This window comes from Bacillus sp. EB106-02-03-XG38 (assembly GCF_058792175.1).
On sequence record NZ_JBYTED010000002.1, the window covers coordinates 571,418 to 686,760 of the forward strand.

Annotated in this window: 122 protein-coding genes and 5 pseudogenes (1 of these 127 cut by a window edge); 40 read left to right on the forward strand and 87 right to left on the reverse strand. The window is 35.7% G+C overall.

Features of this window, described 5'->3' with window-relative positions:
- Positions 1-997, forward strand: partial view of an ornithine aminotransferase gene (gene rocD / locus AC3WTI_RS12290; protein ID WP_087957707.1) — the 3' portion only. It extends 194 nt beyond the left edge of the window; the window shows 997 of its 1,191 coding nt (coding positions 195-1,191); its start codon lies off the left edge, out of view; its stop codon occupies positions 995-997.
- A 108-nt stretch (positions 998-1,105) separates the two neighbouring features.
- Entirely contained in the window at positions 1,106-1,390 is a 285-nt protein-coding gene (locus AC3WTI_RS12295) for a hypothetical protein (protein ID WP_087957706.1), read from the forward strand.
- Positions 1,391-1,425: 35 nt separating this feature from the next.
- Here AC3WTI_RS12295 and AC3WTI_RS12300 read toward each other — a convergent pair whose 3' ends face one another.
- Positions 1,426-2,325, reverse strand: coding sequence for a fumarylacetoacetate hydrolase family protein (locus tag AC3WTI_RS12300; protein WP_253621520.1), 900 nt, complete (start codon positions 2,323-2,325; stop codon positions 1,426-1,428).
- 246 nt (positions 2,326-2,571) lie between these two features.
- On the opposite strand from AC3WTI_RS12300, the gene AC3WTI_RS12305 reads away from it, so the two are divergent.
- From AC3WTI_RS12305 to gerPF, 7 genes are all read left to right on the forward strand, one after another.
- Positions 2,572-2,751, forward strand: a complete 180-nt coding sequence (locus AC3WTI_RS12305) for an aspartyl-phosphate phosphatase Spo0E family protein (RefSeq protein WP_000462845.1) — start codon at positions 2,572-2,574, stop codon at positions 2,749-2,751.
- Between the two features lie 249 nt (positions 2,752-3,000).
- Complete coding sequence (gerPA, locus tag AC3WTI_RS12310) at positions 3,001-3,222, forward strand: spore germination protein GerPA (RefSeq protein WP_001111188.1); 222 nt, start codon at positions 3,001-3,003, stop codon at positions 3,220-3,222.
- A 14-nt stretch (positions 3,223-3,236) separates the two neighbouring features.
- Positions 3,237-3,443 carry a spore germination protein GerPB gene (gene gerPB, locus AC3WTI_RS12315; RefSeq protein ID WP_087957704.1) on the forward strand — a complete coding sequence of 69 codons (207 nt, stop codon included), beginning with the start codon at positions 3,237-3,239 and terminating at the stop codon, positions 3,441-3,443.
- A 68-nt stretch (positions 3,444-3,511) separates the two neighbouring features.
- On the forward strand, positions 3,512-4,126 hold the full coding sequence (gene gerPC / locus AC3WTI_RS12320) for a spore germination protein GerPC (RefSeq protein WP_087957703.1): 615 nt from the start codon (positions 3,512-3,514) through the stop codon (positions 4,124-4,126).
- A 6-nt stretch (positions 4,127-4,132) separates the two neighbouring features.
- On the forward strand, positions 4,133-4,327 hold the full coding sequence (gene gerPD, locus AC3WTI_RS12325) for a spore germination protein GerPD (RefSeq protein ID WP_001052807.1): 195 nt from the start codon (positions 4,133-4,135) through the stop codon (positions 4,325-4,327).
- A 15-nt stretch (positions 4,328-4,342) separates the two neighbouring features.
- Positions 4,343-4,729, forward strand: a complete 387-nt coding sequence (locus AC3WTI_RS12330; RefSeq protein WP_087957702.1) for a spore germination protein GerPE — start codon at positions 4,343-4,345, stop codon at positions 4,727-4,729.
- Positions 4,730-4,771: 42 nt separating this feature from the next.
- Positions 4,772-4,987: a spore germination protein GerPF gene (gene gerPF, locus AC3WTI_RS12335; protein WP_001141566.1), complete on the forward strand. Its 216-nt coding sequence runs from the start codon at positions 4,772-4,774 to the stop codon at positions 4,985-4,987.
- Positions 4,988-5,059: 72 nt separating this feature from the next.
- On the opposite strand, the gene AC3WTI_RS12340 is transcribed toward gerPF, so the two are convergent.
- The 6 genes from AC3WTI_RS12340 to AC3WTI_RS12365 all read right to left on the reverse strand — a co-directional run bounded on the left by AC3WTI_RS12340 (position 5,060) and on the right by AC3WTI_RS12365 (position 14,815).
- The gene (locus AC3WTI_RS12340; protein WP_087957701.1) at positions 5,060-5,347 is read right to left on the reverse strand and encodes an RNA polymerase alpha subunit C-terminal domain-containing protein; all 288 of its coding nucleotides are present in this window, start codon (positions 5,345-5,347) and stop codon (positions 5,060-5,062) included.
- A 13-nt stretch (positions 5,348-5,360) separates the two neighbouring features.
- On the reverse strand, positions 5,361-9,086 hold the full coding sequence (gene addA, locus AC3WTI_RS12345) for a helicase-exonuclease AddAB subunit AddA (RefSeq protein ID WP_097840685.1): 3,726 nt from the start codon (positions 9,084-9,086) through the stop codon (positions 5,361-5,363).
- Complete coding sequence (addB, locus tag AC3WTI_RS12350) at positions 9,083-12,598, reverse strand: helicase-exonuclease AddAB subunit AddB (RefSeq protein WP_097840686.1); 3,516 nt, start codon at positions 12,596-12,598, stop codon at positions 9,083-9,085. The genes addA and addB overlap by 4 nt, the downstream gene beginning before the upstream one ends.
- A gap of 116 nt (positions 12,599-12,714) precedes the next feature.
- Complete coding sequence (lepB, locus tag AC3WTI_RS12355) at positions 12,715-13,278, reverse strand: signal peptidase I (RefSeq protein ID WP_048567025.1); 564 nt, start codon at positions 13,276-13,278, stop codon at positions 12,715-12,717.
- A gap of 56 nt (positions 13,279-13,334) precedes the next feature.
- Positions 13,335-13,928, reverse strand: a complete 594-nt coding sequence (locus tag AC3WTI_RS12360) for a TVP38/TMEM64 family protein (protein ID WP_000347517.1) — start codon at positions 13,926-13,928, stop codon at positions 13,335-13,337.
- A 305-nt stretch (positions 13,929-14,233) separates the two neighbouring features.
- Entirely contained in the window at positions 14,234-14,815 is a 582-nt protein-coding gene (locus AC3WTI_RS12365; protein WP_097840688.1) for a competence protein ComK, read from the reverse strand.
- A gap of 287 nt (positions 14,816-15,102) precedes the next feature.
- Here AC3WTI_RS12365 and AC3WTI_RS12370 point away from each other — a divergent pair, with 287 nt between their 5' ends.
- Together AC3WTI_RS12370 and AC3WTI_RS12375 are read left to right on the forward strand one after the other, a co-directional pair.
- The gene (locus AC3WTI_RS12370; RefSeq protein WP_087957696.1) at positions 15,103-15,288 is read left to right on the forward strand and encodes a hypothetical protein; all 186 of its coding nucleotides are present in this window, start codon (positions 15,103-15,105) and stop codon (positions 15,286-15,288) included.
- A gap of 310 nt (positions 15,289-15,598) precedes the next feature.
- A complete protein-coding gene (locus tag AC3WTI_RS12375; protein ID WP_029437811.1) occupies positions 15,599-15,817 on the forward strand; it encodes a hypothetical protein in 219 nt (72 codons plus the stop codon).
- A 337-nt stretch (positions 15,818-16,154) separates the two neighbouring features.
- On the opposite strand, the gene cspA is transcribed toward AC3WTI_RS12375, so the two are convergent.
- Positions 16,155-16,358, reverse strand: coding sequence for an RNA chaperone/antiterminator CspA (gene cspA / locus AC3WTI_RS12380; RefSeq protein WP_000301522.1), 204 nt, complete (start codon positions 16,356-16,358; stop codon positions 16,155-16,157).
- Positions 16,359-16,719: 361 nt separating this feature from the next.
- Here cspA and AC3WTI_RS12385 point away from each other — a divergent pair, with 361 nt between their 5' ends.
- Entirely contained in the window at positions 16,720-17,511 is a 792-nt protein-coding gene (locus AC3WTI_RS12385; protein WP_097840689.1) for a phosphotransferase, read from the forward strand.
- A gap of 122 nt (positions 17,512-17,633) precedes the next feature.
- Here the strand turns inward: AC3WTI_RS12385 and aceA are convergent, their stop codons facing one another.
- The 12 genes from aceA to AC3WTI_RS12445 form a co-directional block, all read right to left on the reverse strand.
- Entirely contained in the window at positions 17,634-18,911 is a 1,278-nt protein-coding gene (gene aceA, locus AC3WTI_RS12390) for an isocitrate lyase (protein ID WP_087957693.1), read from the reverse strand.
- A gap of 23 nt (positions 18,912-18,934) precedes the next feature.
- Positions 18,935-20,524 carry a malate synthase A gene (gene aceB / locus AC3WTI_RS12395; RefSeq protein ID WP_087957692.1) on the reverse strand — a complete coding sequence of 530 codons (1,590 nt, stop codon included), beginning with the start codon at positions 20,522-20,524 and terminating at the stop codon, positions 18,935-18,937.
- A 188-nt stretch (positions 20,525-20,712) separates the two neighbouring features.
- The gene (locus tag AC3WTI_RS12400; protein ID WP_087957691.1) at positions 20,713-21,375 is read right to left on the reverse strand and encodes an S-layer homology domain-containing protein; all 663 of its coding nucleotides are present in this window, start codon (positions 21,373-21,375) and stop codon (positions 20,713-20,715) included.
- A 338-nt stretch (positions 21,376-21,713) separates the two neighbouring features.
- On the reverse strand, positions 21,714-22,373 hold the full coding sequence (locus AC3WTI_RS12405) for an S-layer homology domain-containing protein (RefSeq protein ID WP_087957690.1): 660 nt from the start codon (positions 22,371-22,373) through the stop codon (positions 21,714-21,716).
- A 411-nt stretch (positions 22,374-22,784) separates the two neighbouring features.
- A complete protein-coding gene (locus tag AC3WTI_RS12410) occupies positions 22,785-23,456 on the reverse strand; it encodes an S-layer homology domain-containing protein (RefSeq protein WP_097840692.1) in 672 nt (223 codons plus the stop codon).
- A gap of 84 nt (positions 23,457-23,540) precedes the next feature.
- Positions 23,541-24,443 carry a DMT family transporter gene (locus AC3WTI_RS12415; RefSeq protein ID WP_144488386.1) on the reverse strand — a complete coding sequence of 301 codons (903 nt, stop codon included), beginning with the start codon at positions 24,441-24,443 and terminating at the stop codon, positions 23,541-23,543.
- Between the two features lie 211 nt (positions 24,444-24,654).
- Positions 24,655-26,382 carry a methyl-accepting chemotaxis protein gene (locus tag AC3WTI_RS12420; RefSeq protein ID WP_097840694.1) on the reverse strand — a complete coding sequence of 576 codons (1,728 nt, stop codon included), beginning with the start codon at positions 26,380-26,382 and terminating at the stop codon, positions 24,655-24,657.
- A gap of 133 nt (positions 26,383-26,515) precedes the next feature.
- Complete coding sequence (locus tag AC3WTI_RS12425; RefSeq protein WP_142286615.1) at positions 26,516-27,784, reverse strand: M48 family metallopeptidase; 1,269 nt, start codon at positions 27,782-27,784, stop codon at positions 26,516-26,518.
- A 134-nt stretch (positions 27,785-27,918) separates the two neighbouring features.
- A complete protein-coding gene (locus tag AC3WTI_RS12430) occupies positions 27,919-28,107 on the reverse strand; it encodes a hypothetical protein (RefSeq protein ID WP_087957685.1) in 189 nt (62 codons plus the stop codon).
- 11 nt (positions 28,108-28,118) lie between these two features.
- Positions 28,119-28,418, reverse strand: coding sequence for a hypothetical protein (locus AC3WTI_RS12435; RefSeq protein ID WP_087957684.1), 300 nt, complete (start codon positions 28,416-28,418; stop codon positions 28,119-28,121).
- Positions 28,419-28,449: 31 nt separating this feature from the next.
- A complete protein-coding gene (locus AC3WTI_RS12440) occupies positions 28,450-28,806 on the reverse strand; it encodes a hypothetical protein (protein ID WP_142305814.1) in 357 nt (118 codons plus the stop codon).
- Position 28,807: 1 nt separating this feature from the next.
- Positions 28,808-29,662 (reverse strand): CPBP family intramembrane glutamic endopeptidase, encoded by an 855-nt coding sequence (locus tag AC3WTI_RS12445; RefSeq protein WP_097840695.1) that lies wholly within the window; start codon positions 29,660-29,662, stop codon positions 28,808-28,810.
- A 134-nt stretch (positions 29,663-29,796) separates the two neighbouring features.
- Here AC3WTI_RS12445 and AC3WTI_RS12450 point away from each other — a divergent pair, with 134 nt between their 5' ends.
- Together AC3WTI_RS12450 and AC3WTI_RS12455 are read left to right on the forward strand one after the other, a co-directional pair.
- Positions 29,797-30,501, forward strand: a complete 705-nt coding sequence (locus AC3WTI_RS12450) for a response regulator transcription factor (protein WP_048526619.1) — start codon at positions 29,797-29,799, stop codon at positions 30,499-30,501.
- 8 nt (positions 30,502-30,509) lie between these two features.
- The gene (locus AC3WTI_RS12455) at positions 30,510-32,252 is read left to right on the forward strand and encodes a sensor histidine kinase (RefSeq protein ID WP_492304368.1); all 1,743 of its coding nucleotides are present in this window, start codon (positions 30,510-30,512) and stop codon (positions 32,250-32,252) included.
- Between the two features lie 254 nt (positions 32,253-32,506).
- On the opposite strand, the gene AC3WTI_RS12460 is transcribed toward AC3WTI_RS12455, so the two are convergent.
- Positions 32,507-33,409 carry an AraC family transcriptional regulator gene (locus tag AC3WTI_RS12460; RefSeq protein WP_097840697.1) on the reverse strand — a complete coding sequence of 301 codons (903 nt, stop codon included), beginning with the start codon at positions 33,407-33,409 and terminating at the stop codon, positions 32,507-32,509.
- 137 nt (positions 33,410-33,546) lie between these two features.
- On the opposite strand from AC3WTI_RS12460, the gene AC3WTI_RS12465 reads away from it, so the two are divergent.
- On the forward strand, positions 33,547-34,032 hold the full coding sequence (locus AC3WTI_RS12465; protein ID WP_097840698.1) for an RNA polymerase sigma factor: 486 nt from the start codon (positions 33,547-33,549) through the stop codon (positions 34,030-34,032).
- Between the two features lie 5 nt (positions 34,033-34,037).
- Positions 34,038-35,156 carry an anti-sigma factor gene (locus AC3WTI_RS12470; RefSeq protein WP_097840699.1) on the forward strand — a complete coding sequence of 373 codons (1,119 nt, stop codon included), beginning with the start codon at positions 34,038-34,040 and terminating at the stop codon, positions 35,154-35,156.
- Between the two features lie 38 nt (positions 35,157-35,194).
- Here the strand turns inward: AC3WTI_RS12470 and AC3WTI_RS12475 are convergent, their stop codons facing one another.
- Positions 35,195-36,172 (reverse strand): HD domain-containing protein, encoded by a 978-nt coding sequence (locus AC3WTI_RS12475; protein ID WP_097840700.1) that lies wholly within the window; start codon positions 36,170-36,172, stop codon positions 35,195-35,197.
- Between the two features lie 454 nt (positions 36,173-36,626).
- On the opposite strand from AC3WTI_RS12475, the gene AC3WTI_RS12480 reads away from it, so the two are divergent.
- Both AC3WTI_RS12480 and AC3WTI_RS12485 read left to right on the forward strand, forming a co-directional pair.
- Complete coding sequence (locus AC3WTI_RS12480; protein ID WP_253621709.1) at positions 36,627-36,869, forward strand: DUF5412 family protein; 243 nt, start codon at positions 36,627-36,629, stop codon at positions 36,867-36,869.
- Positions 36,870-36,902: 33 nt separating this feature from the next.
- Entirely contained in the window at positions 36,903-37,793 is an 891-nt protein-coding gene (locus tag AC3WTI_RS12485; protein WP_087957676.1) for a type II CAAX endopeptidase family protein, read from the forward strand.
- A 142-nt stretch (positions 37,794-37,935) separates the two neighbouring features.
- Here AC3WTI_RS12485 and AC3WTI_RS12490 read toward each other — a convergent pair whose 3' ends face one another.
- Positions 37,936-39,042: a metallophosphoesterase gene (locus tag AC3WTI_RS12490; RefSeq protein ID WP_087957675.1), complete on the reverse strand. Its 1,107-nt coding sequence runs from the start codon at positions 39,040-39,042 to the stop codon at positions 37,936-37,938.
- A 122-nt stretch (positions 39,043-39,164) separates the two neighbouring features.
- Between AC3WTI_RS12490 and AC3WTI_RS12495 the strand changes: the two genes are divergently transcribed.
- Entirely contained in the window at positions 39,165-39,491 is a 327-nt protein-coding gene (locus tag AC3WTI_RS12495; protein ID WP_142286614.1) for a TetR-like C-terminal domain-containing protein, read from the forward strand.
- Between the two features lie 72 nt (positions 39,492-39,563).
- Here the strand turns inward: AC3WTI_RS12495 and AC3WTI_RS12500 are convergent, their stop codons facing one another.
- From AC3WTI_RS12500 to AC3WTI_RS12525, 6 genes are all read right to left on the reverse strand, one after another.
- Positions 39,564-40,589 (reverse strand): S-layer homology domain-containing protein, encoded by a 1,026-nt coding sequence (locus tag AC3WTI_RS12500; RefSeq protein ID WP_087957674.1) that lies wholly within the window; start codon positions 40,587-40,589, stop codon positions 39,564-39,566.
- An 84-nt stretch (positions 40,590-40,673) separates the two neighbouring features.
- A complete protein-coding gene (locus AC3WTI_RS12505) occupies positions 40,674-40,925 on the reverse strand; it encodes a hypothetical protein (protein ID WP_000435468.1) in 252 nt (83 codons plus the stop codon).
- Between the two features lie 112 nt (positions 40,926-41,037).
- A complete protein-coding gene (locus AC3WTI_RS12510; protein WP_087957673.1) occupies positions 41,038-42,570 on the reverse strand; it encodes a fatty acid--CoA ligase family protein in 1,533 nt (510 codons plus the stop codon).
- Between the two features lie 161 nt (positions 42,571-42,731).
- On the reverse strand, positions 42,732-43,160 hold the full coding sequence (locus AC3WTI_RS12515; RefSeq protein WP_087957672.1) for a hypothetical protein: 429 nt from the start codon (positions 43,158-43,160) through the stop codon (positions 42,732-42,734).
- 233 nt (positions 43,161-43,393) lie between these two features.
- Complete coding sequence (lplA, locus tag AC3WTI_RS12520; RefSeq protein ID WP_087957671.1) at positions 43,394-44,383, reverse strand: lipoate--protein ligase; 990 nt, start codon at positions 44,381-44,383, stop codon at positions 43,394-43,396.
- 9 nt (positions 44,384-44,392) lie between these two features.
- On the reverse strand, positions 44,393-45,127 hold the full coding sequence (locus tag AC3WTI_RS12525) for an MBL fold metallo-hydrolase (protein ID WP_087957670.1): 735 nt from the start codon (positions 45,125-45,127) through the stop codon (positions 44,393-44,395).
- A 180-nt stretch (positions 45,128-45,307) separates the two neighbouring features.
- Here AC3WTI_RS12525 and yhfH point away from each other — a divergent pair, with 180 nt between their 5' ends.
- Positions 45,308-45,436, forward strand: coding sequence for a protein YhfH (gene yhfH / locus AC3WTI_RS12530; RefSeq protein ID WP_000567010.1), 129 nt, complete (start codon positions 45,308-45,310; stop codon positions 45,434-45,436).
- Between the two features lie 39 nt (positions 45,437-45,475).
- On the opposite strand, the gene AC3WTI_RS12535 is transcribed toward yhfH, so the two are convergent.
- Entirely contained in the window at positions 45,476-46,489 is a 1,014-nt protein-coding gene (locus AC3WTI_RS12535; protein WP_000103726.1) for a LacI family DNA-binding transcriptional regulator, read from the reverse strand.
- Positions 46,490-46,686: 197 nt separating this feature from the next.
- Between AC3WTI_RS12535 and AC3WTI_RS12540 the strand changes: the two genes are divergently transcribed.
- The 4 genes from AC3WTI_RS12540 to AC3WTI_RS12555 all read left to right on the forward strand — a co-directional run bounded on the left by AC3WTI_RS12540 (position 46,687) and on the right by AC3WTI_RS12555 (position 50,781).
- The gene (locus AC3WTI_RS12540; RefSeq protein WP_087957669.1) at positions 46,687-47,628 is read left to right on the forward strand and encodes a helix-turn-helix transcriptional regulator; all 942 of its coding nucleotides are present in this window, start codon (positions 46,687-46,689) and stop codon (positions 47,626-47,628) included.
- A gap of 92 nt (positions 47,629-47,720) precedes the next feature.
- Positions 47,721-48,221, forward strand: a complete 501-nt coding sequence (locus AC3WTI_RS12545; RefSeq protein ID WP_087957668.1) for a DinB family protein — start codon at positions 47,721-47,723, stop codon at positions 48,219-48,221.
- Positions 48,222-48,785: 564 nt separating this feature from the next.
- Positions 48,786-49,523: a hypothetical protein gene (locus AC3WTI_RS12550; RefSeq protein WP_087957667.1), complete on the forward strand. Its 738-nt coding sequence runs from the start codon at positions 48,786-48,788 to the stop codon at positions 49,521-49,523.
- A gap of 64 nt (positions 49,524-49,587) precedes the next feature.
- Positions 49,588-50,781, forward strand: coding sequence for a YycP family beta-propeller protein (locus AC3WTI_RS12555; RefSeq protein ID WP_087957666.1), 1,194 nt, complete (start codon positions 49,588-49,590; stop codon positions 50,779-50,781).
- Positions 50,782-50,814: 33 nt separating this feature from the next.
- Here AC3WTI_RS12555 and AC3WTI_RS12560 read toward each other — a convergent pair whose 3' ends face one another.
- Entirely contained in the window at positions 50,815-51,120 is a 306-nt protein-coding gene (locus AC3WTI_RS12560; RefSeq protein WP_097840701.1) for a DUF2087 domain-containing protein, read from the reverse strand.
- A 36-nt stretch (positions 51,121-51,156) separates the two neighbouring features.
- Positions 51,157-51,372: a hypothetical protein gene (locus tag AC3WTI_RS12565; RefSeq protein WP_087957664.1), complete on the reverse strand. Its 216-nt coding sequence runs from the start codon at positions 51,370-51,372 to the stop codon at positions 51,157-51,159.
- A 341-nt stretch (positions 51,373-51,713) separates the two neighbouring features.
- Here AC3WTI_RS12565 and AC3WTI_RS12570 point away from each other — a divergent pair, with 341 nt between their 5' ends.
- The gene (locus tag AC3WTI_RS12570) at positions 51,714-52,424 is read left to right on the forward strand and encodes a hypothetical protein (RefSeq protein ID WP_087957663.1); all 711 of its coding nucleotides are present in this window, start codon (positions 51,714-51,716) and stop codon (positions 52,422-52,424) included.
- 90 nt (positions 52,425-52,514) lie between these two features.
- Here the strand turns inward: AC3WTI_RS12570 and AC3WTI_RS12575 are convergent, their stop codons facing one another.
- The 4 genes from AC3WTI_RS12575 to AC3WTI_RS12590 all read right to left on the reverse strand — a co-directional run bounded on the left by AC3WTI_RS12575 (position 52,515) and on the right by AC3WTI_RS12590 (position 58,762).
- Complete coding sequence (locus AC3WTI_RS12575) at positions 52,515-55,460, reverse strand: YhgE/Pip domain-containing protein (protein ID WP_144488382.1); 2,946 nt, start codon at positions 55,458-55,460, stop codon at positions 52,515-52,517.
- Positions 55,461-55,673: 213 nt separating this feature from the next.
- Positions 55,674-56,246, reverse strand: a complete 573-nt coding sequence (locus tag AC3WTI_RS12580) for a TetR/AcrR family transcriptional regulator (protein ID WP_087957661.1) — start codon at positions 56,244-56,246, stop codon at positions 55,674-55,676.
- A gap of 213 nt (positions 56,247-56,459) precedes the next feature.
- The gene (locus AC3WTI_RS12585; protein ID WP_144488381.1) at positions 56,460-58,358 is read right to left on the reverse strand and encodes a M56 family metallopeptidase; all 1,899 of its coding nucleotides are present in this window, start codon (positions 58,356-58,358) and stop codon (positions 56,460-56,462) included.
- Positions 58,359-58,360: 2 nt separating this feature from the next.
- Positions 58,361-58,762 (reverse strand): BlaI/MecI/CopY family transcriptional regulator, encoded by a 402-nt coding sequence (locus AC3WTI_RS12590; protein WP_087957659.1) that lies wholly within the window; start codon positions 58,760-58,762, stop codon positions 58,361-58,363.
- A 229-nt stretch (positions 58,763-58,991) separates the two neighbouring features.
- Between AC3WTI_RS12590 and AC3WTI_RS12595 the strand changes: the two genes are divergently transcribed.
- Positions 58,992-59,846 (forward strand): hypothetical protein, encoded by an 855-nt coding sequence (locus AC3WTI_RS12595; protein ID WP_087957658.1) that lies wholly within the window; start codon positions 58,992-58,994, stop codon positions 59,844-59,846.
- An 87-nt stretch (positions 59,847-59,933) separates the two neighbouring features.
- Here AC3WTI_RS12595 and AC3WTI_RS12600 read toward each other — a convergent pair whose 3' ends face one another.
- Together AC3WTI_RS12600 and AC3WTI_RS12605 are read right to left on the reverse strand one after the other, a co-directional pair.
- Positions 59,934-60,233 carry a hypothetical protein gene (locus AC3WTI_RS12600; RefSeq protein ID WP_142286613.1) on the reverse strand — a complete coding sequence of 100 codons (300 nt, stop codon included), beginning with the start codon at positions 60,231-60,233 and terminating at the stop codon, positions 59,934-59,936.
- A gap of 93 nt (positions 60,234-60,326) precedes the next feature.
- Positions 60,327-62,693: a DUF6359 domain-containing protein gene (locus tag AC3WTI_RS12605; protein ID WP_097840704.1), complete on the reverse strand. Its 2,367-nt coding sequence runs from the start codon at positions 62,691-62,693 to the stop codon at positions 60,327-60,329.
- Between the two features lie 241 nt (positions 62,694-62,934).
- Between AC3WTI_RS12605 and AC3WTI_RS12610 the strand changes: the two genes are divergently transcribed.
- On the forward strand, positions 62,935-64,287 hold the full coding sequence (locus AC3WTI_RS12610; RefSeq protein ID WP_087957656.1) for a DUF4026 domain-containing protein: 1,353 nt from the start codon (positions 62,935-62,937) through the stop codon (positions 64,285-64,287).
- A 39-nt stretch (positions 64,288-64,326) separates the two neighbouring features.
- Here the strand turns inward: AC3WTI_RS12610 and hemY are convergent, their stop codons facing one another.
- From hemY to AC3WTI_RS12630, 4 genes are all read right to left on the reverse strand, one after another.
- Positions 64,327-65,748: a protoporphyrinogen oxidase gene (gene hemY / locus AC3WTI_RS12615; protein ID WP_144488380.1), complete on the reverse strand. Its 1,422-nt coding sequence runs from the start codon at positions 65,746-65,748 to the stop codon at positions 64,327-64,329.
- Between the two features lie 19 nt (positions 65,749-65,767).
- A complete protein-coding gene (gene hemH, locus AC3WTI_RS12620; RefSeq protein ID WP_087957654.1) occupies positions 65,768-66,703 on the reverse strand; it encodes a ferrochelatase in 936 nt (311 codons plus the stop codon).
- 14 nt (positions 66,704-66,717) lie between these two features.
- A complete protein-coding gene (gene hemE, locus AC3WTI_RS12625) occupies positions 66,718-67,764 on the reverse strand; it encodes a uroporphyrinogen decarboxylase (protein WP_000252614.1) in 1,047 nt (348 codons plus the stop codon).
- 177 nt (positions 67,765-67,941) lie between these two features.
- Positions 67,942-70,059: a transglycosylase domain-containing protein gene (locus tag AC3WTI_RS12630; RefSeq protein ID WP_097840706.1), complete on the reverse strand. Its 2,118-nt coding sequence runs from the start codon at positions 70,057-70,059 to the stop codon at positions 67,942-67,944.
- 128 nt (positions 70,060-70,187) lie between these two features.
- On the opposite strand from AC3WTI_RS12630, the gene hmoB reads away from it, so the two are divergent.
- Positions 70,188-70,691, forward strand: coding sequence for a heme-degrading monooxygenase HmoB (gene hmoB / locus AC3WTI_RS12635; protein ID WP_087957652.1), 504 nt, complete (start codon positions 70,188-70,190; stop codon positions 70,689-70,691).
- A gap of 121 nt (positions 70,692-70,812) precedes the next feature.
- On the opposite strand, the gene AC3WTI_RS12640 is transcribed toward hmoB, so the two are convergent.
- The 11 genes from AC3WTI_RS12640 to AC3WTI_RS12690 form a co-directional block, all read right to left on the reverse strand.
- A complete protein-coding gene (locus AC3WTI_RS12640) occupies positions 70,813-72,231 on the reverse strand; it encodes a PH domain-containing protein (RefSeq protein WP_087957651.1) in 1,419 nt (472 codons plus the stop codon).
- Positions 72,224-72,700, reverse strand: a complete 477-nt coding sequence (locus AC3WTI_RS12645; protein ID WP_001182715.1) for a PH domain-containing protein — start codon at positions 72,698-72,700, stop codon at positions 72,224-72,226. Before AC3WTI_RS12645 ends, AC3WTI_RS12640 begins: the two co-directional genes overlap by 8 nt.
- A gap of 74 nt (positions 72,701-72,774) precedes the next feature.
- Complete coding sequence (locus AC3WTI_RS12650; RefSeq protein WP_087957650.1) at positions 72,775-73,071, reverse strand: protoporphyrinogen oxidase; 297 nt, start codon at positions 73,069-73,071, stop codon at positions 72,775-72,777.
- A gap of 250 nt (positions 73,072-73,321) precedes the next feature.
- On the reverse strand, positions 73,322-74,215 hold the full coding sequence (locus AC3WTI_RS12655) for a hypothetical protein (protein WP_097840707.1): 894 nt from the start codon (positions 74,213-74,215) through the stop codon (positions 73,322-73,324).
- A gap of 662 nt (positions 74,216-74,877) precedes the next feature.
- Positions 74,878-75,249: a DUF1304 domain-containing protein gene (locus tag AC3WTI_RS12660; protein ID WP_097840708.1), complete on the reverse strand. Its 372-nt coding sequence runs from the start codon at positions 75,247-75,249 to the stop codon at positions 74,878-74,880.
- A gap of 776 nt (positions 75,250-76,025) precedes the next feature.
- On the reverse strand, positions 76,026-77,477 hold the full coding sequence (locus AC3WTI_RS12665; RefSeq protein ID WP_097840709.1) for a PH domain-containing protein: 1,452 nt from the start codon (positions 77,475-77,477) through the stop codon (positions 76,026-76,028).
- A complete protein-coding gene (locus AC3WTI_RS12670; protein ID WP_087957646.1) occupies positions 77,470-77,946 on the reverse strand; it encodes a PH domain-containing protein in 477 nt (158 codons plus the stop codon). The genes AC3WTI_RS12665 and AC3WTI_RS12670 overlap by 8 nt, the downstream gene beginning before the upstream one ends.
- 79 nt (positions 77,947-78,025) lie before the next feature.
- Entirely contained in the window at positions 78,026-78,193 is a 168-nt protein-coding gene (locus AC3WTI_RS12675; RefSeq protein WP_179192033.1) for a hypothetical protein, read from the reverse strand.
- Between the two features lie 2 nt (positions 78,194-78,195).
- Positions 78,196-78,777: a TetR/AcrR family transcriptional regulator gene (locus tag AC3WTI_RS12680; protein ID WP_000164852.1), complete on the reverse strand. Its 582-nt coding sequence runs from the start codon at positions 78,775-78,777 to the stop codon at positions 78,196-78,198.
- A gap of 201 nt (positions 78,778-78,978) precedes the next feature.
- Positions 78,979-79,275 carry a hypothetical protein gene (locus tag AC3WTI_RS12685; protein WP_001137435.1) on the reverse strand — a complete coding sequence of 99 codons (297 nt, stop codon included), beginning with the start codon at positions 79,273-79,275 and terminating at the stop codon, positions 78,979-78,981.
- 14 nt (positions 79,276-79,289) lie between these two features.
- Positions 79,290-80,537, reverse strand: coding sequence for a lipase family protein (locus tag AC3WTI_RS12690; protein WP_097840711.1), 1,248 nt, complete (start codon positions 80,535-80,537; stop codon positions 79,290-79,292).
- Positions 80,538-80,628: 91 nt separating this feature from the next.
- On the opposite strand from AC3WTI_RS12690, the gene AC3WTI_RS12695 reads away from it, so the two are divergent.
- A complete protein-coding gene (locus AC3WTI_RS12695; RefSeq protein ID WP_370452636.1) occupies positions 80,629-80,925 on the forward strand; it encodes a hypothetical protein in 297 nt (98 codons plus the stop codon).
- A 129-nt stretch (positions 80,926-81,054) separates the two neighbouring features.
- Here AC3WTI_RS12695 and AC3WTI_RS12700 read toward each other — a convergent pair.
- Positions 81,055-81,384 (reverse strand): annotated as a pseudogene (locus tag AC3WTI_RS12700) (lipase family protein); the annotation flags it as partial.
- A gap of 65 nt (positions 81,385-81,449) precedes the next feature.
- Here AC3WTI_RS12700 and AC3WTI_RS12705 point away from each other — a divergent pair.
- Together AC3WTI_RS12705 and AC3WTI_RS12710 are read left to right on the forward strand one after the other, a co-directional pair.
- Positions 81,450-81,779 (forward strand): hypothetical protein, encoded by a 330-nt coding sequence (locus tag AC3WTI_RS12705; protein ID WP_097840713.1) that lies wholly within the window; start codon positions 81,450-81,452, stop codon positions 81,777-81,779.
- Positions 81,780-81,894: 115 nt separating this feature from the next.
- Positions 81,895-82,212, forward strand: coding sequence for a DUF1433 domain-containing protein (locus AC3WTI_RS12710; RefSeq protein ID WP_097840714.1), 318 nt, complete (start codon positions 81,895-81,897; stop codon positions 82,210-82,212).
- 110 nt (positions 82,213-82,322) lie between these two features.
- On the opposite strand, the gene ecsC is transcribed toward AC3WTI_RS12710, so the two are convergent.
- The 3 genes from ecsC to ecsA are packed head-to-tail and all read right to left on the reverse strand — an operon-like array spanning position 82,323 to position 84,991.
- Complete coding sequence (ecsC, locus tag AC3WTI_RS12715) at positions 82,323-83,030, reverse strand: ecs operon protein EcsC (protein WP_087957638.1); 708 nt, start codon at positions 83,028-83,030, stop codon at positions 82,323-82,325.
- 13 nt (positions 83,031-83,043) lie between these two features.
- Positions 83,044-84,255 (reverse strand): ABC transporter permease EcsB, encoded by a 1,212-nt coding sequence (ecsB, locus tag AC3WTI_RS12720; protein ID WP_087957637.1) that lies wholly within the window; start codon positions 84,253-84,255, stop codon positions 83,044-83,046.
- On the reverse strand, positions 84,248-84,991 hold the full coding sequence (gene ecsA / locus AC3WTI_RS12725) for an ABC transporter ATP-binding protein EcsA (protein ID WP_001292603.1): 744 nt from the start codon (positions 84,989-84,991) through the stop codon (positions 84,248-84,250). Before ecsA ends, ecsB begins: the two co-directional genes overlap by 8 nt.
- 559 nt (positions 84,992-85,550) lie before the next feature.
- Here ecsA and AC3WTI_RS12730 point away from each other — a divergent pair.
- The 3 genes from AC3WTI_RS12730 (at position 85,551) to AC3WTI_RS12740 (ending at position 87,382) form a co-directional block, all read left to right on the forward strand.
- Positions 85,551-85,985 (forward strand): HIT family protein, encoded by a 435-nt coding sequence (locus AC3WTI_RS12730; protein ID WP_001016840.1) that lies wholly within the window; start codon positions 85,551-85,553, stop codon positions 85,983-85,985.
- Positions 85,986-86,163: 178 nt separating this feature from the next.
- Positions 86,164-86,526, forward strand: coding sequence for a YtxH domain-containing protein (locus AC3WTI_RS12735; RefSeq protein WP_087957636.1), 363 nt, complete (start codon positions 86,164-86,166; stop codon positions 86,524-86,526).
- A gap of 298 nt (positions 86,527-86,824) precedes the next feature.
- The gene (locus tag AC3WTI_RS12740; RefSeq protein ID WP_000834920.1) at positions 86,825-87,382 is read left to right on the forward strand and encodes an HTH-type transcriptional regulator Hpr; all 558 of its coding nucleotides are present in this window, start codon (positions 86,825-86,827) and stop codon (positions 87,380-87,382) included.
- Positions 87,383-87,387: 5 nt separating this feature from the next.
- Here AC3WTI_RS12740 and AC3WTI_RS12745 read toward each other — a convergent pair whose 3' ends face one another.
- The gene (locus AC3WTI_RS12745; RefSeq protein ID WP_087957635.1) at positions 87,388-87,723 is read right to left on the reverse strand and encodes a DUF1878 family protein; all 336 of its coding nucleotides are present in this window, start codon (positions 87,721-87,723) and stop codon (positions 87,388-87,390) included.
- 118 nt (positions 87,724-87,841) lie between these two features.
- Here AC3WTI_RS12745 and AC3WTI_RS12750 point away from each other — a divergent pair, with 118 nt between their 5' ends.
- On the forward strand, positions 87,842-88,036 hold the full coding sequence (locus AC3WTI_RS12750) for a hypothetical protein (protein ID WP_000172690.1): 195 nt from the start codon (positions 87,842-87,844) through the stop codon (positions 88,034-88,036).
- Positions 88,037-88,066: 30 nt separating this feature from the next.
- Here the strand turns inward: AC3WTI_RS12750 and AC3WTI_RS12755 are convergent, their stop codons facing one another.
- Positions 88,067-88,180 (reverse strand): hypothetical protein, encoded by a 114-nt coding sequence (locus tag AC3WTI_RS12755; protein ID WP_001988648.1) that lies wholly within the window; start codon positions 88,178-88,180, stop codon positions 88,067-88,069.
- A gap of 279 nt (positions 88,181-88,459) precedes the next feature.
- On the opposite strand from AC3WTI_RS12755, the gene prsA reads away from it, so the two are divergent.
- Both prsA and helD read left to right on the forward strand, forming a co-directional pair.
- Positions 88,460-89,323, forward strand: coding sequence for a peptidylprolyl isomerase PrsA (gene prsA, locus AC3WTI_RS12760; protein ID WP_087957633.1), 864 nt, complete (start codon positions 88,460-88,462; stop codon positions 89,321-89,323).
- Between the two features lie 468 nt (positions 89,324-89,791).
- The gene (gene helD, locus AC3WTI_RS12765; protein ID WP_087957632.1) at positions 89,792-92,128 is read left to right on the forward strand and encodes an RNA polymerase recycling motor HelD; all 2,337 of its coding nucleotides are present in this window, start codon (positions 89,792-89,794) and stop codon (positions 92,126-92,128) included.
- A 205-nt stretch (positions 92,129-92,333) separates the two neighbouring features.
- Here the strand turns inward: helD and AC3WTI_RS12770 are convergent, their stop codons facing one another.
- Genes AC3WTI_RS12770 through AC3WTI_RS12780 form a run of 3 tightly spaced genes read right to left on the reverse strand, consistent with a single transcriptional unit; the run spans position 92,334 to position 94,558 of the window.
- Positions 92,334-93,605 (reverse strand): FtsW/RodA/SpoVE family cell cycle protein, encoded by a 1,272-nt coding sequence (locus tag AC3WTI_RS12770; RefSeq protein ID WP_087957631.1) that lies wholly within the window; start codon positions 93,603-93,605, stop codon positions 92,334-92,336.
- Between the two features lie 7 nt (positions 93,606-93,612).
- Complete coding sequence (locus AC3WTI_RS12775) at positions 93,613-94,020, reverse strand: PadR family transcriptional regulator (protein ID WP_087957630.1); 408 nt, start codon at positions 94,018-94,020, stop codon at positions 93,613-93,615.
- Positions 94,021-94,024: 4 nt separating this feature from the next.
- Positions 94,025-94,558 (reverse strand): sigma-70 family RNA polymerase sigma factor, encoded by a 534-nt coding sequence (locus AC3WTI_RS12780; RefSeq protein WP_087957629.1) that lies wholly within the window; start codon positions 94,556-94,558, stop codon positions 94,025-94,027.
- 355 nt (positions 94,559-94,913) lie between these two features.
- Here AC3WTI_RS12780 and AC3WTI_RS12785 point away from each other — a divergent pair, with 355 nt between their 5' ends.
- Positions 94,914-95,276 (forward strand): DUF3221 domain-containing protein, encoded by a 363-nt coding sequence (locus AC3WTI_RS12785; protein ID WP_097840717.1) that lies wholly within the window; start codon positions 94,914-94,916, stop codon positions 95,274-95,276.
- 258 nt (positions 95,277-95,534) lie between these two features.
- Here AC3WTI_RS12785 and AC3WTI_RS12790 read toward each other — a convergent pair whose 3' ends face one another.
- From AC3WTI_RS12790 to AC3WTI_RS12855, 14 genes are all read right to left on the reverse strand, one after another.
- A complete protein-coding gene (locus AC3WTI_RS12790; protein WP_087957627.1) occupies positions 95,535-95,945 on the reverse strand; it encodes a DUF2283 domain-containing protein in 411 nt (136 codons plus the stop codon).
- A gap of 500 nt (positions 95,946-96,445) precedes the next feature.
- Positions 96,446-98,128: an aerobic glycerol-3-phosphate dehydrogenase gene (glpD, locus tag AC3WTI_RS12795; protein ID WP_253621519.1), complete on the reverse strand. Its 1,683-nt coding sequence runs from the start codon at positions 98,126-98,128 to the stop codon at positions 96,446-96,448.
- Positions 98,129-98,261: 133 nt separating this feature from the next.
- The gene (glpK, locus tag AC3WTI_RS12800) at positions 98,262-99,752 is read right to left on the reverse strand and encodes a glycerol kinase GlpK (protein WP_087957625.1); all 1,491 of its coding nucleotides are present in this window, start codon (positions 99,750-99,752) and stop codon (positions 98,262-98,264) included.
- 12 nt (positions 99,753-99,764) lie between these two features.
- Positions 99,765-100,586: a glycerol uptake facilitator protein GlpF gene (glpF, locus tag AC3WTI_RS12805; RefSeq protein ID WP_060629826.1), complete on the reverse strand. Its 822-nt coding sequence runs from the start codon at positions 100,584-100,586 to the stop codon at positions 99,765-99,767.
- Positions 100,587-100,814: 228 nt separating this feature from the next.
- Positions 100,815-101,375, reverse strand: coding sequence for a glycerol uptake operon antiterminator GlpP (glpP, locus tag AC3WTI_RS12810; RefSeq protein ID WP_001970619.1), 561 nt, complete (start codon positions 101,373-101,375; stop codon positions 100,815-100,817).
- 88 nt (positions 101,376-101,463) lie between these two features.
- Positions 101,464-101,913, reverse strand: coding sequence for a helix-turn-helix domain-containing protein (locus AC3WTI_RS12815; RefSeq protein ID WP_087957624.1), 450 nt, complete (start codon positions 101,911-101,913; stop codon positions 101,464-101,466).
- A gap of 339 nt (positions 101,914-102,252) precedes the next feature.
- On the reverse strand, positions 102,253-103,104 hold the full coding sequence (locus tag AC3WTI_RS12820) for a DUF2935 domain-containing protein (RefSeq protein WP_000554483.1): 852 nt from the start codon (positions 103,102-103,104) through the stop codon (positions 102,253-102,255).
- 158 nt (positions 103,105-103,262) lie between these two features.
- Entirely contained in the window at positions 103,263-103,463 is a 201-nt protein-coding gene (locus AC3WTI_RS12825) for a sporulation YhaL family protein (protein ID WP_000449227.1), read from the reverse strand.
- A 76-nt stretch (positions 103,464-103,539) separates the two neighbouring features.
- Positions 103,540-104,412, reverse strand: a complete 873-nt coding sequence (locus AC3WTI_RS12830; RefSeq protein ID WP_253621708.1) for an alpha/beta fold hydrolase — start codon at positions 104,410-104,412, stop codon at positions 103,540-103,542.
- 237 nt (positions 104,413-104,649) lie between these two features.
- A complete protein-coding gene (locus AC3WTI_RS12835) occupies positions 104,650-104,880 on the reverse strand; it encodes a Phr family secreted Rap phosphatase inhibitor (protein ID WP_087957622.1) in 231 nt (76 codons plus the stop codon).
- Positions 104,881-105,978 carry a response regulator aspartate phosphatase gene (locus tag AC3WTI_RS12840; protein ID WP_087957621.1) on the reverse strand — a complete coding sequence of 366 codons (1,098 nt, stop codon included), beginning with the start codon at positions 105,976-105,978 and terminating at the stop codon, positions 104,881-104,883.
- 262 nt (positions 105,979-106,240) lie between these two features.
- Complete coding sequence (locus tag AC3WTI_RS12845; protein WP_087957620.1) at positions 106,241-106,768, reverse strand: DUF2199 domain-containing protein; 528 nt, start codon at positions 106,766-106,768, stop codon at positions 106,241-106,243.
- A gap of 121 nt (positions 106,769-106,889) precedes the next feature.
- Positions 106,890-107,867 (reverse strand): ring-cleaving dioxygenase, encoded by a 978-nt coding sequence (locus tag AC3WTI_RS12850; protein WP_078417629.1) that lies wholly within the window; start codon positions 107,865-107,867, stop codon positions 106,890-106,892.
- A 45-nt stretch (positions 107,868-107,912) separates the two neighbouring features.
- A complete protein-coding gene (locus AC3WTI_RS12855) occupies positions 107,913-108,857 on the reverse strand; it encodes a ring-cleaving dioxygenase (protein ID WP_097840721.1) in 945 nt (314 codons plus the stop codon).
- 348 nt (positions 108,858-109,205) lie between these two features.
- On the opposite strand from AC3WTI_RS12855, the pseudogene AC3WTI_RS12860 reads away from it, so the two are divergent.
- Positions 109,206-109,322, forward strand: a pseudogene (locus AC3WTI_RS12860) (N-acetylmuramoyl-L-alanine amidase C-terminal domain-containing protein); the annotation flags it as partial.
- A 44-nt stretch (positions 109,323-109,366) separates the two neighbouring features.
- On the opposite strand, the gene AC3WTI_RS12865 reads toward AC3WTI_RS12860, so the two are convergent.
- From AC3WTI_RS12865 to AC3WTI_RS12885, 5 genes and pseudogenes are all read right to left on the reverse strand, one after another.
- Entirely contained in the window at positions 109,367-109,624 is a 258-nt protein-coding gene (locus AC3WTI_RS12865; RefSeq protein ID WP_253621518.1) for a hypothetical protein, read from the reverse strand.
- Positions 109,625-109,793: 169 nt separating this feature from the next.
- Positions 109,794-110,101, reverse strand: a pseudogene (locus AC3WTI_RS12870) (UCP019853 family protein); the annotation flags it as partial.
- Between the two features lie 188 nt (positions 110,102-110,289).
- Positions 110,290-110,547 carry a hypothetical protein gene (locus AC3WTI_RS12875; RefSeq protein WP_071737263.1) on the reverse strand — a complete coding sequence of 86 codons (258 nt, stop codon included), beginning with the start codon at positions 110,545-110,547 and terminating at the stop codon, positions 110,290-110,292.
- A gap of 18 nt (positions 110,548-110,565) precedes the next feature.
- Positions 110,566-110,709, reverse strand: a complete 144-nt coding sequence (locus AC3WTI_RS12880) for a hypothetical protein (RefSeq protein WP_253621517.1) — start codon at positions 110,707-110,709, stop codon at positions 110,566-110,568.
- A gap of 14 nt (positions 110,710-110,723) precedes the next feature.
- Positions 110,724-110,819: pseudogene (locus tag AC3WTI_RS12885) on the reverse strand (restriction endonuclease); the annotation flags it as partial.
- A gap of 55 nt (positions 110,820-110,874) precedes the next feature.
- Here AC3WTI_RS12885 and AC3WTI_RS12890 point away from each other — a divergent pair.
- Positions 110,875-111,024: pseudogene (locus AC3WTI_RS12890) on the forward strand (N-acetylmuramoyl-L-alanine amidase); the annotation flags it as partial.
- Positions 111,025-111,060: 36 nt separating this feature from the next.
- On the opposite strand, the gene AC3WTI_RS12895 reads toward AC3WTI_RS12890, so the two are convergent.
- The 6 genes from AC3WTI_RS12895 to AC3WTI_RS12920 all read right to left on the reverse strand — a co-directional run bounded on the left by AC3WTI_RS12895 (position 111,061) and on the right by AC3WTI_RS12920 (position 115,218).
- A complete protein-coding gene (locus AC3WTI_RS12895) occupies positions 111,061-111,318 on the reverse strand; it encodes a hypothetical protein (protein ID WP_253621516.1) in 258 nt (85 codons plus the stop codon).
- Positions 111,319-111,725: 407 nt separating this feature from the next.
- On the reverse strand, positions 111,726-112,058 hold the full coding sequence (locus AC3WTI_RS12900) for a DUF2185 domain-containing protein (RefSeq protein ID WP_097840722.1): 333 nt from the start codon (positions 112,056-112,058) through the stop codon (positions 111,726-111,728).
- Positions 112,036-112,569 carry an ankyrin repeat domain-containing protein gene (locus AC3WTI_RS12905; protein ID WP_087957613.1) on the reverse strand — a complete coding sequence of 178 codons (534 nt, stop codon included), beginning with the start codon at positions 112,567-112,569 and terminating at the stop codon, positions 112,036-112,038. Before AC3WTI_RS12905 ends, AC3WTI_RS12900 begins: the two co-directional genes overlap by 23 nt.
- Before the next feature lie 9 nt (positions 112,570-112,578).
- On the reverse strand, positions 112,579-112,806 hold the full coding sequence (locus AC3WTI_RS12910) for an HNH/ENDO VII family nuclease (RefSeq protein ID WP_253621515.1): 228 nt from the start codon (positions 112,804-112,806) through the stop codon (positions 112,579-112,581).
- 234 nt (positions 112,807-113,040) lie between these two features.
- Positions 113,041-114,276 (reverse strand): IS110 family RNA-guided transposase, encoded by a 1,236-nt coding sequence (locus tag AC3WTI_RS12915; protein WP_087957612.1) that lies wholly within the window; start codon positions 114,274-114,276, stop codon positions 113,041-113,043.
- Between the two features lie 156 nt (positions 114,277-114,432).
- Positions 114,433-115,218, reverse strand: a complete 786-nt coding sequence (locus AC3WTI_RS12920; protein ID WP_087957611.1) for a recombinase family protein — start codon at positions 115,216-115,218, stop codon at positions 114,433-114,435.
- Positions 115,219-115,343 lie beyond the last annotated feature (125 nt).

Sequence of the window (115,343 nt, forward strand, 5' to 3'; positions counted from 1 at the left end):
AATTGACCAAGCTAATCGTGTTACGTTAACTTCTCGTGCTTTCCATAGCGATCAATTAGGTCCTTGGTACGAAAAAGTTGCGAAACTAACTAATAAAGAAATGGTACTTCCAATGAATACAGGCGCAGAAGCTGTTGAAACTGCAATTAAAACAGCTCGCCGCTGGGCTTATGATGTGAAGAAAGTAGAAGCAAACCGTGCTGAAATCATCGTTTGTGAAGATAACTTCCACGGACGTACGATGGGTGCTGTTTCTATGTCTTCAAACGAAGAGTACAAGCGTGGATTCGGTCCAATGCTTCCTGGCATTATCGTAATTCCTTACGGTGATTTAGAAGCGTTAAAAGCTGCTATTACACCAAACACAGCTGCATTCATTTTAGAGCCTATCCAAGGCGAAGCAGGAATTAACATTCCACCAGCTGGTTACTTAAAAGAAGCTCTTGAAGTATGTAAAAAAGAAAACGTTTTATTTGTAGCAGATGAAATCCAAACAGGTTTAGGCCGTACTGGTAAAGTATTTGCTTGTGACTGGGACAATGTAACTCCTGACATGTACATACTTGGTAAAGCACTTGGCGGCGGCGTATTCCCGATTTCTTGCGTAGCAGCAAACCGCGACATTTTAGGCGTATTCGAGCCAGGTTCTCACGGCTCTACATTCGGTGGTAATCCACTTGCATGTGCTGTTTCTATCGCAGCTCTTGAAGTGTTAGAAGAAGAAAAATTAACAGAGCGTTCTCTTCAATTAGGAGAAAAATTAGTTGGGCAATTAAAAGAGATTGATAACCCAATGATTACTGAAGTTCGCGGTAAAGGCTTATTCATCGGTATCGAATTAAACGAGCCAGCTCGTCCTTACTGTGAACAACTAAAAGCAGCTGGTCTATTATGTAAAGAAACACACGAAAATGTAATTCGTATCGCACCACCTCTAGTAATCTCTGAAGAAGATTTAGAGTGGGCTTTCCAAAAAATTAAAACGGTATTATCGTAATAATAGAGAGGTTGTCCTACATGTTGGGACAACCTCTTTCTTTTTTTAGTAGTTTATTGTAAATTTAGATTGAATATTCAATCTTTTTTTACAAAGGGGGATAATTGTATGCTTTTGAAATACGGCAAACATATTAACTATTTAGCTACTATTCTCATTTCTATTACATTCATCGGATTCTTATTATATACAACATTACTCCGTCACTACTCAACACCTCATACATTCATGCTACTAAAAATCTCATTTTGGACTGCTGTTTTCCTTACAGCTATCGGGTTTGGCCGTGAAAGAAGTTCTCTTGCCGTTATGCTAATCGGGATTTGTACGTTACTACTCATCGGATTATATATTTATGCTATTATAGATTTTTTCAATAGCCCATGGTCATAAAAAAGAGCTATCTATTAGTAAGATAGCCCTTTTCTTCACTTCACTACATTTCGTAAAGTACCAATTCCTTCTACTGTAACGACAACTTCATCACCAGCATGTAAAAACTTCGGTGGTTTGAAACCTTTTCCGACACCAGCCGGCGTTCCTGTTGCGATTATATCTCCTGGTTCTAATGTCATACCTTTACTTATCGTTGAAATGATTTCTTCTATTGAAAAAATCATTTTATTTGTATTTGAAGTTTGCCTTACTTCCCCATTTACTACCGTTTCAATGTGTAACGCGTTTGGCGCTTCAACCATTGATTTATGAATTAAATACGGTCCCATCGGACAAAATGTATCGAAACTTTTTCCAAGGAAAAATTGTTTATGCTTCCTTTGAATATCACGAGCAGTTATATCATTTATAATGGTGTAACCAAAAACATGCTCAAGCGCTTTTTCTTTTTTTATTTGTTTCCCTCGCTTACCAATGATGATAGCTAGTTCTCCTTCATAGTCTAGTTCATTCGTTGCGTGGGGATGACTATTAATTTTTTCATCCATTCCAATAACTGTCGTTGGCGCTTTCGTAAAGATCATTATATTTTCTGGAATTGACTCTACTCCGCCCATTTCTATCGCATGCTCACGATAATTTTTTCCAACGCAAAGAATATTCTTCCTTGGCCTTGGAATTGGTGCTAATATTTTCACCTCAGTTAACGGATAATACGCCGCCCCTTTATTTTCCTTCGCCCAATTTACAATATCACATATTTTTTCAAAGCATTCGGTTCCTCTTTCAATACACTCTAGCATTGTAATCGGAATCGTAACCTTTTCCCCTTTTTGTCTTTGCGCTTCTCTTACATGTAATACCTTTTCTTCCTCTTCATCCACAACACCTACAAATACCTTTTCTTCTTTTTTCGCCGTTACCAAACGCAATATTTCCACTCTCCATCCTAAAACTCATACCCTTTAATTGTATTCGCATCCGTAAGAAAAAAACCTTCTCATGCACGCTAATTTTTACAATATTCTTCTCATATTCTATTCGTTACTTCTTTGTATTTGGCATAAAATGTAGAAATTTTACTTTTTTTAGCGAAGGTGTTTCTTTTTTATGGGGTTTTTGTATAATATGTACTACATATATACTAAAAATTTCATTTAGAGATGGAGCCGATTTCAATGTTTGAGCAAGCGATTGAAAAAAAACGTGAAAAAATGATTTATTTTGCTGAACGCTATGGAATGACTTCTCAAAAAACAGTGGATTGTAGCCAAGAACTGGACAGGCTCTTAAATGTAATTTGGCATGTACATACGGATTTTCACCCTAATCAAACACTCGATACACACACGCAATAACGTGTGTGTTTCTTTTATCCCGCTTTAATGGGCAGTAAGACCCCCACCTCAAAATGCAGCGAAAGCAAAGAATTTAGGCGGGGGTCGGGCTGCCCATAAAAGTCCGATTGGTGAGGGCTAATAATCAGTGAGCGATGAAGAAAACCCCCACTGATTAAAGTTTCACTTTATTTCAAAAAAACACACATTTTATTGAAAACGCCCATACAATAGTAGAAAAGAAAATTTTAAAAACGAAAGGTGTTTTGTATGCCAGCTATGGTCGGACATATTCGTATCGTCAATATTGGATCAAGTGGTATTTTTCATATTGGAGATGTATTTGCGATTAGGCCTATTAGTTATTCACGTGCTTTTGCGGGGGCCGGCTCTTTTAATGTTGGAGATAACGTTTCTGTCTACAATTATCAAAGTGCAACGACTGTTAATGATTCAGATGTCGTTGATCAAGCGATAATTGGTTCAACTTAAAGGAGGCGATTGGATTGAATTTTTACGTAAACCAAAGCATCATTATTAACAGCATTAGAATTGATAGCATTACAACCTCTTCTGTATTCCAAATCGGTACTGCCGGAAGCATTAAAGCCCTATCTAAATTCTCAAATACTGGTGGATTTACAGAACCCCTTCGCCCATTACAGGCGAAAGGACAAATTATTTCTATCAAACCATCAACTAGTTCTTCTTAAGACATCCTTGTCATAAATATATAGCAGGAATATATTTACCCTCCCTATTGAAAAGGAGGTTTCACAAAATGAATCAAGATATATATACTTACTTACACCAACTTCAACAAGCTCTTCAAATACAACAAGCATCCATCCTGAATTTAGAGGATCAAGTGCGCCAACTACAAGAAGAGCTTAACGAATTAAAAAATCGCCCCTCCTCTTCTATAGGAAAAGTGGAATACAAATTCGATCAATTAAAAGTAGAAAATTTAAATGGTACTTTAAATATTGGTTTAAATCCGTTTTCAGCAAAAGGACAGCAAATTGAAGATTTCCAAGTGGATACAGAAACATTAAAAGTAAATCCTGAAACAGATACAAATCCAGACTTTTACCAAGGTATCCTTCAAGAAATGCATCGTTACTTAGATGAAGAAGCATATAATCGAATTCTCCATTTTGAACAAGAAGAGAGAACACCGCTCGATGAAATGTATCGACAAATGATGGTGGATGACATAAAAAAACAGATGGAGCATAGACTTCCTTATTATTTAACACAAGCGCAATCATATGAAGGGATTTCAACAGATCCAGATTATTTACGAGATATCATTATTCAAGCAATGAAACATGATATTGACAAAGCCTTCCTCTCTTTTATTCAACACATACCGGGCAATTTCCGAAAGGAGTAAGTATGTATGAATCTTAACGTTGTAAATCGTGAATTAAAAGTCGGACAGATTAAAATGAACGGTGTATCGTCGTCCGCACTCTTTTTAATCGGGGATGCAAATCTCCTCATTTTATCTTCTATTCTTGATACACCATTCGAAACTGTTACAGAGGGTCCATTTGTACCATTAGTCACAGATGTCCCTCCTACTCCAGGTTAAGGAGACTGAGAAATTATGTTACATCATGTGTCTGTTGTCCAAAATGTTTCTATTATTTCTTTAGGGATTACTGCCGTATTTCAAGTTGGAGACGCAAATCAAATGGAGTTAAAAAGTAGGGCTCTTGCCGTCCACAGGGAAATTCCTTGTTATATAAAAGGAGAAGGCCGCTTGGATGCCTTTGAAATTTTTACAGATGAACACGTCACAATCCCAAAGCGAACGACAGATGTAAAATTGAACATTGTAAATGAATGCCCTTTTATTGAAGTAAACAATGTTGAATTACGATCCCTTTTAAATTCTGGTTGCTTTCAAATTGGAAATGTTGATTATGGTTTTAATAACTCTCGTATTATGCAAATCCGCCAATATATTACGGATGAACCTTCCGCTCCATAATTCATATAGTAATTAAAAAGCTTAGTAAAGTAGGTGGATGGTATGCCTTCTGTTGTTGGAAATCTCGTCGTTCAAAACAGTAATGGTTCTTTCAATTTAGGGGATTTTTATAATGTGTCTCCGAAAGAAAATACGAAAGCTTATAACGGATCCGGAGCTTCCAATGTCGGGTTTGTCGTGAATACTTTTAACGGTGTTAGTGCAACAAATACGTTTGATTCTGATGTGGCCGATCAAGATCAGATCGGAACAGCGTAAAAAAAGTAGGAGAATATTCTCCTACTTTTTCTTTTATCTCATTCAAGATTATCAAAAAAACATTGTTTCATTTTATTTAAATGATAACCCGTTCTCCTCCAAAGCCTTTTTAAGCTTTGGCATAGACGCAGGTCCCATACCGTGCAGTTTTAAAATTTCTTTTTCACTATATTTTGAGAGTTCTTCTATCGTTTGAATTCCATGATGCTCTAGCGCATTTCGTGCTGGTGATGAAAGAAGTGAAAGAAATCCTGTTTTCGGTTTCTTTTCTTTCTCACAAGTCGGGCAAGTTGGACAATCGCTACTTTTATAGTATTCATGACCTTTTTCACACGTTCTTAACGTTTTTTCCGTTGCCATTTTTCAAGTCCCTCTATTCTTCAATTTTTACAACATGATTGCCATCAAAGAAGTATAAGCATTTCTCTTTCACAGGATGCTGTAAGCTTTTCTCAAGTGCCTTTGCATATAAAGAAAGCTGCACTTTATATCGTTCTTCTAAAATTGGTTGCGCCTGATCGAATCCGCCCGGGAACTTCCCTTCAATCGTATCCGTTTTAAAGTCAATTAAAGTGATGCCGTCTTCCTCTTCAATCATGCAGTCAATAACCCCTTGGACAAGAATTGATTCTCCACTCTTCCCTTGCCAATCTTGATATGCTTCTTCTGCTGCTAGCATCATCGTAAATGGTACTTCACGCTCAACACTTTTCGCCGCTAATACCCTTTTACCTAGATCACTATCAAAGAATGAAATCACTTTTTCGATTGCTATTTCTTCTGCTTGTTCGAATGTTAATAGTTCTTTATTAACCATGCCACTAATTTGCTCCCGAATCACTTCTTCTGTAATCGGCTTCTTCAAATCAACATGCTGCATAACAGCGTGAACTGCCGTACCTCTTTCAGCGTATGTTAATCCTTTTTTCTCCATAAAACGAGGACGTGTTTTAATTGGTGCACGTAGTTTTTTAATAAAGGCGTTATCGCTACCTTCTTCAGATTGATAATTTCTCTTTATTTCCGTAACAGATTGTTTCGCACGGTGAGATGTTGCTTCCACATATCCGTACTTCCACATTAATCTGTCATACACTTCATCTTTTCGTTCACTTTGCAGGGGAACAGCTTTTTTCTCACGAAGTGCTTCTAGTAATTCTTGTTTCTCTTCTTGAACCGGTTCTGGCGCGAGTAACGTTTTGCCGTCAACAACTTCTACTTTCCAGCTCGTGTCGTAGTCATAAATTTCACCTGGAATACTCCCTTGTCCTAATTCAAGAAGCATTTCACTATCACGATGTCTATATAATGAAGGTGCAATCCAGTCTAAATAACAAGACGCCCCGGCACGTATATGGTCTGGTAATAACCATTCACTATGCTCTCTTGCATCAAGCCATTTTTCCATTTCCTTATTTGCATCTTTAACTGTACCAATTAAAATTAATTTCTCTTTTGCACGCGTTAACGCTACGTATAATACACGCATTTCTTCCGCGATTAATTCCATTTTCATTTTACGCTTAATCGCTAATTGCGATAATGTCGTATATTTAATTCGTTTACGAGGATCAATAAATTGTGAACCGAAACCGAAGTCTTTATGCAGTAAGAAACGCTTCATTAAGTCTTGTGTGTTAAAGCGGCGACCAAGTCCCGCTACGAATACGACTGGGAACTCTAATCCTTTACTTTTATGAATTGTCATAATGCGAACGACATCTTCTTGTTCACCTAAAGCTCTCGCCGTACCCATATCATCACCGCGTTCTAAAATACGTTCAATAAAACGTAAGAAGCGGAATAATCCTCTAAACGATGTTGCCTCATATTGTCTTGCGCGGTCATATAGTACGCGTAAGTTTGCTTGTCGTTGCTTTCCGGCTGGTAAACCACCGACAAAGTCGTAATAACCTGTCTCACCGTACACTTTCCAAATTAAATCAGAAAGAGACTGTTGACGCGCGAATTCACGCCATCCTTGTAGTAAGTTATAGAACCACTCTAATTTATCATGTAGTTCTTTTTCTTCTTCAAGCGGTGCTCCTTTTAAGAATGAGCTCATCACTTCATAAAACGAGCCTTTCTTTCCGTGAGCACGAAGCGTTGCAAGTTCTTCATCATTTAATCCAACGATGGGTGAACGAAGCACTGCTGCAAGCGGAATATCTTGCATCGGATTATCAATCACGCGGAATACGTTCATCATAATATTTACTTCTGTCGCTTCAAAGTAACCAGTCGCAAGATCAGCGTATACTGGAATTCCTTGCAACTTTAACTCTTCCATAATTTGCGGCGCCCACGGCATAGAGCGAAGCAAAATAACGAAGTCGCGGTATTGTACAGGGCGCATACTATCCGTTTTACGGTCATACACTTCATAACCTGAATCAACCATCGCTTTAATACGCTGCGCCATAAGTCGAGCTTCAAGCTGTGCTTTTTCTACTTCCGCACCTTCTTCACCGTCTATTACTTCTTCTTCCGTTTGCTGAATACATAGTAGTTCAGCCGCTACATCTTCACCTTCTGGATAGGTAGCACCTAACTTTAATTCAGCGTCAGCATCGTAGTCAATTTCTCCGACTTCTTCGCCCATAATTTGTTTGAAGATAAAGTTCGTACCTGCTAATACTTCATGACGACTACGGAAGTTTTTCGCTAAATCAATCTTCATTCCGCCGCCTAATCCTTCTTGCGTGAAGCGTTTATACTTTCCTAAGAATAATCCTGGTTCTGCTAGTCGGAAACGATAAATCGACTGCTTTACGTCACCTACCATGAATAAGTTTCCTTCACTCTCAGAATCTTTCGTTACGAATTTAATAATCGATTCTTGTACGAAATTCGTATCTTGATATTCATCAACTAATACTTCAGCAAATTTATTGCGATATTGAAGCGCTACTGCAGATGGCTTCATTTCACCATTTTCACTTTGTTCACTTAAAATTTGTAAACAGAAATGCTCTAAATCTGTGAAATCGACCATTCCTTTATCTCGCTTCATTGCTTGGAAACGCTCGGTAAATACTTTTACAAGTTGAACAAGCTTCTCTAATACAGGATGCATATCTTGAAAATCTCGTAAGAAACTTTCAGGTTTGCGGCTAAATAGCTCTTCTTGTAATTTCTTCACTTCATCTTTCGCTTTATTACGAAGAGAGTCTACTTGTTTTACAACATCTTCATTGTAATCACTTTTCTTAATACGCTTTAACGTTTGCCACGATACGTTTTGCATCGCTTCATACACGCTTGTCCACGATTCACGAGCGGCTGATGATAACGTTCCAAGTAAAGCTAAATCTGCTTGCAGTGTTTCAATGCGAGGCGCTGGACCGTCAGGAAGCATTGCGAGTTCCGTAGCTTTACGAATATGCTGTTCCGCTGTTTCAAGCTGGAATCTCACATCTTCTAATAAATAAGAAGCATACACTAAATCTTCAATTGTCTTTCCTTCTACGTCGTATGCTTCTACTAATTTATCGAGCCATTTTTCCGGATTTGGATGCGCTCTTGATTCTGTATGAAGTGCTAAAATCATACGCTGTAAGTCATCATCACTACGATCACTCGTATAACGATCAACGAGTTCAAAGAATATCGTATTATCTTCAATTCCATACTCAGCTTCTAATATGTCGTCTAATACTTCTTCTTTTAATAATTCGTTTTCTGTTTGATTCGCAATGCGAAAACGAGGATCAACATCAAGCATGTAGTAGTATCCTCTAATTACTTGTAAACAAAAGGAGTGAATCGTTGAAATAGAAGCTTTATTTAATAAGCTAAGTTGCTTTCTTACGTGCTGCGACCCTGGCTCATCAATTAATACTTTTTCTAACGCTTCCCCAATTCTGTTTTTCATCTCTTGCGCCGCTGCATTCGTAAATGTTACAACGAGCAGGCGGTCGACATCGACTGGATTTTCTTCACTTATAATCTTTTTAATAATACGTTCAACTAATACTGCTGTTTTCCCTGATCCAGCTGCTGCTGCGACTAAAATATCACGTCCGTTCGCTACAACCGCTTTCCACTGGTCATCTGTCCACTGACTACCTTCTGGTTTTTTAGGCCAATTTTCAATCATTCTCCGCCAACCTCCTCTCTAATTTTCTCCATCGCTTCGCTATCTTTCATATCTTTTAGCGTACGGAATTGATTATCTTCAAGTGATTCATCGAACTGACAAACAGATTTGAAGTTACAGAACGTACATGCCGCTTTATTCCCCTTTTTGTAAGGAGCAATATCGATAACGCCTTCTGTAATGTCTTTTCCGATATTTTCAAACGTATGGTGTACGTATTTTTGCAATACGTTAAACTCTTGTTCACTTGCAATGCTCGAACGCGCACTAAAGCTACCGTCTTTTTTCAGGCCAGCAGAAATAATATCAGAGCTTCCTGTTGAAAGTTTATTATCCATTAAACGAACAACATCAGCATCGCCTAGCACGAGTCCTTTCATTTTAAATTTCTTTAAAATTTCTTTTTCGATTTCTGCTTCAGATGCGTCACCTTTCATCTCAACGATTGGGTTATGAATATGGAAGTACAGTACACCAGCCGGTGATGCAGTGCCGCCTTTTTTCATCCACGTATGTGCATTTGAAGTAACAACATCTAAATACGTTAACATTTGAAGTGCTAATCCGTAATACACTTCCGTTAAGTCTAACGCTTTTGAGCTTGATTTATAGTCAATAATACGTAGGAACGTACCACTTTCATCTTCTGCCTTATCAACACGGTCAATACGGCCAACTACTTCCATCTTCACACCATTTGGTAATGAGAATTCCATCGGTGGAAGAGATCCTGTACCACCCATACCGAATGGCACTTCTAAATCAACTGGTACGAAACCACTTGATTTCGCGTGCTCACGAAGAATGATTGACGTACGGAAAATGATTTGTTGTAGTTTTTGTTTTAAATAGAAATGACGGTTTGAACTTAATAAAATTTGTCTTTGTAATAACGGTGCAATCTCTTCTATTACTAAAACAGAAAGATGCTCACACTCTTTTATTGATAAATCCGCCCAAGTACGATTTTCACGTAATAGCCTGTCTGCAATTCTCTTCAGCGCTGCATGGAATAGTTCGCCGATATCTGGCGCATCTAGTTTGAAAATATCACGCTCTCTTAATGATAAACCGTGCTGCGCGAAATGAGCGTACGCACAACGGTTAAATAGTTCCATACGAGAAACGCTTCCTTTTATTTTATCTCCGTATAAATCTCTACTTACAACTGAACTTAGCTTTTGCGCACGATTTCGGTAGAATAAGCTTGATAATACGCGGCTACTTTTTTGCTTCCATTCATCTGAAGTAACGTAGAAATTATATACGTCCCACCAAAAGTCTAAATTCCCTTCAAATCCGTATCGCTTCCACGTCTGTAGTTGCTGCATAACGTAAGATAACGTTACTTCTGGCGTTGCTACGTATGAAATTTGTTCTGAACGCGATAAATCATTTACGTCATTCGTAATAAATGTATCTTTCACATCAGGGAACATTCTTTTTATTTTCTTAATAAAACTAGACGCAAGTAACGTCTTCCCTTCCTCATCTGCTAGCGGACAAGAAATGTATAATTTCTCAGTTGCTCTCGTTACCATTTGGTACATAACGAACTGTTCTTCTAATAAAGTTTGTCTCGTCGTTGGCGCTAATTCGATACCTGCAGCGCTAAGAACATCTCTTTCTTCATCAGAAAGCATACCTTCATCCATCGGTACTGCTGGAATAACTCCTTCATTTACGCCAATGACAAATGTTGCTTTCACATTTGATAATCTTGAACGATCAATATTCGCAATTAACACTTGGTCTAATGACGGCGGAATGTTGGCGAATTGAAGCGCCTCAAGACCTGTAGACATAACGTCTGTGAACATAGAAAGTGACATTTTTTCTTCGCCAAGCATCTCTACGAACGTATCAAGAAGGCTCATTACTTCTTCCCATACTTGTTCATGATCTGTCGCAAATAAGAAATCTCCGCTCTCTTCTGCAAGAATACGTAATGCTTCTAGTTTTTTTGGAACATCCAGCTCTTCTAAAAATAAGTAAACAGCTTCGCACATTTGCATAACTGTTCCCGCACGCTTCAGTCTTTTTTGCATACGAATAACAGGCGTTCTTACAACGTCACGCAATCGATTTATTTTCTCTTCCATTTCACGTTCACTGTCTGTAATCATCCCGTCCGTATCGTCAAGAGAACGATAGCGACGATACATCCACGGATCTTCAGAAGTCCATCTCTTTCCTTGTACACCGTACGCTAAACAGTAGTTTTCAAATTCATCCATCTCTTCACGCATCGCTTCTTTTCTTACGTCTAGTGGATATAAAAGCTCTGTTTTTACGCAGCGGAACACTGCATCATAACGCCAATTTCCGCTAATAATCTCTAGTGCAGAACGAATGCATTCTACTAGCGGATGATGTGACATCGGGCGTTTTTCATCGATGAAATGCGGGATATTATAATCTGTAAATAACGTTCGCATTACATCGTAATAACTTTCCCCGTTACGAAGAAGAACCGCGATATCTCGGTAACGATAGTCTTCATCTGCCACAAGTCTACGAATTTCACGCGCAACGCCTTCTACTTCAGCTCGTAAATTCGCTGCTGTACTAATCGTTACACTCGCTTCTCCGTGAAACTTTTCATTTGGACGAGCTTCGTAATGCGTTTCTAAATGTGCTAATGATTGCGAATGAAAACGCGGTTGTTCCATAAGTGGAATCGTTTTTTCAATTTCTATTTTCTCTTCACGCGCTACTTGTTTTATTTTTTCATACGTTAACGTCGTTTCATAAAATAAATCTAGTTCATTTACTGGCTGCGCTAACGTTTTTTCATCTAGTGTTAACGTGATTGTCACTCTCGCACCGCAAATCATAAGCTGTCTTACAATTTCTAGTTCTTGCGGTGAGAATGAATGAAATCCATCTATATAAATTTCGGCCCCATTTACATATTCAGACTGCGGAAGCTTTTCGACTAGTAATTGCAAATAGTCTTCTGAATCTAAATATTTTCCGATTAAAGCACGCTCAAAATCATCATATAGTAGTTGTAAATCATACACTTTATTCGCTAATAGTTTTTGTTCAGCACTGCTACTATGTGCATCTAATTGTTGCCACATTTCATATACGTTAGATGGCGTCACGTTGTAACGTTTAAACTCCGCAATCATACTACCAAGATGTTCAAAAAAACCGTTTTGCTCCGCTGCTTTTTGGAACACTGATAATCCATCTTTACGAGACTCTACAATTTTACGAAGTAACATATGTACGCCCGCTTCATCAATGTGAAGACGACTCGCTCCGCCAACTTCTTGCAGTACCTTCCAAGCTAACCGTGAAAAACTAAAAACTTGTGCCCGAATAGAACCTCTAACATCCTCACTACCAATTAACGCCTGCTGCGTTTGGAATGTCATCTGTTCTGGCACAAGATATAATATTGTTTCCCCTCTTGGACGTTGCTTTAACTCTTCTTGCACTTCGTGTAAACAAAGTGTACTTTTTCCACTTCCCGCTCTACCAATCACAAATCGAAGTGACATGTAACCCCACCTTTCACTTACATAACGAACGTTAGTTTGCTACTATAATTGTATTATAGTACACGAAAAAAGACAAACGGAGTAGTTTGTCTTTTTCTATACTTCTACCTATTATATCAACCTTTTGAAAAATTCGTTTGCACCTCTTGAATTGGCCAATATCGTAAATCAACTTTACCGACAACTGTATCAGCTTTTACAAATCCAAAGTGTCTACTATCCCAGCTCCCGAGGCGGTTATCACCCACTACAAAAATATATCCAGGTGGTACCGACTTTTCTTTCGTTAACTCTTCTAGTTTAAAATCACCTGTTAGTTGTCGTCCATTTATCTCTTTCTTATACGTTTCTAAATAAGGTTCATCCACGAATTGTCCGTTTATATATAATTTATCATGCTTATATTCAATTTGATCTCCAGGTAAACCGATAATTCGTTTTACATAGTCCTCTTTTTTATTCGCATGAAACACAACAACATCAAACCTGTTCAAGTCCCCCACTTGATAACTCACCTTATTTACAACGAGCATATTGCCATCTTGCAATGTCGGCATCATTGACTTCCCCTCTACAACGTACGTTGAAAAGAAAAACGTTCGAAAAAATACAGCTAATAATACACCAATTAAAATTGTTCGTATCCACTCTATGCCTTCTTTTTTCAAAGTTTTCTTCATCCGCTTCTCCCCTTATCCTTTAATAATGAAGCTTTCCTTTACAAAGAAGACTATTCTTAATGCAGTTCTAATTTTACTTCGATTTTCTTACCGACATACCATAAAATAAAAATACCAATTGCTACAATGACTGATTTCACCGGATTGTGAATAAATGACATTAAATCATGACCGATATACGTTAATATAAAAATCATCACAAGCTTTCCGAACGCGAGCGCAAGGCCAAACTGTTTTACACTAATGCGAGATAAACCAGCGACAACATTTATAAGCGCAGACGGTGTAAACGGAAAACAAAAGATGACGAAAATCGGCGCGAATCCTTTCCTTTCAATCCATCCCATTGCCTTCCGTACTCTCTCATGCTTATTTACAAAAGAAAAGAAACGACTGCGGCCAAAATGGCGGATAATGAAAAAGACAAGCAAGGCACCCATTACTGATCCAAGCCAAGAATAAAGAAAACCGAGCCAAAATCCAAATGCAACAGCATTCGCCAGTACAAATACGATGAGTGGCAATGCTGGAATCAACGCTTCTATCATCGGTAAACCAATACCAAGCAGTGGTCCGAATGCTTTATAACTTTCAACAATATGATCCATATTTTCTGGTGAAAAATACTCTTTGATTGTCTGAAAATCCATTCTACACTTTACCCCTTTACTCTAAGTACTACCTCTACTGTATCATTGCCTATATGAAAGAGGAAATGGTAGATACGACATATGGAGATGTAATTATTAAGTTTCCATATCTCCCATTAGAATTCCTTCATTATTATGCTATGATAATCTATCAATATTCGACAAGACGTGTCGCGATCTTGGAAGTGGCTATTTTGTTTTGGCGGCAAATTCCTTGGTAACTGAAATGATATCGGCGATTTCTCGAACATATCGACTTACCAACAAAAGCTGACAAACAAAAGGATGGGGGTGCCCCCATCCTCTCAAACTTCGCCTTCTTTCACAAAATATACTTTCTCGTATGCTGGTTTTAATCTAGATTGTTCAATTTTATCAATCTCTTTAAAACAAGGGCTCCCTTGCTTTTTCCTACGATCTTCATATTCAGTACGCAACTTCGCCGTACGATTTTGTTGATTTTCAAAACTACTTTTTGATATTTCTAATTTCACAGCAAAGCCATTTATAAATCTAACGATAACATTTCCATCTTTTGACTCTTTATTACTTTCGATATAAAAATGAGACAACCAAGCGCACTCTTTTCTAGAGTATGAATAAGTAGGGAAAAAATAAAGTTGATCTGCCGGACTAATCGCAATCGGTGCTTTATGTGTAATATGAGTTAACTCTTTCGTTCCTTCTTTTCTACCTAAAAAACTAGAGCCATGCTTGCGACAACTTCTTTCTATAATATCTAGAGGCTTTTGAAATACGAAAAAAGAATCTTCCATCTCAACAACTCGTGTAACAATTTTCTTCTCACTTAGAATAACTGGAAGTAAGGCCATTGTATTTTTATTTACCACATAGTTTTCGACATAGCGTTCTACTTTACTTTCCATATTCTACTGTCTCTCCTTTTTTCCATTTATATTAGCAGCTGCATATATAATTTTAGCATCTATGAAAAGGAAACGGTTTACAAATTTCGCTTTTTTACAATACTTTATCATTTGTCAAATATCTTTTAAATTAAAAAAATAATAATATATTGATTTTTAAATAAAAAACCTAAACAAAATGCATTTATACTACCTATAAATATTTACAACTACTTCCTCATTTCGCATCATTACGACAATTAACTTTGCTATAATTAAAATAAAAATCCAATATATGGAGGTCTACTATGGAAGAAAAAGAAATGCAACCAACGATTCACATGAAAAATAGTAGCATTGTGATCGTGAAAAATTCAGCTAGCATTATATTCGCTTTATTTTTCATTCTATTATTTTTTGCAAAGCCTTTTCATAAATCGAAATGCTCTGAATGTAAGAAACGTGCGAAGAAAAAAGTTGAAAAAGAAGAGTAAAAGGCCTTCCAATTTTGGAAAGCCTTTTACTCTTCTTCCTATTTTCTTCCGAGTGCCCTTATATCCCCTTTTTTAATATTACTACATACAAAAAATATGATTAAAAATCATCCACTACGTTAAAAAGTACTTGTACGTGTTACCCATTTTTATTAAGAACTTCAACTTTATACATCACTAGCAACTTTTTAATTCGTTAAATCTGCAATATAAGTTTTGTATAGAATTCCATTTCAAAACACAAAATATGTAAGTGATTATTTATGATTACATTAGTTTTTTATGTAATTCCAAAAAGGAGCTGTATAATATGGAGAAAAAAAGTCTATTAAGCCAACAGATTAATAGCGCCCCATCAGATGCTCTGAATACCCCTAGTAAGGAGCAAGAACAAATGTTAGAAACATCATCTCAAGACGAACAAAATTCTAACAACAATGCTAACAAAAAAGATATTAATCAAAGCCTATATGGCGCAGATTTACCCATTTCAGATGTAGACAGAACAACAAATAAAGTGAAACTTTAATCAGTGGGGGTTTTGTTCATCCCCCACTGATTATTAGTTGAACCAATCGGACTTTTACGGACAGTTGATCCCCCACCTAACTTCTTTGCTTCCGCTGAATTTTGAGGTGAGGGTCTTACTGCCCGTTAAAGCGGGATAAAAAATGAATTGCAAAGAAAAAAATTAAGAACAAATAAAGTTTTACTTTCTCGTTTATAAAGTAAAACTTTATCCAACCCTCAATAATTGAGCGGTAACAAGCAGTTGATCTCCCGCCGAATTTTAAGATGAAAAGACTTTCTCCACAACAAAAAAAGGATGGCAGCAGCCATCCTTTTTTCCATAATAAACTATAAAATTATAGTTTGATTACGTTTTTAGCTTGAGGTCCACGGTTACCTTCTTCGATTTCGAAGCTAACTTTTTGACCTTCTTCTAGAGATTTGAAACCTTCAGTTTCGATTGCAGAGAAATGTACGAATACATCGTTTTCGCCTGGAACTTCGATGAAACCGAAGCCTTTTTCGTTGTTAAACCATTTTACTTGTCCTGTTACTGCCATGATTATTTCCTCCTAAGAAAATACAAATTTTTATTTTTTTAGTCTTCCTGTCTAAAAAAAGAATCCACACATTATCAAATACGAAACATAAACTAGTTCTCACATACTTTTTCTCGTTCGTTTTCAGCACTTGATAACATATGGATTGCTTAATTTAACTATTCAACTGGGACTATCATAGCACATTAAAATAAAATGTACAATCTTTTTTGAAAATAACTGACAAATTAAATTGATTGCACATTCGTAAATATTTGATTTTAATACGTGCAGAATTCACTATAAAATGAACACAAACATTATTTGAATGCGATTATATCCCTTGTTCTGAAGTGTTACAATATAATTTGGAGGGGATTATATGTCAAACTACACCAATGAAGAAAAGCTTACAGGAGGAAACGTCTCAAATGTATATCGTTCTAAAAATACTGTTCGGCGAGAATTAAAGCCTGGTAGCTCACAAATCCATACATTATTACAGCACTTAGAAAAGAAAGGATTTCATCATGCTCCAAAATTTTTAGGTGTAGATGAAAAAGATAGAGAGATTTTATCCTTTATTGAAGGAGAAGCTGGCAATTATCCGTTAAAAGAATATATGCGATCTAATGATGTTTTAAAAGAAATAGCAAAGATGCTTCGCCTTTATCATGATGCGGTAAGTGATTTTCCGTTATTAAATGACTGGAAACCGATGGATCGTACTCCAAATGATATTGAAGTTGTATGCCATAACGATTTTGCCATATATAATATTATTTTTCATGACGAGAAACCAGTAGGTATTATTGATTTCGATGTTGCTGCTCCTGGTCCAAGAATTTGGGATATCGCTTATACGCTGTATACTTGTGTACCTTTAAGCAGAGTATATTATACGGAATCAGGCGAGGCAGTTCATTATGAACCTGCACAACATGCTAATCGCATGAAAGAAAGAGTGAAATTGTTTGTCCAGTCCTACGGGAAAAGTATGGAAGAAGATTACATAGGTATGGTACTACTACGCCTAGAAGCGTTATGTACGTATATGAAAAGAAAAGCGCAAGAAGGCGATGTGAACTTCCAAAGAATGATTGATGAAGGACATTTAGAGCATTACGAGAAAGATATAGAGTTTATTCGTGATCATGGAGCTGAGTGGATTTAATCATATTGTCTTTTTTTGTCGGTAAGTCGATATCCTTTGTCGAATCGTCGATATATTTTCATACACTCTCGAATCGGGCGAAAAATAATAAGGGGCACCCTTCAAACAGGTGCCCCTTCCTTTTATTTCGTAAACTGTGCTTCTTCTGTAGATCCTTTTAGCGCTGTCGTTGATGAAGTACCGCCTGTAATAACTTGTGCTACTTCATCAAAGTAACCTGTTCCTACTTCGCGTTGATGACGAGTTGCAGAGTAGCCGTGTTTTTCTGCTGCGAATTCTGCTTGTTGTAGTTCAGAGTACGCTGCCATGCCGCGCTCTTTATAGCCGCGTGCTAATTCAAACATGCCGTAGTTTAATGAGTGGAACCCAGCAAGTGTTACGAACTGGAACTTATAACCGTAAGATGCGATTTCTTTTTGGAAGCTCGCGATTGTTTTTTCATCTAGTTTTTGTTTCCAGTTGAATGAAGGTGAACAGTTGTATGCAAGTAATTTCCCTGGATGCTCTTTATGAATTGCGTCTGCAAATCGTTTTGCATCTTCTAAATTTGGTTCAGACGTCTCACACCAAACGAGGTCTGCGTATGGAGCGTATGCTAAACCACGTGCAATTGCTTGATCAAGACCTGCTTTCGTACGGTAAAATCCTTCCGGTGTTCTTTCTCCTGTAATAAACGCTTTATCAACTGGATCGATATCGCTCGTAATTAAATCTGCTGCATCCGCATCTGTTCTTGCAACGATAATTGTCGGCACTCCCATTACGTCAGCAGCAAGGCGTGCCGAAATTAAATTACGTACCGCTGTTTGCGTCGGTAGTAATACCTTTCCGCCTAAATGACCGCATTTTTTCTCTGAAGATAATTGATCTTCAAAATGCACTCCAGATGCACCTGCTTCAATCATACCTTTCATTAGTTCAAAGACGTTTAATTGTCCGCCAAATCCAGCTTCTGCATCAGCTACAATCGGCACGAAATAATCTGTATCACCGCTTCCTTCCATGTGCTGAATTTGATCCGCACGTTGAAGTGTTTGATTAATTCGTTTTACTACAGCAGGTACGCTGTTCGCTGGATATAAACTTTGGTCCGGATACATATGTCCCGAAAGGTTCGCATCCGCTGCTACTTGCCATCCACTTAAATAAATTGCTTTTAGCCCAGCTTTTACTTGTTGCATCGCTTGGTTTCCTGTTAATGCGCCAAGTGCGTTAATGTAATCTTCCGTATGAAGTGATGACCAAAGCTTTTCAGCACCGCGGCACGCTAACGTATGTTCAATATCAATTGACCCGCGCAGGCGAATTACATCTTCTGCTGAATATGGACGTGTGATTCCTTTCCAACGCGTATCTAGTTCCCAGCTCTCTTGTAATTTCTCGATTCTTTCGTTTTTCATTTGTTCCATCCCCTTTTCATTTTTTATAAAATTTCATAACCCGGTAATGTTAAAAATGGTACGAATTCCTCATTCCGAACGAGATTTGTAAACAACGTTGTCGCCTCTTGGAATCTCCCTTTCTTAAAGGCTTCTTTACCAATCTCTCTTTCTATTTTTGCTAGCTCTTCTTCTTTTAGCTCTTCCATCAATTTAAGCGTAATATTACGACCATCATGTAGCTTTCCGCCTTCATGACGAATCCATTGCCATACTTGTGCTCTAGAAATTTCCGCTGTTGCCGCATCTTCCATTAAGTTATAAATTGGTGCTGCTCCCCGTCCGCTTAACCAAGATGCGATATATTGAATGCCTACGCTAATATTTAGGCGAAGCCCCTCTTCTGTAATCGTTCCCACTGGTACTTCTAATAAATCCTGCTCTGTAACATGTATTTCTTCACGTTTTCTAAAAATTTGATTCGGTGTTTTCATAATGTGATTAAATACTTCCATCGCGACTGGTACAAGTCCCGGGTGGGCAACCCAAGTCCCGTCATGACCGTCTAAAGCTTCGCGCTCTTTATCTGCACGCACTTTTTCAAAAGCTGCTTCATTTGCTTCTGGATTGTTTTTAATCGGAATTTGCGCTGCCATTCCTCCAATAGCTGGTGCATTACGGCGGTGACACGTTTGAATGACTTTCAAAGAATACGCGCGCATAAACGGTGCCGTCATCGTGACTTGCGCTCTATCTGGAAGTAAAAATTCATTATGATTACGGAAACTCTTTAAAAAGCTGAAAATATAATCCCATCTTCCGCAATTTAATCCAGCAGAATGATCTTTAAGCTCATACAAAATTTCATCCATTTCAAACGAAGCGTGAATCGTTTCTAGTAACACCGTTGCTTTGATCGTCCCGTTTGGAATACCGATATATTTTTGAGCAAATACGAAAACATCATTCCACAACCTTGCTTCTAAATGGCTTTCCATTTTCGGTAAGTAAAAGTATGGACCGCTTCCTTTTGCTAGAAGAGCTTTCGCATTATGGAAAAAATAAAGTCCGAAATCTACTAAGCTACCAGACATATTCTTCCCTTCAACTTGCATATGTTTTTCTTCTAAATGCCATCCTCTTGGACGCACAATTAATACAGCTGTTTTACTATTTAAACGGTATTCTTTCCCGTTTTCATTTTTATGTGAAATCGTTCCCTGCACAGCATCTCGTAAGTTTATTTGACCTTCAATCGCATTCTCCCAAGTTGGGGAATTAGAATCTTCAAAATCCGCCATAAAAAGATGTGCTCCTGAATTTAAAGCATTAATAACCATCTTTCTATCTACTGGCCCAGTAATCTCTACGCGGCGATCCTCTAAATCTTTTGGCAACTTGGCAATTGTCCAATCCGCTTCACGTATGTGCTTCGTTTCTTTTAAAAACTTCGGAAACTCCCCTGCATCAATTCTCTTTTGTTTCTCCGCACGCTTTTGTAAAAGCTCTATGCGGCGCTCATTGAAATTTCCATGTAGTTCCTTCAAAAAACTAAGCGCCTCAGGTGTCAATATTTCGTTGTACGCTGGCAACATTTCTCCGGGCAATGTAACCCGTGAAGTTTGCGTCGACATATTAGCATCCCCTTCTTAAACTGTCTTATAACAGATTTGATTTTATGTTTTATATTATATAACAAATCTTCAGAAAAGGAAGTTTTTTTCGAAAATTTTATTGTTTTTTATAAAACTGTATTCTTTTACCGGCATTACACATATAAAAAGAAGCTGGTGTTATACAACACCAGCTTCTTTTTATTATTTTATTCAAACATTGATTTAAATAAGAACTGCGCATATTGTTCACGTGTTACCTTCATGTTCGGAGCGAAGTTACCCTTGCCGTCCCCTACTGAAATTCCATTTGAACCTACTGCATTAATCGCATTTTCTGCCCAATGTCCCTTTGGTACATCGTTAAATTTCGCTGATCCTTTTACTTCTAATCCAAATGCTTTCGTAAGAACTTGCGCCATTTCTGCACGTGTTAACGTAGCTTTTGGTCTAAAGTTTCCTTTCTCGTCACCTGTAAAGATACCTAATTCTGTTACTGCTAACACTTCAAAAGGAAACATCGTTGATTTATCATCAACAATATCATTATACGGGCTTTCTAATACCTCATCTTCTCCAAATTGCTCATCAAGATCAAGTGCACGATAAATTAAAGCTGCTACTTGTTCACGAGTTACGTTATGTCCAAAACCGAACACACCATTTCCATAACCAAGCATAATTTCTTCTTCTGCTAAAATTTGAATTGCTTCATAAGACCAATGTCCTGCTGGTACATCTTTAAAGATTGCCTGACTTGTTTGTTGCGGCTTTGCAGCTATTTCAGCCTTTGCTGTTGTCCCTTCAGCACCAAATGCTACTCCCCCCATAATTGTTAAAGCTGTTGCTACTTTTAAAACTTTTTTCTTCAAAGTATTCTCTCCCTAAAAACATATTTTTTTCTAATATAAAGAATTAATGGAAGCGTAACAATACAATTTCCATGTGATTTTTGTCTAATTTATGAACTATATTTCATATACTTTCATTTACACTCTATTAATAATAAAGTTACTAAACCGTATATTTAACCATTAAAAAGTTACTTTATTCAGTTTCTTATTTTCCACTAAATCCCCAAAAAATAAATTACGAATAGCAAATCGATATACTTATAATTAATTTTAAATAAGAAAAAAGCGTGGAATTCCCGCGCTTTTTTCTTATTTAAATTATATTAATATAATTTAAACGTCCTTATATTTTACTTTTATTCATAATTCTCATCTTTTACTGGAAAATAAAAAACAGCTTTATTTAAAAACGTTGCATATTGCTCTCGTGTTACAACTTTATTCGGTTCAAATTTCCCATTTCCTGTTCCTACTATGACATGATTAGACTGCAGTGCACTAATCGCATTTTTTGCCCAATGATTATTTGGCACATCTTTAAATGTATGGTTCTTCTTCACCTCAAATGTAAATGCCTTCGTAAGAATTTGCGCCATTTCTGCACGTGTTACAGGTGCTGTTGGTCTAAAGTTCCCTTTTTCATCACCTTGAAAAATACCATGCTCTGTTAATACTAAAATTTCATCTAAAAACATTGTTGCCCTCTCAGAAATATCTTTGTATGGATTTTTTAAAGGTCCTTCTTTTTTCAAATTCAATGTACGATAAAGTACTGCTGCTACTTGTTCTCGTGTTACATTATCTCCTACACCAAACTTACCATTTCCATATCCTAACATTACTTTATTGTATACTACGTCCATTATATCGTCATATGCCCAGTAGTTTACTGGAACATCATCAAACACAATCATTTCTGGGTATTCTTCTGCCTTTACATTCGGGACATTCGTACTTACAAACAAGCCGCCCATAATAGTTACTGTTGCCATTATACGTAACATGTTCTTCTTCATTGCCCTCTCCCCTTTATCTCCATTTGGAAAAACGGAAAATAATAGACTGAAATCCTTTCCAATATTACATATGTTGCCTTCGCACCCATTATGCAATATATTACATTTAAAAAATCTATTATTGTGAAAATCACTACTAAAGGAGAGCCAATTCGCTCTCGATTTCAACTTTTATACCGAATTGTACGCAAATCAATTTTCTTTCCTGTATTCATGTAAAGGTGTTTCTATAATATAAATATTCTACTTTTTTTAAAAGAAATCCTTCACATTTTAAGAGTTCATTTTCTAGACAAAAAATGCAATTATATCGACTTAACTACAACATACGACAATATTAACCTATCTATTAATAAAAGCTCATAATGAGCGGAAGATAACGCTTCCACAAATTATGAGCTTTCTCTTTATCTATTCCATTTTCCCTGGAGAATTATCAATTGCTCGTTGTAAAAACTTCGCAAATTGCCCGCGTGTAACGAGCATTTCAGGCTCGAACTTGCCATCTCCCGTTCCAACGACAACGTTATTAGACTGTAATGCGCTAATTGCATCTCTTGCCCAATAGTTTTCTTGTATATCTGTAAATGTATGCGGATATTTTGTTTTCAACTCATATGCTTTCGTTAAAATTTGTGATAACTCTGCACGAGTCAGTGTATCTTTCGGACGGAAATTTCCATTTTCGTCGCCTTTAAAAATACCAAGCTGTGTTAAGCGTAAAATTTCGTAAGGGAACATGGTTGATTTCGTACTAATATCTCCATATGGATTCCCATTAATCGCACTTCTTTTTACATGAAGTGCGCGGTATAATACTGCCGCCGCTTGTTCACGTGTTATATTATCTTCTACACCAAACTTACCATTTCCATAGCCATACATAATGCGGTGATATACTAAATTCGTAATTTCATCATATGCCCAATGATCTGTTGTTACATCATCAAATTCTATCATCATATTAGGGCTAGATTTCTGGATAACATCTGTATTTGCAGACACACCATTTGCGCTTACAAATATTCCCCCCATTAAAGTTAACGATGTCGCTATCTTTACTAGCTTTTTCATCTCTCTCATCTTCCTTTTCCTTTATTTTCCTAAAAATTATATTGTACAAAAAATAAGAAAATTATCAATAGAATATTATCTAATTATTTACAATTACGAATACAATTTTTCTTTTACTACTATTTCCTCATCCTTCGTTTTTCGAAAAGTAAATGCCATCCCTACAAATATAAGAACAATCCCTACTATTTGCATACTAGTCGGTCTAAACCCGGTAAAGACTGTATCTAACAGTATTGCAACCGCTGGATCTAAAAACACTAATACAGAAATTAATCTAGTCGATAAATCTCTTAAACTGTCAAAAAATAAGTAATATACAAATCCAGTATGTATAAGACCTGTCGCTGTAATCATCATCCAGTTCATTTCTGTTAACCCTTGAAATTTGCCAAAATCTACGAATGGTAGCAATAAAAATATACCTAAAAAAGTTTGTAAAAATGTCATCGCATATGCGCTCGTATGCTGAATTCCTTTTCCTAATAAAGTAGTAAAAGCATAAAATAATGCTGCAAGAAGTGCCCATACCATGCCAGAAGACATCAATTTTTCGAGCGATAGACTTCCATCTACTCCAGCTACTAAAACGGTTCCGATAAAACAAATGACAATGGACATAACTGCAAACACTGTAAGTCTCTCTTTAAATACAATACTACCAATCATTAATACGATAATTGGTGCAAGATGGTAAACTGAAATCGCAATTGTAATCGACATAACTTCAAACGCTTTAAATAGAAATACCCAGTTAAAAACGAGAAATACACCACATGCTAATATTTGCATAACTTCTTTTTTATTCCATTTCTCATTTTTATACTGTCCTGTTACGAGCCAACATAATGCTAAAAATATAGTCGCACAAATGCAACGAACGAATACTAATTCAAAAGACGGTAAACCTGTTTGAACAGAAAAAAATCCAATTGATCCAAAAATAGACATCGAAAGGATCATTTTTATAGCCGGCATTGATTTTTTATTGAACACCCTTTCTCTCCTCCTATAAACTATCTTTTACAAATGAAAAATCTCCAAAACATTACGTATTATTATATATTACAATCGGAAAATTGTAAAAAATTAGAATATATTAAGTGATAGCTGCACAAAATTCCCATAAAAAAATCATCCTTTGTTATATAGGATGATTTTTTATTTATTGAGTGGAATTTTTCTATATTAAAACTTAAATATACTACTACTTTTGAAGAGTAAATTGGGCAACTATTTGTTTTAATTCTCCTGCTGCATTATGCATATGTTCAATTGAAACCGAGATCTCTTGAACAGATTTTTCTTGTTGTTGAATAGACTCTTTTACCCTATCAGTTCGGTCAGATGATCTTTGGGAAATTTGAGCCATGTCTTCTGCAGAAGCCGAAATCTCTTCACTACTCGCTGCAATTTCATCTGTAGACATAGATACCGTTTGAATTTGCTCAGATACTTGCTGTACTTTTTCTGTAATATTTCCAAATACTTTTTCTGTGTGCATTACTACTTGTGTACCTGCCTGTACCTCATTATCTACTTTCCCCATCATATGTACGGTATGGTTCGTTGTTCCCATAACTTGAGTAATAAGCTTCTCAATTTGTTTTGCAGAATTACTAGATTGTTCTGCTAATTTCCTTACTTCATCTGCCACAATTGCAAATCCTCTACCACTTTCCCCAGCACGGGCAGCCTCAATTGCGGCATTTAATGCTAATAAGTTAATTTGAGAGGTAATACCTTGCATAACATCAATGATTTTAACAATTTCTTCTGATTGTTCTTTCATAGTCTCTACTTGTTTCACACCGCTATGTACTGAATTTTGGATTATATCCATCTGTTTAATCATTTGTTTCATTAACTTATTACCACTCTCTGCATCTAATGCTGACTGAGCAGACAATTCATTTACAGATGATGATGTATTCACTATACTCTGCATTCCTTGTGTCAACTCTTCCATCGCACCCGCAGTTTGTTCCATTGCCTGCATTTGGCCCTCTGCACCATTTGCAACTTCTTCAATATCCATCGTTATTTTCTTCGCTGCACTGCTAGATACTTCTGATGCAGATACCACTCCGTCTGCATGTTGGAATAAAAGCTGAATATTATTCTCTACTTCTTTCATATTTGTTCTTAACCCTGTAATCATCTCATTAAAATCACTTACTAATACACCTAATTCATCTTTAGCATTATACTCACCATGTACAGTTAAATCCCCATCTTTTGCTTTTTCCATCATAAGACTAACCGTTTGTAAAGGGGCAACTATAAGCTTGCTAATAATATAACTTACTATACATATAATGACTGTAGTAACTACTACAAGAATGATAAAAGTAATAACGGACCGCTCTATCATTTTTTGAGAATCTTTAAATACTTGGTCAGCTAAATTTGAAACATACGCTTCAAGATCTACAGCATAACTAGCTAACTCTACTCCCTTCGGTTTTAATTCCTTATGAAATTCGTTTACCATTTGAGATTCATTTGTTACCTTCGCTTTATCAAACAACTTCTTATATGTCTCCATATAACTTGGCAAAGATTTCTTCATCTTCTGAAACAGTTCATCCTCTTGCTTACTTAAATTGAAGCCATCATCATATTCTTTTAATAAAGAATCATATTTTTCAAGATCCTTTTCAATATTACCAATAATCCCCTCTTTATTTGTCCCCTCATTTGGTGACGCTGTAATTAATTCTAGTAAGTTATACTCTAGTGAATTTTGTGTACGAAGCATTCCTTCTAATAAAACTACAGAATGTTGATAATCATCTACTACAACCTCTGTATCATGCTTAATCTTGTTAATAGAATTAATTGCTACGCAGCTCATAATTACCATGCTCAATACTGCTAATGAAATAAGCGATAATAATTTATATTTCACTTTTAAATTTTTTAAAAAATACATTTTTTCACCTTTATTCCTTTATATATAGATTTTTAGAATTTTATAGCTTATTATTTACAAAATCGCAATAAAAAGCAATGATAAATATTCCCAATATAAAACTTATATCTATAAAAAAGAAGTAGCATAATCGCTACTTCTTTTTGCTTTGTTTCTCATATTGTTCAAACGTATGAATTCTTTCGAAAATTGGTGGATGTGTGTATAAGAAAAACTTTACTAACGCAGGAGGATTTACTTGACTTAAACTCGTTTTTGATAAATATTGAAACGTTTTTACACCAGATTTCCCGTCCTTCGTCATATCTAAAGCATATTGATCTGCCGCTCGTTCTTCTATACGAGAAACATAGTTTGTTGCTGGCTGTGATACAAAAGAGAGTACAGAAGAAATTAAGAAAAATAAAGGTAAAATTGAAAAACATGCTACTTTTGAAATTTGCAGCGTATCTCCCCATTTTCGAATACACATATTGATAATACGACTAATGAGAAACATCCCTATAAACGATAGCAACACATAACTCGCTACGCCCCAATATATATGTTTCATAACATAATGCCCCATCTCATGGGCCATTATAAATAAAATCTCTTTATCTTTTAATTGCTTAAGCGTTGTATCCCACATTACAATACGAGCGTTAGGCCCAATTCCTGTTACGTAAGCATTTAATGCATTCGTTTTTTCCGACATATTTACTTCATATACGTGCTTAGCTGGAATGTCAGCTTTGTCTGCTATCGCTAAAATTTTCGTTTCTAATTCTTTATTTTTTAGCGTCGAGAAGTCGTCATAAAGTGGATCAATAACGACAGGCTGTATAAATGTTAAAAAGATTGTAAATGGAACAGAGAGTGCCCATCCCGCTAGCCACCATCGCTTCGGGAATTTACGGATAAGCCATAGCAGAACGGCAACTATAATTAACATCGTCGCATAATTCACCCAAAAATCGATAACATGATCTTTTATCCAGCTTTGTGTACTTTGTGTTGAAATGCCGTAATCAACGGACACTTTTCGGCTAATCCATTGCATCGGCAAGGCAAGAACTGTTGTGAGTAGTGATAAATAAAAGAAATAAATCGCAACTTGCAGGACACTTATTTTCGTCGTTTCCTTCGACCATTTCTCAAACTTTCTTGAAACACCAAGCACAAGTACAAATAATAATATAATCCATTCCAGAGGCGTCGCTAAAAAGTACAGTAAATTTTTCACGCGCGAATAATCTTGGCTTAGCGTAAGCTCTCTTGCATTCATAAACGTTTCTGGATCTGCACTCGTTCCTTTATACATGTCCGGAATAAGTTCATGATTCCATCCAAATAAATACCAATATATAAGCAAGGCAAACCCAACGTACAAAAAAAGCGACCACCCAATAACCTTCCTCACGCTATTCCCTCCTCTATGCTGCCTGTCTATTATTATTGTAAGTTCGTACATGCTAAATTAGAACAAGCTTATTATGCGAATGGCTCGCGAGCCTTCTATTTATATAAAAAAACTCTTCTACAAAAAGAAGAGTTTTACCTACCTTTAGACACTTTCTTCGGTTCATACTCTGGGATAAGAAATATACTTACAACCCAACATATTAAACCAGCGCCTTTTATATAGCGGATATATTCATAGTCTTGAAAAAATAACGTCGTTACAATAATCGTAAAAAAACCAATTAAAACTAGTACGTATCCTATTTGCTTCTTAGATAACATAACGCCACCCCTTAAGGAAGTACATCCATTAATAAACTAAAATCTTGTAAAGAAAAAGAACTATATTTCATAATACCTTGTACAGCTAATAGTAAAATAAGACCGGTCACACACATATAATTAACGCTTTCTTCACTCTTTTTTTCAGCAACTATTCCGCCACTTATACATAAAATCCCTAACAAATGGAGTGCTAAATACATAAAGAAATAAGCTTCCTCCCAGCGAAGAATAACATTGACTGTCGTTATCAGTACAATACTAAGCAAAATCAAATAAAAAAACTTATTTGATGATATTGTTTCATTCATATAATTTTATACATCCCTTTCAAATTTAGAATTAATGATGTTTCAAAGCTATAAAGTAAATGATTGTTTTCATACTATAAAACAAAAGGAAAGCCACTATTACTTTCTCGAATACTTTATGAACCCACGTATGCTTCTCTTCATTCTTTCTGAAGATACGCTTCATCATTTCTTCTACTATTAGACCAAATAGTAGTAAAACCCCTAGCACAATAAGAAGAGAAATAATATTTTCTTTTAAATGATTACTAGAGAACAAATAATACTCTGGAAACACAATCGTATCTACTACAGGTTGAAGCCAATGACAAATGCTTTTATCACACATATCTGTAATAGACGTAGCATCTATAATCTCTTTCAATATTTTTTCAATCGTCTTCTTCATCTCATTTATCCCCCACTACATATGAAAAACTCTCTTCTTGTTCTACATATATAGCTGGCATTTCTTTGTTCCAATATTTGCGGTTAACAAATAAAAAGATGAGTACTAAATTTAATCCTATTATAAAAATAAGAAGTCCTGGAAAGAACGTCGTATAATTTGAGAAATCTGCAAAACTCATTATCTCTTCTTTATTTATTAAAAAAGAAGCACCGATTACAAATGCATTGTTTAGCATGTGAATAGCAATTGGCATGAGTAAACTATTTGTACGAATATATACGATTGATAGTACAACGCTAAATACAACTGCACCTAGAAAATCAACGTGTAATAACGCAAATAATATCGCTACAACAATAATCGCTATACTCGTTCCCCATTTTGCTGCAAAGCGTTGCAGTAAAAATCCTCGAAAAACAAATTCACCAATAATTGGTGCGATGAACACGACCATAATAATTTGATACACATATCCCCCTGTGCTATCAATAACCGGTTCACGTAATGCATTCATAATAAATTCCGGTGTAATCCATGCAAAGCTATACATGTACAAAATAAGATATCCATAACTAAACACGGCTAACATAAGTGCAATGTATAAAACTTGCACCAGGTTAAATGTTTCATTTTTATTAATAAATAACGAAAAGGAAACACGGTGTTTTCTATACGTAAAAAAAATCCACGTAATCGGAAGGATATAGAATATAAGAATATTTATAAAAGTAGAATTTTGCATATGAAATGTATTTTCTATCAATTCATTACTGACTCTTGCAACTAAAGCTAATAGTGCAAATACAATTAAAAAATATCTAGCTCGCATCGTTTGAAACGGATTCACACTCATCTCCTCCCCTATGTTACTTTTATCATATCATTTGATTCTTAATTTTTTGAGAAAGAAAACCTTAAAATTTCCTTAAAAATTCCATAAGTTACAGAAAGATGATATGATATTCGAGGAAATTAGGAGGGATTTTTATGTATGAAGCAAATATTTTGCTCGTTGATGATGAAACAGCAATTTTACAATTACTAACTACCATTCTTGAAAAAGAAGGTTTTTCTCATATTACAACTGCAACATCGGCTGAAATAGCTTTATCTCTCACCGAGCAAAACGATTACGATTTAATTATTTTAGATGTCATGCTTCCTGGACAATCTGGTTTTGATATTTGTCCCATCATTCGCCAAAAAACAGATTGCCCTATTTTCTTCCTCACAGCTAAAACATCTGATTTAGATAAAATATCTGGATTTTCACACGGTGCAGATGATTATATTACGAAGCCATTTAATCCACTTGAAGTAGTAGCTCGTATGAAAGCACAACTCCGTAGACATATGAAACAAGCCGTACCACACGAACAAAAAGCACACTCCAGTTCATTTGGCAGATTTGAAATTGATCGATATTCCGCAGAACTTACAGTAAATGGACATGTTGTCGAATGTTCCGCCCAGCTATTTCAGCTATTACTCTTCTTTTGCGAGAATCCGAACTACGTATTTTCGAAAGAAGAAATATACGAAAAAGTTTGGGGAGCACCTGCCTATAATGGCGATGACAATACCGTTATGGTCCACATTCGAAAACTACGTGAAAAAATTGAACAAGACCCAAGTAAACCAGAATATATAAAAACCGTTCGTGGACTTGGCTATAAGTTCATTACTAAGTAGGTGACGATATGAACTTTAATAAACGACTCATTATCCAGTTTATCATGCAACACGTATTTGTTTTGGTGACATTACTAATTGCTGTAGTAGCTGCTTTCACGTATTTAATTTTTCTTGTTACGAGTACTTCATACGAACCGAACATTCCAGATGCTGATAATTTTATGATTTCAAGATACATCTCTTCAGAAGATGGTGATATTTCGGTGAAAGCTGAAGTAAAAGAATTAATTAAAGAGAAAAATGATTGGATTCAAGTTGTAGAGGAAAATGGAAAAGTTCTCTATTACTTTAATACACCAAGTGACGTGCCGACATCTTACACGAAAGTATCTTTATTCTCATATATACAGAATCACACAGAAAGCCCTTATACATTTACATATTGGGACATTGAATTAGAAGAAAAGAACGTACTTGTTATTTACGGCGGTATGTTAAAAAGCAATGTATTACTGAAAACGATACAGAAAGAGCACCCTTCTGTATCTACAGATTCATTCGCATTAACAGAAGAAGACAAACAGTTACTTTCTAAAGAAAAGGCTACTCTTCAAATCTTTAATAGTGGGGGCGAAGAAGTATTCTCCTATCCAGATGGAAAGAAAAAACCGTTTTCTGTCATACAAGCTGCTCTTAGTGAAAAGGAACCGTGGAATCATAAAGAAAACACGTCTAGCTTTTACGACACAAATAGCAATCATCTTCTCGTTGTAACTGCAAAAAATGAGTACTACTATCCAGATGATGAAATAGACGATGTATTTGCTAAAAAGTTTCTAATCGGATGCGGATTAATCCTTCTTATCGTATTTGTTTATTTAGTCATTCTTTCTATTTGGTACGGTAATAAATTTGGAAAACCGTTATTACATGCGATGCGCTGGCTTAAAAACATAGCTGGCGGAAAGTATGAAGAGCCTGTTAGTAAAAAAGGGAAACCTGTCAGGTTCCGGCGATCTGGTAAAGAAAAATGGTCATTCCGCTTATTTAGTGATGTAACAAATTCACTAGAGCACCTTTCTATTACACTCAAAAAAAATGATGGGATGAGGCAAATATTGCAGCAAACACGTGAGGAATGGATTACTGGGCTTACACATGATTTAAAAACACCACTTAGCTCTATATATGGATACGCATTATTACTAGAATCAAAGCAGTACAACTGGACTGATCGTGACATTCAACAATTCGGCAGCGTTATGAAAGAGAAATCGCAATATATGACGACATTAATTGATGACTTAAGCTTAACGTATCAATTAAAAAATAACAGTCTTCCTGCGCAGCACGTAAACATTGAAATGAATCAATTCGTCCAAAAAGTATTATTACAATTCATTAACAATCCAACACTTCAAAATCAAAATATTGAATTCGTACCAAGCTCAAATAAAATTCAATATTTCATTGAAGAAAAATGGTTCCAGCGTATTATCGAAAACTTACTCGTAAACGCTGTAAAACATAATAATGAAACGACAAATGTCATCGTAAAACTTTCGCAAAATGAAAATTCATTTACACTCTCTATTTCAGATAACGGAAAAGGAATGGATGATAAAACGAAAGAACTTCTATTTGAGCGCTATTACAGAGGAACCAATACAGAAGAAAGCAACATCGGAACTGGACTTGGCCTCGCTATTACGAAACAGCTCGTTCATGCTCATAACGGAACGATTTCTATTGATAGCGAACTCGGAAAAGGAACGACGATTACACTTGTGTTCCCGTTTCATTCGTAGGAAAGGCGCTATGTGGCGTCTTTTCTTTATGGGGTAGTTCGGTGGTACATGAAATTATGTTACTCGCCTTTTATTCTTGCTTAGTGCGATAGTTTGGCGGTATATGAAATTATATCGGCGATTTTCTGAATATATCGGCGCAACTCGTATTATATCAGCGATTTTCAAGATATATCGACTTGCCGACAAAATTCGTCAAATATAGCGACCTATATGAAAAAAGCGAACCACTCAGTGGCTCGCTTTTCTTTCTATTATTTCTTCTTCACTGGTATCCAAAGTTCAATTTGAGCGGACTCGCTTTTATCTGCATGGGAACGCTCATCGTATAGTTCAAATTCATTAACGCCGCAATGTTCGTATCCTGAATGCGGGAACCATTCTGAGAATACTGCATTCCACGTTTGGTGAATAGACGATACCATTTCTTCATGAGGAACTTTCGGCGTTGTAAATACAGCATATGTCGCTGCTGGGAAAGTACGCTTTGCAACTTCATTTGGTACATTTTCAAAGCCTGTAACTTCCATTCCGATAATATAAGTGAAGTCGCCTGTTTCTAAATTAAAATCAGTACATAATCCAAGCTCTACCCATTGGCTCGTATCTTTGCGATTCGGAATCGTTGTTCCAAGATCTTTTTGTAAATATTCTTGCCAAAATGCTGGGATGTCTTGATGGTTCTTCCCTTCTTTACTTGTCGTCTTCAGTTCATAACCTGCCATTAAAAATTCTGGTTTATTTACAATACGATATTCCATTTGTATGCCTCCTAAATACGGATTTAATTTTCTTTGCTTTACATTCACGCTGTAATACATCGGCGTTTCAATTTCTTGTTTTCGATATTCACTCGGTGTCATTTGAAATAATTTCTTAAAGGCCCTCGTGAACGTTTCGTGAGATTGAAAGCCATGCTCAAATGCGATATCAATAACTTTTTCATCCGTATGAGAAAGTTGATAAGCTGCCCGGGCTAACCTCCTCTTTCGAACATACTCCATTACTGTATCACCTACTAACGCCTGAAATACACGATGAAAATGCGACTCAGAAAAACCTGCAATACGTGCTAAATTACGCAGCGTCTGTTTTTCCATTACATCTTCCTCAATATAATCAATTGACCTTTGAATTTGTGTTTCATAGCTTTCCATCTCTGTTCACCCGCCTTATATGTATTATGATAAAAGAGAATCCTATCCAATTCTTGACGTTTTTTACTATATTTTTAAAAACAAATGTAACTTTTTTATACGTATTTCGTTGTTATGTATGAAGGGAGGGAAATGTAGTGAAACGCAAACAATCATTAGAAGACATTTACTCCGAGCATATGCAAGATTTATTTCGCTATCTTCTCTCCCTAACCGGAGATTCCCACTATGCGGAAGATCTCATGCAAGAAACCTTTTACCGAATGCTCGTCCATATTGACTATTATAAAGGAGAAGAAATTAGGCCGTGGTTATTTACGATTGCCTACAACGCCTTTATCGATTGGTATCGAAAAGAAAAAAGATATAAAACAACGAAAGTTGAAGAGTTCCATTTACCGAACGTACCAAGTACAGAGCACTCTTATTTCGTAAAACACGAGATTGCTAGTTGGTTAGACAGTTTATCTTCTCTTCCTCTTGAAAGACGAAATGTTCTGTTACTACGAGATTACTACGGATTCTCGTATAAGGAAATAGCCGAAATGACTGGTCTCTCACTAGCGAAAGTGAAAATTGAATTACACAGGGGACGAAAAGAAACGAAAAGCATAAAGGAGTGATACGGATGGGTTGTACAGAATTTAAAAAACTATGGGAGAAGTACGAAAACGGAACGCTCACGCATGATGAACAAGAAGAGTTAGAAAGTCATATTGAGACATGTGAAGATTGTGAAGTTTACTTAGATGCGCTGCTTTCGAAGAGTGAACCGATAAAGAAAAGACTACCACCACAAAATCTTAAAGTCCCGTTTTGGAAAATAAAATGGAAACAGCGTTGGCAAACCGTTAGTTTTGTCCTTGCTGTTTGTATAGCAATCTATTTTGTTGGTCATTTTTCATCATCTTTTTACTTCTATAATATGAAAAAATTAGCTGAAGTAGATGAGATTCCAGCACTCGCACTAGAAGCAACAATGCCAAATAGTCGTTCCGCTGGAGGAAGTACGAAGGTTAAACCCTTTTTCCGTACAGAAACTGAAATAAATTTATTTAAAACGGTCGGCAAAAAAGAATTTCCAATTGGTACAGTAACAACACGTAGTTTCTTATCGTCTGTTACTGTCAAAAATCCATCTTGGGAAAACAGAGCCTATCAAAAAAAACTTTCCTTTGTTCATCCAAAAATCAAGGAAGAAGCTTCTTTGAAAGAATCATCTAAAAAAGTTTGGGATACACTTGGAAAAGTACATGAGGGAACCGTTGCAGAAGTAGCGATATCTTTTGACAAACCTTATACGTTGCAAGAAATCGAATCAATTCTATATAGCGCATTTGAAGCACAAGAAATGCCGCCTTCTCCTTTATGGTACGCATTAGACACAGGACAAGAGAGAATAGATGAAGAAGATTTCATCCTAAATGGTGGAGAAATTATAGGATTTTCAGAACCTATAAATCTCCCTAATAATGAAGAAATACGACCGAAGACAAAAGAAGATGAAGTGATCGAAATGATGCACATTCTTTCTACACATAAAGAAACTGTAAGTAAAACTACTCGGACTTCTGAAAAAGAGCTGAATTTAGATAAGCGCTATCAGTATGTAAAAGATAACGGCGTTAAAGTATACGGCATGGTCATTACTGGCCCGTCGAAAGAGTTATTAAAATTACAAAACTCGCCGCATGTTCGTTATGCGACGCTTGGAGATATTGAGGTTTGGAATTGGTTTGATTATTAATGAAAAAAGTAGAGCATCAAGAAAAGATGCTCTACTTTTTAATCCGTAATCACTTTCACATACATCCCTCTCACCGCTTTTTCATAAGCGACCTTACTCATCTGTTTTATTTTTTCCGATACGACAGACGATGAAACAGTTTCACCTTCACGAAGTAACGGCGGATTAATGAGTCGGACTTTATTTTTCTGATACAAATCATAATCATTTCTATCTTCTTTTACTTTTACATTCCGATGAACTTTTCTTAATAAAGCATGTACTTCTGGCTCACTACATTGCTGCAATTTCGAAATAAGCTCATTATCTTCAAGAAGGAAATCATCTGCATGAATAACCTTTTTATGAAGAGCTAACTTTAACGTTTTCGCTAACATGTTGTTTCCGTAAATATTCATTGGTTTCATAAAGAAATCAATTACTTCTTTGTAATACGTTTCTGTAAACCATTCTGCCATTTCGACACTTTGAAGAACCATTTTCCCATCTACAGCGATGACATCCTCTAAAAAGCTGTGAACTTCTTCTAACGAAATATACCCATATGTATACATATCTCGTAATGTATAATCCACTCGGTCTGCACATAATTCTGGTGCTGATTTTTCCAATAATGTCCACTTCGAATCATTTAACAAAATGTCCTCATAGTTATAACCATGCTTCGCAAGAATCGCTGGAATTTCTGAGTTTTTCACGACAGAACTAAATATCTCTTCATGATAACTTTCACCCTCATTATGAAAAACGTAATCAATCACGTGGGAAAAAGCAGTATGTGATACGTCATGCAGTAATCCTGCGATTTGTTCTTCTACTGAACCACCGAGTTTCTTCACTAATAACATAACACCAACTGAATGATCAAAGCGTGTTACATTCCAGTTCTCATTTATTAAGTAGCTTGCGCCATTTTGATGAATACCTTTTAGTCTTTGCACAGGCTTGCTTAAAATTAACTCTTCTACTACTTGATCCACTTTAAATTCACCGTATATAACATCTGATATAACCACTTATAATCCCCCTTTATTTCAGCAGAGTCTTTTAATCGTACCTTTTTTATAAAATCAACACCAATATAAATTATAAATCTAAATATATTGATACAAAATTATAAATGTTGTATATTATATATGTCTGTTATTTCTGTTATTTCTTTTAATTCATTTATTTTTATTGAGCGCTCCTTATGTGGAGCCTTTTTTTATTGAAAAATGTGGGGACTTTTATTCCAAATCGTGAACAGAACGCTAGAAATAGAAACGTACATATTCCGGCAAGAAAAAGGATAACATTTCCAGTTTTATTCTATTTTGATTTAATACAGGTATAGCTATTAAGGGAAAGAGGGGGAACATGAAAAAGATTTTCTTCACCATTCTATTCATCATTATTGTATTAATTAGTTTAGGATATTGAAAATTCTTCACTTTATCTGGGGTTTCAGGCGGTGAAAAGATTCAATCCATACACTCCCCAGATAAAACGTATACTTTACATATATACAGGCATAATGGCGGCGCAACGACTAGCTTTGCTATAAGAGGAGAGCTTGTAGCAAATAATAAAAAATTTATGAACACGAAAAATATATACTGGAATTATCGTGAAGAAGATGCAACTGTACAATGGTTAGACGATCATACAGTGATGATTAATAAACATAAATTACATGTAGAGACGGACACGTATGATTTTAGAAAAAACTAGTTTTACAGTTATAGTACGAAAGGTCGGGAATCTATGGACAGTTATTTTCCAAAAATGGGGAAGTTAATTGGTGGATTATGTGTACTTATCATTTTGCTTTCATCCCTTTGGCTTATATGGATTGGCGAAACAAATATTCGTTATAGTGGTGATCATAAGGGCACGATGCCTTTTTGGCACAAGTGGGTCCCTGTTATGATCGGTATACTCCTTATCCGTTTCTTACCGTTTCATCATAAAAACTATAATCCTCTTCAACAGTTTGAACAAAGGCGCATCAAGATTCAAGCTATTGTCTTGTTCTTGAGCGGATCCCTCTTCACAATTAGTCTTCTCACCACGAACTTTGAAGGGATGGCATTACAATTTTGGTTTATGATATTTAAAATCATTTTATTATTATTCACCCCATTCATGCTTCTTTTGTTTTATAAAAGCAATCCCCAAAAAGAGAGACTAAAACCTATGAAATCAATAGAGAATCATAAATGGTATCGTTTTACACCACTTATTGTCATTATAATATGGGGGTACTTCAACTTCTTTTCTACATTCTCTACACCATTTGTTCCGGCTAAAATGGAACAAATGGTTTTAATATTAATTTTACTTGTAGGCTTTCTTATAAATAGTGTACTGGAAGAGTTTTTTTATAGAGTTTGGTTGCAAACACGTTTGGAATTATTACTAGGCACTTGGCCGGCTATTCTTCTTACATCATTGTTATGGGCCAGCTGGCATATCGCATTACATGGCTCTGGTCATTGGGATATTGATACCGCTACGGTTATTGTGAACCTTGGTATCGTAGGTCTATTCCTTGGATATTTGTGGGCACGTTATCGTAAAGTATGGGCAATTATTATTGTCCATGGACTAATTAATGCACATCCACTACAACTAATTGAAATTTTTTTCAAGTAACGGGCGCGATTGCGAAACCAAAAAGGATTATACATATTAGTCATGTATAATCCTTTTTTACAATTCCAATCCTAGTAACAGATGAAAATTTCAGCTTACTGCGTATGTGACTCTACTTCTAAATAAGTAAAATTTTATAACACTACTCAAACGTAACTTCCACCTGCACAATCTCAGATCTACTTCCAAGTCTAAGCGGTGGTCCCCAGAATCCGAAACCAGAAGAAACAATCGCGTGGAATGTGCCTTTTTTTGCGTATCCCCAGTCTAATTCGTACATTCTTCTCGTTACAATATGATTCGGCGCCATTTGTCCGCGGTGTGTGTGACCGGATAGTAGTAAATCAACGCCAGCATCCGCTGCTTGTTTCAACTCAAATGGTTGATGATCCATTGCGATAACTGGCATAGATTTATTCACCGTACTCATTAAACTTTCAAAACTTTGGCGATCTCGCTCTGTTTTATCTCTTCTTCCAACGATATAAAAATCATCTTCAATTGTAATCACTTCATCTAACAGAATACGAATATCAATCTTATCCATCTCTTGTAAAAATTCAGGAACCGCTCGGCCGTAATATTCATGGTTTCCTAACACACCATATACGCCTAGTGGAGCTTTCATTTGTTTCATAATTGGTCCCATATTTTTTTGAATGAACACACCTGGATGATCATCGATAATATCACCTGGCAGTAAAATAATATCAGGCTCCATCTCATTGACATGATGGACAAGTCTTTTTAAATGCGAAACGCCAGATAATTTACCGAAATGCATATCCGAGGCCATCGCAATGCGTAAGCTTTTACGTCCCTCTACTTTTTTCGGGATGTGCACCTCGTACTTTCTTACTACTGGGCTATATGCGTTGAATACCCCATATGCAAAAATAAAGATGAACGCAAGTAACACGGCCGTTCCTGTCCAAATAATTGCCGTCTCTTTCTCCACCCCAAACTGTAGAAGGAAAACTGTAATATCAGCAAGTGGCAACAACATAAGCGCATATTGTATGACCGCAAACCAAATTGAACCTATCGTTCGTAGAAATGGCAAGAACTTAAACACTTGCACGAGAATGTACGCGTATGAAATAAATCCGACTACGAAAGCGTAATATCCCCAAGATTCCCAGCCAAACACCGCATGAAGCCAAACCCAACCGTTCCAGCCGATGTAAAACATGAGTAGTGTGTATACAATTAAAATAGTAAATATATTGAGATACCGAAAATTTTTCACTGATAGCCTCCTTATTGATTTCTTCTATTATATCTTGTTATGCACGTTTAACGTAAATATTAAGCACAGCAACCTTCACAGTAAAAACCTCTAACTGCTAGATGCAAACCTAACAATTAGAGGTGCCATTCGAAACAAAAGGCTATATAGAAGGAACTGTCATATGGTTTGAATACTTTAAAGAACACAAACCATTTTTCGCATCGTTATTTAGAAGCAACAGCACATTATCATTTCAGAAAAAGTTCCTAACGTTCATCATGGGTGAACTAGAGAAAAAACTAAACACAAATACATCAGTAAATAAAAACATTGATACACACATCGTTTTAAAATTTTTAGGAACGGCTGTCATGGGCATTTTAGAATCTTACGTATTAGATGAGATTGATAACGATGTTGAGTACGTTGCGACGCAAGTTGGTGAGTTGATGAGGAGGAATATATAACAATGCAAAAAGGAAGATTTGAAGTTCAAATCTTCCTTTTTTATTTATACAAAATCTAGTATACGTTTTAATTTATTTCTTCAACTTATCCGTCTTCGCAATAAATTGTGCTGCTTCCGCGCGACTTACCGCTTTATCTGGAGCCCAGCCATTATCTGTTCCAATGGAAATGTTTTCTTGGATTAAAATATTGGCATACTTCGCACCCCAATGATTGTTTAAGTCAGCAAATTCTTTTGGTAGTTTCATATTTTCATTTTTTTCTAATTTATATGCATTTACTAGCATAGAAGCCATTGATGCACGGTTAATTAACCCACTTGGATTAAAGTTCCCCTTCTCATCACCTTTTACAATACCTGCTTTTTCAACTGCTGCGATGTATGGTGTAGCCCAGTGATTTTGCGCATCAGGGAATGATGGCTTTGCATCTTTCTTAATTTCTAGACCTAAAACAGTTGCTAATATTTTCGCAGCTGAGCCACGATCGATATTTTCAGCCGGAGCAAATGTACCATCTGGCTTACCGTGCACTGCTTCTTTATCTACTAAATATTGAACTGATTCTTGTGCCCAAGCTGGTACATCAGAGAATTTAGGCTTCTGTTCAATTGCACTTGCATCGATTTCAAACTGTAGTTGATATTTATGATCATATTTAATTGCTGGAATTAATATATGCATTTGCATATTATATTTTTTCGAGAACTCACCGATTTCAAATTGAACAACTTTCGTGCCATTATTCGCTTTATCTTCGGAGATTACTTTTACATCATGGAATGTCCCTATTTTATTTGGATCTTCTACTCTAAGATACTGAAAATAGCTACTATCTTGAACTGTTAACGTAACGATTTTTTTATCACCTTGAATCGTTACTTTTGGATTTTTTAAATATGTAGATGCAACTGATGTGTCATTCGTTTGATCTTTATAAGTCTTTAAAATAACTTCATATGTGCCATCTGCTAGTTTGCTAGCTGCTTTCATTTCTACTGCCGCTTCTGCTTTCGCAATCGGTGCCATAATACCACTGAATGGAACTGCTAAAGTTGCTGCTATAACGAACGCATTAACATATTTTTTCTTAATCATTATCAACATGACCTCTCTCTTTATATGATTATACCCAACATAACCATCATATTGATAATGATTATCAATGTCAAATAAAAAATATCATTTCCTGCACAAATATGCCTTTCGTTCATTTTTAAATAGTAAATAATGTGCCGTATGAACTTTCCGTTCTAAATAATCAATAGAATACGAGCTTGATGGATCAACTAAATCACCTATCGCACCTGAAAGATGATCAATGACTTGCTGCAAAATTTCTAAGTTTTTCTTTTCACTTTCCGCGTTCATTTCATCCATAATGTCACAAATAAGATATTGAACTCTCCGTAAACGTAATTCCTTTTGCTCCACGTATATCTCCTCCTTATTAGTCATATTACGGTTTAAATATATGGGGTTATAGCTTAACCAATTCTAAAAAATACAAAGGCAACCATCTTCATAAAGATGGTTGCCCCTATTTTTATATTTGCATCGCTTTCTCTTTTAACGCTCTTCTTAACAATTTACCCGTCGTATTCTTCGGCAATTCTGTTAAAAATTCGATACTCATTGGCACTTTATATTTTGCTAAATGTAACGTGCAATAATGCATCAGTTCTTCTTCTGTTACTTGAGCTTGTTTCAGAACGACGTAAGCTCGTACTGCTTCTCCTAAGTTTTCATCAGGCACGCCAATTACAACAACTTCCGCTACGGCTTCGTGTGTATATAATACTTCCTCTACTTCACGAGGGTATACGTTGTAACCGCCAACTAGGACGATATCCTTTTTACGATCAACGATATAGAAGTAACCTTCTTCATCCATTTTCGCTAAGTCTCCTGTATACAACCAGCCGTCTTTCAATGTCGCTGCTGTATCTTCTGGCGCGTTATAATATCCTTTCATAACGTTAGGTCCGCGAACAATTAATTCACCGACTGCGCCAACAGGTACTTCTTCCCCAAGTTCGTTCACAATTTTATTTTCTACATGCCAAATATTTGTACCAATCGACCCTGGTTTACGCGGACGATCTAACGGGTTAAAACAAGTAACTGGTGATGCTTCTGATAAACCGTATCCTTCTGAAACAATAACGTCAAAACGTTTTTCAAAGTTTTGCAGAAGAGCAACAGGCATTGATGCACCACCTGAAATACAAAGGCGAAGCGTCTTTACATCTTCTGCGCTTGCTTCTTCGAATAAATATAAATAATTGTACATCGTCGGTACACCAGCAAAAATCGTTGGCTCATACGTACGACAAATACGGAATACTTCTTTCGGACTAAATTTCGGTAACATTAAAATCGTTGCCCCGTTCACAATCGGTGCATTTACCGCCACTGTTAAGCAGAACACATGGAACATCGGCAGTGCCGCAACGACGCGGTCATCAGCCGTATATTGTAAATACGATGCCACATCGCTCGCATTACTATATAAATTTTTATGTGTTAACATAGCGCCTTTCGGTTTTCCAGTCGTGCCTGAAGTGTATAGAATAACCGCTACATCTTCTTCATCTAGCTCTGGGCCTTCGTAAGTTAAATCTCCAGCCCCTATCATTCTCGTAAACGTTTTCATTTTTTCTGTTTCTGTATGATTAAAATCTGATGAGGTTTCGCATATGATGATGTTTTCAAGTGAAGGAAGTCTTGTTGTAAGAGATTGTATAACAGGTAGAAGGACGTCGAGTACGATGATTGTTTTTACATCTCCATTTTGTAAAATGTAATGCATTTCGTCTGCTGTATAAATTGGATTAACTGGAATAACAGTTGCTCCAGCTTTCATTGTTCCATATAAACCGACCAAAAAATGTGGTGAGTTTCCAACAACTAATGCGACATTGTCCCCTTTTCCAATGCCCATTGCTGCTAAATTGCTAGAAAACCTTGTGACCATTTTGTTTAATTGGTCATACGAGACCGACTGATCCATAAATATATAAGCCGGTTTATCCCCCTTCTTTTTCGCCGTTTCAGCCAAAGATTGAACGAGATTCACACAAACCCCACCTTTATAAAATTTAGAATATTTAAAAATTCTAAATTAATTATATTAAAAGAAAATTAAAGTGGCAAGTGATATTCCATTAACTGCATATACAACGATTACCTCCTGTTGACTCTCTTTGGAAGAATAAGGGAATTCTATTTGTTAGCACACTATGAAATGAGTGCTAAAATCATTTCAGGATAATATGCATTTATCTTTTCTCTAAGTTTTTCTAGTTCCTCTTTATTCAAGCTCGTATACTCTCCGTACAAGTTAAGAACATCCGCTCCGTTTTCATGAAAAAACAATGTAACATATAATGTCGGTAACCCGGTATTGTCCTCATCTATCGAAAAGACAAGATCTGGTGTTTTATTCACCGTACTAAACGTTTCATTTCTTTTCCATTTCTTATTTTGAAACATAGTTTGTATAGCAGCTATCTTTCGTTTGTTATCTGTGTGCGTAAAATATATAACATTATCTGTCGCTGGTTTTCCAATAGATAAAAGTGTGCGACTTGAAGACGTTTCATCGTTACAGGCTGTCATTCCGATAACAAAGCTGAGTAGTAATACAACGTACATTACCCTCTTCATTTCAATCCGCCTCCTTTTGAATATATATATGCCTTTACGAGGGGCAAATGTCCTGTGATTTTATGGTGAATGAAATTATATCAGCGCAACTCAATTTATATCAGCGATTTTCCAAATATATCGACCGTAACTTGAAATATATCAGCGATTTTTCTAATATATCGACTTACCGACAAAACGCGACAATCTACGCAAAAAAAAGAGGCTGCCCGTTACGGCAGCCTCCCTTATTTTTAGAAGAATAAATGTAAGAAATCTTCTGTTGTAATATTACCGAAGTAGCGTTTAATATCTACGCCTTCTAAAGCTGCAGTGAATGCATCTTTATCAAATTGTACACCTGTTAGACGCTCTTCAATGTCATGCACATCTAATGACCCGAAGAAGTCACCGTAAATTTTACATTCTGTTACTGTTCCTTTTTTCACTTCAAGACGAACGTCAACTTGTCCAACTGGGAATCGGTGTGAATGTTGTAAGTTGAACTTCGGAGATTTCCCGTAGTTCCAGTCCCAGTTTCGGTAACGTTCTTCAGAAAGTTTATGGATCTCTTTCCAATCATTTTCTGTTAATTCGTACATTGGAATTTCTGCTTCCCCTTCGAAAATTGTTTCTAGAAGAATTTGTCTAAACTCTTCTGTCGTCATTTTTTCGTTTAAGAACTCTGTAATGTTCGCAACGCGGCTACGGATTGATTTAATACCTTTTGATTGAATCTTATCCATTTTTACTTTTAACGCTGATACGACGTGATCGATTTCAGAGTCAAATAGTAACGTACCATGACTGAACATACGACCTTTCGTTGAGAATTGCGCGTTACCTGAAATTTTTCTACCTTCAGCCAAAATGTCGTTACGACCACTTAATTCTGCATTTACGCCTAATTTACCAAGCGCTTTCGTTACAGGCTCTGTGAATTTTTTGAAGTTGCTGAAACTGTCTCCATCATCTTTCGTAATAAAGCTGAAGTTTAAGTTTCCTAAATCGTGATATACTGCGCCTCCGCCAGATAGACGACGCACGACATGGATACCTTTTTCTTTTACGTAATCTGCATTAATTTCTTCTACTGTGTTTTGGTTTTTACCAATGATAATAGAAGGTTCGTTAATGTAGAACAGTAAATATGTTTCGTTAATATCTAAATTCTTCACACAATATTCTTCAATTGCTAAGTTTATTCTAGGATCTGTAATTCCTTTATTATCAATAAATAACATCATATCACCTCATGAGTTCCATACGTAGCCACTATGCGCTAGCGTAATATGGCCACTGAAAATTTGTTTTGCTTCTGTTACTAAATCAGATGGGGTGCCTGTATGCGGTAAGTGCGTTAATAAAAGTTCTTTTACATTCGCATCTTTCGCAATACTTGCCACTTCTGTACTATTCATATGCCCTGCTTTTGCTGCCTCTTGATGTGCATACATATTACACTCACAAATGAAAAGATCAGCATCTTTTGTGAATGGAATAAATTCAGGAATATAACTGGAATCAGCGCTATATACTACAGCGCCACTACCAGCTGTAATGCGCATCGCAAAACATGTAACAGGATGAACAGTTTTTAAGAATGAAATCGAGAACGGTCCAATTTGAAGTGTTTCTTCTGGGTTGTACGCGATTCCTTTCGTATGTGGTTCATGCGTCAAAGAATGGAATCCATTCTCGTCAAACGTATGACCGTATATTGGTAATTCCGGTAGTTGCCCTTTTGTCGCACTCGTAATTAATCTCGCATATTGCAATACCCCAATGTCTGCAACATGATCGTGATGATAGTGCGAAAGTACAACTGCATCTATATCAGATGGTGTTATATATTTTTGAAGCTGTGCTAGTACACCACTACCACAGTCGACAAGTAAACGAAAACCATCGTGTTCAAACAAATACCCCGACGTTGCTTCTCCCGCTTCTGGAAAGCCGCCCCAAAAGCCGACAACAGTCATTTTCATATGTATCCATCCTTTCTAAAACCGAGTAGGAATGCATGTTTCACTTACATTCTACATTGTTAACTATAATCCATTTCCTAAACTTTTTCATTAATTTTCAATTTTGTTATAAAACAGTTGTTGACTTTTATTTTTTGTACTAATACAATGATAGTAAGAAATGGAAATGGAGGGATTGACATGATCGATCAACCAATGGAGTTTTTCAGAAATTTACCGACGAAAACTTGTGCGCACTGCGGAAAAGAAATTGATGAGCAGCACGAAGCATACCATAACAAATGTGATGACTGCGTTCACGAAGAATAGTAGTTTGTGAACATAAAAAAACCTAGCAGACATAGTCTACTAGGCTAATAACATCGTATCCTTCATCGTTGAACCTTTCACCAAGAGCTCCAGTTCAAACTCATACAATTCTTTTTTTCGATAATTTTTCGTATGGATTTTATCCATCATCAGGTCGACAACTTTTCGGGCCATCTCATCGATTGGCTGTTCAATTGTCGTAATACCTGGTTCTGTAATCTGTGATAAAATTTGATTATCAAAACCGATAACAGCGAGATCATCTGGAATGCTCCAGTCATGGCGTTTCGCCTCTGAAATAATTCCAGCTGCTACTTCATCGCCTCCTGCCAAAATCGCGGTAGGATTTTTTTTGTCCTTTAAGACTTCATGGAATATTCGTTTTCCATCCTCCCAAGAGAAAGCGTTTTCAAGAAAATCGATCGCTTCTACTTGGCGGCTCTTCTCTGTTATGGCACGTAAAAAGCCCATTTTTCGCTGCTGGCTAACCACCTTGGTTTCGTTACCACGACAAAAAATAAGATTACGATATCCTTGTTCTAACACATGCTTAGCAGCTATGTATGCTCCTTGCGCATGATCAAACTTCACTGTCGGAACATTTGCTTCCTCAATATATTCATTACATAACACGATTGGACCGTGCTGTAAGTATGGCTCTACATCTTCCCACGGATTTTCTAGTGAACATAGAATAATCCCATCTACTTGTTTCGTAGATAATAATTGTAAATACTCCATCTCTTTTTCCGGTAAATATCTTGTTTGACAAATAATCAGTTTATATTTATGTTCAGAAGCAGCAATCTCGATTGCTTCGATAAATCTACTGAAGAAAGGATTTGTAATCCTTGGAACTAGCACCGCAATTGTTTCCGTCTTTTGTTTACGAAGCCTTCTCGCCGCAGAATTAGGAACGAAGCCTAAATGCTTCATTGCTAATTGAACCCTTTTTTTCTTCTCATCTGAAACATATGGATGATTATTAATCACCCTAGAAACCGTTGTCCTTGATAACCCCGCTAATTTCGCCACGTCCTCTATAGTCGACACGAAATTCTCCCCCTTTGCATGAAAACGTTTTCTTAAACTGATTATATAGTATATTATTGGAAACTGCAACATGGGTTGTTATGATTTTACTATATTAATATTATACATAGGGAAAAGTCTGTTAATAGGAGGAGAGTTTATACTGCTTTTAGAAGTTTACAGTAGGCATATTTATAAAAGATACAGGGGGATATTTCATGAATCGGACGGATCGTTTATTAGCTATATTAATTGAATTACAAAGAAGACAAACTGTTACAGCACAAAGCTTAGCTGAAAAATTTGAGACAAGTATAAGAACGATTTATCGAGATATGGATGCACTTAGTGAATCTGGCGTCCCACTTTTCGCCATGCCTGGCCAAGGTTATTCATTAATGGATGGCTATTTCTTACCACCCATTCAGCTTACGTCTGAAGAGGCCGTTACTCTTTTATTAGGCGGTGATTATATCGAGAAAACTTTCACTTCTTCTTTCTCTGTACATGCAAAATCGGCAAAGGAGAAACTCGAGGTTGTCCTCCCTACTGATCAACAAAAGAAAGCCCGAGAGTTACGAGGGACTTTCCGTTTCCTTTCCCCTATATTTTCACACAAACAATCTGAACAAGAAAAGCTGGAAAATCAAATTCTCCTATTGCAAGAAGCTATTCAAAAAGAACAGGCTATCTCTTTTTTTTATCGTAAACCAAGAGAAACTACAAAAATAAAACGGACCGTTCATCCTTACGGCTTAGTCAATATTTCAGGAATTTGGTACGTCGTTGCCCATTGTTTACTTCGAAAACAGATACGTAATTTTCGCTTAGATCGAATGGAGGAATTACAGCGAGAACAAGAATTCTTTACAAAACCCGAAGACTTTTCTTTGCAAGAATATCAGCCTGAAAGCAACCGTACTCTGATGATTCATTTATTATTCCCAGCCCATATTGCACATAAAATTATTGAATCACGATACTTCTTTATAGATTCATACGAGCATAGAGACAATGGTTTTCACGTCTTTTTGAAATCAAGAAACATAGACGAAGTATTTCAATGGGTATTAAGCTGGGGAAGCCAAGTGCAAGTACTTGAACCAAACGTTCTATCTGAGAAAATCCGTGATGAAGCAAAGAAAATGTTAAAACTTTAATTGTTGCATTTCACTACTGACATAATGTTGTCAGCATTACTTCTTTATAGTAGGTAGTAACAAATACATTTTCATAAAAAGGAGTTAGTGATATGAAGAAATTTGAAGAGTTAGCAACGTACTACATAGAGGAATTAGAAAAGTACTCTATAGAACAATTTAGGACGAAGCCGTCTAGCGAAGAATGGTCTCTTGGTCAAATGTATAATCATTTAATTGCCTCTACATATATGCAGTTAGATGCCATTGCGAAATGTAAAACTGAAACACCATCAGCAACAAACAAGAAAACGGATATGGGTGAAAAAGTATATGAACTTGGTGCTTTTCCAAATATACAAATCAAAGTACCAAATCATCCTGGATATACACCTGAAAATCCCTCTAATAAAGAAGAAATACAAAAACGTATTCTAGAATTAATTACAGTTGTTAAAGATATTGAGCCAACACTTTCTTCTATTCCAAGTGATTGTAAAGTAAAGCACCCTGGGCTTGGTTACTTACATGCAGCAGAATGGTTCCAGCTTATTTCTATGCATTTTGTACATCATCTTCGTCAGAAAGAGCGATTAGAGGACGCAATTTCATAATTTCTCATAAAGTGAAAATGGAATCCTCCCAATATATTGGGAGGAAGAATAAAATGTTTTAAAGATGGCTCAGATATTTATCTGGCCATCTTTTTAATCGTTACTATTAAAGTGGAACTATAAGAAGTAAACTACTAATTTGTAAGAGCCCCCGTTGAAAAACTGAATTGAGACAATTATATACATTACTGAAAGTGAAGGTTCAAATACAGTATTATTTTTATTTCTCAACAAAGAAACGTAGAGAATATAACAAATTACGAATATCACGAATTATAACAAATGGTACGACTAAAGAATAATTTTTATAAAGCCCCCATAATCATTCCCTCCTTTAATTCCTTAAACAAATATTCACACAAACTGGATTATAAATTTACCTGCACTTAAAAACATAATACCCTTATTTTTCAAACCTATTACAAACCAAACTTTCTCAACAATTGATTACTAAAATGCGATTTACAGCTATAAAACTATCATTTATTATTAAGGGTAATTTTACCATTTAAATAAAATACAGGTAAAATTCCCAAAAAATAAATTGCACAAAGGGGATGGATTATGAAAAAGCTACATGCATTAACGTTAACAATGGGGTTATTAACTTCTGCTGTGGTTGTACCTACTGCTTCTTTTGCAAAAAATGATGATTTACCTTACTTAAATGAAATCAAAAAGATGCAGCCCGATGTAAGTACACAAGAGCTAATATCTAGTATTAATGAATTAGCAAACAACACTGGGAATACAAAAGAAGCTGTTTCTGAACAGATTTATAAAGAGCTAAAAGCAGATGAAGAACAAGGCAAAAAAGAAGCAAGTAAAAAAATGAATACTTTAGGAGCTAGTGGTGGTACAGTTTCAGTAGGGAACAGCAATATGGGGGATTTCTTCTATACTGGTTCATACACTGCATACTTAAATCATGGACATGTTGGTATGTATTATAGTTCAAATACAATTGTAGAATCTGTACCAGGTGATGGCGTTCGTACAATTAGTACTACATCCCGTAAAGTAGATAAAGGAGATGCGGTAGTAAAATCCGTAAATACATCTTGGCAAAACAAAAATGATGCGGCATGGTGGGCAAAAGATCGTGTAGGTAAAGATTCATATTCTTATAATTTTGCTACAAATAGAAGTACAACACATTATGGGGCTAAAAACTGTTCTAAACTAATTTGGTCTGCTTATCAACTTCATGGCGGACTAGATTTAGATAAAGATGGCGGTGCTGGTGTATATCCACGAGATGTTCGTGACGCAAAACAAACCTCAACAATTCGTAATATTTAATACTGAAGAAAAAGTGCAATAACTATATTTGTTGCACTTCTTCTTATAAAAGGAGCTCATAACAGTGAAAAAAATAATCGTTCTTATTCTAAGCATAATTTTAATTGCAGCACTCATCTACTTTTTCTTCTTTAAAAACAGTAATGTAAATTCAATATCTGAAGAAGATATTGAGAAAAAAGATTTTTTGAAAGATAAACAAGCTGTCATATATCTCTCTTCGACTGCCGATCAAGATATGGATGGTAGAGGGATTAGTTATGCGATATTCATCGATAAAAATGAAAAAGCACATGGATATAAAATGAATGGTTTAGAACTCGGAGGAATAGGTGTATCTGATAACAAAAAAGAAATCGTACTAGAAAGTAAAGATAATATTAAATTTATTGGAGAAGATTTTAAAAATTTTAAAATGAAATACCAACATACAGGAGATCAAAGGGTATATTTAAAAAAACAAGGCTTATTTGTTAACATTTACAATTCAGGCAGTAACCCCACTACTGGTAATTATGATTCAAATGTAATCTATGGTAATCAAAAGCAAATTCATAAAGGAAATATCCCTCATTATCTTATTAGTTCTGGCGTTAATACAGATGAAGTTTTAGTTTTAACTCAAGATATAGATAAAAATGAGCATAGTTTAAAAAAATTACTATTTAATGATTCAACTATGCACCTTGAAGATATTACAACAATTAATCTTAATAAAAACATGTCGTATTCTAGTTACTCATCTATTTTAAGCGACTCAAATTTTTATTATACGATTTTAATTGAGAATGATAACTCAATTAAAGGCAAAGTATATTTATTACGCATTGATAAAAAATCATTAAAACAAGATTTAATTTTACTTTCTTCCGAAGAGAATTCCACAGCTTCCATACCATTTACAAAAAATAATTCCGCTTATCTACATAACAATGAATTATTCTTTATAAATGGACTAGGTGATGTCATAACTTTTAATACCGAAACAAATTCAGTCAATCTTAAATTTAAAATTGATTATCATATAACTGATGGCGTTAGATATAATGAACAAACATATTTTGAAAACGATCAATTATATGTATTACGTTATAATGAAAAGCAAGAAGATAAGTATTATATAGAAACATACTCTCTAACAACCGGTAAAAAAATTAAAACTACTAAAATTAAAGATATGGATCAAATTATTACATCTGTTAAAGGTGGTAAATCCATTTACGCCTATGATTTTAAAATTTTACATCCGAATAAATAATAAAAAAGCTCTGCTTTCCATAACAGAGCTTTTTTATTTTAACTCCTCCCACTTCGTCCACACTTCTCTCCCATTTATATGGTACATATTATCCTTTCGATCCATAAACCCGTACACAATAAACTCACGTCTAATCGTACAAAAATCATCGTGATACTGTTTTATAAAAGTATTCATTTCTTTTTCCGTATATTGATTTCCAGCGTTTAACTTGCTAATTAAATGCTCTAACAATACTAGTTTTTTCTTCTTTTGACCTGGAATCGATTTTAGACGGTCCTTTTTATCGAAAAAGTTACGAATCGTCGTTTCTCTGAATTTCATTTCATTTTCGGTCATTTTGTTATCCTCCTTCGGTTTTTAAATAATACAACTTTATTGTTTGTCCTTATTACTTTTCTTCATTCTTTTACTTACAACATCCATAAGGTAATATCCGCTAATTAGCACATAGTAAACTGCAAGTATCCCTAATGCATCTTTTATATTTATATATTTTCCTTTATGAAACAAGATAGGTGAAAGGGCGTAAACAAGAAAGATGATTAGCGGATTTAAGATAAAATAGTAAGTAAGATTTCCTTTCATCATATCAGCTCCTCTATATCTAGTTTTCTCTAAAAATTGTTGTAAATCCTTTTCTTTCGTTTAGACTGCAATCAGAAATTAAAAGCAAGAGCTCCAAGGACAAATTAATTGAGTCTCTGGAATAGCTGAATTAATACAGAAAATAAAAAATCTATTTTCTAAAACATTGGTGTTATTGCAAAGGACTTTTGTATTATTAATGTATAGTAAAAAATTTATAGGAGTATAAGTAAATAGAATACGAAATTGTTGATGACGAAAAAATCCCACGAAACATTCGTTTCCATTTATGAAGAGGTTCAAATTTCGAGTTAGTTTTAAATATAATGAATGGAGAATACATAATGGACAATTTATTTAATCAAATTGCAACTTTTTTTAACATATCATTACCTCAAGAAATGATGAATGCTTTCAAAAATCCAATCTATTTGCAGCACAAGAATGACTTTTTAATACGCTTATTATCCTTTGAAGAGGCCATGGAAGTGTATTTATACCTACATGAAGATGTTAATATTTCAGAAGTTTTCCCATTATGGACAGATGATAATTCCAATTATGTAGGTGTTTACATGTTAGGGCCACTAACAGGAAAAGTTTGTTTTATAGACCATGAGGAAATAGATTTATCTCCAGTATATCCTCATGTACAAACGATAATAAAAGCTCTATTAGAAAGTCCTGAAAGCGATTGGTATGAACTTCCAAGATATTATCCTTGTTCCAAAGAAAATACGGATAAACTGCAACTAAAGCAAGATGTACAAACCATTAATGAATTGAAAAACCTTCTTAAAAACGATGAATTAAATGAAGCTAAAAGAACTCAATATTTATTTTCAATTATGGCTTTAACTCCTCGCGCACAATTACATGAAATACTTCCCCTCTTGGACGACTCGGATATGTGGGTACAAGAGAGAGCCGCTGAAATTCTAGGTTTCCATAGATACGTGCCAGCTAGCGAAAAACTAAATTGGGTTAAAGAACATGGCCAACATAACGGGAAATTAGCAGCTGAATTAGCATTAAAAAGAATAGAAATGGAATGAAAGAACGAAAACAAAAAGTAACACTAACATAGTAGACTACCTATAGAAACGATAAGTTAAAAGAAAAAAGCACCGAAAAGGTGCTTTTTTCTACGCTTCAATCGATTGATTTTCAGCAATATTTCTAAATTGTCGTTTGTGCATCCAAGTTAAGGATGCAATCGTTCCAAGTGATAATACAACGATGAAAATCATGAGTACTCCTACGTTTTGCCACATGAAATTAAAGTCTCCACTTGATACGACTGCTTTCAATCCTGATACAGAGTATGTCATCGGTAACCAAGCATTGAACGGTTGTAAAAACTTCGGAATCAATTCTAGTGGGAATGTTCCAGCACTTGTTGTAAGCTGAATAATTAATGTGATGATAGCGATGAAACGCCCTGCATCACCAAATGCTGTTACTAAACATTGAATTAATGCGATAAAAGCTAAACTTGTAACGATGCTAAAGAGTATGAAATACGGAATACTTTGTACTTCTACACCTAATCCCAATAGTAATATAACATCCGCTACTATCGCTTGAATAATACCGACTGATAGTAACACGCCGAACTTACTAATAAACCAACTAAATCCTGATTTCGGAACGCCCACTGTATCACGTAATGGATATACGATTGATAATAGTAATGCCCCAACAAATAAACCGAGTGATAAGAAATACGGTGTAAATCCAGTTCCGTAGTTAGGAACTTCCGCCATTTTCTCCGTCTTCACTTTTACAGGACTTGCAAACATATCATACGTTTTATCCGTCCCTTTCACTTCACCAGTTTTCTCTGCCCCCTCGCCAAGTTTCTCAGCAAGTTCACCTGAACCATCATTTACTTTTACGAGGCCATCTGTTACTTTTCCAGATCCGTCTGCTAGTTTATTTACGCCGTCGATTAGCTGGGTTGAGCCAGTTGACATTTTATTTAGACCACCATTTAGATCGCCTAGGCCCGTTGTTACTTGATGAGATCCATCTGCTAATTGATTTACTCCACCTGCCATTTGGTTTGCTCCTACAGATAATGATCCTAAGCCTCCTGTTACTTGCTTTGAGCCATCTGCTAATTTGGATACTCCTACAGATAATGTTCCTAAACCACCTGTTACTTGGCTTGAGCCATCTGCTAATTGATTTACTCCACCTGCCATTTGGTTTGCTCCTGCAGATAGTGTTCCTAAGCCGCCTGTTACTTGGCTTGAGCCATCTGCTAATTGATTTACACCACCTGACATTTGATTTGCGCCTGCAGATAATGTGTCTAAGCCACCTGTTACTTTACCCGAACCATCTGCTAATTGATTTATCGCATCAATTAATTGACCGGATTCGTTTTTAAATTCATTTGCGCCTTCTTTAGCAGTATTTAACTTCGCACCAAACCCTTGAAACTTTTCAACAAACCCTTTTTGTGCATTGGATAATTGATCAATACCAACAGTTAAAGATTGTAATTCTGCTGGATTCGGTAATTTGCTTTGTCCATTACCTGTTTTTTGATTTATTTCACCTTTTAATTGTTTTACTTCTTCATTTAATTTATTTGTTCCACCTGCTACTCCAGCAGATTTTTGCTGAACTGTCGTTGTATTTTTTACGGCATTTGTTATGAATGGTTGTAACTGCTCTTGATATTCTTTCGGTAAACTTTCAATTTGCTTTTGTAAATCCGCTACATCTTGCGCTGCATTTTTTGCATCCCCTGCTGCTGATTGCGTAAGTTCATTTAACTGATTTACATTCGCCCCAGCACCATCTATTTTCTCATTTACTGTAATCAATATAGCAGGGTCTTTTGACTGCATTTCCTCTAAAGCTGCAGTAGATTTTTGTACGTTACTACTTAAATCTTGCAATCCCTTTTGAATCTCTTGAGACCATTTTTCTAATTGACTTTGCCCTTCAACAAGTTTTCCCATACCATTTGATAGGTCAGTTGTTCCTATTTTTAATTCACCGGATTTACTTACTAATTTGTTCAAACCCCCAGTCACTTTCTCAGATCCATCATGCAATTCATCAATTCCTTTTTGCATTTCACCTGTTTTGCTATTTAACGTATTTAAACCGTCTGTTACTTTTCCAGAGCCATCTACTAATTTTCCGATACCTGTTTGCATCTCACTTGTTTTACCATTCAACGTATTTAAACCGTTCGTTACTTTTCCTGACCCATCTACTAATTTTCCGATACCTGCATTGCTATTTAATACATGTAAACCATCTGTTACTTTTCCTGATCCGTCTACTAATTTCCCGATACCTATCTGCATTTCACCTGTTTTGCTATTTAGCGTATTTAAACCATTTGTCACTTTTCCGGATCCATCTTGTAACTTATTCGATCCATCTGCTAATTTCTGAACTCCATCCTTCATCTCTCCAGACTTCCCTTGAAGTGTATGAAGGCCGTCCGTCACTTTACTTGAACCATCATGTAGCTCACTTGATCCGTCGTGTAGTTTACTTGCTCCTTCGGCCCCATCTGCTAATCCTTTTGAGACGTCTTGAATGGAATCAAACATTTTCTCTGCATATGTTTTCGTTAACGTACTTGATACTTCACCTTTAATTTTTTCAATGGCTGTTCCGCCAATTTGTGAAGATAAGAAGTTTAAGCTTTCATTTGGGATATATTCTAAGTTTAATGGTTTTGGATCATCTTTTAATAACGTTGTAGCGTTACTTGAGAAGTCATCTGGAATGCGTACTAACATGTAATACTTTCTACCTTCCATTCCTTTTTTCGCTTCTTTTTCACTTACAAATTCCCATTTGAAACTTGTATTATCTTTTAAGTTATCAACGAGCCCTTTTCCGACTTCAATTGGTTTCCCATCAAATACTGCACCTTTATCTAAATTGACTACCGCCACTGGTAAATCATCTAACTGTTTATACGGATCCCAAAAAGCCCATAAAAACATACCTGCATATAAAATTGGTACGAATAAAACCGCTATAATTGGAATTAATATTTTTTTACTTTTTATAATTTCAGTAAACTCTTTACGAAGTAATTGATTCCATTTCATCTTTACTCCCCCTTTTCCGAATGACCAAATCGTTCATATGGTCATTTTCTCCCAAATAAAAAGGCTATACCTATTCATACATATGCCTTATCCCGAATTTATACTATGCAACTGTTCCTTACTATGAAGTGAATATTTTTATTATCCCCCCTAAATTAAATATATGACCATTTCGTTCAAGTGGTCACTTTTTATAATAATAAAAGGATTATCTTAGTTTGACAATCCTTTTAATAAATAAAGTTCGAATAATTCTGCGATTTTTTCTTTTTCTAACGGTTCATGATTTTTTTCCCAATCAAAAATAAGCGATACGTATAAGCGAAGCATAATAAATGCTGTAATTTCTGGATCACATTTGCTAATTTCACCTTTTTCAATCGCAATCTTTAAATACGATTGAATGACAGAAACGATTTCCACATCTACTTGTTGCATGACTTCTTGTACTTCTTTCGTTCCCATATCGCGCTCTTCTTGAATTAATTTAATCATGAGCTGATGTTCTTTTCTGAATTCTAATATGCTATATAATGCTCTATGTACATTTTCAAAAAATGAAACATCTGAACGAATTGCACTTTCTGCAACTTGCTTCATTTCTGTAATTAAATTAGAAATAATTTCACCAAATAGCTCTTCTTTATTTTTGAAAAAAGTATAAATCGTTCCTTTTCCTACATTCGCTAATTTCGCTACTTGATCCATCGTTGTTGCTTTATAACCGAACGCTGAAAAAGACTTTGTTGCAGCATCAATAATAGAACGTTTTCGATCTATCGCCACATCGTCACCTCCAAAAATGACCAATTGGATAATATAGTCAATCAGTACATCTTTGATATTACCACACGCTTACATTCTATACAAGTTCTCTTTTTTATTATTTCCAGTATAAAAAATTCCAGTCAAGTTATATATTACTGTCCATAGTTTATCAGAAGAAAAGAGAAAAGGAAAAGGTGTTCTTGAGATATACATCTTAAGAACACCTTTTTACTATTTCAACATAGAAAGCATAACCTTCTCTAACTCTTCCTTATTTACATTTTTATCAAATACTGCTTCTCCTTGACGCTCTACACTATGATTAATAATAACAATTTGATAGGCGCTATTGTTTCCTTTTGCAGGTACTATCATCTTCATCCCTTGTAAATTACTATCCGAGTTATGAGTCGCATAGTATATTTGATTACCTTCTAATTCGTACTGTTCTATATTTTCAGGCACTACAAACTGGTGACTAAATGGGTCTTTGCTTTCCCCAAAAACTTGTGATTGAGAAATTATATAATTTCCTTTTCCGTTCGTATATTCTAATTCAATAATTAATTCAGGTCTTCTCTTAATAAAATAATATACCTTTTCATCCTTCAGATTGTATCCTTTAATTGTGTAAGTTGGCTTCTTAATTTGAAAATCAACATGTTCCTGCGCTTCCTTCACCGTATAATTTAAAGATTCATGCACTTTGTCATCAAATGGTTTTGCTTGATCATAAAGTGCATATAATTTGTCACGATCGGCTTTTGATAAACGCTCTTCTCTAAAAAATGTTGACTCGTAGTCAGAATCTCTCGGAGCCCCTTTTTTCTGTATATTAATAATTTCTTTAGATAATTTTATGTACTGTTGGAATTCATCTTTTGTTAAAGACTTTTCAGCTAAATATATATAATCTGTCTTTTGTTCATACACTCTTGCTGAATAATGATATTCTTTTTTCGCATTTTCTTCTGTACCATACAGCATATCTACAGCATTTTGGAAAGCATCCTTTGACTGCTCTACCTGACCCTTTTGTTTTTCTTTCCCTTCCGTTGTACGTGCGTTGAATAAAGAAAGGGATGCAATAGCAACTATGACAATAACTCCAAGTAAAGAAAGACGATACGATTTCTTTTGGAACTTTTTAATCATAACGATTCTCCTTTTTAGTGTTCGTTTATTTCTACTTAAATTGGCTAGGCTTGGTACTTGATAGGAATAATGTTCTAAAAGGGTAATGATGGTATGACCGTATGCAATTTGCTCCTCTTTATCTATAAACGTAAGCGCATATGCGTCACAGGCTAATTCTTGATCTTCTCGCATACAGAAATAGGCGTACCAAAGAATCGGATTGAACCAATTTAATAGGATTAAACTGTACATAATCCAATTTACAGCTACATCACTTCTTTTAATATGAGCTAACTCATGGTAAAAGACATATTGTAATTGTTGCTCATTTAATACTTTCATATGTTTTTTTGATAGTAATACTTTCGGGCGAAAGAAACTAAAAACAGTTGGACTCGCAATCTTTCCTGCAAGACGTAATGAAACTGCCTTCTTCATTTTCATAGACTGCTTACAGCGATTAAACACTGTAACGACTTGTTCATCCGTAATATCTGGTTGTTTCTTTATGTAAGAATATAAACGTCTATTTGTAATAAACGTGATGACTGCTAATACGATTACTCCAGCTAACCAAACATATAGAGCGATTTTGTATAAAGAAAGTGTAGTCTGTTGTTCCGCACTCGCGTTTACTTCAGGTTCACTATTTTTGATCACAGTTTCAGAATTTGTTTCTAATTCTACTGTCTGTTTTATCTCGTTATTCACTGTATTCTCAAGGGAAGATATATTTTTTTGAATCACTTCCGACACACTAGAACTATAAGAAAGTAATGAATAAATACTATAAGAGCTATCTGGTGACCACGGTAAAAGGAGTCGTATCATTAGTACGATCCACAGCATATATTGCCACCGGGGTGTTAACTTATTTCTAAATAGCACTTTTATACATAAAATAAATCCAACTAATATACTGGCCATAAGTGACGTTTCTATAAGCCAATCAAAAAAATGAGGAAGGTATACATTTATAAGCATGTCTATCATCGTTATCTATCCTTCCTCTTATTCTCCTCTGTCTTTTCATCTAAAATGCGTTTCAGTTCATTAATATCATCTGAAGACAATTTTTCCTCTTTTAAGAAATTAACAAGTAATGGCTTGAACGCTGCGCCGCAAAAACGCTTTAGCAAAGATTTCGTTTCAACTTGTAAATAATTATCTTGTGATACTAACGGATAATAAGCATACATACGCCCTTTATCTTGATGGTAAGAAACGGCTTCCTTTTGTACTAACCGATTAATTAATGTACGGATTGTTTTCGGTTTCCAGTCCATTGGATCTTCTAGTTCTTCTATAATTTCATTCGCTGTTTGTGGAGAATTAGACCAAAGTACTTTCATAATTTCTAATTCCGCTTCAGATATTTTAGGTAATTGATTTGTCATAATATATTTCACTCCTTAGTATTACATTTGTAATCTACAATTAAGATTACAAATGTAATACTAAATTGTCAACCATATTTTAGAAAATATAATTTCTGTTAAACCTTACTTAACAACAACAAATTTTCCTTTTTTCAAATAATCAAATAAAAAAACAAGAAAATCTTTACATTTAATAGTAATATAGAAAATAGACAAGTTTATCAAAACAGTGGAGGCTTTTTCAGTCATGATGCGTGCGCTTCGTTTAAATATAAAGCAAGCTTTTTGTAGTCGTATTTCTTTAATTATGATGTTTAGTGGATTCGTTCTTATTTGTATTTATCACTATTATTATGTACTTCGTTATTTAGGAGACGCAGCGAATGGTCCCCTATCAACAGATATAAAATGGATCGGATTTCGCGACAATGAAATGGATGTTTATTTATTATTAATGCCCGTTATTGCGAGTTTCCCCTTTAGCACAAGCTACAATTCGGATAAATCAGATGGTTTTAAACCGTTCGTGAGTAAAGGGATTTCTATATTTCCTTATTCAGTAACGAAATATATCGTTACGTTTTTTTGTGGAGGATTTCTTTATACACTTCCATTCATCTTATCGTTATTATTTTGCAAATTAACCATTCCAGACGGAACACCTACGATTGGTTCAGGCATCATCAATGCTGATGGAATGTTCGCAAACCTATATTTTGATGCGCCTCTCGCTTACATTACTGTATATATCGGAATTAATTTTTTATTTGCAGGTTTAATGGCTCTTTTAGGACTTGCTGCATCTGTATGGTCACAAAAGGACTATATGGCGATTCTCTTTCCATTCGCAGTTGCCTCCATTCCGTACGTCCTGCTAAATACAATACTTCCTTCAATAGGCGGAGCACCTATTCATTTATATGATCCGAAACAACCATTGCAAGGCATGTCGCCATATATTTTAACAATGCAATGTACTTTCTTCCTTCTCGTTAGCTTATTTATGTATATACAAGGAGTAAAGCGAGATAGCAAAAAATATAGAAGAAGACTGCAAAAAAGAGATCGATGTAGAAAAGCATTTCAAGCAATTTCAGACTAAATCATTGAACGAATAAGAGCGTAATTCCCTAAGTTAGCTTAGAGAATTACGCTCTTATTATCATTACTCATATAATCATCCCCCCCTTTACGGCGTACCTGCCAATCCCCATAAAATAACGACTACCGCAAAGTAAATCGCTTTAATACCTACAACTAAACATAATGAAATAATTGCATATTTACTTAATTCTCTCCTTGCACCTATTAAAGTAAAAATCACTGCCAAACTAAACGTTACATAGGACGATGCTGTATGTATTAAGTTATACGTAATATCCAAATTTTGAGTAAGTCCTGTTACCTCAGCTACAAATTGGAGCATGACGATTGTACTAAAAAAAATCGCAAGCTGATTTATTAATTTTCCATTTAACCATGCTTGCATTTTTAACCTCCTCGTTATAAAAAACTGAATTTTTAATTAATTTTAACAAAAAAAGAACGCTCAGTATATTTCTAAGCGTTCTTTTACAACGATTTAAGAAGCTTTCTTCAAATCAATTTGAGCAAGTACTGGGTCGTGGTCACTTACACGTCCATGTTCTTTCATAATGTTTGAGTTTAAATGTACTGGATCTACAATTGTGTATGGTGCGATGTTGTTTGTTACTAAAATATGATCTAACACTTGTGCATTTCCTTCATGAATGTACGTGTAGCGGTTCTCTTTCGGCACTGTGTTTAACATATTTTTCAAGATTGTTCCTTCTAGTGTTTTTAGTGGTTTAGCGAACTCAAAATCGTTCATATCCCCTAACACAACAACGGGTGCATTCGTGTTCTTTTTCTGAATACCTTGTACGAAATTGTTTACTTCTTGTGCTAATTGAACTCGTTTTTCTTCACTCTTTAATACAAGCGGCTGCACTTTTCCAAATGGCGTTGCATCTCCTATTTTTGAGTTTAAGTGATTGGCAACGACAACAACGTTTTGTCCTTGGAACGTAAATTCTGTCGCAAGTGGTTTACGTGTACTTTCAAATAATGGGTTTTCGTCCCCAATGCGAACAACATTTTTATCAAGTAACTTCGGTACTGCTGCTAATTTCACGCGTGATGGATTGTAGAAGAATCCGACGCGAATATTCGCTCCTGGTGCTCCTCCGTCTAGATTATTGTTCGGAGCAATTTCTACATACTCATACTTTGGCCCGCGAATTTCTAGCACTGCATCAATGATACGTTTTGCACTTAATGAAGCATCTGTTGTACCGTCATTAATTGATCCATTATTATCTTGCATTTCCTCTACACCGATAATATCTGGCATTTTTAAATTGTATTTAATAGAATACGCTAACGCTTTTACTTTTTCATCTGTTGTTTCTTTTTTATTCGCCGAGAAGTTTTCAATGTTATATGTAGCAACAGTTAACTTATCAAGACGAGGCTGAATATTTGCGCCTACTTGCTTAAATCCACCGTCCACTACAGTTGGTAATTCCGTTATTGGTGAAATACGGAACGAACCGTAATCATATCCGACTACCCCTTTTATATCTCCAGTGAAAGTATCTCCTACTTTCGCTACATAATCACGAGGTACTTTTACAGAAAGGCGTTCTGGGTTTAATTGATTTTCATCTAATACAGGTGTGCCATATTTCGTTACAACTTTATTTCCGCCATTTTTCACTGTTACATATAAATTCCCGTTTTTCTGAGGTGCAATAATTTTTGGCGTTGGCATCGTAACGCGCATACCTTCTATACTTTCATAAAAGTCGATTGCATCTTCGTTTGGATCAAATAAACCGAATGCATCATTATCGATAATTTGATCAGGGATTTTCACACCGTTTTCTCCAAGTACGATTGGTGCTGGTAAAGGTTGATCTTTTGCGATTACAGCAACGCGGCTCGCTTTAATTTCAGTCGTCGTTAAGTCTGTATCAAACCTTTCTGCGTATCCAGGACCAACATATTCTTCTACTTCTCCATCAACTTGAATAAGATCTCCTACTACTACATTCGCATCTTTTTTGTACACATACATACCTTCTGAAGTAGTTAGATCATTATCCGGCTGATTATCTTCTATATAAAAACCATTTTTATCAAGCGCTGTTACAACGCCTTCCACATTGTATACTTTCTTCCCTTTGTAAGGAGAAATATGTGATTTTCCTTGAATATCATGAATACGAACTTGTTCATTGTTTACGATAGTAAATGAAAATGTTGAAATTGCTGAAGAAGTAAGCCCTTCTTTCTCTGCAATTGCTTTAATTACACTATTTTCATCCACCACAATTTGTCCGTTATAACGAACACTCTTATTTGTAGGATTAGAGCCATCTAACGTATAGTAGATTGTTGCTCCTTCTGTATTCGTCGTTAAAGTTACCGCTGTTCCTTTCGCAACTTCTCCGCTACCAGGTGAAGCTACTACATCGCTAACACGGTTTTGTCCTTCCCCTTGAAACTTATGAGCTGTTACCGATTTTAAACCTGGGCTACTAAAATATAATTCAAGCGTTCCTGTTAAACTAACTTTCTTCCCGATATTTTCAGGATGATCTTTCACGTTTACTGCCGCTCTCACATCGCCTTTTGGCAACTGAACAGGCATGATTTTGTCTGGATTCGTTTCATTTGGCGAATCCGCAATTGCTACGTTTGTATCATCAAACTTAGCCGGATCTTTCGTGTATTTAGAAGGACTTTGCGTATATCCAACGATATATCCTTCCACAATCCCCTTCGTTTTCCCTTGCTGCTTAAATACTTGAATTGCTTTTTCTACTGACATAGAAGTCGTTTCTTCTGCTTGTACTAAAGTTCCAGTAAATGAAAGCAATAGTATGAATGATAAAAAGACACTTAACAATTTCTTCACAGCCATTTTCCTCTCCCTATTTCATATTTTCTCAGCATTTCTATCATATCAAATGATTCGTTATATAGAATGATATTTCGACAAGTTTTACAAAAAATTTATTTAATTTACAAGCTTTCAAACTACAATACAAAATAATAATTTTACACCTTCTACGAATGCACTCTATAATGTTAGAGAGAGAAAACAGAAAATATCGAAAGTTTCTTGGCATGTAAAATGGATTCATTTGAATAGGAGTGATTGGATGGAAGTGCAAACAGAAACATACCGCGCAGCTATGAATGGAACATTAGAACGTCATTTTTCAGATATGATTGCCGTTATACCAACTAGAATTACAATTGAGCAGTTAAAACAGCGGCTAGAAACGATCTCTACTAAAGTTGATGAATTAAAAATTGTTTTTAGTGATGAGACAAGCCTTATTGTTGAGTTACATATGGATGAAACAGTCATACCGTATGAATTGCATATTGATGAGGCGAATGACCCAGAAGAATATAAAATGTACAATAGACAAGATGCTACAATCGTAGATCGTCATTTTGAAGATGCTGCTTATGGCACTGAAATTTTCACTCGTACGCTATTTGTTGGTGATGTGCTAGACTGCTTTTTCCAGCAGTTACAGTTTTTATGGAACCTCGCCCCAGATTTGTTATTTGTAATCGATTCAAGTGCCGCAATGAAAGTGATATCTAGAAGCTATATTGAATATCACGTTGAAAATGAATTATTACCTGACATTCCTGACTTGTACGTTATTCATTCTGTTTATGAAGACGATAAAGAGGGCGAGCCTACGCAATATTGGTTTCATACACATGGCCTTTTAAGAGCAGGCGTAACAGAAATAGAATTAATTATTCCAAATCGCATTTCTTCCTACTACGGCATTGGTGATCTCTTTCAAACATTCGCTAATAATGCCGTTGAGAATGGACAAGTCCCTATGAATGAGCCAATCGTTATCGCGCATAGTCAGCAAGGTTCTATATATACAGTAGCTGTTCCATGGGAAAAAGGATTATCTTATATTGGGCATAAAACAGGTATGGATCAATTATCTTCAATCGAGGATGAAGAAGTGAAGCTACAGCCAATTGATGCACACAATACATTCTTAGGCGGTATGGATGACCGAGATGAATACCATCAATCTCCATCTGTTCTCTTATTCCAATTTGATACTTCAGAAGAATATATTGAAAGCTTTTTCAAAGAACACGAGGAAGCTACAGGACTTATGTTCTATAAAACAAATAGTGAAACTGATCGTATGGCTTACAATGCGAAGAATACTTTCGGGTATTTCAGCAACATTTTTCACATTGAACAATCAAATGAAGATTTTCGTTTCCTTGCTAAATTTGGTGTATCCTACGAAGAGGGAAAAAGTGAACATATGTGGTTTGAAATGCAAAACATTACGGAAGATTTCATTCAAGGAATACTCATTAACGAACCATATTTTATAAAAGATATGAGTGAAGGAAATAGTTATCATTTAGATTTTGATAACTTAACAGAATGGGTTATTTATGCAGGAGATGCCGTTATAAAGCCAAATAACTTATATATGTTTATTGGTGAATAAGTAACAAAACGCCTTCAATATGATTGAAGGCGTTTCACTTTATTGTGCCATTAATTCCGTATCCTTTACTTTCTCCAGATGAGAAAGTACACACTTTGCGGCTTTCTCACCTTGACTAATACAGTCCGGAAGACCAGAACCAGCGTAAGAACTACCTGCCAAGTATATACCTGGCAACTCTTTTTCCATAAATGTTGTGAGTTTCTTCATTCGCTCGTTATGGCCTACTGTATATTGCGGCATTGCTTCTTTCCAGCGGCTTACGACTGTAAACTCTGGATCCTCTGTAATATCCATCGTCTTTCGTAAATCTTCTAGTACGAGCTGAATGAGTTCCTCTTCTGTTTGTTCTACAACTGCTTCATCACCAGGGCGTCCAACGTAACAACGAAGTAGCATTTTTCCTTCTGGCGTTGTATGTGGCCATTTTTTATGTGTCCACGTACATGCTGTAATGGTGTAATCACTATTTCGAGAGACGACAAACCCTGTGCCATCAATATCGCGCTGAATGGCTGATTGTGGGAAAGCCATTGCTACATTGGCGACTGATGTGGACGGGATGTTGCGAAAGAAACGAAACTGCTTGTACTGCGCAAACATAGATGGCAATACTTTATGTGATGTTGCCACTACGACCGCGTCTGCTTCTATTTCTTTTCCGTTACTAAGAATAATCGTATAACCATCACCCTGTTTTGCAATTTTTTCAATACGAGTACCTTTTATTATCGTACCTTCATGCATCTTCATTTCGAGAGATTCTACGATAGATTCTAAACCTGTTTTCACTGTTTGGAAGATTCCTTTTTTCGGTTCAGATGTCTCTTCTTTCGGAGCGAGCGTACGCATGCCGAGTGAAATACTGCGATGTTTTTGCTCGATTTGATACATTTGCGGGAATGTTGACATTAAGCTCATTTCATCAATATCCCCTGCATAAATACCCGATAGTAATGGTTCGATTAAATTTTCAACCACTTCGTTGCCGAGGCGATGTCTGAAAAAATGCCCGAGTGATTGGTCAGATACTGGTTTTGATCTTGGCATTAATAGATCAAAACCAGCTCTTAGTTTACCAATTGGGGAGAATAGCCCGGAAAATAGAAACGGCGTAATTTGCGTTGGAATTCCCATCATTGATCCGATCGGCATTTTATGTAACCGATTGTTTACGAGGATAAATGATTGACCGGCCTTATTATTTACAAGTTCATCGCCAAAACCTAATTCTTTCGCTAATGTAGCTGCACTTTCTTTTCGTGCTAAGAAAGAGTTCGGTCCTCGTTCAATTGTAAATCCATCTTTTCGAACGGTTTGAATTTTCCCGCCAAGTTTACCCGATGCTTCTATCAGTAATGTATCGATCGGCAAGTTCTTGTCACGAATATCTTTTTGTAAGTTATACATCGTTGTTAATCCTGTGATGCCACCGCCGATGATTACAACTTTTTTCCTCAAGCAGGCTCCCCCTTTCTTCTTACATTACAGATTCTTTTTTCTTTAATACAACGTCTGTTAAGCAATCAATAAATGCGTCCGATGCATTTGGCATTTCTGGACGATAATATTTCGCGCCAATTTCATCTGTTACAACTTTACACTCAAAGTCATTGTCATATAAAACTTCTAGATGTTCCGCAACAAATCCAACTGGTGCGTATACGAATGAAGTATAACCGTACTTTTCATTTAATTCTCTCGTTAAATCTTGTACATCTGGACCAATCCAAGGATCTGGTGTGTTTCCTGCACTTTGCCAACCTACTGCATAGTTTGCTACTTCAGCACCTCTTGCAATATAATCAGCTGTTTCATTTAATTGATCTGGATATGGATCGCCAAGTGCGATAATTTTTTCTGGTAAGCTATGTGCAGATACGATTAATACTGCTTTTTCACGTTCTGCTTCTGACATACCGTTATATATACCTTTCACTGCATCAACCCAGTACTGGATGAATTTCGGTTCTTTATACCAGCTATCAATGCCGTGAATTGTTAAGTTTCCAAGTTTCTCAGCTTCTTCTTGTGCTCGTCCTACATACGATTTCACGCTAAATGTAGAATAGTGCGGCGCCAGAACAAGTGCGATTGCATCTTGTATACCGTCGTTATGCATATCTTTCACCGCATCTTCAATGAACGGTTCAATATGTTTTAAGCCAAGATACATACGGTACTCTACTTCATCTTGTACTTCATTTAAACGCTTCTCTAACTTTTTAGCTTGCTCTAATGTAATAGTAGCTAAAGGAGAAATACCACCAATTGCACGGTAACGCTCTGTTAAATCTTCTAGCATTTCAGGACTTGGCTTTCTTCCTCTACGAATATGTGTATAGTAACGTTCAATATCTTCTTCTTTATATGGCGTCCCGTATGCCATTACAAGCAAACCAATTTTCTTTTTCATACAGCAATGCTCCTTTACTTCGCTAACTGCCCTTTAGAGTATTCATGAATAAATGTAGTTAAACGTTTTAATGTATCTGGATTTACTTCTGGGAATACACCGTGTCCTAAGTTAAAGATATAACCTGGCTGTTTCATCCCTTGATCTAAAATACCTTTTACATGTTCTTCAATAACAGACCATGGTGCAAGTAAGAATGAAGGGTCCATATTACCTTGTACCGCCTTATGAACGCCACGTGCGCGTGCTTCTTCGATCGGTAAGCGCCAATCTAAGCCTACTACATCAAGCGGTAAGTCGTGCCATTCATTTACTAAATGCGCAGCTCCTACGCCGTGCATAATCATTGGAACACCCATCGTACGAACTTCTGCAAAAATACGCTCCATTGCTGGTTTAATAAATACGCGGTAATCTGCTACATTTACTGTTCCAACCCAAGAATCGAAAATTTGAACTGCTTTTGCTCCTGCGTTAATTTGTGCTTTTAAATATGTAATAACCATATCTGCTAGCTTATCCATTAAAGCGAACCAAGCTTTCGGCTCTGCATACATGAACGCTTTCGTATTATGATAATTACGAGATGGACCGCCTTCAATCATATAGCTCGCTAATGTAAATGGAGCTCCTGAAAAACCGATTAACGGTACGTCTAACATTTCTGTCGTTAATAAACGAATCGTATCTAATATGTACGGTACGTCATCTTCTGGATTGATTTCCCCTAGCTTTTCTACGTCTTGTAAAGAACGGATTGGATTATCAATAACTGGACCAATACCTGATTTAATTTCTACGTCCACACCAATTGCAGGTAGTGGTGACATAATATCTTTATACAGAATTGCTGCGTCTACGTTATATTGATCAACTGGCAACTTTGTTACGTAAGCACATAACTCTGGATTGTGTGTAATTTCAAATAAAGAATACTTTTCTTTTATCTTTCTATATTCCGGCTGCGAACGACCTGCTTGACGCATATACCATGCTGGTACATAATCAGTACGTTCCCCCCTACATGCTTTTAAAAATGTCTCATTTATAGTTCTTACCAAGACCCTTGCTCCCTTCCTTACCAATGCTTCGAATACGTTCGATATTTATCTTTTTTTACTATACAGCTTGTAAAAACAAAATGCATAATATTATGTACGTTGTTCATTAAATTGACACAAACATCCTTAAAAACGCTTACTATTTTCACAACATTCTTATTATAACACAGAGAAAAACTATGGTTTAGCTACTTTTGACTTTTCTCCTTCGCGATTCGTTTGTGTGTTATATGGCACAACGTAAAAACTCGGTTTTGAAAAGATGTTCACGAACTTTTCTTCATATTCTCCGGCACCATTTACAGTACCTACATGCGTGTGAATTCCGTTTTCCACTCTATAAATACGATACATAATTCTATCATCAGGAAGTGGTGTCCAGCTTAATTTCGCTTTAAATAAACCGAAAGGGCTAAACGCTAATTTCATTTTCACATCTTCAATTTTGCGCAGACGAATCGGAGCACCGATTGTTTCCACACCTTCTGGCTTCCTAAACTGCTCTTTCTGTTCTACATTTGCCTTCGTTAAAATTTTCTTAAATAATTTCGTTGCTGATGCACTTTCTCCTTGTAACTGATGCTCTTTATCCGTACGGTCATAACCAATCCAAACAGCCCCTACTAAATTTGGCGTATAACCAACAAACCACATATCTCTCGCTCCATTATCGTCATTTGGTAAGGAAGTTGTGCCTGTTTTCCCAGCTAACGCCCCGTTATATACACCTGCTTTTGCTGTCCCTTCCTTTACAACTCCTTCAAGCATTTTCGTCATATACCAAGCCGTTTGTTTCGAGAAAATGTTCGTTTCTACTTTTGGCGATTCTCCAATAACTGCGCCGTGTCTATTTAACACTTTGTCAATAACGTGCGGCTCAATGATATCACCATTTGCTAAAAACGCACGATACATTTTCACAAGATCAAATGTTGAAACACCATTTTTCAATCCGCCAAGCGCTGTACTTAAACCAGCATCAGCAATATGAACATTACCTTTCTCTAAATATTGCTTTCCTTCTTCTACCCCTAATTCATTTAATAAAGATACTGCCGGTACGTTTGCTGATTCTAAAATTGCATCGTACATCGTCATTTCTTTCGTATATTGACGATTGTAATTGCGGGGTTCATACCCTTCAAAAGAAGTTCTTTCATTCTTTAATAAAGAATACGGATTATACTTTTTCGTTTCGAGTGCTGGCGCATAGACGATAAGTGGTTTTAGCACAGAACCGGGTTGTCTTTTTGCAAAAACTCGATTAAACCCTCTCGGGACGTACTTTCTTCCGCCAATTGCCGCTTTAATTCCGCCCGTACGATTATCCATTAATAAAAATGCACCTTGCGCTCCCTCTTCTTTACCAGGGAAATTCCTTGCATCTTGAAACTGGTTATATGCTACCTTTTGAATCTTTTCATCCATCGGTACGACAAACGTATATCCTCCGCGAAGTACTTCTTGATGAGACAATCCGTATAAACGTGCGGCTTCATCTATGACCATATCGACATACGGCATATATGCGAGCTCATTTTCGTCTAAGTTTTTATATAAAGCAATCGTCTTTCCTTGATAACGTACACTATCTTCGGCAGTCAAATAACCTTGTTTATGCATAAGTGACAATACGAGATCACGACGCTCCTTACTTTTCTCTGGGGAGAAATAAGGTGAATATCCGTTTGGCGACTTCGGAAGACCTGCAAGCATTGCGCCCTCTTCTACTGATAAATCTTCTACATTTTTATTAAAATACAACTTTGCTGCTGCTTGAATACCGTAAGCACCATGACCAAAATAAATATGATTCATATACATTTCAAGAATTTGTTGCTTCGTATACTTTTGCTCTAATTGAAGAGAAATTGCGACTTCCTTCAACTTGCGCGTAACTGTTTTTTCACGAGTTAAAAAGACGTTTTTCGCGAGTTGCTGCGTAATGGTACTACCGCCTTCAACCTTATCTCCAGCTAACGTATCTTTATAAAGAGCACGGAATATAGACGGATAATCAATTCCTTGATGCTCATAAAAACGAGAATCCTCTACTGCAACAAACGCCTGCTGCACGTATTTTGGAATTTGCTCGATTGGTACGAGGTCTCTATTTTCTACGTATAATTTCGTAATTTCTTTCCCTTTCTGGTCAACGATACGTGATGAAGAGTGGAAAACGAGCTGCTTTTCATCCATCATATAGCCACCAGCTAACACGATAAGTTTATAAAGTACAATCGCTAATAATAGCGTTGCTAACCCACCTAATAAAGTCCACTTTACTTTCTTCATACATCGGCCTTCTTTCCAAATGATGGTACATTTATTATTTGAAAAAGAAGTATCTTTATGTATATAATCTTCGAAGTTTTTTAAGAGAGTTGATATAATAGAAACAAATAATTAAAGGGGGCATTAAAATGAAGGCTATTATTTCATACGAAACACCTCTAGAACAAGCGCATTTCACTGCAAAAAATAATGAAAAAGATATGTTTTATAAAGAAAATACAGAAGAATCTGTAGAAGGTTCTCTTCAGTATGACGTACTAGACGCTGTTGGAGAATTTAAAGGACAACCTGGCTATATCGTTTGTAACAACATTTCTGTAACAGATGAAGGTCGCCCAGTATTTGAAAACCGTTTTAAAAACCGCGCAGGCCTTATTGAAAACGAACCAGGATTTCAAGCAATCCGCGTTCTACGCCCATTAAGTAACGATACATATGTCATCTTAACGATGTGGGAAACGGAGCAAAACTTTAAAGACTGGACAGAATCACGTTCATTCGAAAACGCTCATAAAAAACGCCCCACGCAAGCAGAAGGACAAGCTCCGGCTCAAGCGCATCCGCATGCGGAACAGCAGAAGAGTATTTTCTCTCGTCCGTCATTTGTGACTACTTTTGATGTGTTAGTTTAGAGGTTTTGTAGTCCGGAGTTGGCGGTACATGAAATTAATATCGGCGCAACTCAAATTATATCAGCGATTTTTCAGATATATCGACTTATCGACAAATCACGACACAAAAAAGGAAACACCCTCACGCACCGGTGTTTCCTTTTTCTTTATACCAATTATATATACGAAGCGCGCCTTCTTTTCGCATATGCTTCACTTTATATACATGCCCCGCTACTGATACGACAGCTGTACATAGCTCGTCTTTCTTTTGAAAATGCGACTGACTATATCCTACTGCTTGAACATGCCTTCTTCGCATGATCCCCGTATATTTCGCGATTCCTCGGTGCACCATGACTAACTGATTGTCTCGTATCATATATCCACCACTTTTATACCGAGCGTATGCCAGTAACGTAAATATGATAAATAGTGGTATAAGAGTGAATAACGCCATATTTTGCTTAAAATATATACTCGCGCCGGCAATGGGCACAGCAAGCACCGCACTTGTAATCCAGCCCATTATTACGTAACGGCGTAATGCAGCTTTCGGTAAATGAACGATTTCCTCTTCCGTTTCATATGGCAACTGCAAGTATGTAAGTAACTGCTGGACATCTTTCTTTTTCATAAAAGGATGTAACATCACTTCATTTCCAGCTGCTTCTATACTTTGAATAACTTCTACTTCAACAGAGCAATAACCGAAAGGCTGGCGGAGAATTCCTTCTTTCACAGTAATCGCTTGAATGCGGTGTAATTTTAAAACGAACTCTTTCTTATCAAATAACCCTTGTACGATGCGAACTTCATTTCCGTTTCGCTCTATTTTAAAGTTCGCATATTTTAACGCATAACCAGCTGTTGAAATGACCCACGAGACCGCCATTAAAATCGCGGCCATAACGATTAATTCATATACACCGTTATCCATTACATATGCTTCTACTTTATTGATAAGCCATTCTGGTAGAAATTGATTAAACTCTGTGTAAATAAGAAGTAAGCCAGAAAACACTAAGCCAAATCTACCAGATGTAATGGATGCTAATAAAATTTCTTTCGCTGTTAACTGATACACCGTCTCACTTTCTTCTACCGCAGGCGCCTCTTCAGTCACAATGCTTCTCTCTTTATGTAATAAAGAAATCAGTTCCTTCGCTTCACTTTCTCTAATGCCAGCTAACATCACTTCCGGTTCAGTACCGCCGCCAGCTACTTCTATGTTTAACTTCGTCAATCCAAGCACTTGATAAATGATGTTAGAAGACGTACTAATATTTTGCACACGGTCTTTATTTAAGTAACTTTCCTTCTTAACGAACACACCGTGCTTTATATGTACAATATTATTTTCAACCCAGTACACTTTGAAATACCATTTTATAGCTGAGAAAATAGCCATAATAAATATAATAAACAAGATGAAAAGATAAAAGACATACCAAGGTTTCACCTGTTCTTCAGGTTTAAACATAACAAGGATAATAAGTGGAAATAAACTCGAAATCCGAATACCTAATAAAATCGTGATTGGATGTTGCCTCTTATACATCCTCATCACTCACTTTCGCAAGTTCTCCAATTTGTCTTTTCAGCTGCTCTGCTTCTTCTTTCGTTAAGCCTGGAATACTATGAGAAGTTGCCGCTGTTGAAATATGTAATTCTGCTAAATTATACTTTCTCATAATCGGGCCCTGCTCAATCGTTACGTGCTGCACGCGCATCATCGGAATAAGTACGCGTTTCACAACGAACATTCCCTTTTGTATCTCAATCTCTTCTTCATTTAATCTGTAACTATAATAGCGTTGACGTAAATTTGGAAACACAAAATAATCAAGCGGGATAAATGTAATAGCGCCTGTTACTAACAAGCCAAACAACCAGCCCCACCAATTAAAATTGATCATAAAAAAGAAATATGCAATTACGACTGCTAATATAACTGCCGCCCCAATTAAAGCGTGAATCCTCCACACTTTCAGCATATTAGAATGAATTTCCCTTTCTAACGGCTGCATCTCATCACTCCAATTATATGAATGTATTAATTATATATTAGTTGGTATATACATATTTGTAAAATTATAGTTTTTCACATCGTATCCATCATTTCTTTAAAATTCCCTTCATGAATCGCATACACTTGAAACTGAATGTAATCTATTTCATTTGTATTCGGACGGGCATATGGCAAAATGGTGAATTTAGAAGCTGATCTTCCTAACATATCTACAATCATTAAAGAAACGTCAATATATTCGAAGTCTACACGGAATACTACTTCTTCCCCCGTAAATTCATAATCTTTAATCGCATCATACGACTTATTCGCACTAATTAGCATCACTTTTAATAGTTGGTTTAAATTTTCTGGTTTAAAATTAATCATATATGTAGCTCCTTTTTTCAATAAAACACTGTAAAAACAGTGTAATCTTATCATTTCATAGCTTTACACATCAGTTATATAAAAAATAAAGCTAGTTTTTTATAAATTTTTTGATATAATTACTTACGGGAAACGGGAAGAATTTTGTCTTCCCTTGTGTTTTTATTTGCATCTAGTACTTTTGCTAGATGCCTTTTTTTATGCTAAAAAAGGTACCCTCATATACTTTGAGGATACCTTTTCCATCAATTTAGTGCACTTCAACGATTGTACCATCTTCGAATACTTTAAATACACCAGTAAATCCTGGTCCACCTGCACCTTCTATTTTATATGTCGTATGCACTCTTATTTGATAATATTTCTTTCCATTCTCTACTTGCGTATTCTCTAGCGTGTAATCATAGTCTTCTTTATATTCATTTTTGATATATTCTTTTGCTTTCTCAAAAGTAAATGCATTTTGATTCTTTCCTGTTTCTACTTTTTGGTTCTTTTCTGTCTCAGTTTTTTCGTTCTTTTCTGCTACTACCTTTTGATTTTTTTCTGCCTCAATTTTTTGAGTCTTTTCCGCCTCTACCTTTTGATTCGTTACTACATTTGTTTTTTGTGCCTTCGCTGCTTCATTCATTTTAGTAACTAATCCTACCGCTTTTTTATTATATTCTTCAAGATTCTTGTTATCTTTTGTTTCTGCAACTAGCTTATTTAAGATCTCTTTCGCTTCTGCATAATTTTTCTTACTTATTAACTCTTCACTTTTCGTCAGCTGCTCATTATACTTCTTTTTTTGTTCTAAGATGGCTAGTAATGCTGTGCGTTCTTCCTTGGCCTGCTTTATAAGAGTAGTATTTCCATCCTTCATATTCTCTACTTTTTCAAATGACTTAATTGATTCTTCTATCTTTGTTTCTTCTTTTAACTTCACTGCTTCAATCATTATTTTCGTTTGTTCTACAAGCCCCATTGCACCTGAATCATCTTTTTTCTCATCCAACGCTCGTTCAAATGATGATAAAGCATTTTTATATTCTCTATTCGTTAACGCGGTCTTCCCTGCATCTATTTCTTTTTCAAAATCTCCATTATTACATCCAGCTAACATGAAAAAAGTAATTCCAATTCCCGTTAATAACTTCCTCATTTTTCTCCCCCTATGTGTTCCTAAAACAAAAACAGTATATGTATAAAAATCTGTGTAGTAATTAGACTGAAAGTAAAGATGTACTTTGTGTGTGGGAAAGGAAGTACATTTCATTTACTATCATTACTTAAAACTCCTAAATAGTTGGTAGTTGGTTTTCTTCTTTTAAGACAGAAAGGAATTTTAATAATGTGCGTAAAGCTCTCACCAGGCTCTTTACTACACACACTCTTATACACATGGAAAAACTATTTTTAAGTTGCTATTTTTTTAGCTTTACATATTTTCGTAACACAAATAAAAACAAAAGAAAACAAAACGTAATATAAGTTACCGTTTGTAACTTTACTGTAACACAAATGTAACATAATATTTTTTAATATACAATAGTTCTTTTACATTATTTTCCCCACCTTCTATCTTTTAAAACGTTAATCCGGTTCAAATCCTTAATGTAATACGTATTTTCATAACAATTACGCCTAAAAAAGAGGGAATTTACATTTCTAAATGAAAAAGTAAAAAGTTATTATTTTCGGATGTTATAAATTTCTTAAGTTGAAGGATATAAAAATGAAAAAATACGCTATTCTTTCCTATAAGCCTACAGAAAGAATAGCGTATTTTTCAAAAATGAGTTCTTTTATTAAAACGCTTTGGTTCTATATCACAGTTAAAAGGGCAATCAGCGCTAATATAGCTGGAAGTCCTTGTTTCACAATAATTGATTTATTGGATGTGAAACCGCCGAAAAGAGCTGCTATAACCACACAAATTACAAAAAATAATTGAACCATATAGCCAATTGGATTGAGGCCCAGTATAAGCCCCCAAATGAGACCAAAGGCTAAAAATCCATTATATAAACCTTGGTTTGCAAACATTATGGCTACGTTTCGATCTCCTTCTAAATGCTTCGGTAATTTAAAAGCACGTTTTGCCACTTTTGAATTAATAAAAAACATTTCGAGGATCATGATAAATAAATGTTCTAATGCTACGATCCCGACTAAAATAGCTGCGATTATTTCCACACCATTCTGCCTCCTCTACTCCCTAATATGAGTTTTATACCATTTCCATTGTGCAATTCTATCTGTCGTCTTCTTTACCGACAGATAGAATTGACACATAGCACTCTTTTTCTACTCTAAAGGTTACAGCTAGATTTCCCTTGTCATACCCCACTATTGGTTTGATATCATATCCATGGACACGCGCCATCCACTTTAACCACATGAAGACAAGTCCGGCATCAATCAAAATAGTTTTGCAAGTTTCTTGGACTAGAAGCTGTTCAAAATATAAATGTATTACTTTTTCTTTTTTTGTTTTTTACCTTTTGCAGCATGTATCTTAGCTTAACAACCTTTGAATATATTTCTTCTATAGGCTTCGTTTCCATTGGTTTCAAGCTACTTAACGTGATAAAGCAATGCGAGCAATTCCCATTAAGATTGACTCATATCAAATTAATTGACATATCAATAATTGATACGTCAATTAATATACATCCATCTTTTTAGTTTTGCAAGCTTTTTTGCTCGATTGGTTTTATTTTGTTCCATCAGCTTTAAATTCATTCAAAACATCCATTCGCATCTCTAGAAACTATAGTTTTCAATTCACAAAAACTATCATACTGACAGATCACACAAATGTTAATCATAACCTTTTATCCCGCTTTAATGAGCAGTAAGACCCTCACCTAACTTCTTTGCTTTTGCTGAATTTTGAGGCGGGGATCTTACTGCCCGTTAATGCGTGATAAAAAAATAGCCCGTCTTCCGCAAAAGACGAGCCATTCTATTTAATCCTCACTTAATTCCTTCTTATACCAATCCTGCATTCTATCCGCATCTTCTACTCTCGTATGCTCTAATTTATAATTCGATGATGCGTTAGAGAACTTATACGTACATAGATTTGCACGGCGCTGGAAATAGGATTGTGTCTTTTCCATTGATTGGACGTGCCTTCTTCTAACAAGCCCTGTATATTTGCCGACGCTGCGATATACAAGTGTAATTTGTTCTCCGTTTACACTGTAACCATTTGTTTTAAACGTTGCGTATCCAAGTGTAAAGATGAGAATCGCTAGCGGAATTAATGCCCACATGATGAAGTGCTTTTCAAAGTATATACTTATTCCAATAAGCGGGATTGCTAGCATAGCGAAAAAGATGAAACTATCAATGAGATAGCGGCGTAATGCTGCTTTTGGTAATGAAATAATGTTTGTATTCAGTTCGTATGGTAATTGTAAATGTGCGAGTAACTGTTGTACGCGATCTTTTCGAATGATTGGGTGCAGTGTAACTTTTTCTTTCTCGTCACCCAGTCCTTTACTTTGAATCACCTCTACTTGTACAACGCAATAACCGAATGGCTGACGTAACATACTTTCTTTTATCGTAATACCTTGAATACGGTGCAATTTTAGGACGAGTTCTTTTTTCTCAAGTAATCCTTGCGAAATGCGGACTTCGTCATTCCTTCGATTCACCGTGAAATCTCCATGTTTTAGCGCATAACCGATTGTCGATATAATCCACGAAAGGACAATCAAAATGGCTACCATGAAAATCAAGCCATATATATCATGTTCCATTACATACGACTTGACGCCATTCTCTATCCATTTCGGAATGTACTCATCTACTTGGTGGTACACGAAAAAGATTAATGAGAATAACAGTCCAAACTGACCAGATGTAACAGAGGCTAGTAAAATTTCTTTCCAAGTTAATTTATATTCTGTCGCTTGTTTTTCCTCTGTTACGATTTCTTTTTCTACTGCATTTTCCGTTGCTTCGTCTAATGTTTCTTCTACTTTCACTTCTGGAGTTGGCTCATTTAGCATTGCAATAAGCTCTGTTGCTTCTTCTACTGTAATACCAGCTAAGCTAACTTCTGCATCATCGCCACCGCCAGCTGTTTCGATTTGAATTTTCTTTAAGCCCAGCATTTGATATAACACGTTAGAACTTGTATTAATTGTTTGCACACGTTCTTTATTTAAGTAGCTCTCCTTCTTCACAAAGAGCCCTTGTTTCACATGTAATACGTTATTTTCAACCCAGTATGTTGTGTAATACCATTTTTCAAACGCTGAAAAGACGGTGAGTAAACCGAATGCAGCGGGAATTAAATACCAAAACGGGAACTTTCCGTTTAAACTAAACATGAAAATAATGAGTGGTATAAAGTCTGTTATTTTTAATTCTAATAACATCGTGATCGGATGCTGCCTCTTATACATCCTCATCACTCACTTTCGCTAATTCTGCGATTTTTGTTTTCAACATTTCTGCTTCATACATCGTTAAGCCTGGGATGCTGTGAGAAGTTGCCGCTGTTGAAATGTGCAATTCTGCTAAACCATATTTTCTCATAATCGGTCCTTGTTCAATCGTCACGTGCTGCACGCGAATCATCGGTACTAATACGCGCTTTACGACGAAAAGACCGTGCTGAATTTCAAGTTCTTCTTCATTTAGTTGATAACTGTAATAACGTTGACGTAGTTTCGGGAATAAAAAGTACGAAAATGGTGCGAACGCAACTGTTAGCCCAATCATCACATATAAAATCCACGCCCACCAATCAAACTTTATCATGAGGAATAGGTAAGCTAACATGACGAGAATACCAATCCCTTCTTCGATTACAGCACGAACTTTCCACACCTTGACCATGTCAGGGTGGATTTCATTTTTCAATGGATCCATGTAACCACTCCAAATCTAGTAATCTAATATACGAATACTCTTAATCTATATTTTACATAACTTTACATAAAATTGAAATTTAATCTTCTTTCTTCTCAGGAATAAAATATCCGAACCAAAGTAGCCAAATGAAGCCAATTAACTTCATCCAACTTCCATCCGTTTGAAAAGCTTCAATCATACCAGGTATTTTATAAATCCCAATGAATCCAAGAAAACCGAGCCACCAGTTTTTTTGCATTTTCACTTCTATTCCTCCTTCATAACGTTTTTCACATTTCGAATCCAAATTTCTTTATACTTTAACTGGAATCCCATGAGCATGTAATTACTCATATTATCGATTACGAGCGCTAACGTATGAGCATTTTCTTCCGTTGCCTGCTGTGACACAACGTCAAGTTCTACACCTTTCTTCAATAAATCGTGGAAACCATTTAAGAAATCTTCTTGTATTTCAAATAAGCGTTTCTGATACTTTTCATTTCGCGATGCAGTTACGATGAATTCATTTATAACGCGTAATATTCCTTCTTGTCCTTCATACTCAGAAAGCATATGTAAACCATCTGAAATTAACTTTTCTGCAAAGTTTTCTTTCGTATATTGTTCTTTATCGAAATAACTCACGAAATGATACCCAGAAAAAATTTCTTCAAATAAAAAATCAACTAACGCTTCTTTAGAAGAAAAATGATAATAAATAGCCGGTTTTGAAATACCTACCTCTTTCGCAATCATGGAAAGGCTCATCTTCTCGATGCCGTGCTCTGCCATGAGTTTAAATGATGCCTCGACAATGTTTTGCGATGTTTGTAAATTCTTTGTCATACTGTACCTCACTTATTTTTACTTACCGGTCGGTAAGTAAATTGTAAAATAAAAAATCATCGTTTGCAAGTTTGATTCAAAACTGTATATTACTTTTTCAATCTACATTACGGATTTAGAATCATATTCCTTAATAATGACTACAATAATCTTGAATCCAGTTAAACTACAAAAAGCACCTTTGTGAGTGCTTCTTGTAATTTAATATTTAGGCCCCATGTAATCATAACTTTGATCTAACGCTTTTAATAAATCAATCGCACCCTTTAACTCTCTTTTATCAGACTCTAATTCTTCCATCCTTCTTTCGATATCTTTTTTAAAAGATTCTAAATCGCTAATGGCCTTCTTCCCCACTCCAAGTTGCGACCAGCTTGAAAGAAGTAAATTATGTACATTACTTACAACTCTTTTATTATGATTTAAGTCTTGAATCATATGGTCAAATTGTTGTAAAGCTTGGTTCAATGCTTCTTCATTTAAGTAAATTCTCGGCATCCTAATCTTCTCCCTTAATATTGTTGATCCGTCTTCTTATAATCATCGGCTTTCTTCTCAATAAAATCTGAAATTTCCGTCGCTGTTCGTATGTACCAAAAACTTAAATGCTCTACGTGTGCACGTATATTATTTACTTTAGCTTCTACCCTTCTACTTTCAGCCGTTTCTAATAATGTCATCATATTAGAAATTAACCTCGGTACTCTATCTTGAAATTCTTGCGCGTTTCTCTTCATATCTCTTACGGCTTGTTCTAAATTCTCTACCACTACACGAATTTCTCCCCCGCCTAATAACGCGCCTGGTGAATCATAAACTCTTTCATTCGTGTCTACATTTAACAAGTATTTATTGGATAAAGACCCATTCTCTCCAAACCGGAAGTTTTGATCTGTTTGATAATGATAACCAGGGCCACTTATCGAATTTAAAAATCGAGTAACCTCCATCCCAAGCTTTTGCTGTAATGATAGCTTTGACATCTCTTCTTTTGAAATTGGTGGTGTTACCGCATAAGTAGAGCCTATATGACTTTCATATGCACCAAATGGTCCATAGCCAATTGAATCATTTCCGTGAACAACACTTACAATTCTATTATTAAACTCACCATTATTTGCTCTTTCTTGTAAATCAGGTGGTAACAAATGTTTTGCACTCGGCGCATTCCATGACATACATCTTACATTGTCATTAGATGCCGCTGCATATTCCGCTAAAGCCCCCCCTAACGAATGACCCGTAGTATATATCTCTACATCATCCCTGTCCTTGTATGTATCCGTTACTTGTTTCATGACCCTTTCAGCTTGTTCGAATTGATTATGTGTTTCCCAGCGCTGATTCTCTTCATTCCAATATTTCTTTGAACCTTCATTCTCAGTCCCTGCTACAGGAGGTGCTGCTGGTTCATGAACACCTTCTCGTAATACAAAATGATTGGTATCCGTTTTTAAATCCTTCATACCTTCCCCTGGCTTCATCGGAATGCCTAAAGAGTTTTTCTCTATAATTTTATCCCCTTCTGTTCCTCGGAAAGATACCATAACTTGCTTTTTCCCATCCACATCTCGTTCAAAGACTACTGCGTCCATTCCGGTTCGTTTGTCGTGGAATGTTTCTCCTACTTTCCATGTTTGGACAATATTATCATGAGTATCTTTAACATCAAATTCTTTTTTTAATTGCTTATCATTACGATAAGCCCCTTTTGCTAATTGATAATAACTTAAGTCTAATACTTGATCATTTTCACTCAAAACATTTCCCCTCCCAAGAATTTTAAGATATCCTAAATATATGATAACATTCAAGGAGGCTTATTGATTGAAAAAATATTATTTAGGATTAATGATGGTCTTTATATTAATGTTTATAGGAGGGTGTAGTATGGATAAAAAAAATGAGGAAAAACAAATCGTTAATAGAGCAGAAGAAACAACCATTCAATATTTTAAAGAAAAACATAATTTAGATGTAGTAATTACAGGTCATAGCTTTCCTCCAAATGATTTTCAAACTGTATTTATAGATGGTTATGTTAAGGATGATAAAAGTAAAGAATTCTCAGTAGATGTAGAATTTGGTGATGGGGAATATAGGGTCGGTTCTATATCTCGTTCTGAAAACTTTAAATTAAATTATTAATAGTAAATCTAAAAAAATTTAATAATATTTAAGGTTAATATAATATATAGGGCTTGATTATCAAGTCTATCAAAGACACTTTATGGTGTCTTTTTTACGTAAAATATTTTAGCATATGAGATTTTTCTTAACAAAATGATTGGTATCCGTTTTTAAATCCTTCATGCCTTCCCCTGGCTTCATCGGAATGCCTAAAGAGTTTTTCTCTATAATTTTGGCATCTTCTGTACCTCGGAAAGCTACCATAACTTGCTTTTTCCCATCGACATCTCGTTCAAAGACTACTGCATCCATTCCGGTTTGTTTGTCGTGGAATGTTTCTCCCTTTTCCCATGTTTGTAAACTTCGACCATCTTTATTGGTAATAACAACTTCTTCATCAATATCTTTATCAGATTTATACGCAGTGTCTGCTAATTGATAGAAAGTAGAATCTAAAACTTCATTTTTATTACTCAAAACATTTCCCTCCTACAACATTTGATATATTCTTATAATTAAGATAACATTTATGAAGGATAAATATGGATATTACAATCAAAAAAATTAGTTTTTTTCTATTCTTTACATTTATTTTAAGTATTTTAGGGGGATGTACGATAGATAAAAAAAATGAGGAACAACAAATAGTTGAAAAGGCACAAGAAAGGACAATCCAATACTTCAAAGAAAAACAAGACTTAGATGTAGTAATCACTGATTATAGATTTGGTCCAAGTGATTTACAAGGTATCTTTATCTCCGGCTATATAAAAAATGATGAAAGCAAAACATTTAATATTACAATAGAATACGGTGGAGATGAATATACAATAGGTTCTATCTCTACAAGTGAAAATTTTCATTTAAAATAATAAAGAAAAGGCACTCTTTTAAAGAGCCTTTTCTTTATACCCCACCACACAATGTTCTGTGAATATAAAATTTAGTAAAGAGAAATATAACGCAACATTTATGGAGGGATTATTCATGAAAAAATACGGTATAAGATTATTCTTTATTTTTACATTTATCCTTTTAGTAAGATGTACTATAGATCAAAAGAATGAGGAACAACAAATCGTTAATAAAGCAACAGAAACTACAATTCAATATTTTAAAGAAAAAGAAAATCTAGATGTAGTGATTACTAAACATAAATTTGCCCCAAAGGACTTTCAAAGTGTTTGGATTTCAGGACATGTGAAAGATGATAAAAATAAAACATTCTCGGCAGCTGTTGAATACGCTAATGATTATCACATCGGTTCCATTTCCACATCTGAAGGTTTTGATTTAAAAAACTAAATCTAACAGTTTCACTTCAACATAACTATTTTAGTTTACTTCTTTCATTCAGGAGTGCCCCTTATAAGAAATAAAAAGCATCCTAAATCAAAATTTAGGATGCTTTCTTTTTAATCCCTATTCAACAATCGCATACGATAACAATTCATCGTTACTTCCCCAAGTCTTTGCAGTAATTGATAGTTCGCATACGCGCCGACCGGGGCACCGATTATTGGTACGAGCTGAAGCATTTTCGCTAAATCGATATAGTCGCGGTACTCTGTTTGGAACTTTTCCCAGTCCATATGATTTTCTTCTTCTGTATCCCACGTTTCGATTGTTTTCCATATTTCTTTTCGGTGGTCGTCACTTGAAAAGGCGAGCTGGAAAACGTGAAGGATAAAAAGGCGCTCTTCTTTATCGCTCGTATCAAATCCGTACAACGTTGCTGCATCGAATAAAAATTTAATTTTAATGCCGAGTAAAAGCGGAAAGTCAGCAAGGCCAAGGAGAATACCGCCAGCTCCCGTCCCTGCTCCTTCTGCCGCTGCTATTTTTTTGTACTCATCCATTTTTTTACGTACTTCGTCGTCTCTTCTTTGCAATGACCAGTTCGTCTCTTTTAATTTCGGCTTTATGAAGTTTGATCCGGCACTAATCGTTTGCACCATCATCCGAATCGTTTCTGTTAATACTTTTTGCACTTTCGCCGGAATAAGCTGCTGTACTTTCGTCTGCACTTTCTTTGAGAACCGTGTCATCATAGAAGAATCTTTCATAAATGTAGCTTTCCACTGCTCCAATTCTTTTATAACCTTCTCTTCGTATGTAATCATAGGTTCATTCCCTTCAATTTAAACGCTCAATACGTTTCGCCCCGTATTGATAAACGAAACCGATACTAAATATTATGCTTACGACTAATAAAATTCCCGTCATCATGAAATCTTTCGTCGCAAGGGCAAATATAACTGTAAATACAACGCTGCCAGTAAGAAGAATTGCATTTAATAAAGTAAGAAAATCTTTCTTCTTCTCTTCTCCCCCGACCGGATACAAATCAAGCCAAATCTTCATGCGGTGATGCTTCCATAAAGTTAATAGCTGATAACCAATCAAGTATAGGAAAATCAGGCTTACGATAAATCGACCATATAAAAACGGAATGAAGTAAAGAATAACTCCGCCAAGTGCAAGCAGACGCACATATAAACCGAAATAGTTACCAGATCGTAAAAACGTTCTCGTATATAAGTATAAATATGTACGCTTTTCACCAATCATCGAAAGAATGAAATCGAGCCATTTTCTCCGTGCTACTCTTTCTTTTAATGCTGGTACATCAACGAACATATTCGCGATGCGATACAGCAGCATCATCTTCTTACCCTCTTCAGAAATTAAATACTCCCAGTTTAGCGGCTTTCCCTTCACCATTTGATGCAATACTACAAGGTATAACACCATGAGAAGGACGATTCCGCCAATAAACATAACGGAAGTACGCTCTACAAGGAAATAAACAAATAAGCCGTTTAAAATAAAACGAATGAACCAATCCGCTCTTTGTATATTTTGATCTGTTAAAAATGACTTTTCCCATGCTACGAATAAGTTCCACGCTTTTACAATGACAAACGCGAGTACAATCCATATGTAGGCCGCTCCTGTTTGCTTCATTTGCTGGAAGTATAACGGGGCAAGCGCTGCCGCTACGATTGCGATTATGTATAACTGAATCATAAACGTAAAGAGAAATGCCTTTGTGAAGTAAGGCTTTAACTTTTGTTCAACTGGTAGTAAGTAAACGAGATCCGCTTCTTTTAATAACGTTTGGATTGACCCAGCCGTTAATATGAGTCCAAGCAACACTGCCATAACGAGCGCCGCCGGAAACGAAGGTGTTAACGTTTGTAACCATTGCTGATAATAATACGCTCCTGCGCCGATGATGAATACGAAAATAAATTTCAAATGATCATTAAATACGTATTTACTATATGTACGAACTTCTTTTAGAAAGTGACGAAATCTTTCTTTCCATAATGCTGTGCTATTCATAATCTTCTTCCTTCGTTAATGCAATATAAATATCATCTAACGTTGCACCTGGCATATTAAACTGTGATTGCAATTCAGATAATGTCCCCTTCGCTCTCACTTCACCTTGATGCAGAATAATGAATGAATCACAATAACGCTCTGCTGTCGCTAAAATATGTGTACTCATTAAAATGCCCGCGCCGCTCTTTTTCATTTGATCCATCATTTGAAGGAGTGATTGAATTGCTAACGGATCAAGCCCAACGAAAGGTTCGTCCACAATGTAAAGAGATGGCTCCACTAAAAACGCACTCATAATCATTACTTTTTGTTTCATCCCTTTTGAGAAATGAGACGGAAACCATTTCAAACGATTTTTCATGCGAAATTCTTGTAATAGTTGTCCTACACGTTCTTCATATTGTTTTTCATCGACACCGTACGCCATCGCTGTTAACTTCAAATGTTCTTCTAGCGTTAGCTCATCATATAATACTGGTGTTTCTGGGATGAACGAAAAACTAGAACGGTACGCTGTCATATCGTCACGAATTGTTTTCCCATTAATTGTGACAGTTCCTTTTTTCGGTTCCATTAAACCGATAATATGTTTAATCGTCGTACTTTTACCCGCTCCATTTAAACCGATTAAGCCGACAAGTTCACCTTTATTAACAGAGAACGAAACATCTTTCAGTACAGGTCGTTTCGTATATCCTCCAGTAACATTTTCTACACGCAATAACTCGCTCATACGACACCACTTTCTTCATTAGTATTCATTCTATATTCATCTTACCAAAAATAGCGCTATACTACATAGTATCGATGCCCTCAAAAAAAATTTAAATTTGTTAGCATATATTTTTACGAAAGCGGACATCATAATTAAGGAAGAAGGAACACATTGAAAAAGCAACCACCAATTGATGAGTACAACAACATAGTGAAGTCATCATGAAATGGGGTGTCCATGTTGGACAAAGAAATTTACACATAACCAGATCATTTGTTTCATTTTAGAAACGGGGTGTCTCCGAAAGAGCATATACTGTTTTAAAAAATAAACAATTTCCCTTTATAAAGATTGCAATTCATTTCACATGAAAATGGGGTGTCTACGGCAGAAACTTTAGCCGATTTACCGTGCATTTCTTAAATAAATGAGGTGTCTGCGAAACGTAAATTACGATAATGCTTTTTCAATCCCTCTTCAGAAAACAGGAAGCTGAGTCAGCTTCCTGTTTTTCGTGTTTGTTCTCTTATGTAATTATGGTAAAATACGGCTAAGGCTACTTGAAAGGATGAGATCAATGAATCATACAGCGGACAATTGTATTTTTTGTAAAATTATTGACGGGCAAATCCCTTGCTCAAAAGTATACGAAGATGAACATGTGCTTGCATTTTTAGATATTAGTCAAGTAACAAAAGGACATACCCTTGTTATTCCAAAAGTTCACAAACAAGACATTTTTGCTTTAACGCCAGAAATCGCATCACACATTTTTTCTGTCGTTCCGAAAATCGCAAATGCGATTAAAGCAGAGTTTAATCCAGTTGGCTTTAACCTACTTAACAATAACGGTGAAAAAGCTGGACAAACTGTGTTCCACTTCCACCTTCATTTAATTCCACGCTACGGTGAAAACGATGGTTTCGGTGCTGTTTGGAAATCACATCAAAATGAATACACAATGGAAAATTTACAAAACATCGCAAGTACAATTGCAAATAGTGTGAAATAGTGACACTATAATAAGAAGTAATACATAACAAGCCACTTTCCTAAAGTGATTACATATTGCACGGCTTGTTTCTTCACTCAAGATGCCAGGGAATGGGTACTATTCTTTCCCTTGTCTTAAAGATATGCATATTTTTTCACATCATGAATACGAACAAAAAATAAGGAGGTCTCCTTTTATGTCAAAAGCTAAATCCTTTATTACAGGTGTCATTTGCGGCGGAGCAGTTGCTGGACTAGCCGTTCTTTTCTCTACTCCTTCTTCTGGTAAAGCTATGCGCGGCAAGTTAAAAGAAAAAGGAAATGATATTAAAAAGACTTTAGCTGATATTACAGCTGATACAAAATTATTAAAACGCCAAATCGTTGAAACTGCTTCAGAAGGTAAAGAAGTGTTTCAAGAATTAAAAGACGATATGCACGATACGATTTCGAACTGGAAGCAAGACATTTCTCAAAACAAACGACATATTGAACAAGAGATTTTGGATATTCAAAAATCAATTGAGAAACTACAAGAAGCTGTTCCAGAAAAAGCGTAAACAAATTCCTGCTTAGTTTTTTGCATATAACAAATATTTTTTATATAAATTGACCTTAACACGGCATATCACACAGATATGCCGTGTTTTTATGCATTTACAATATATGTTATCACTTAACATGTATGGACAACGCATGTCTTCGCGACTCATAAAACGCTTCCATAGTTATGCATGATTTGTATAGAATGTCATTTTTCCAAAAAATTTTCACAATTCTCACAAAAAGACTTTATTAATTTTTATTTTACTGGCATAATAGATAGTAATGAAAAAGAATGTTAAAGTGGGTGAGTAAATGAAAAGTGGAGAAAAAGATTACTCGGTAAAAGAAGCGATGATTTTCAGCCAACGCATTGCTCAATTATCGAAAGCGTTATGGAAATGTGTAGAGAAAGATTGGCAACAGTGGATTAAGCCTTACGATTTAAACATTAATGAGCATCATATTCTGTCAATCGCTTATCATTTAAAAGGGGCTTCTATTTCTGAGATTGCTAAGTTTGGAGTTATGCACGTATCAACGGCGTTTAACTTCTCGAAAAAGCTGGAAGAACGCGGCTATCTTGTATTCTCGAAAAAAGAAGATGACAAACGAAATACGTACATTGAGATTACAGACAAAGGGGAAGAATTACTACTTCGCTTAATGGAGGAGTATGATCCTGAAAATAATTCTGTATTTAATGGGGCTCTTGCACTTCGTAATTTCTACGGTAAGTTCCCAGAAAACATCGAACTTATCGCTATCTTGCGCAACATTTACGGACAAGACTTCATCGATATTTTTGAGAAATCATTAGAGAATATTGAGGAGAACTTTACGGAATCCGATCAGAAGTTAGTTAAGAAGTAATCTATTTATTTTTTCGCAATCATGCTTAAGAATTCATTCATAAGCGGCTTAAATAAACCTTGTTTTGCTAGCGCTTCCGCAGTTTCGTGTACTTCGAGCTGATGTGGAAGCGCTTTTTCGAATTGATCTAACAGCGCATCGAACAGAAGAAGCCCTTCTGCCTTCTCCACTACATATTGCTCGTTCAGTTTTTCACAAAGATGTAGTATACGTTCAATATCTTTTTTGCGAGCTTTTTTCTTTATGATTAAAGAATAAAATGGACACTTTTCTTCATCAATCATTTTAAATAGTAGGTCTACGTAGTATTCAGCTTGTTCTAATCTTCTAACAACGTCCATTTTCTCCCTCTCTTTCTAACACAAAGTCTTCTATTTCTGAATTTTATAACACGAACAAAATATCGTATGATACAATATATAAAGTATATGTATTTTAGCCAAAAGGAGGTCTCGCCTCATGACACTTATAACAGTTGTTTTTGTCGCATTCGCACTTCTTGTTATATTTTACACGAATTTCATGACACATACACTGTGTGAACGAAAACAAATAGCTGCGAGCCGCCAACCCGGTGTCTTTCGGGTTATTAATGTATGTATAACAATTTTATTAATTTCTAGTTATATAGAAATTATATTTCATGGAAAGTGAGGAAGGAAGCCCCTTCCTCACTTTTTTCCTCTATAAGCAAATTATACCTACTATAACCAATAAAATAAACAGTACAAGTAATAAAATAAGTTGAGAATTCATCCCCATCCCCTCCTCTTTTCTGTATATGCGGCATATGCCCAATATGTAACACCTGCAAAATCTGACACGCACTGGTTAATTTTTCTTTATCAATATGAAATCGAGTCGAAATATGATATATTAAATTTTGTACATATTGCTTATACTATGAAATAAATGACACGCATCTTAACTTTATCCTAAAGCCTCGGTAAGCCCTGTTAAGCGTGCTTTACCAATATACAAAGCAAAAGTATCAGTGAGACTTAATCGGGCTCTTATGAACTAAAATTCATTGGGTAGGATAAATTAAAAATACATAATAGTAGGAGTGTTTATCGAATGAAGAAAGCTATGCTTGCCTTAGCCGCAACAAGTGTAATCGCATTATCAGCATGTGGAACAGGATCATCATCAGACAAAATCGTTACATCTAAAGCTGGTGACATTACAAAAGAAGAATTCTACAATCAAATGAAAACACAAGCTGGTAAACAAGTACTAAACAACATGGTTATGGAAAAAGTACTTATTAAAAACTACAAAGTTGAAGACAAAGAAGTAGACAAAAAGTTCGATGAAATGAAAAAACAATACGGTGATCAATTCGATACACTATTAAAACAACAAGGTATTAAAGAAGAAACTTTAAAAACTGGTGTGCGTGCTTCATTAGCTCAAGAAAAAGCTATTGAGAAAACAATCACTGATAAAGAATTAAAAGATAACTACAAGCCTGAAATTAAAGCAAGCCACATTCTTGTAAAAGATGAAGCAACTGCGAAAAAAGTTAAAGAAGAACTTGGACAAGGTAAATCTTTCGAAGAGTTAGCGAAACAATACTCTGAAGATACTTCAAAAGAAAAAGGTGGAGACTTAGGATTCTTCGGACCTGGTAAAATGGTTAAAGAATTTGAAGATGCTGCTTATAAACTGAAAAAAGATGAAGTAAGCGAACCTGTAAAAACACAATTCGGTTACCACATCATTAAAGTTACAGACATTAAAGAACCAGAAAAATCATTCGAGCAATCAAAAGCTGACATCAAAAAAGAACTAGTTGAGAAGAAAGCACAAGATGGCGAATTCATGAACGATCTTATGATGAAAGAAATCAAAAAAGCTGACGTAAAAGTTGACGATAAAGATTTAAAAGATCTTTTCGAAGAGAAAAAAGCTGACGCTAAGAAAGACGAAAAGAAATAATGAAAAGCTCGGGATTAGCCCGAGCTTTTTTTGTTTACCCTCTTCTCGCGATACATTGCGTCTCGGTTCGGATTCGGTAAGTGAAATTATATGGTTGGTTTTCGTGACTCTACATTATATCAGCGATTTTTCGATTATATCGACCGCAACTCTAATTATATCGGCGATTTTTCAATTATATCAGCGCAACTCCAATTATATCGGCGATTCTCGAAATATATCGACTTACCGACAAAAACTTATAATGATTGCGTCCCTCTCTTCAAGAAATACAAAAAAACCTTGATTCCATCACGCACGGAACCAAGGTTTATCTTATTATCATTGATTAAATGAAAAAACTATGTTAAATTAGTACAGAAACACGTTTTGTAAAATACACAGAACGTATTTATCCGTATCTTAATTTTACACCAAAACACATCTTCAGTCAACCTCTATTTTTCACTTTTAAAGGAGTGCTACCGTATGAACAAAAAACTTGATTTAGAGCAAAAACGATTGGATACCGTAATTGAAACAATTACGGAGCAAATTGATAAACTGGAAAACGAAACTGGCAGACGCCGGGCAGAAGTAATCAATATTCGTAAACACTTTTGGGATGACGTGAAAGTGAATACTGATACTTTCGATGATTATCTTGAAACAGTTATCAACTTAAGACAACAAGCTCAGTCACTAGCTGTCACACAAATTACCCATAAGCACACCTTTAATCGACTTGCCGCATTAAGACGTATGCATAAAGCACCTTATTTCGGACGAATTGATTTCAAAGAAGAAGGAGAATCTGCTGCGGATCAAATTTATATCGGCGTCGCTACACTTACTGATGCAAGTGGCGAAAACTTTCTTATATATGACTGGCGCGCACCTATTTCGAGTGTGTACTACGATTATACACCAGGACCTGCTGAATACAGTACACCAGGCGGCGTAATCCACGGTAATGTGGAGAAAAAATTACAATATATTATTCAAAATGGCGAGATTGATTCTATGTTCGATACGAGCCTTACAATTGGTGATGAAATCTTGCAACAAGCGCTTGGAAAAGGCACGAACAAACATATGCAAAGCATCGTTGCTACAATTCAGCGCGAGCAAAATGAAATTATCCGTCACGATGAAGGCCGACTCCTTATCGTGCAAGGAGCTGCTGGTAGTGGTAAAACGTCAGCTGCCCTGCAACGAATCGCCTACTTACTATATAAATATCGCGAATGGTTAAAAGCGGATCAAATTATTCTCTTCTCCCCTAACTCTATGTTCAATAGCTATGTCTCTAACGTACTACCTGAACTCGGCGAAGAAAATATGCAACAAGTGACTTTCCAAGAATATTTAAACCATAGACTAAGTAAGTCATTTGACGTTGAAGATCCTTATGAACAATTAGAATATATGTTAACTGAAACGAATAATCCTACCTATAAAACGAGAAATGCGAGCATTCGATTTAAAGCATCTACTCAATTTTTCGAGATGATTAGAACGTACAGACAATCTCTTGAATCTTCAGGTATGCTATTTAGAGGAATGAAATTTAGAGGAAAATTAATTGTTTCTGCTAAAGAAATTACAGAGCAGTTTTACAATACGGATTCCTCTCTTCGCTTCCATAATCGAATTGAAAAGTTAACAGATTGGCTAAATAAACAAATAGATGCAATTGAAAAAGCAGAACTGAAAAAGCCTTGGGTAGAAGAAGAAATTGAATTACTGAGTAAAGATGAATACCAAAAGGCTTATAAATATTTACAGAAAAAAGGCGAGTTTGACGACAACTCCTTTCATGATTTTGAGAAAGAAACGAAAGTACTCGGACGTATGATTGTCCGTAAAAAATTGAAGCCTCTTCGTAAAGGCGTTCAAACATTGCGTTTCATCAATTTCACAGGCATATATAAGCAACTTTTCACAGATGCATCATGGGTTACTGGAGAAAAACCGAAAGAATGGGATGACATTTGCTCATTAACAGTAAACATGCTTGATGAAGGAAAGTTATATTACGAGGATGCGACGCCATTTTTACTTTTAAAAGAGTTAATTGAAGGCTTCCAAACGAATCGATCGATTAAACACGTACTCGTAGACGAAGCGCAAGATTACTCACCGTTTCAGTTCGAGTTTTTAAAACGTCTCTTCCCTGCTGCAAGAATGACTGTACTCGGAGACTTTAACCAAGCGATCTTTGCCCATGCGAGTGAAGCAGTGAATTTCAATACACTTACTAGCTTATACGGACCAGATGAAACGAACGGCATCAACTTAACTCGTAGCTATCGCTCAACAAAACCGATTATTGAATTTACACGTGCTCTCGTACCGGAAGGAGAAAACATTCACGCCTTTGAACGTGACGGCGAGAAACCTACAGTGACGAAAGTATCCAGTGACAGCGAACTGCATGAACATATTACTGCCAAAGTTGCTGAACTACAAAAAGAGCAGCACAATACGATCGCAATTATATGTAAATCTGCAGCTGAAAGCGCTGCTGCCTACGAGGCACTTCGTCATATCGAGAATATTAAACTCGTGAAAAGTAACTCAGCCGAGTATGAGCAAGGCATTGTCGTAATCCCTGCTTACTTAGCGAAAGGTATCGAATTTGATGCTGTTATTATTTACGATGCTTCTAAAGATGTGTACAACAATGAGAGCGTTCGTAGATTATTCTACACTGCTTGTACGCGCGCAATGCATGAACTGCAACTTTATAGCGTTGGCGAGGTTAGTCCTTTTATACTTGGGGCTGATTCGGAGAGTTTTGAGCTTATAACGAAAACACCTTGATGATTCAAGGTGTTTCTTTTTTATGCAGGATTTACAACAACTAACTGAATCGATATCTCGTTCTGAATTATGTATTTCTATTAAAGCGAGCGCACTTATTTAAACACGAAAAGAGGGTTATTTCTCATAACCCTCTTCTACTATCTATTTACGTTTGTACTTGATCATAAATAATGAATTCTTTTATATGCAACTTATATAAGTATCAAAGTGTTTTTCTCTTGCTAAACGACATATCTTTACGTCGATATACACTTAGTACGATTCCCATTAAAAGCGCATGAAATAAAGTTGGTGTTAATCCATAACTAATAAAAGGTAGTGATATAGCAGTAATCGGTAATAAACCTAAAATCATACCAACGTTATAAATGAATTGAACTACGAAAAGAGTCATTCCTCCAACGAGAAGCAATTTACCATACCGGTCATTTATTGTATAAGATATGAACATTAACCGTGCTACAAAAAGAGAAAGAATTAAGACAAGAATCAGTGCTAGCACATATCCATAATAATAAGTCAAACTTGCAAATACAAAATCAGTATCCGGATTAGGGATGCTCTTTACATCTCCATATGTACCAAACCAACCTGCTGACGACATTACCTCTTTTAAACGTATATACATAAAGCCTGCGCCCTGTGCATCACGCTCTGGATTCAAATACCCTAAAAATCTATCCAAATGATATCCTTTTACTGAGGGCCAGGAAAAAGACGCCCTTATAATCAATAAACAGATTGGTACAATTGTAATAATTAATGCCGTTTTCTTTCCTAACTTACTCCACCAAAGCATAACGAATACCATCGTGATATAAATAAAGATCACTGAAAAAGCTGCGCCAATTAAGAATAAATACAAAGAAAATAAATACAGAGCCACAAGATGCATTACTTTTATCCTACTATTATTGAAAAAAGAAGCCCAAGCTAGAAAAAAGAACGGCACTGCCATTAAACGGTCAATTGCAATAGGACCAACTTTTATTATCGGTTCTCCAAGCATCCCAGCATTCGGAAAGCAGTATAACATTAACAAGATAAGTACACCAATTGTATAAAACAACCATCCTAATCTCTCTAACTTCCGATAATCAATCAGCATCATCCCTAACGCTGTTGCAATACCAAGAGCAACAGCTATCACCTTATCCATTAGTAAATCATTCATATATCCAAAAGCTATAACTGGCAAAAACCCTAGCCCCATCGCAGCTACTAATAAAATAAGTAAGAACCAATCCACCTTTGGCTTATGTAGTTTGTTAAGTTCCTGCCCTAATTTAATCGGACTTCCCATTTGTTCAACAGCCTTATCTTCAGCAACTTCCTCACTTAACCCTTTTTCTATCCACATATTCTTCGCCTGTTTCAAGTGAAAATTTAGTTCAGTTGCTACTAATTCCTTCGCTTCTTTTGATTTAATATGGTTCGTAACTTCCTTTAAAAAACGCTCCCCTTTTTTATTCAATTTTTTCTCACTCCTGTACTAAACCTTTTAATATAAATCGCGCCTTCGTAGCATTCTTCTCTGCCTTTCGCAGCATCTTGTTTCCTTTATCATTTAATTGATAATATTTAGCTCCCTCATGATCCCAGCTAGATTGGATAAAGCGATTCTGTTCTAGACGATGTAATACAGTGTATAGAGACCCTTCATCACCTTCGAATTTTTGAATCCCTCTCCCCCGCAACAGCTGAGTCAATTCATAACCTGTTTTTTCATTCATAAGAAGTTGCAACACTGCTAAAAGGATATCTTCTTCCTTTTCGGACGATTGATTGATTTTTTCACGCACCCGCTTCCGATGCTGATCAGAAAAACTCAAATGTTTAAACGTTGTATTCTCCATTGATTTTCGCAGGCCTTTTAATCGATCTTCCATTTGATTATTCCTCCAATCCTTTCTTCAAAAGCTCCTTCGCTTTTTTCAGTCTCGTTTTTATCGTATTTTCCTTTACTTCTATTACTGTAGCAATCTCTTTAATTGATAATTCTTCATAATAAAATAGATAAATGACTTCTCGATATTTTATCGGTAAATTCATTACTGCAGACGCGAGCTCACGGTCCTCCGCATTTTGAATGACAGTTTGTTCGACACTATCATTTTGAACCCCAATATAAGCAGCTTCATCCTCTGTCACGATCACCTTTTTGTTATACCAACTTTTTATATAATCCTTACATTGATTAATCGCAATTCTCCATAACCACGTTTTCACATTCGACTTCCCTTTGTATGTATGAAGAGATTTATAGCATTTCATAAATATATCTTGCGTTACATCCTCAGCAATTTCTTTATTGTTTACATATGAATACACAAGCTGCAAGACTTCTTGTCCATACTTGTTCATAATTTCATCGATAAGAAGTTCCTTATCCTCTATCTCAAACGCTTCTACCATTAATTCATCCACATCATTTCCTCCTTCCCATATATTAGACGACGCACTGTATGGAAAAGTTTTATAAATGTATAAAAAAATACAGCTCGCAATGTCCGTACCGTTTTGCTAAACCTTTATTTCATAAAATCTATGGCAGCACCTTTAAAATCTGCATAGGAGACAGCTACTTATTTATAAGTACTACTCGGTCTCCCTCTAAAATTCAAGCTCATTTTCACTTCCACATATTATTTTTAATCACACTTATACTATATACATAACGTAAAGCTACATTAAACTCACTTTCTCATGGTATAATTTCATTTATCTAGACATTAAAATATAACAATAAGAAACATATACTATATGGAGGGCAAAAATAATAATGCCAAAGAAAAAAATCATAACTTTAGTAACCACCCTAACATTAGCTTGCGGATGCACAGTAGCTCTAGATCCGCCCAACCAAGCTAATACTACTTCTCTAAAAACTGAGACTTTCACAGGATATGTTATTGCAATTGATACCGTATACATACTCGTTGCAGATACCCCTACAAAAAAAGAAGCCCTTTCCTACTCAGAGGCGGAAGCAATAAAATTTATTCCAAATAAACTCTTAAAACTTCCCATAGAGAAAAATAAGAATTATCAATTAGGGGATAAACTCTTTATATCTTTCGGAGTAACGACTAAATCTACACCATCAATCGCAACTGATGCGACCATTGAAAAAATACGTGATTAATTAGCCAGTAACCTCTGGAACTCTTAATTCCATCCGCTGCCCTTTCTTGTGAAAGTAACGTTTTTTTGTAAAACACTTCCTCAGCAACTTACATATAATAAACCGAATAATTGTTACAATACATTCACCTAAAGAGCGCCTCTCTCCCAAGGCGCTCTTTAAGTTTGTGATAATGGTTTTTTGTTAGTTTTCTATCGTCAAGATTCCCCTCACCGCTAAACGAAAAAGAGAACCCATATAGTCGAGTCCTCCTTCTTTCTAACACTCACTTAAAGAATCTAATATTTCATGGCCATACAAAGATGGCTCGATAATATCAAAACCAATCCATTCTTCATACTTCTTATCTGCAAAATAAAATACAACATTTTGAAATAACACTTTTTGCAAATGAATGTCCTGAGAAAGTCTAAATGAGTATATGTATGCATTATCATTTGAAGCTTTCTTTTTATATATTTTACTTCTATTTGTTAATCCTTTTAATTTACGAGCATTTTCTCCAAAAAACTCAATCCCCACTATACGATCAAATTGATCTATATCTAAATTTAGGTTTGGATTTTCTTCTAATTCTTCAGTCGATTCAATCTCAATTTCTGAAGTGAATGGAATTACATACAGATATGCCATCTGGATTTCAGGGTCATATGTAATTAATTTTTTCATGCTGCACCTCATATCCGTATTCATTTGTCTTGTTCCTTATTTTAAAACATAATACAATTGAAATGTAACTTAATAAGTTATAACTAGTAGGTGTGGTAATCATCTCTTCCATTTTGAAAAAAGGGGGGAGGTGATAAAATGATCGCAATGTTTGTTATTAAATTAGTGTACGGTATCCTAACCGGAGCTGGCGTTGTCATCGGTAGAAGATACGTCGGTCCGTAGCTAATTTCTGTATACAAAAAAGCGAGAACCACCCTGCTTCGTGGAAAAGGTAAGGGCGGTTCTCGGCTAAAACGTTAATGTAATTGTCTTATAACCGCACCTACTACCACCACAATAGCAAGTTAGGTTACAAAGGCAGAAGTTTCTCAGGCTTCTGTCTTCTTTATTTTATGCAAAATTCATACTATATACTCTATCATTATTGTAACACATTCTAATTATTTTTAGTCAAGAGAAAAAACACCTAAAGGGCTCTCCTTCAGGTGTTTCTCTATTTATGCTAACGCAGCCGCCTGCTCTTGTTGATCTACAGGAATGACAGCATCTGTTAATGCTTTTTCTAGTTCTGCTGTGTATTTCATTTGCTCTTCTTTGCTCCAGCCTAGTTTCGCAGCCATGTAGTTAATTACTGCTTCTTTCCACTCGTATACCCAGTGGATGTTGAAGAATACAGCGCCTCTGCGGCGTACGAAGAAGTCAACTGGTTTCGCTGTCATTTCGTAATCCATTGCGTATACAAGTGGGATTAGAACGTCTAGCGGCATGTTGTATTCTTTCGCTTCGTCTTTATGTTTTTTCGCTAAGTCGAATAATACGTCTACGTTAGAACCGTAGAATTTAGCGAATTCTTCTGCTTGTGCTTTCGTTAAACCAGATTTCGTACCTTCTTCTGCTTTTTTCGCAACGAATGCTGGGAATCCGTGTGAACCACTTACATGTCCACCAGAGATTGGCATATGTTTCGTGTCGCTCTTCGGATATGCATTATGACCTTCTTTTTGTAATAAGTTCGTTACGTAGTCTACTACCATTTCGGCCATTTTACGGTATCCTGTTAATTTACCACCTGCGATTGTAATTAAACCAGATTCAGAAGTCCAAATTTCATCTTTACGAGAAATTTCAGATGCACTCTTACCTTCTTCGTAAATTAATGGACGAACACCAGCCCAGCTTGATTCGATGTCTTTTTCCGTAATTTTTACGCTTGGGAACATGTAGTTAATCGCATTAATGATGTATGTGCGATCTTCTGTTGTCATTTGTGGTACCGCTGCGTCTTTATCGTAGAACGTATCTGTTGTACCTACATAAGTTTTTCCGCCACGAGGAATCGCGAATACCATACGTTTATCTGGTGTATCGAAGTAAATCGCTTGGCCTAATGGGAAACGTTTTTGGTCAATTACTAAGTGAACACCTTTTGATAACTGAAGTACTTTTCCTTTTTTCGAGTTATCTTTTTCACGAAGTGTATCTACCCAAGGACCAGCTGCGTTTACAATTTTCTTACCGTAAACTTCATATACTTCACCGTCTAGTAAATCGATTACACGTACACCACATACTTTTCCATCTTTATATAAGAAACCGTCTACTTTTGCGTAGTTAACAGCTTTTGCACCGTGTTCAATTGCTTCTTTCATTACTTCAATTGTAAGACGCGCATCGTCTGTACGATATTCTACGTAGTAACCGCCGCCTTTTAATCCTTCTTGTTTTACAAGAGGCTCTTTCTTCAGCGTTTCTTCACAGTTAAACATTTTTCTGCGCTCGCTTCGCTTTACGCCTGCCAAGAAGTCGTATACACGAAGACCAATTGATGTACTGAATGATCCGAACGTACCGCCTGTATGGAACGGAAGTAACATCCACTCTGGTGTTGTTACATGGGGACCGTTCTCATATACGATCGCACGCTCTTTCCCCACCTCTGCTACCATTTTCACTTCAAGTTGTTTTAAATAACGTAGACCACCGTGTACAAGTTTCGTTGAACGACTTGATGTACCTGCTGCAAAGTCCTGCATTTCAAACACAATTGTTGATAACCCGCGTGTTGCTCCATCTAATGCAATACCAGAACCAGTAATACCTCCACCAATTACGATCACATCTAATTCTTGTTTATTTACTCCGTTTAATACGTCTTTACGTTGTTTACTTGAAAATTTCATGGTAATTCCTCCCTTTGATAACGAAAAAAGAGACCACAAACTCCGCTATAGATTTCGCCTCTATAGCGTGTTGTGGTCTCTCCAAATCTCCTACCGAATTATTAACTTGTCACCATTATAACACTGTTTATGATTATTTGAAAGCTTTTGTTGCTTCAATTGCTTTTTTCCATCCAGCATATAACTCTTCGCTTGTTGCCGCTTCCATCGTTGGTTCAAAGCGTTTGTCCATATGCCACTGCTCTTTAATTTCATCTTGGTTTTTCCAATATCCAACCGCAAGACCAGCTAAGTACGCTGCACCTAAAGCTGTCGTCTCATTGATCACTGGACGCTCTACAGGAACTTCTAAAATATCACTTTGGAACTTCATTAAGAAGTTATTTTTAACTGCTCCGCCATCAACGCGTAACGTTTTTAGTTCAATACCTGAATCTGCTTCCATTGCGCATAATACATCTTTCGTTTGGTACGCTAAAGATTCTAGTGTTGCACGAATGAAATGCTCTTTCGTCGTACCGCGCGTTACACCAAACATAGCGCCGCGTACTTCACTATCCCAGTACGGTGTACCTAAACCTACGAATGCTGGTACAACGTATACACCTTCAGTTGATTCAACGCGGGAAGCATATACTTCACTCTCACTTGCATCTTTAAACATGCGCATTCCGTCACGTAACCACTGAATTGCAGAACCTGCTACGAAAATACTTCCTTCTAATGCGTAATTTACTTTACCATCTATTCCCCATGCAATTGTTGTTAATAGGCCATGCTCAGAAGCGACTGCTTTTTCACCTGTGTTCATTAACATGAAGCAACCAGTTCCATAAGTATTTTTCGCCATACCTTCACCGAAGCAAGCTTGTCCAAATAATGCTGCTTGTTGGTCACCAGCTACACCTGCAATCGGTACATTTTGACCGAAGAAGTGATAGTCAATTGTTTCGCCATAAATTTCAGATGATGGACGTACTTCTGGAAGCATGCTCTTTGGCACTGTTAACATATCTAGAAGCTCATCATCCCACTGTAAGTCGTGAATGTTAAACATTAATGTACGTGATGCATTTGAGTAATCTGTTACGTGCGCTTTTCCACCAGACAATTTCCATACAAGCCACGTATCAATTGTTCCGAATAATAGATCGCCTTTTTCTGCCTTTTCTCTTGCACCTTCCACGTTATCTAAAATCCATTTTACTTTCGTACCAGAGAAGTATGCGTCAATTAAAAGACCTGTTTTTTCGCGAACCATTTCGCTATACCCTTTTTCTTTTAACTCATCACAAATTTCAGCCGTTTGACGAGATTGCCATACAATTGCGTTGTAAATTGGTTTTCCAGTCGTTTTATCCCAAACAACCGCTGTTTCACGTTGGTTCGTAATACCGATACCAGCGATTTGTTCTGGTTTTACATCTGCTTCGCTTAAGCAAGTTGCGATAACTGCTAAAATAGATCCCCAAATTTCTTGTGCATTATGCTCTACCCAACCTGGCTTTGGAAAATGTTGTGTAAACTCTTTTTGAGCTGAATGAACAATTTCACCTTTTTTATTGAACAGAATTGCGCGTGAGCTAGTTGTTCCTTGGTCTAAAGAAAGAATATATTTTTTCATATCGGTTTCCCCCTATGCTACTTTTCTACTATTTGTATTGCTTTCACTTTTTTTACTTGTCATATAAGAGATTGCTAGTACAATCACAGTTGCAATAATCACATAAATAAGTGCTGCATTTTGTTTTCCTTCAAATACAACTTGATGGAATAATCCTGCAAGTGATCCACCTAAAATTGGACCAACTACTGGAATCCATGCATACTTCCAGTTTGAACCGCCTTTTCCTGCAATCGGAAGGAAGAAGTGTGCGATACGCGGACCTAAATCACGAGCCGGGTTAATCGCGTATCCTGTTGTTCCACCTAATGATAAACCAATACTTACAATTAAGAAACCTACGATAAATGGATTTAAACCATCTGCAAATTTATTTGCTCCAATTGCTAATATACCAAATACTAAAACGAATGTTCCAATCATTTCACTTAAAAGGTTTGTAAATGTGTTCGGAATTGCTGGACCTGTTGCAAATACACCTAACTTTGTTCCTGGATCTTCTGTTTCTTTCCAGTGTGGTAAGTAATGTAAATATACTAGAACTGCCCCGATAATTGCCCCAATCATTTGTGCTGCGATATAACCTGGTACGTCACTCCATGGGAACGCTCCCTTAAATGCTAATCCTATCGTTAAAGCCGGATTCAAATGTGCCCCACTAATTGATCCAACCGCGTACGCTGCAACCGCTACTGCTAAGCCCCAGCCCATTGTAATGACAATCCAACCAGAATCTTTCGCAAATGACTTCTTTAAACTTACACCAGCACAAACGCCGCCACCAAGTAAGATTAACAACGCAGTCCCTACTAACTCTCCTAAAAATGCTGACATAGTATCCCTCCACAATCAATTTAAACGCTTCCAAATGTGATAGAGGTAAAATGAATGGCCATTCGTTTTTGTCAAAAGAAAAAGACCCACAGCTTTGCACGCTTCTATATAAATTTATATAGAAACAATGAAATGTGGATCTCTTCTTTTCTCCGTCACGTTTATTAACTTGTCTATAATGTTAACCTCTCATGAAAGCGGTGTCAACAGAATTTTTTCACATTTTCGTCACTTTTTTTGGTAATGTTTCCATAGTTCGCGTTTTGATGTCGTAATTGCTGTCGCACCAGCATGTAATGCCTTCTCCACATCATCAACTGTACGGATAAAACCACCCGCCAAAATCGGTACACCAGTGCGCTCTTTCACTTCAGCGATAATGTCCGTCATTGCCCCTGGAAGCACCTCAATATAATCCGGCTTCGTCTTTTCTAACAGGTTGCAACTCTTCTCCATTGCACTAGAATCGATTAAAAAGATACGCTGAATTGCCACAACGCCCTTCTGCTTCGCCTTCATAATAACGCTCGCCTTTGTTGAAAGTAACCCATACGGTCTAAACTCTTGGCATAAATACTCCGTCGCATGCCCATCACTTTGTAATCCATGGATCAAATCAACATGTAAAAACACCTTTTTACAATATTGCTTAGCAAGTGACACGACACTCTTCAATTGACCGACATGAATATCTAAAATAACAATATACTCATACGAACTATGTAATAACTTTTCCAAATCTTTAATTTGCCTCACTGCCGGCAAAATTTTCTGTTCATGAAATTCCATTCTAAATGTCCCCTTCTTTATGTCATCCTATCCTTTATAGTACACAATTTGAGTAGAAAGAACAGCTAGTGTGGGGAAATTCTTTCTTCTATCTATATATTTTCTTTAAATTATCAGATCCTATACCACCTATGACCATTAAGATGAGAGGTAAAAAATTCATTACATACGGCGCATCCGCTACAATTGTAATACTTGCTCCTGCAAACTTATTTAACATCCATACAACGATTTTTGTAAGAAACAAAAATACACCCATCATAAAGAGACTATCGAAAAACACCTTCCATTTTGGATATGCTAACTGTTTACTATCTTCAATAACTTTCTGCGTCAACTCTCCATCACTCCTTAGCAACTCATCAATCGTAATACCGAACAGATCGCTTAAATGAATAATAATTTCAATGCTCGGATAGTTCTTTCCCGTCTCCCACTTCGAAACAGATTGCCTACTTACATGAATTTTTTCAGCCAAATCATGTTGCGACCAATTTCGTTTTTCTCGTTCTTGTTTTAAACGTTCACTAAAAATCATACTGTGTTTATCACCTCTCTACGTCTAGTATGGGCAAATAACTGGTGAAGAGTAAAGCGAGTTGTCGTTGCATAGGTGGTGCAACTTGTGCGTTACAGGTTGTCATGGCGCTATGTAGTGTGTCGATTTATATATATTTTTCTTCTATAATAATTTCCCGAACAATAATACAACAAACAGATACTAGTTAAGACTAGATTAAGCATAAAAAATACGCCATCCTTTCTTACCAGTCTCCAGAAAGAATAACGCAAATTTTTATTTTCATCAAAAAGCAAAGAAGCTAACAACAAATTGTTAACTTCTCAGCTGAAATAAAATGTTATCTTTCTTTATCTTCTAATATCTAGGTTGTGATTGAATATTTGTAAGATGAACATCATACATATCAATGATTTCAAGAAATCTATCAGCTTCACGGAAAACATGGTCTGCCAATAATGGGTGAATGATACTCTTTATTTTACATTGCTCTATTAAATCACGTGCTGTTTTCTTAAAATCCCGAAGAGATGTAACCGACACACGATTTTGATCTAAAAATTGATCTAAAAGTGGCACTGTTTGGGATTGTGGCTTCATAGATTCTAAGTCAATTGCTTGATACATCAATTCATCAAAATCATTGCTAAAATTCCGTGCTGTATCTACAAGCTTTCTTTCCGATGGATCAAGAAGATGACCAATAAATTTAGCATGATCTGCCATAATCCTTAAAAAGAAAACATTTTCTTTAATAATAGCATCAGGAAGAGCATCTAATTTACCTTCATTTAATTGTATTAAACGTTTTCTAAAATAATCAGCTTCCCTACTTGTATGGTCAACTAAAAGTGGAAAGTTATTTTGTCCTGGCAATTTACATGTGAGAATTAATCCTAAAATTTTTCGTTTAAATCCCCAAATATTAGTTGCGGCTTGTTGTACTTCTGCATTAAATCTTTTTATTTGCTCAGGATCTGTTTCATTTGTATAGGAATGCGCTATTTGTTCGATATGTTCAAACAATCGATAAAATTGATTCGCCTCTTCAATTAGTTGCGTATCCTCGCATCTAAACCCAAGGCGAAGAAAAAAAGAATGCTCCTTCATAATTCTAGACCAAAAACGAATTTCATTTAATGAACGCTCAACAAACATTACAGATGTAACACCTGTATCAGGATGTAATGATGTTTCATCCCTATGCATTGTGAATCCCCCCCAGTAAATAACACGCTAGTTCCATTCTTATGAGGAAACATATATATAAATACCACCAATGAATTTTGTATACATGCTTCCCAAAAAGAAAAAGACTACCACCTAGATGTAAAGTTTTACTAGATGGTAGTCTTTCAAAATTTCTATTAAAGCAAAACCGAATCCTTATCACTATCCTGATTACGTTTCTCTCGCTCTTCTGCTAAACGCTTCATGTACACTTCGCCTTCTTTTTCGATAAACTCGTTATCCATCTCTTGCTCTTTTTTCGAAGTATATAAAACCATGTAGCCACTTAATACGATTCCAACAATTACAAGATACACCCACCATGGTAAAGTTTCCACTCAACTTCATTCCTTTCCTTAGACAAGCCTTATTAGTTTCACTGTATGAGGAAAGAAGTGAATTTATGCTTAAATTTTATTGTGGATTCTTCGCGAAGAACGCTTGTACATATTCCATAAACTCTATTGGTTCCTGGCGAAACGGTGCGTGGTATCCTTTTTCAATGATATGGAACGTACTATTTGTAAATAGCTGATGATACAGTTCACCATTTTTCCAAGAAACGCTCTTATCATGTCGTCCCCATATAATTAAAGTCGGCACCTTAATTTTATCGGCTTCCATCGCGATGCGACGCTCTCTCATTTTCGTCAGCTGATCATAATGCTCTTTATCGTCGCGACTATTTTTCACCGCACTTTTATCATAATCCGTAATCTCTGTTACAGTTTGTAAGTCTGTCGATAATGGCGGTCCTTCATAACTTTCTTTTTGCTGGAAAGACTCAATTCCTGTAGAGTCTGCTAAAATGAGATGCGTCACTGCGTCCGGATATAAATACGCTAAATTCAGTGACATCTCTCCGCCCATTGAATGACCAAGCACCGCAAACTGATCGTATCCAAGCTTCTTCATTAACTTATAATATAAATTCACTTGCGCAGGAAACGAATACTCAAAATCAATTGGCTTAGAAGAACGCCCAAACCCTAAAATATCCACTGCAATAATCGTGTGATCTCGCGCAAGTTCCGGATAAATATCACTAAATCCATCAGAAGAACCACCAAACCCGTGCAGCATAAGTAAAGGAGGCTTCCCCTCACCAATTTTCTTAAAATAAATCGTCTGCCCGTCTATTTGTGCCATACTCTCTTTCGTATTCAGCTTCATCATAACAGTATCTTTCACTTCTCCAACCTTCGCAATCGGCTTATCAACGAAGTTACATACGATAAGCAAAACAAGCACAATACCGCTAATCAAATAAAACTTAAACCGTTTCAACATTCCCGTCTCCTTTCTCAAGTTGCTATTTAAAGTTTTTACATTATTTGGTTTTTTTATGATTAATTTTAATTGTAACTATAATAGTTACAATTATACTAAAAAAATATTACTCACTGCTATTAGTGATGGTTATTTTGTAACCATTATAGTTACATATTTAAAGTAAGTCAATTCTTTTTAGTCGTAAAAAGAAAAGGGACCTCGTTATGAGGTCCCTTTTCTTTATTATTTAATTTAAAAATGGTCAGCGTGTGAGTCTTGTTTGCTAATACCGCCACCGTCACCTTTATTGAAGTTGGCTGGTGCTCCTCCATCGCCTCTATTAAAGCTAACATAGTCTGGTCTTGCTGGTGCTCCTCCACCATCTCCTCTATTTAAAGCATGTTGTTCAGACTCTGTAAAAGCATTCAGCCCTAACGAAAGCAGTATTACTAAACCCGCTATCAATGTATTAATTTTTTTCATTTATTTTAACGCTCCTTCTTTTAAAAATTTTTTTCGAGCTTGACTACTAATATAAAAGTACTTACTAGCCTTTTCATGTTTTTCTTCTTGATAAAATTTATAAGCTAATATTTCTGCGTATTCCTTAACACAATCTAAAAGGGAGTGTTCTTCAAAATACGAAATACTTTCCACAGTTACTTTCTCTAACTCATTAGCACTCGAATTAATATTTAATTCCTTCAATATCATAAAGCGATATTGAAATTCTTTATTTTGCAACTCATTACAAATTTTCAGCCCTAGTTCTATTAAGTTATTAGCAATTTCTATTTTACCCAGTTTATAATTTTCCTCTGCTTCAGTAAAAATCGCTTTAAAATGCTTAGGCATTTTCTTAGTCACTTCACTTAAATGTCTAATTGCCAAATCTGATAAATTCTGACTACTATATAACCACCCTAAGTTACTTCTAACCATTAAAATATGTTTTTCTTCTTTATCATGTTGTTGAAGTAAATGGATTGCGGTATTAAAACTTTCCTCCGCTAACTCAAACTGTTTAAAATCAATACAACATAATCCTATGAAGTTATGACACAACGCCACGTTTCCTTCGTAACCTTTATGTTCACAAAATATTTCTTTTGCCTTTTTGATATAATCTAAAGCTAACATTTGCTGATATACTTGATAGTAAAAATATCCCATCCGATAATTAAACTCCGCATGCTCTATAGGATCTGCAATATATTTCAATAACTTCTCAGCTTGTTCATACTGTTCTTTCGCTTCGTTATAATTTGAAATTAATGTACAATGAAATCCTTTGAAAAAGTGATAATAATAAGCTAAAAATCCCTCTGTTGGAATTTCGAAAGATTCCACTTTATCAAAGCTATCTTCTCTAACTGAAATCCAATCAACTAATGCATCATATCTAAAATTTAATAATGTATGATAAAGCAATACATCTTGATCCACGTCCAAACCACTAATCTTACTATCAATCTCTTCCTTCATCTCCGTTGCTTTCTCTATGTTTTGCTGCAACATTACACGATACCAATCATCTAAAGAATGTTTCATTTGCTCCCTTGTTACTACATCTGCTCCCATACACTCGCATCCCCTTTTCTCCAAACTTACAAAATTCGGATATTTATACAATTATCAAAATTGTATATTATCACCTCTTTTCTATGTATTGAAAAATAATTGTCAGAAAATTTATAATTTAAATGAATTATACCAAATATTTCTATTTATAAAACTTGAGAAACATTTTTCAGAAAATTTTATAGACCAAATAAAAAAGCAAGCAATCAAAAAGTACGTCAATTATTTTATTCCATATAATAAAAAGAGCACTGAACAAACATCAGCACTCTTCCTCATCATCCTCGTTATTCATACAAAGTTGTTCCGCTATTTCTTGTACCCGTTCCATCGTTATTCCTTCTCTAAATTCCACTGCTAGAGGATGGTCTGTCGGCTCTAGTTCAATATAAGGACGAATACCATCGGCTCTCGGGTGAACCATCGTTTTTAAACTTACTGTTTCCAGCTCATATGGTAAATCCGTCGAAAGCCACCCAAACATCGGCTCTAACAGTTCTTGTTTATCCCAGAATTCATTCACCTTATCAAAATTTGCTTCACTTAATGAAACCCATACACCCCATAGAAAGTGTTCATCTGTACCAACGATAGGAATTTCAATAATTCCTCGAATGAAAAAATGTTCTCCATCCATCACACATAAGTCATCACTCATCTCAAACCTAGCTTCTCGCTCTTCAGGTTCAGCATCATAATAATAAGCTGGAGCTTGGTACCCATAACTTATTGGAAGTTCTTCATGATATGTACCGCAGCATCTACAAGTATACCCACTAATTTTCGCCATTCTATTCCTCCATTAGTTTTACATACATTTTATCAAAATACTTTTAAAGCGAAAATAAAAAAAACAAGCAGTTCCAGCGATCCGCTAAAACTACTTGCTCTCCTACTTACTATCTCTATTTTTACTCTTTAATAAATTCCTTCGTGCTTCTCACTGTATCAATTGGACGAACTAATTTTTCGATTTCTTCACGTTTTGGCTCTAGGAATGGTGGTAAAGATAATTTTTCGCCAAGTGTTTCGTATGGCTCATCTCCCATAAATCCTGGACCGTCTGTTGCGAATTCAAATAAAATTTGTGGTGCAACTCTTGCGTATAATGACTCGAAGAAGTGGCGATTTACATATCCAGATGACGGAAGTCCAACGCTACTGATTCTCTCAATCCATTCTTCTAATACAGCACGATCTTCTACGCGGAATGCGGCATGGTGCACCGTACCAAATCCTTGTTGCGCTTCAGGAAGGACCGTATTATGTTCTACAATAACAGAGGCACCGTTTCCGCCTTCGTTTACTTCAAATAAATAGAATTCTCCTTCTTGCGCAATCTCTTTAAATAATAAAACTTTTTCTAGCACTTCTTTAAAGAAACTAAAGTTTGCAATACGGATAAATACAGGTCCTAAGCCAGTAATTGCGTATTCTAATGGAACTGGACCGTTTTGCCACGGTGTACCTGATTCTATTCCATTATCTAATTCATCTGAGATTAATTGATAATGTTGATCGTCAAAGTCAACGAACGAAAGAGTTTTCTTACCGAATTGCTCTTTAATGCCTGTATGTTCTACTGCAAGACGATCAAAACGTTTCACCCAATACTCTAACGCCGCATCAGTCGGCACTCGGAATGAAGTTTTTGAAATTTCATTTGTACCGTGTACTCCTTTTGGAATACCTGGGAAGTCAAAGAATGTCATATCTGTTCCTGCACTACCTTTATCATCTGCGAAGAATAAATGGTACGTTTGAATATCATCTTGGTTTACTGTTTTTTTTACTAAACGCATTCCTAAAACGTGAGTGAAAAACTCATAGTTCTTTTCTGCACTACTTGTAATTGCTGTAACGTGGTGAATTCCTTTTAATTGGTTCATTTTATATTCCTCCAATGGGTTTTTAAATTTATACTTTCTCTTCTATTATTTTTCTTCAATAGGTGCTAATTTTGCTTCAATTTCTGCTCGCTGATCTTCTAAGAACGGTGGTAAATCAAGTTTTTCTCCTAAATGCTCTACATCGCCATCAACTGTAAATCCTGGTCCATCTGTCGCAATTTCAAATAGAATTCCGTTTGATTCGCGGAAGTAAAGACTTTTAAAGTAGAAACGGTCGATAATGCCTGAAGAATGGAAACCTCTTTGTATCACCTGTTCTTCCCAATAAGCAAGCTCTGCATCGTTCTTTACACGAATTGCTAAATGGTGAATGCTACCGCGGCCCGGTTTTTCAGTAGGACCATCTAAATATTTCACAACGATTTCTCCAAAGGCTTCTCCTTTCATAGACTGGAAAATCGCTTCTTCGTCACTTCGGCTAACTTCTGTATAACCAAATATATCTGTTAATGTACTCGCCAGTTTATCAAGTCTACGCACTGTCATTTCCACTGAACCCATTCCTTGAATTTGATGCTTTGCAGGAACTTCTGATTTCTCCCACGTTTCCCAGTGCTCCACTTTTTCTCCATTTGAAACGAGTAGCACGAGACGAAGACCTTCCGCATCCTCAAATTGCAAAGCAGGACGATTTGCATATGTTGTTAGTTCACTATGTTTTACACCAAACTTCTCAAACCGTTCTTTCCAGTAATGTAAACTTTCCTCTGACGGAACGAGTAATCCAATTCGCGTAATTGCATTTGTACCACGGTACGTTTTTCCTACTAAAGGCATTTCAAAAAATGATAGTTCCGTACCTGGACTTCCTGTTTTATCTCCATAAAATAAGTGATACATAGACGGGTCATCTTGGTTTACCGTCATTTTCACACGGCGTAAACCAAGTACGTTTTTATAAAAGTGATTATTCTCACTTCCGTTTTTTGTAACCATTGAAATGTGATGATGCCCTTTAATTTCATACATTGATAATTCCTCCGCTTCATTTTACTAGTCAAGTGATACTTAAAAAATAATATGCTTCTTAGCTTTTTAATTTATTCTCATTATGTTTTTGTAAATTCATCTTAGTTTTTACTGAATAAGTTACTTCGTTTTTTAATCGAAAGCAACTGAGTATATGTTTTTCATATGACTCAATCGCTTTCGTTATTATCACTTTACAACTCAAGTGATTAAAAAGCAAGTGTTTTATCTCAAATTCGAGATATTTTTTTATTGCATAACATTTTGGACTAGAGAATGATTTAGTAAATAAAAAAACATTAGTGGAGAGAAGAACCGTCAATCTAGATTAAAGTTGCAACGCCATCAGCAAAACAAAACATCATCAAATCAGAAGCTTTTTCACCCTATGAAACACCTGATGGGCAACTTAATGGAATGAAAAGATACCTTGATCGTAGATGTTGGTGGTATGAGGTTAAGTAAGATAAGATCCTTCCTGTTGGGTGGCTTTTTTTATGTTCGTTTCATTATGCTTCATATGCCATGCTATCTGGAAATTCTTCGTTCTTTCTAAGACATCGCACAATCCTAGTACACGCACAATTAAAATAATATTCTCTCATATTTAAGGAATCCACTGGAGCTTGCTCTATGTCATAAAACATTCGTTCCTTTTTATTATAGTGCATCTTACCTATTTTAGCGGGTGATTCAGAAGGATAGTATTGATAAACAACTATCTCTTCATTCTCAAATTCTTTAGTCATTAATAAACATATTGCCATAAATAAGGCCCCCTTTATTTATATTGAATTTCATGTTTGGAGTTGTCCGAGGAAAATGATTTCCTAATTTCTAGTTTGAAGTTGTGGAAAATGACTAGCCTTCTTTTACAAATTCAATATTGATTCTATCAACTTCAATTTCAACATACTTGTTAAAGTATTCACTGTGTTCCGGGAATATTTCATCTTCGTCTGTAATAATAATCCCTGCATCAATAAACTCAGGATTAATATTCCACTAATACGATACTTGAAAGAATTATCAATTCTCTTTAAATTTTTTACTCCATCTATTCCTTCATTTATTTCAATATCATCAAAAACTGTAATGCCGAGAATAACAGGATAATTTTTTCCTTCTTCAATTTTATATGGACAAACAGTGGAGAATCCCGTAAACACTACACCGTTAATATTTATTGTAACTGCCTCTTCGATTAGCTCATCGATTTTTTCTACATATGCCATGTATTTCATATTTTTTCCTCCTATTATTAATCAACAGGGTTTATAGATTAATAATCTACGTTTCAATAATACTCTTCTTGGCAGGGTAAAGATGTTACTGTAAATGAAGTCTATGTATAAGTCTACTAACCTAGTAACAGTATGAAAAAAAACGACTCTTTATTTGAGCCGTTTTTTTTATATCTTTGTTTGTTGTTCTATACTCCATATGTCATTTCGTCCAAAAATTCTCCGCCATTCCTCAGGCATATTACTATCCTAGAAATCGCACAATTAAAGTAATGCTTTCTTGTTCCGATTGATTCTTCTGGAACAGGTTCTAAATCATAAAACATTTCTTCTTTTTTATGAAAATACATTTTCCCAACTTTTTCTGGTGATTCAGATGGATAATATTGATATACAACTATCTCTTCATCTTCAAATTCTTTGTTCATTGTTATATGGATTGCCATAGTGTATCTCCTCCATTTTTATTCTGCATCTATATCAGGTATTTTCCAAGGGCGACCGGATCTTAAAGTTGCATCATGTGCTGTTTTATAATCAGTTTTAAAAATCCCTTCAGATCGAGATTCGAATATTTCATGACGAATTAAGTCCATATCTAATTTCAAAAATTCCCCACATACTAAATTCGTAACTTCATCATATGAATAAGCGCATCACCATCGATTAACTCAATGTTTTTGTTCGCGGCATATTGCCATGTGTTTTTATTAAAATGAATTCAGAAACTTATATTGTGTGGGCTGAAAAAGGGAGTTACTTAAATCTTGATACAGGATAAAGATGTTGCTAGCACTGTAGGTGTAGGATTTACAATTGATGCAAAGGTAGATGTTAATGGGTCACTACAATATAAAGTGTATAATAGTAAAGGCGAAACATTCTATATTACTGCAAGTCCGACATATGTAATAATAAAATAAAAACAAGCTCTCAGTATTGAGAGCTTATTCTTATTTTTACGATTGTGAAAATAAGAATTCAGGGAATTCAACTAAATCAGGTGAATTTCTTACATGTTTTTGTATAGCGCCAACTGCTTTAAGAAAATAATAATTTGCACCTTCACCTTTAGCTGTTTCTAATTCTACAGATCTTGTTTCTAGTTTATTAAATTGAATTTTCCCTGCTTTTTCTTCATCTTCACAAGGAAAAAAACGATAAACGACTTCCTCTTTATTTTCATATTCTTTAAATAAGTCTACACAAACTCCCATATTATCAATCTCCTTACTGGTTAAAATTATGAGACAAAAAGAAAAAAATGCAAATACAGAAATTTCAGATTAGTATAACAATGTTTGTATGAAATAAAATCTGCTTAATTGCAAATAGAACCTATGTGTGTGCAATTACGCTAATAAAATAAAAGGGCATCCCCAAACGGAAATGCCCTTTTATTTCAGGTTTAAATTACACCCATTCCTTTAACATCTCAATTAAACTAGTATAGAAGTATTCACATGCTTCTGTCTCAGAATTAAATGTCTTAAGGTTACTCTTTGTTCCTCGCTCATTATAATATTTCACATTCTTTTCAAAGATATTTAATGAACTCACACTTGTTAAATTTACATCTCCTCGAACCATTTTACCTTGTTGTCTTTAGATTTTCATATCCTCATCAAACTTCTTTACCAGTTAAATTATCAATAAATCTTATTTTTCCATTTTCAGAAACTAATTGTAAATCACTACCTATTGGTAGTTCGTATATTCCCAGAATAGCCGGTTCAATATTTGCTACAGTATTAAAATCACATACTACTAAATTATCAGGATTATTAATGTAATTATCATCATCAATTTCTGAAAAAAATCTCCAACCATTATCTACCGCATCTATTGATTGCTCTCTCAATATCCATTTCAATTTTCCTGTTTCATTTATTATATTTTTTGAAACAATACAGGCCCCAGCTTTTTCAATAAATTCAATAGGCTCTTTTTGATTCATATTTTTCCATCCTTTCAATTAAACTTAATCTATATGGGAATTTTCTAGCGTATTCAATAGCTGAAAACCCTGTGCTATCTTTAGAAGTTAAATCTAAGTTTGGTTGAGAAAACCACAAATTATATAACTGTTCTAATTCTTCATCTGATTTGTTCAATCGAATTATATAAATTAGCGCAACTTGACCCTTTCCATCTTTTTCATTAATATTAACACCTTTTTCTATGAGTCTTTCACATAATCTATAAGTTTTTTCAATATCATGTTTTCTTTGCCCTAATAAAACATGCAATACGGTCTCATCTTCCTTATTTTTACATAATACATCAATATTTTTATCTAATAAGAAATTACTGATTTCATAGCGTGAAGATAAGTCAGTATTTGACAACGAAAAGAATATCAAACTTTTTCCATCAAATACATTTTTTTCATCACCATCTTTGTATGCTTTCATAAATTCACTTGTATTTTTTAATTTTGCAATTAAATCAATTTTTATTGTCAACACCCCTTTTAATTATTCTAATTTATGGCTTCTATTAGTACTAGGCAATTCAGGACGATAGTTATCTGGATTATTGAACCAATCCCTGAACTCTTTTGGTGTTAACTCACCGTTTAAATATCTCTTATGCATATCAGAATATTTGTGTTCTGGAAGGTGCCCCATATCCCAAACATTTTTTCTAGGTTGACCAGGTTTCCACTCGATTATTTTTTCTGGATAAAGTGGATCTCGTACCAATCCATCTGGCCCTTTTGCATTCTCAAAAGTTATTTCTGGTATTTTCTTTCTAAAGGATGGTCTATTTTTTGGTTCTAAATAAGGTCTATTATCTATAACTTCAGTAATATCCCCTTCACCTTTAATAGTAACAGAGCCATCTTTTGCAATGACCTTTTTGGCAACATCTTTATCCGTACCCTATGTTGTAATCTTAAACCCTAACAATAAAAAAGCAACCCCTGTAAAACCTTATTAAACTACTTCTTTTTCTTCCACTATCGGCAATTCATATGCTGTTTTATATTTCATCATTCCATATATAATGTTTACAAGCCTTCTCATAATACATACCAATGCTTGTCCTTTTGTTTTTCCCTCTTTAAGTTTCTTTTGATAGTATGCATGAAACACTGGGTTTCTAGGTAACTTACTTCCTTTCGCTACTTGCACTTGCTGTACTGCTAGATTATAAAATAAAGCGTGTAGTGCCCTGTTTCCTTGTTTGCTTTTATGTGTCTTACCTTTCCCACCAGAACCAAAGTAAACAGGTGCAATCCCCGCAAATCGTGCTAATTTATTGGCATTTGAAAATCGCCTTACATCCCCAATCTCTGCAATTAATGCCGATGCCGTCACAAGTTCTATTCCCGGCATCGTCTCTAATTGATAATCTAGTAGATTTACTAGCTGTTTTAATTCTCTTTCGATGTATTTCATTTCTGTCTTTTTAAACTCAATGTCCCGTACAATACTTCTTACTAAAAAGTCTCGTGTTTCTTGATATTCCTTCATTGTATGTCCGTCTTCTTTTACAAGTTTTAATATGTCGCTTGCTTTCTTTATTGAACATGTATTGTTGCTAACATCTAATAAAAAAGCTGTTAATCGCTTTATATTCGTCCCCTCCAAACAAGAGGGTGACGGATATTGCTGCCAAAACGCTAATGCTGTTTTTCCATCTAACTCTGAGAAAAACTTTTTATAACTTGGATAATGGTGGTTTAATTGAATATGTAATTGGTTCTTTAATGCACTTTGTGCTTTTACTAACGCATTCCTTCTTGAAACCAGTTGTTGTATCGACCAAAATAAATCGTTTGGCTTTACATCTGGCAATTGATTAAATTTGTTTCCCAATATGCGTGCCACACATTCCGCATCCCAACTATCATTTTTTTGTATCATCACTTGGCTCTTTCGTTCTAAAAATGATAAAGCTGGATTTACTTCTTTCACTACTTGTTCATGATCTACTAAATATTTCGCTAACGCTCTTCCATAACCACCAACATCTTCTAAACCAAATACAACTGATAAACCATCACTCACATACGTCTCTACTTCTAATAAAAACTTCGAAAATGCCGATGGTTTATTATCAAATTGTATTTCTCCTAGTTTCTCTTGCCAGCAATTAATAATAACAGCCGTATGCTGCTCCTTATGTAAATCTACTCCTACATACAAATAGTTCTGTCTATTATGCATAACTCATCCCTCTATTCAATGATTTAGTCATATATAAAAATGTCGGCAACCTTAGTTCGAGCGTTCATCTTCCGATGCGCATAGGTACGCAAGCCTATCCATTTTTCATAACTCTAGTAGTATGTATAGTAAAATGAGCTAATTTTTTAAGTGAGTTTATAAAATAATTGCTGCATGTTGTCCTTTTGTTTGTATTTGCCCGTATGTATATACCCCTCGATAAAAGTTCTCTCGGTCTAACATACGTTTCACTTGCACTTTCGTAAACAACTTTCCTTTCTCAGTACAATACCCTTCCCTATTTAGTCGTTCTGCCAATTTAGTTAGCGACCAATGTTTAAAAAAGTGTCTTAATTCAAATAGTCTACGTACAACTACCGCTTTCTCCGCATCTACTTCTAACACTTTTTGTCCTTTCTTTACTCTATAACCAAACATCACACCGCCCCCCGCATATCCACCTTGTTCTGCTTTCTTCTTTCTGCCTCGACTTAGTTTTAATGCAATTTCAAGTCGTTGATATTGGTCTAATAGCTCTAACATACCATTTACTAAAAAGTCATTTGGGTCATGTGCATATATACTGTAGTTTGGTTGTTCAATTGCTTTCACATCAACCACATGTTTCTTTAGTTCTCGTTGTATTAACACTTTTGCCATATCAGAGCGCCATAACCGAGATGTATTGAGTACAATCACGTGCTTCACTTGTTGATATGCCATATCTGACAATAGTTCTTGTAAGCCTTCACGTTCAATTGTTAATCCATTTTCATCAACAGTTGCACCACTTAGTCCTCTATCTTCATATACATGAAGCAATTGTAAGTTGTTTTCCATACAGTAACGTTCGATTTCTTCTACTTGATACGCTAAGCTGTATCCGTCACGTACTTGTCCTTCTGTTGAAACTCGTACATAACCAACTACTTTCTCTTCCATATTGAGTCCTCTCCCGTTACAGCAATTACAATCCCTGTAACGTTTACCTGTTTTTTACGGATAACGTGTGCATAACGTCCATCCGTTAAAACGTACTTTACGATGATTTCAAAAAATAATACAAC

Bases quoted from the DNA above. Each gene is read 5' to 3' on its own strand.
- AC3WTI_RS12600 (WP_142286613.1), bottom strand. From the start codon at position 60,233: ATGCAAGCATGGTTAAATGGAAAATTAATAAATCAGCTTGCGATTTTT.
- addA (WP_097840685.1), bottom strand. From the start codon at position 9,086: ATGATTGAAAATTGGCCTAAAAAACCAGAAGGTAGTCAGTGGACAGAT.
- AC3WTI_RS12420 (WP_097840694.1), bottom strand. From the start codon at position 26,382: ATGTATTTTTTAAAAAATTTAAAAGTGAAATATAAATTATTATCGCTT.
- AC3WTI_RS12835 (WP_087957622.1), bottom strand. From the start codon at position 104,880: ATGAAAAAAATTAATACATTGATAGCGGGTTTAGTAATACTGCTTTCG.
- AC3WTI_RS12750 (WP_000172690.1), top strand. From the start codon at position 87,842: ATGACACTTATAACAGTTGTTTTTGTCGCATTCGCACTTCTTGTTATA.
- AC3WTI_RS12360 (WP_000347517.1), bottom strand. From the start codon at position 13,928: ATGGATTTTCAGACAATCAAAGAGTATTTTTCACCAGAAAATATGGAT.
- AC3WTI_RS12640 (WP_087957651.1), bottom strand. From the start codon at position 72,231: ATGTATAAGAGGCAACATCCAATCACGATTTTATTAGGTATTCGGATT.
- AC3WTI_RS12305 (WP_000462845.1), top strand. From the start codon at position 2,572: ATGTTTGAGCAAGCGATTGAAAAAAAACGTGAAAAAATGATTTATTTT.
- AC3WTI_RS12645 (WP_001182715.1), bottom strand. From the start codon at position 72,700: ATGCAGCCGTTAGAAAGGGAAATTCATTCTAATATGCTGAAAGTGTGG.
- AC3WTI_RS12375 (WP_029437811.1), top strand. From the start codon at position 15,599: ATGGAGAAAAAAAGTCTATTAAGCCAACAGATTAATAGCGCCCCATCA.
- AC3WTI_RS12895 (WP_253621516.1), bottom strand. From the start codon at position 111,318: ATGGGAGTTTGTGTAGACTTATTTAAAGAATATGAAAATAAAGAGGAA.
- AC3WTI_RS12850 (WP_078417629.1), bottom strand. From the start codon at position 107,867: ATGAACCAATTAAAAGGAATTCACCACGTTACAGCAATTACAAGTAGT.
- AC3WTI_RS12560 (WP_097840701.1), bottom strand. From the start codon at position 51,120: ATGACCGAAAATGAAATGAAATTCAGAGAAACGACGATTCGTAACTTT.
- AC3WTI_RS12365 (WP_097840688.1), bottom strand. From the start codon at position 14,815: ATGGAAAGTAAAGTAGAACGCTATGTCGAAAACTATGTGGTAAATAAA.
- AC3WTI_RS12855 (WP_097840721.1), bottom strand. From the start codon at position 108,857: ATGTATGAAATTAAAGGGCATCATCACATTTCAATGGTTACAAAAAAC.
- AC3WTI_RS12570 (WP_087957663.1), top strand. From the start codon at position 51,714: ATGGACAATTTATTTAATCAAATTGCAACTTTTTTTAACATATCATTA.
- aceB (WP_087957692.1), bottom strand. From the start codon at position 20,524: ATGTCGACGCAAACTTCACGGGTTACATTGCCCGGAGAAATGTTGCCA.
- AC3WTI_RS12735 (WP_087957636.1), top strand. From the start codon at position 86,164: ATGTCAAAAGCTAAATCCTTTATTACAGGTGTCATTTGCGGCGGAGCA.
- AC3WTI_RS12655 (WP_097840707.1), bottom strand. From the start codon at position 74,215: ATGAGGAAGTTATTAACGGGAATTGGAATTACTTTTTTCATGTTAGCT.
- AC3WTI_RS12575 (WP_144488382.1), bottom strand. From the start codon at position 55,460: ATGAAATGGAATCAATTACTTCGTAAAGAGTTTACTGAAATTATAAAA.
- AC3WTI_RS12545 (WP_087957668.1), top strand. From the start codon at position 47,721: ATGAAGAAATTTGAAGAGTTAGCAACGTACTACATAGAGGAATTAGAA.
- AC3WTI_RS12775 (WP_087957630.1), bottom strand. From the start codon at position 94,020: ATGGAAGATCGATTAAAAGGCCTGCGAAAATCAATGGAGAATACAACG.
- AC3WTI_RS12440 (WP_142305814.1), bottom strand. From the start codon at position 28,806: ATGAAGAAGACGATTGAAAAAATATTGAAAGAGATTATAGATGCTACG.
- glpD (WP_253621519.1), bottom strand. From the start codon at position 98,128: ATGAAATTTTCAAGTAAACAACGTAAAGACGTATTAAACGGAGTAAAT.
- AC3WTI_RS12900 (WP_097840722.1), bottom strand. From the start codon at position 112,058: ATGAATCAAAAAGAGCCTATTGAATTTATTGAAAAAGCTGGGGCCTGT.
- lepB (WP_048567025.1), bottom strand. From the start codon at position 13,278: ATGAAGAAAACTTTGAAAAAAGAAGGCATAGAGTGGATACGAACAATT.
- AC3WTI_RS12590 (WP_087957659.1), bottom strand. From the start codon at position 58,762: ATGACAAATCAATTACCTAAAATATCTGAAGCGGAATTAGAAATTATG.
- AC3WTI_RS12815 (WP_087957624.1), bottom strand. From the start codon at position 101,913: ATGATTTTTAGTGAACGTTTAAAACAAGAACGAGAAAAACGAAATTGG.
- AC3WTI_RS12695 (WP_370452636.1), top strand. From the start codon at position 80,629: ATGATGGTCTTTATATTAATGTTTATAGGAGGGTGTAGTATGGATAAA.
- AC3WTI_RS12470 (WP_097840699.1), top strand. From the start codon at position 34,038: ATGGGTTGTACAGAATTTAAAAAACTATGGGAGAAGTACGAAAACGGA.
- gerPC (WP_087957703.1), top strand. From the start codon at position 3,512: ATGAATCAAGATATATATACTTACTTACACCAACTTCAACAAGCTCTT.
- AC3WTI_RS12680 (WP_000164852.1), bottom strand. From the start codon at position 78,777: ATGACAAAGAATTTACAAACATCGCAAAACATTGTCGAGGCATCATTT.
- AC3WTI_RS12515 (WP_087957672.1), bottom strand. From the start codon at position 43,160: ATGAAGAGGGTAATGTACGTTGTATTACTACTCAGCTTTGTTATCGGA.
- cspA (WP_000301522.1), bottom strand. From the start codon at position 16,358: ATGGCAGTAACAGGACAAGTAAAATGGTTTAACAACGAAAAAGGCTTC.
- AC3WTI_RS12525 (WP_087957670.1), bottom strand. From the start codon at position 45,127: ATGAAAATGACTGTTGTCGGCTTTTGGGGCGGCTTTCCAGAAGCGGGA.
- AC3WTI_RS12340 (WP_087957701.1), bottom strand. From the start codon at position 5,347: ATGGCAACGGAAAAAACGTTAAGAACGTGTGAAAAAGGTCATGAATAC.
- AC3WTI_RS12915 (WP_087957612.1), bottom strand. From the start codon at position 114,276: ATGCATAATAGACAGAACTATTTGTATGTAGGAGTAGATTTACATAAG.
- AC3WTI_RS12790 (WP_087957627.1), bottom strand. From the start codon at position 95,945: ATGAAAAAATTAATTACATATGACCCTGAAATCCAGATGGCATATCTG.
- AC3WTI_RS12820 (WP_000554483.1), bottom strand. From the start codon at position 103,104: ATGCATAGGGATGAAACATCATTACATCCTGATACAGGTGTTACATCT.
- aceA (WP_087957693.1), bottom strand. From the start codon at position 18,911: ATGAAAAACGAAAGAATCGAGAAATTACAAGAGAGCTGGGAACTAGAT.
- glpF (WP_060629826.1), bottom strand. From the start codon at position 100,586: ATGTCAGCATTTTTAGGAGAGTTAGTAGGGACTGCGTTGTTAATCTTA.
- AC3WTI_RS12665 (WP_097840709.1), bottom strand. From the start codon at position 77,477: ATGTATAAGAGGCAGCATCCGATCACGATGTTATTAGAATTAAAAATA.
- glpP (WP_001970619.1), bottom strand. From the start codon at position 101,375: ATGGAATTTCATGAACAGAAAATTTTGCCGGCAGTGAGGCAAATTAAA.
- AC3WTI_RS12785 (WP_097840717.1), top strand. From the start codon at position 94,914: ATGCCAAAGAAAAAAATCATAACTTTAGTAACCACCCTAACATTAGCT.
- AC3WTI_RS12385 (WP_097840689.1), top strand. From the start codon at position 16,720: ATGTCAAACTACACCAATGAAGAAAAGCTTACAGGAGGAAACGTCTCA.
- AC3WTI_RS12920 (WP_087957611.1), bottom strand. From the start codon at position 115,218: ATGGAAGAGAAAGTAGTTGGTTATGTACGAGTTTCAACAGAAGGACAA.
- AC3WTI_RS12605 (WP_097840704.1), bottom strand. From the start codon at position 62,693: ATGGCTGTGAAGAAATTGTTAAGTGTCTTTTTATCATTCATACTATTG.
- gerPA (WP_001111188.1), top strand. From the start codon at position 3,001: ATGCCAGCTATGGTCGGACATATTCGTATCGTCAATATTGGATCAAGT.
- hmoB (WP_087957652.1), top strand. From the start codon at position 70,188: ATGAAGGCTATTATTTCATACGAAACACCTCTAGAACAAGCGCATTTC.
- AC3WTI_RS12745 (WP_087957635.1), bottom strand. From the start codon at position 87,723: ATGGACGTTGTTAGAAGATTAGAACAAGCTGAATACTACGTAGACCTA.
- AC3WTI_RS12585 (WP_144488381.1), bottom strand. From the start codon at position 58,358: ATGATAGACATGCTTATAAATGTATACCTTCCTCATTTTTTTGATTGG.
- helD (WP_087957632.1), top strand. From the start codon at position 89,792: ATGAACAAAAAACTTGATTTAGAGCAAAAACGATTGGATACCGTAATT.
- gerPD (WP_001052807.1), top strand. From the start codon at position 4,133: ATGAATCTTAACGTTGTAAATCGTGAATTAAAAGTCGGACAGATTAAA.
- ecsA (WP_001292603.1), bottom strand. From the start codon at position 84,991: ATGAGCGAGTTATTGCGTGTAGAAAATGTTACTGGAGGATATACGAAA.
- AC3WTI_RS12410 (WP_097840692.1), bottom strand. From the start codon at position 23,456: ATGAGAGAGATGAAAAAGCTAGTAAAGATAGCGACATCGTTAACTTTA.
- AC3WTI_RS12435 (WP_087957684.1), bottom strand. From the start codon at position 28,418: ATGAATGAAACAATATCATCAAATAAGTTTTTTTATTTGATTTTGCTT.
- AC3WTI_RS12405 (WP_087957690.1), bottom strand. From the start codon at position 22,373: ATGAAGAAGAACATGTTACGTATAATGGCAACAGTAACTATTATGGGC.
- AC3WTI_RS12430 (WP_087957685.1), bottom strand. From the start codon at position 28,107: ATGTTATCTAAGAAGCAAATAGGATACGTACTAGTTTTAATTGGTTTT.
- gerPF (WP_001141566.1), top strand. From the start codon at position 4,772: ATGCCTTCTGTTGTTGGAAATCTCGTCGTTCAAAACAGTAATGGTTCT.
- AC3WTI_RS12610 (WP_087957656.1), top strand. From the start codon at position 62,935: ATGGAAGTGCAAACAGAAACATACCGCGCAGCTATGAATGGAACATTA.
- yhfH (WP_000567010.1), top strand. From the start codon at position 45,308: ATGATCGATCAACCAATGGAGTTTTTCAGAAATTTACCGACGAAAACT.
- addB (WP_097840686.1), bottom strand. From the start codon at position 12,598: ATGTCACTTCGATTTGTGATTGGTAGAGCGGGAAGTGGAAAAAGTACA.
- AC3WTI_RS12485 (WP_087957676.1), top strand. From the start codon at position 36,903: ATGGACAGTTATTTTCCAAAAATGGGGAAGTTAATTGGTGGATTATGT.
- AC3WTI_RS12540 (WP_087957669.1), top strand. From the start codon at position 46,687: ATGAATCGGACGGATCGTTTATTAGCTATATTAATTGAATTACAAAGA.
- AC3WTI_RS12685 (WP_001137435.1), bottom strand. From the start codon at position 79,275: ATGCCGAGAATTTACTTAAATGAAGAAGCATTGAACCAAGCTTTACAA.
- AC3WTI_RS12630 (WP_097840706.1), bottom strand. From the start codon at position 70,059: ATGAAGAAAGTAAAGTGGACTTTATTAGGTGGGTTAGCAACGCTATTA.
- AC3WTI_RS12730 (WP_001016840.1), top strand. From the start codon at position 85,551: ATGAATCATACAGCGGACAATTGTATTTTTTGTAAAATTATTGACGGG.
- AC3WTI_RS12705 (WP_097840713.1), top strand. From the start codon at position 81,450: ATGGATATTACAATCAAAAAAATTAGTTTTTTTCTATTCTTTACATTT.
- AC3WTI_RS12840 (WP_087957621.1), bottom strand. From the start codon at position 105,978: ATGGGAGCAGATGTAGTAACAAGGGAGCAAATGAAACATTCTTTAGAT.
- AC3WTI_RS12455 (WP_492304368.1), top strand. From the start codon at position 30,510: ATGAACTTTAATAAACGACTCATTATCCAGTTTATCATGCAACACGTA.
- AC3WTI_RS12370 (WP_087957696.1), top strand. From the start codon at position 15,103: ATGGAAGAAAAAGAAATGCAACCAACGATTCACATGAAAAATAGTAGC.
- prsA (WP_087957633.1), top strand. From the start codon at position 88,460: ATGAAGAAAGCTATGCTTGCCTTAGCCGCAACAAGTGTAATCGCATTA.
- AC3WTI_RS12650 (WP_087957650.1), bottom strand. From the start codon at position 73,071: ATGATTAATTTTAAACCAGAAAATTTAAACCAACTATTAAAAGTGATG.
- AC3WTI_RS12295 (WP_087957706.1), top strand. From the start codon at position 1,106: ATGCTTTTGAAATACGGCAAACATATTAACTATTTAGCTACTATTCTC.
- AC3WTI_RS12670 (WP_087957646.1), bottom strand. From the start codon at position 77,946: ATGGATCCATTGAAAAATGAAATCCACCCTGACATGGTCAAGGTGTGG.
- AC3WTI_RS12845 (WP_087957620.1), bottom strand. From the start codon at position 106,768: ATGGCGAAAATTAGTGGGTATACTTGTAGATGCTGCGGTACATATCAT.
- AC3WTI_RS12565 (WP_087957664.1), bottom strand. From the start codon at position 51,372: ATGATGAAAGGAAATCTTACTTACTATTTTATCTTAAATCCGCTAATC.
- lplA (WP_087957671.1), bottom strand. From the start codon at position 44,383: ATGTTATTTATTGATAATAAAGGAATTACAGATCCTAGAATAAACTTA.
- AC3WTI_RS12865 (WP_253621518.1), bottom strand. From the start codon at position 109,624: ATGGCAATATGTTTATTAATGACTAAAGAATTTGAGAATGAAGAGATA.
- hemH (WP_087957654.1), bottom strand. From the start codon at position 66,703: ATGAAAAAGAAAATTGGTTTGCTTGTAATGGCATACGGGACGCCATAT.
- AC3WTI_RS12550 (WP_087957667.1), top strand. From the start codon at position 48,786: ATGAAAAAGCTACATGCATTAACGTTAACAATGGGGTTATTAACTTCT.
- AC3WTI_RS12740 (WP_000834920.1), top strand. From the start codon at position 86,825: ATGAAAAGTGGAGAAAAAGATTACTCGGTAAAAGAAGCGATGATTTTC.
- glpK (WP_087957625.1), bottom strand. From the start codon at position 99,752: ATGAAAAAATATATTCTTTCTTTAGACCAAGGAACAACTAGCTCACGC.
- AC3WTI_RS12445 (WP_097840695.1), bottom strand. From the start codon at position 29,662: ATGAGTGTGAATCCGTTTCAAACGATGCGAGCTAGATATTTTTTAATT.
- AC3WTI_RS12500 (WP_087957674.1), bottom strand. From the start codon at position 40,589: ATGATTAAGAAAAAATATGTTAATGCGTTCGTTATAGCAGCAACTTTA.
- ecsB (WP_087957637.1), bottom strand. From the start codon at position 84,255: ATGAATAGCACAGCATTATGGAAAGAAAGATTTCGTCACTTTCTAAAA.
- AC3WTI_RS12450 (WP_048526619.1), top strand. From the start codon at position 29,797: ATGTATGAAGCAAATATTTTGCTCGTTGATGATGAAACAGCAATTTTA.
- AC3WTI_RS12460 (WP_097840697.1), bottom strand. From the start codon at position 33,409: ATGGAAAGCTATGAAACACAAATTCAAAGGTCAATTGATTATATTGAG.
- AC3WTI_RS12875 (WP_071737263.1), bottom strand. From the start codon at position 110,547: ATGGCAATCCATATAACAATGAACAAAGAATTTGAAGATGAAGAGATA.
- ecsC (WP_087957638.1), bottom strand. From the start codon at position 83,030: ATGATTACATACGAAGAGAAGGTTATAAAAGAATTGGAGCAGTGGAAA.
- AC3WTI_RS12595 (WP_087957658.1), top strand. From the start codon at position 58,992: ATGATGCGTGCGCTTCGTTTAAATATAAAGCAAGCTTTTTGTAGTCGT.
- AC3WTI_RS12710 (WP_097840714.1), top strand. From the start codon at position 81,895: ATGAAAAAATACGGTATAAGATTATTCTTTATTTTTACATTTATCCTT.
- AC3WTI_RS12330 (WP_087957702.1), top strand. From the start codon at position 4,343: ATGTTACATCATGTGTCTGTTGTCCAAAATGTTTCTATTATTTCTTTA.